The organism is Bdellovibrio sp. HCB2-146, assembly GCF_047345725.1.
In the GTDB taxonomy this organism is placed as follows: Bacteria; Bdellovibrionota; Bdellovibrionia; order Bdellovibrionales; family Bdellovibrionaceae; genus Bdellovibrio.
In genome coordinates this window covers 1,944,309-2,059,651 of the sequence record NZ_JBLEQP010000001.1, presented here as the reverse complement: position 1 = coordinate 2,059,651, position 115,343 = coordinate 1,944,309, and the positions used below count along the sequence as shown (strand labels likewise).

Sequence of the window (115,343 nt, the reverse complement as noted above, 5' to 3'; positions counted from 1 at the left end):
AGCAACGATCAGGACATTCGACGCTTTGACCCAAAACTTCAATGCACGTTTAACGACGGTGGCATGAGCGCCAAAATGAACGGCGCTCAATTTAAAGCGGATATGTCAGTTGCGGCATCAGGTAATGGCAGCAAGGTCAGTGTAACAGTCGACCTCCCATTGATGCTGACTCCTTTCAAAGGTAAGGTCCAAGAGACGTTACAGAAGAAACTAGCTAAGTATTTAGCTTAAAGGACTATGGCAAAGACCAAAACGAAGGCGACAGAAAAAACCACTAAGAAAGCGTCTCCTAAAAAGACGCCTGCGTCTTCGCGTCCGAAAAAGGCAACAGCTCCGGAAAGAAAAACCGTCGTTGCCGAAATTGTTGAGGATCAACCAACAGAAGAAGTAGGCTCGGAAGAAGCAGAAAAAGCTTATTCCCTTAGCACACATGATGAAGAATTCGATCTGCCTGAGGAAGGTCCTGAAGACAATAAGCAGCTTGCGATTGTCGACACGTCCTCTAAAGCCCTCACGACAACGGATCCCCTCCTTCAATATTTAAGTGAAATCCGTCGTTACAAAGTTCTATCTCGTGAAGAAGAACAAGCATTGGCGAAAAAATACTTTGAATCAAAAGATCCAGCAGCTGCCGAAGCATTGGTAAAGGCCAATCTTCGCTTTGTGGTAAAAATTGCGGCAGAATATTCTAAATTCGGTTCAAAAATGATCGATTTGATTCAAGAAGGAAACGTCGGGCTGATGCATGCCGTGCGTGAGTTCAACCCTTACCGTGGCGCTCGTTTGATCACCTATGCGGTGTGGTGGATTCGTGGTTACATCCAAGAGTTCTTAATGCGCCAATATTCAATGGTGCGTATCGGGACAACTCAGAACCAACGTAAATTGTTCTACCAGTTGCAAAAAGAAAAAGACGCTCTGGATGCCATGGGAATTGAACCCAATACGGCATTGCTCAGCAGTCGTTTGGGAATTCCTGAAGACGAGGTTCGCGACATGGCTCAGCGTATGTCGGGTCGCGATCTCAGTTTAGACCGTCCGATTGATGAAGATGGTGGCACAAGCCTAGGTGATTTACAGAAAAATCACAACGATCAGCCATTGGATGTTCAATTGGAAAATGCGGAACAGTTGGCAATCCTCAAACAAAAGATCGAAGAAATACGCCCCGAGCTTTCCGCGCGTGAGAAAATTATTTTGGATGAGCGTATCTTGAACGATGACCCACTGACACTACAAGAGATCGGCGAAAAATACGGGATCACCCGTGAAGCCGTCCGTCAGATGGAAGCCCGCCTGATGAAGAAAATCAAAGCCAAGATGGAAGAACAATAAAAAAGGAAGACCGAAGTCTTCCTTTTTTAATTTCCAATTTCTAATCTCTAATTCTATTACGCGACTTCGAGTTCGCCTGCACCGATCGTAGCAGCAAGCTTCGCACGAAGACGAGTCACAGCCTGAGCATGGAGCTGAGACACGCGGGACTCAGTTACACGCAATACTTGGCCGATCTCTTTTAAGTTCAAATCTTCATAGTAATACAAAGAAAGAACCAGGCGTTGTCTTTCAGGCAATTCTTCAATTGCTTGAGCGACAACTTCTTTGATGTTTTTAACATTCAATTGATTGAAAGGGCTGTTTGTACGAGAGCCTTCCAAGATATCCATGATGGATTTTTTATCCGTATTTGAGAACGTCGTCGCTTGGTCAATTGGGAGAAGGCTGACAGGGCGAACTTGGTTCACAAGGTCATGGAACTCTTCGATTGTGCAATTCAATGCTTTGGCTACTTCTTCGTCAGTCGCGGCACGACCGAGTTCAGCTTCCAATTGCACCATTGTTTTATCGAGAAGTTTTGCTTTATCACGAATCGAACGTGGAACCCAGTCTTGCGCACGCAATTCATCCAGAATCGCACCACGAATACGGAATTCAGCGTAAGTTTTAAATTTATTATCACGAGTGGAATCGTATTTCTCAATCGCATCCATCAAACCGATAACACCGGCAGAGATCAAGTCATCAAGCTCGATATTAGAGGGAAGGCGCACAGCAATTTTCTGTGCGATAAACTTGATGAGTGGAGCGTATTCTTTAATGAGATCGTCTTTTTTATTGGGAGCGAGCTGACGAGGCTCCTCTTTGTACTTCTTCAACAGTGCCGCATTTTTCCCCATTATTTCTCCCTCTTAGATCCATGTTAACAAACAGCGTTTCGGACTCAAAGTCCAATTCTGTCAGGTCCTACGCGATTCCTACGACCTGATCCCAAAACATTTGCATCCCACCGTTACTTTCAATCTGGCGTGATGTTCTCTCAATCTGTAAAGAAAGCTGACGAATCGCTCTCGCAGATTCCGCTGCAGGATCGTGTCTCACGATGAGACGTTGCAGCTGATTTGCCTTGCGAAGAACCGGATCATTTGGCACTGAGCCTAAGTAATCTAGACCAATGTAGAGAAAGCGGTTCACGACTTCATTGAAGCGTTTAAACAAGCTCAAACCCTCTTCTTCATCGCGCACTTCATTGCACACAATTGCAAAGCGGTTCACCTTATATTGACGGTTCAAAACTTTAATCAAAGCATAAGCATCGGCAAAGCTTGCAGGCTCTGGGGTGATCACCACAGACACCGTTTGCACAGCAGAATTTAAGAACAGAACATTTTCTGCGATACCTGGAGCTGTATCGATGAGTAGATAATCAAAACCCATCGGCAATGTGTTCACTGCTTCCATCATCGCTCTTCTTTCAAAGTGATTCATATGGTTGAAATCAACCACACCGCTACCACCAGGAATCAAAAATACGTCTTTAGAAACTTCAACTAGGATATCTTTCATCTCTTTACGGCCCGAGATGATATCGTGAATACTTCCTTCCGTTTTCACACCGAAAAGAATGTCGACATTGGCCATTCCCAAGTCGCCATCTAAAATCAAAACCTTTTTTCCAGCGTGAGAAAGATTCAGCGCAAGGTTTGCAACCAGAGTTGTCTTACCGACGCCACCTTTTCCCGATGTCACGCTTATCGTGCGGGTTTTGTATAGATCAAGTGCATTCCCTCTTCTCATACAGCCTCAGAATCTCTTTGTTGAAGTTGAGTGATACGGAAAATCAAATCCAGCAAACGTTCTTTAGTCGCAAACTCAAAGTCCTCTGGAACTCGCGAACCGATACCGAACGAGTGAAGAGGTGTTGAGAAGCGTTTCATGAAGTTATAAATAGTGCCGTGCTGAGTAGACTCATCAAGGCCCGAGAAGATCACGTCTTTAAACCCAAGAATCGAGTAACGACGACCAAGCTCTGTTGCATCGGTGTCTTTGGCATTTGCAGAAAGAACCAAATGAATCTGCGGATTCATCACAGCAGGCGGCAACAAGCTACGGAGCATTTGAATTTCATCTTGGTTTTTCAGGCTCAAACCTGTGAAATCTACAAGCACACAGTCGACATTTGCCAAATAGCGCACCAACTGGTTCCAATCGTTTTGCGAGCGAAGCACTGAGAATGGAACATTCAAGATTTGCGCATAGATCTTCATTTGGTCAGCAGCACCCACTTTAAAAGTATCTGTTGTGAACAGTGCAACTTTTTTACCTTCACGAACAACCATGTGGCTGGCCATTTTAATCATCGTTGACGTCTTACCTGCACCTGCCGGTCCGACGAAACAATGAATTTTTCCTTGGCTTGGATTGCTTGCAATCAATGTTGTATCCAACACGCGACGAGCCACCCATGCTTCTACCAAAGCTTTATTTTTCAATTTCAATGCAGGAATGGTTTCTTGTGCTTCCGTCAACATTTCTGCTGCTATCTCAGCGCCGACGCCTGACTTCACAAGTTTATCGAAAACGAAACTGAGGTCATACGAAATACCATAGTCTGCACCAGGATGTTGAGTGCCCACAAAGCTTTGCGGCATTTGTTGGAACTGAGTGATCACTTGGCGCAAACTTTCGATTTCAGTTTTAAGAGCACGAATTTCTTCGCTCTCTTTTACTTTCGCAGCTACAGCTTGAGCTTTTACCGCTGAAACTGGAGCTTGCACTGGAGCAGGTTTTGCTGCGGGCGCGCGTTCTTGTTCAGCGAAAGCATTCAAAGCACGGCGAGCAGCTGCTTTGACTTTCTCTTCAGAAATACGCTGTTGACGATTAAATTCCACTTCATCTTCATCGATATCAATATAGCGACGTTGTGTGATGGGTGGAGGCGTTTGCGCTTTTTGCACATGCTTTTCCACCATCTTTTGGATGATTTCTTTTTGCTGGCGAGCCGGAATCTTTTGGAAGCGCTCCAAATCTTGATCGCGCAGACGAGACTCTGCAAATTTTTTCTTTTGTAGAGTTTCTTCCGAAACAGCGGCTGTGATTTCAACGCTGCCCTCACCTACAAGTCCGTAGGATTTATTATTGTCCCTTGCGGAAAGAATAATGGCATCCGGACCCAACTGGGTCTTGACCATTTCCAAGGCCTCTTTCATTGTTCGGGCTTCAAATTTCTTAACCTGCATGGCTCATCTCCACAAGTGCGACAGAATTAACATCCGCATCCGAAGTCAGCTCGCTATGAGACAAGACCACAAGTTGCGGGATGAATCTGGAAATCAATTTATACAAGTGACGGCGCGAAGTCGGACTTGTCAGCAGGATCGGCTGACTTGCCACTTCAGGATGATTTTCCACTGCGCGCGCGATTTCATTGATCAAGCGATGGGCCGTATTTGGATCCATCACCAACTGAACTCCTTGCTCTGTTTGTAGCAATGAGTTCGCGATCAACTCCTCAATATGAGGATGCAGTGTCATAACTGGGATATTTCCCATTTCAGTTGTGTATTTCAGAGTGATTGAACGAGCGAGTGCCTTACGGACAGACTCTGTCAGCACTTCGATATCTTTCGTGCGAGGTGCTTCGTCAGCCAACGTTTCAAAGATTGTTAACAAGTTGCGAATAGAAACTTGTTCTTTGAGCAATGCTTGCAAGACGCGAACAACAGATCCCAAAGACATTTGATCCGGGATAAGCTCTTCGACCACTTTTGGATGAGACTTTTTGAAGTTTTCCACGAGTGTTGAAGCTTCTTGACGACCCAAAAGTTCGTGAGCATGACCACGAATGATTTCTGTTAAGTGAGTTGCCATAACTGTTGGCAAGTCCACCACCGTGTAACCCGCGATCTCGGCATCTTCTTTGCGGTTTGGAGAAATCCAAAGAGCATCGAGACCAAAAGCTGGTTCTTTTGTTGGAATACCTTCGACACGCTCGCTGACATTTCCTGGATCCATCGCAAGCAGCGCCTCTGGACGAAGAGTTCCACCGCCGACTTTTGAACCCTTGATCATCAAGCGATATTCCCCCGGAGCCAACTGCAAGTTGTCACGGATATGAATGCTTGGAACCACGATTCCCAGATCCAAAGCGAATTGCTTACGGATACTGACTATACGCTCAAGCAAGTCACCGCTTTGGTCAGATTCGACGATGCTGATCAAACCATAGCCAACTTCAAGCTCGACCATATCAAGTGGCAACATCGTTTCGATGTTTTCTTTAACAGGTACGTTTGCTGCTGCTTCAGCTTGTGCTTTTTCGGCAGTTTCTTTTTCTTGACGGAATCTTCTGATAACCCAAGAAAGACCACCCAAAAGGCCACCCATGAACAAGAACGGAATTGTTGGAAGCCCCGGAACCAAACCAAGAAGAACCAACACACCACCTGAAATCATAACGGCACGTGGGTTCACGAGAAGTTGGCTTGTGACCTCTTGACCCATGTCTTTATCAGAATTTGAAGTACGAGTAACGATCGCACCGGCTGCTGTTGAAATAATAAGAGCTGGGATCTGCGAAAGAAGACCGTCACCGATCGTGAGCATCGTGTAGTACTTCGCTGCAACTTCAATCGGAAGACCTTTTTGGATAACGCCGATACACAAGCCACCCAAAACGTTGATCAACGTAATGATGATACCGGCAATAGCATCACCACGTACGAATTTCGAGGCACCATCCATCGCGCCGTAAAAGTCCGCCTCTTGTTCGATTTGACGGCGGCGTTTACGAGCTTCGGTTTCTGTGATGTGACCCGAGTTCAACTCGGCATCAATCGACATTTGCTTACCTGGCATCGCATCCAAAGTGAAACGTGCAGCGACCTCAGCGACACGGCCCGAACCTTTGGTGATAACGATAAAGTTGATCACGATCAGGATCACAAACATGATGAAACCGATAACATAGTTTCCGCCGACGACGAAGTTCGCGAAAGATGCGATCACGTCACCGGCTGCTTTTTCACCTTCATGTCCATGAGTCAGAATCAAACGTGTTGTTGCTACGTTGAGGGACAAACGGAATAAAGTCGTCATCAATAGTAACGACGGGAAGGAAGTGAAATCCAAAGCTCTTTGCGTATAAATACTCACGAGCAAGATCAAAACACTGATCGCCAGAGAGAACGTTAAGCTGATGTCCAAAAGAAGTGGCGGCAGTGGAATAATCATCACGGCCAAAATCGCCAAAAGACCGAATGCGATGAACAAATCGGTGTTCTTGGTGATCTTTTCAAATCTCTTCAGAAACTGAAAAACTTCTTCCATTATCTTTTCTTCCTACGCAAACGATAAACATACGAAAGCACTTCGGCGACTGCGACGAAAAGCTCTCGAGGAATAACTTGACCAATTTTCATTGTTTTAAAAATAGTACGAGCCAGAGGCTTATTCTCCACAATTGGGATATTGTGTTCACGAGCGAGCTCTTTAATTTTCTCAGCTACGTGATCCGCACCCATGGCGATCAATTGTGGAGCTGGCAAATTATCAGAATATTTTAGGCAAACCGCGATATGTGTCGGATTCGTGATGATCACATCAGCCTTGGGAACTTCAGCCATCATACGCTTCGAAGCCATTTCACGCTGAATACGACGAATGCGAGATTTGATCATCGGATCACCCTCGCGTTGCTTATGTTCTTCTTTGACCTCTTGTTTGGTCATCATCATTTTCTTTTCAAGATCCCAGCGTTGATAAAAATAATCTGCCGCTGCGATGACGAACATGATAGAACCCACACCACCTAAAAGCTTAACGATAACTTTCCCGATGTACTGAAGGATCTGCTCCATGTCGTATGTGAGCATGTATGGAATCTGATGAACTTCACCGCGCAAAAGGAAGTAAAGCACAACACCAATCGCTCCCATTTTTAAAATGGACTTTAACGCTTCAACAACGGCGCGAAGGCTAAAGATTCTTTTGAAACCATCAACTGGATTTATTTTTTCAAACTTCGGAGAGAGGGCGTCTTCAACTTGAAGGAAACCAACTTGCACGATGGAAGAAGCTGCACCGATAATTCCGGCAATCGCCATCACAGGTGCAATTAAGATAAATGCTTTTTCACCGTTCATGCGGAATGCTTCCGTGAAATTACCTTCACGAACGGCACGAACCATATCTGGACCGAATGAATAATGGAAAAGTTCGTAGAAATTCTTAAAGAAGAAGCGACCCAATGCATACACGCCACCAGCCGCAGCTAATAATAAAATAGCTGAACCTAGTTCACGTGAATGCGCAACGTTCCCCTGCTTGCGGAACTCTTCCCGCCGCGCGTCCGTTGCCTGTTCGGTTTTCTCGCCGCCCTCGTCAGCCATTTCGTTCCTTCCTAGAACTTAAAAGCTTTATCTTATAAGTGTTTCATCACTGCAAAAAGTTTGCTTGCTGTGATTTCCACCAATCCATTCATTTCCATTACTAGCAGTGGCAAACATAAAAATACCACTGTCATTCCCAACATGATCGTCACTGGCATACTCGTGACCAAGACGTTGATCTGGGGAACTGCTCTACCCAAAATACCCATCGCTACGTTCACAACAAGAATGGTCACTAGAACGGGCGCACACATTTTAATCGCTAATATCATTGCTGTTTGACCGAATGCCGCCATCTCTGCAAAGGGACCGACATTCAAGGACAGCGAACTGACTGGAACCAAATCGTAGCTTTGCGCAATTGCACTGATCAGCATGTGATGACCGTCAATTGCCAAAAACACCAAAGTTCCAATCGTGCTGTAGAATTGGTCGATGGTATTTCCATGACTCCCCAACATGGGGTTATAGAGTTGCGAGGCACTCAGGCCCACGGACATCGAAACAAGATCCCCTGTCATAGTGACAACAAAGAAGAAGATCCGGGTTAAAAACCCAAGCGACAACCCTACAATCAATTCTCGCACAGCTAACCCAATGATTTCATTAGAGATAGCTAAGTAATCTACGTTCCCGATTTTCACCACCGGGAAGAGAATCATGCTCAAAACAACCGAAAGCAAAACCTTTACAGGCGTGTTGACAGTTGGAGAGCCAAAGAAAGCGGAAGACACCATAAAGGCGAGCATGCGTAGAAGAATCAACGCAAAAAGGAGAATTTGAGCTTCCGTTAAAGCCGTCCAATTCAACATCGAGGTCTATTCCCTCACCATCACAGCGATGCTCTCAAAGAGATTCACTGTATAAGAACTCATCACATCCATCATCCAAGGGCCCGCCAAAACAATCACCAGCGCAATCACGATCATTTTTGGAATGAACGTCAAAGTCGCTTCATTGATTTGTGTGAGGGCTTGGAAAATACTCACAGCCAAACCCACAACCAAAGTGCTAATAAGCATTGGAGCTGCGAGCATCGCAGTTGTTCTCAAAGCATCTTGACCTAATTTGATCACTAATTCTTCTGTCACAACTCACCTCACCCGAAGCTTTTAACCATTGAACCGATTAAGAGACCCCAACCATCCACAAGAACAAACAACATGATCTTAAATGGAAGCGAGATCACAACCGGCGGCAACATCATCATACCCATCGCCATCAAAACGCTGGCTGCGACGATGTCGATCACCAGGAAGGGCAAAAAGATGATGAAACCAATTTGGAAAGCCGTTTTAAGTTCAGACACAATAAATGCTGGAACCAAAATCATCGTAGAAACATCTGCACGTGTTTTTGGTTTTTCAACTTTCGAAAGTTTAACGAACAACGCTAGATCCGAGTCACGCGTTTGATTGAACATAAACTTACGAAGTGGCGCGAGTGTCGCATCCAAGGCTTGGTCTTGAGAGATCTTACCTGCCAAGTACGGCTGAATACCGTTTTTATTCATATCATTGAAAAACGGCTGCATCACAAAGAACGTTAAGAACAAAGCCAATCCGACCAAGAGTTGGTTTGGTGGCATCTGTTGCACACCCATCGCTTGGCGAAGGAAGGACAAAACGATCAAGATACGAGTAAAACCCGTCATCATGATCAAAATCGCAGGTGCCAAAGTCAGCACCGTCATGATCAAAATTAATTTTACCGCATTCACAACTTCATTTGGGTTGTCTGCTGTTTTAAATCCCAAATTCACAGTCGGCAAAGTCACCTGTGCAAAGGCTTGATGCCCGAACAACAGGATCAAAGGCAAAACAAGTAAGCCTAATAAGAGTTTCTTATTCACTGAAAAGACCTCATGCCTTTTAAACGTTTGGAAACGATGTCTTTAATACCGCTGATCGCAAATTCTTCATCTGGATCCAGATCTTTAGCGCGTTTGCGAGGGGCTGGAGTTTCTTCTTCTTGGTCTTCTTCGATGTCAGAGAAAGAAACGCCTTTGCTGCCAAGAACTTTTGTGAAATTACCTGGAGCTTCTTCTGGTACTTCATCATCAAGCAATGACAATGACTTGATCATATTGATGTTGTGATCTGTAACACCGATCAAGATCGATTCTCCAGCCACACGTACGATCGCCAAGCTTTTCTTTGGTCCCAGGTAATGTTGTTGCAAAACTTTGATTTGCGTTTGGTGCTTTGAACCTTTAGGAATGGAGTACTTGCGCAAGAAGATAAAAGCTCCTGTGCCGACCACACCCAAAATTGAAAGAGTCATCATGATTCTAAAAAGACCGCTGCCTTCAGCCGCTGCATTCTTTTTACTTTCTAGATTCAAAGGAATCTCAGACTCTTTTCTATTGTCTGTTTTGATTGTCGAAGCTGAAGTTGCCGCTTCTGCTGCTGCCACTTCTGGAGCCACCGCTGCTTCTGTCGACGCAACAGCCGCTTCTGCAGCAGGGGGTGCTGCATTTTCATTGGCCTGCGCTACACAAACCGAAACAATCAAAACTAGAGAAAGCAACCAACGCATTTTATAACCTCTTTATTATCTGAGTTGTTCCACACGCTCAGCCGGAGAAATGATATCCGTCAAACGTACACCGAACTTTTCATTGACCACCACGGCCTCACCGCGTGCGATCAATTTGTCATTTACGTAAACTTCCATTGGCTCACCGGCCAGTTTGCTCAATTCAATGACGCTACCTTGAGTGAGGTTTAAAAGTTCACTCACTGGCATTTTTGTACGACCCAACTCAACTGTTACTTTGAGTGGAATATCCAAGATCAAATTCAAATTGCGATCTTTCGATGCATCTTCAGCACTTTTCTTAGCTCCACCGCCGCCGCCAGAGGCCATGCTTGTTGCTTCTGCTACGAGCTGATCTGCTAAGTTGTCCATTTTATCGTCAGTCATTCATCCCCCTATTTCGTCACCGGACGAGTGACTTGAACTGCCACCGTGCCATGATGTATTCCGTAATAACCTTTAAATTTTTTAACACCTTCAAGTTGAACATCGAATTCGCCAGTCGCATCTTGATCCAAAGGAATCACGTCGCCGACTTTCAAGGTCATCAAATCACGCAATTTGATTTCCGTTTCGCCCAAGTTCACTTGCACTTCGAGGTCTGTTCCCAAAAGCTGCTCGTGAATGATAGATGTCCAAAGTTTTTTATCCGTTTGATCCGATTCAACTTGGAAACCCGTTTGAAGTTTCTGCTTGATCGGCTCAATAGTAGCGTAAGGAATCACGATGGAGATCGTGCCGGTCGCATTTTCAAGCTCTACGTCAAATGTTGAAGCGATAACTACGTCTGTTGGAGGAACGATACCCACGAACTGTGGGTTCACCTCTGTACGAACAAACGAGCAACCGATTTTCTCGATTGAAGCCCATGCCGCTTCCAGATCATTGATCGCAAGGCCTACGACCTTTTGGACAATGGAAAGTTCAATTGGGGTAAAATCTTTTCCGTCAATTTTTGTATAAGGGCGATCCGCTCCACCAAAGAAGCTGTCGACCAAGGCGTAAGCTAATTTACTTTCAATAACGAAAAGAGCGGAACCGCGAAGGTTACCGAATCTCAGAACCGACATGCATGTTGGCATTGGAAGAGTGTTGATGAACTCTCCGAACTTCAAAAACTCTGTCGATGTCAAAGTGATCGACGCGATTTTACGAAGTGCTGATGACAACGAAACGCGGAATGCACGCATGAATTTCTCGTAGATAACTTCCAACTGTGGCAAACGACCGCGGATAATACGGTCTTGGCTGGTCAAATCGTAAGTAACAACTTTCGATTCGTCGACCTTGCCATTGCCTCCACCAGCGCCGCCGCCACCGCCACCACCAGATGACTTCGGTGATTCAGACGTCGTCACGTCGCCATCAGAAACCGCGGCTAACAGGGCATCAACTTCACTTTGCGATAGAACCTGATTCATAGTCCTGCCTTAGTTATAGATAAACTCAGTGAAGAATACGTTTGAGATCTTTCCTTGCACGAGGAAGGAGTTGATGGTGTCTTTGATTTCCGTCTTCAACCCATCTTGACCTTCACGCGAAGAAACTTCGTCATAACTTTTGCTAGAGAGAATAATAATAATGATGTCGCGAATTTGCGCTTTACGCTTATCGATTTCACCAAGGCTGTGTTCGCCCTTCACCTCAAGCTCCATATTGACCTTAAGGATCTTACGACCTTTAGCGCCGGCAAGATTCACAATGAATGTTTCAAGAGGAACAACTTTACCGATGATTTCTTTTTCTTCAGTTGCTTCTTTATGTTGAGCTTCTGCTTCACCTGCGATCACATGATCGATTTTTGGTTCAGCGGCTTCTTTCTTTTTGCCTTGCCAAAGCATGAAACCAACACCTGCAACCACCAACATATTAATGACGGCTAGAGCAATTAGTAATATAGGCTTTTGTCCAGAACCACCGCTCGGTCCAGACGACACATCTGCTGCTGCCGCTTTTTCTTCAGCCACTTCATCCTCCATGATGAAAGAGACCACACACTGATCTCGAACAGATTATAAGCAACTCGAATGCCAACACGTCTTCGGTCTAGTCTAGGTGACTGCGGTCCAACATATTTGATTTCAGGCAATTTTTGCCGCTCAGGAAAATGTTGCCCTTTCACTTTTTCATGACGCTAGTCAAAACTTTGGCGTCAAAAGAGCCTTGATTGTTGAAACATTTGGGTGCGTCTCTCTTGTGAAAAGCACACCAAAAGCGCGAAATAGAAGGTGTAACAACAGCCGAGAAAACTCGACTTAGATCAAGTGAGGTTTTTATGGACAAACAAATGTTTGAAGGAAAATTTAGCGAGATCTCAGGAGCATTAAAACAGAAACTTAGCAGCTTGAATCTGACAGAAGAAGAAATAAGAAATACCAACGGTGACTTTGATCAAATTGTCAGTCTTGTTGCCACAAAACTGGGAGTGCCAGAAAGCGAAGCCAGAGAAAAAGTAAAACAAGTGATGAGCAGTTTGAATATAGATGAAAGCTCGACACAAAGTTTCTCAGAAAAAGTGGCTAAGACATTCGATGAAATTAAAAATAAATTTATTCATTAAAATTTAGATAAAGCGTCGATCACCCTAATGCCCTCTTATGAAAGAGGGCTTTTTTATTCGATCGTGCCAGGTTTTGTGCGTTTGGCTTGCAACAAATAATGAATACCAATCATACCACTATAGTCATTCGCCGACTCGCCCGTTTTGCTGGTGACGGATTGCGAATAACGGCCTTCCAACATAGCGCCCCAACTACCACTGTTCCATAGCTGAAACATCAAAGATAAATCAAATCCATATTCAGTAATGTCTTCGGCCGAAGTGCTTTGCGTTTGATCAGGACGCAGACTGCTAAAGTCCGTCGAAGGTGAGCCTATTGTATAGGCTGAATAAAACGAAAGCGATGCTGAAAAATACGAGGTCGGCCAATAACGATATCCCAAAGTTATATGCAATAGTTCAGTGCTTTGGCTGAGGTAGTTGCCTTCTACCTCGCGCACAAAAAGTTTTGGCATATAGAAGGTGCCAATTTCCAAACTGCCACGATCATTCGCGTCACCTAAAATTAAAAGTCCCACGCCCGAAAGATATGCGGAGTCGACTCCAGAGCGCGTGTCGTCGAAAATTGTTTTTCGCACGGAGGGGCCAAAGACAACTGAAATATTGCCCGAATGTGGAGTATACGCAAAACACGCTCCACTATTGATTAGCAAAATAAGGAAAAGAACACCTATAATACTTCTCACCCATGAAGATTAAGTTTAGGTTCGCTCAAAGTTCAATGAAAATCTTGCGGGGAAAATTTAAATTTTTCTCTCTGGGCGCACTGTTATTTTTCAGTACCCTAAATGCTTTTGCCGAAGAAGCGACACCCCCTGCACCCGAGTCTCGCGAAACCAATTGGGAAGAAGCCCTCATTCAAGGCAATATCAATATTTCAGAATGGTTTGACTCCTTTGCTGATGGCCTGGATTTGTTTTTAGTCGGCAAACGCGTGACGAAACGTCAGAATCAGACACGAATTAATATTGAAACTTCTTTCGTCACCACTGAAATCGAACCGTTTTCGAGCGCTGCCAATCTGGGTTTCAATTTGCAACTTCCCAACGTGGAAGAATACTGGAGCTTAAAATTCAGTTCCTACGATGAACAACAAGAGCAGCGGAACTTAAAAAACGCCTATCTGCGGACGACGCCGCGACAAAAAAGTTACGGTGCGACCGTGGGGCTTTTAGCAAATCTCGGTAAAGTTCGAACGCGCTTTGAGCCGCGTATTGAACTTCAGGATCCTCTCAAGGTTTCGCACTCTCTTACTTTCGACAGTATCGCCAAGACGAAACATTTTGAAATCAATCCCGAGTTGGAACTTTATGCCAACTCAGATGTCGGTGTCGGTTCCGTGCAAAGTCTGAATTTCTATTTTCGCTTCACCAACATTTACTCGATGACACTTTTAAATCAGGGTAACTACGAAGAGAAAAGTCACTTCTACAACGTCGACAATGGAATTTCTTTTGGACAAGTCATTGATGGAAGTTCAGGGCTTTCTTACAACTTGATTTTTAACTCGAATAACAGAGCTCACTACCACCTTGAGTCTTACAATATCTCTCTATCCTATTCGAAGGTTCTCTATAAGAGAATTTTGGACTTCCAGCTGATTCCCAACGTTGATTTCGCTGAGGACCTGGGCTTTAAAGGTGTCGCTGGCTTAACTTTAAACATCAACCTGCAGTTTTGATGGCCGTCCGATCACTCACGAACTTTCTTTTTTAAAAACTGTCCCACTCTGAGAATGAAACCATACTTCATTTTTCCCTCCTGCCGATGAGCCCTATACTTATTGTGAGGGGACTTTCATGCAATTTAGATCGACCATTTTTAAACTCGTTCTTTGCTCGAGCATTTTGACCGTCTCTGCTTGCTCACAAAATCTTGGTTCCGCAACACTTCCATCCGCCGACCCCGGAAATTCGACTTCAGGAACAAGACCCAATCCGTCTCCGTCGCCTTCTCCATCTCCTTCGCCAACTGCAACGCCGAAGCCTTCACCTTCTCCAAGTCCAACGGTGTCACCGTCACCATCGCCATCTCCGTCTCCAAGCCCAACAGTTTCACCGTCTCCATCACCATCACCAAGTCCGTCTCCAACGCAACCAACTCGCGCGTTTAATGGCGTTCGTCCTTATGGACCGAAGGCTCCTTGGAACATTCCAGTGGCGAACTTACCTCGTCATCCAGAAAGCGCTAAATACGCTGAGTATCTTTGGAATGACTTTGCTGGAAAAATTCCAGAACTCAATTTCCGCAAATACACCTTCCCCGTTTACGATGCGACCAAAGCAACTGATCAGTATGTGATCAAAGACACAAACAATTGGGGAAATCTAAACGGCAAAACAGTTCCGTTTAACCCCACATGGAAACCCAACGCCGGAACAGATTCGCAAATCATCATTCTAGATCCTGCGACAGGAAAAGAATGGAATCTCTGGGAAGTCGTTGTCGACACAGCATCCAAACAAATCACAATCGGTAACGGTAACTTATGCCCAGGTGACTACCTCACCAACAACTGGGACAACAAAGCTACCAAATGTACAGGCTCACGCGGTGTTGGTATCAACTACCTTGCGATGCTCGTAAGACCGTGGGAAATCGAACAGGGTAAAATCGAACACGCGCTTTCCATGCCAATCATCGGAACCTCGGGACAAACCTACGTAGCCCCAGCAACAAAGCTTGAGCACCCAGGTAAAGTGGGAAATATTCCGGAGGGTATGCGCTTTGCTCTAAACGTGACTTACGCTGAGATCGATACCTACGTAAATTCTCTCACAGCACTGACGGCTGCTAAAAAGAAAGCCATTCGCGTGATCTTGGTTGCACTGAAAGATTACGGCTGGTTTGTCACGGATACTGCCGGTGGACACACCTTGCACTTTGAAGCACCCGAGTCAGCTCAAGCTGAATGGGAACGCATCGGAGTTCTGCCGGGGCAGTCCGTCAACGGTATTGAGCATCCACGCTTTACTCTTTATCCGTTCTTAACGAAGGACCGAATCATTACAATTGTTCCGAGCGATCAATATCCGCAATAAAGCGACTTCTAAGGCCCGCTTTAAATACACAAGTTAGATCAAGGGGCCGCTCCCACGACAATTGCATTGCGTTAATTATTCACTGTTAAAAAGCAGAGCTTGAACTCTGCCCAAAATCCACTAAAACCGCCTGGTTCGGGTAATTTCAAACAATTCTCAGATTAAAGAGGTAACTATGAAAGCACTAATTATGGTTCTCTCCTTGATGGGTTTTGGTTTCTCTGCTCAAGCTGGCGTATCGATCGTAAAAGCTTTCGATGGTAACGTTGCTTACTGCAATCAAGAAACTCGCCTTAAAGGAAAAGTCATCCAAGTTGAAATGACAAACGTTGTATCAAACGATTCTCAAGACGATGCGACAATGACTGTGTCTCTCGTGAAATGCGAAAACGGTTCTTGGGTGAAAGACACTCAACCTTCTGTTGAAAACTACACAGCGCCAAATGGCGAACAAGTGAAAGTTACCTACAGCAACTACGAACTTCTAATCGTAAATAAAAACTACGACATCGTATTGCAAACTGAGTTGTCCCACTTAAACACTGTGAACAACACTCAATCCGCACAATTCTCTTTGGTGAGAACTCGCGATGCAGGACAAATTTTCGAAGCTTCTATCCGCGCAATCAAACACGTGGAAGCTAGCGGCGGACAAAAATTCTCCGAAGTGATCAACTTCGGCGTCTTCAACGTACGCCTCACCGACATCAACTAGTCTGAAATAAAAAGACCGGCTCTCTGGCCGGTCTTTTTTTAGTTCGTTTCGTTCTTAATGATCGGCTGTATTCTCTGCTGCAATTCATTCACAACAAATTTATTTCCCGCGATGATTGAGTTTTTATAAGGCGTGTATTCGTCACCTCGATATGTTGTAACAACGCCTCCCGCTTCTTCGACTAACAAAATACCCGCTGCCGCATCCCACGGTTGGATATTGCGCTCCCAATAACCATCAAAAACACCACGTGCAACTTGTGCTAAGTCATAAGCAGCAGCCCCAGGACGGCGCACCCCACGGCACTGGCGCACGATGCTGTCGAAAATCTGCAACTGTTCCGCAATCACATGTTCATGCTCCGCCACAAATCCTGTTGCTAAGAGTGCATCTTTAAATTTCTCCGTCTTGCTGACGCGCAGAGGACGACCATTTACGAAGGCACCTTGCCCGCGAATCGCTGTATAGGTTTCTTTGAGCATCGGTACATCAATAACAGCCAATTGAATTTTACCGTCAATTTCCAAACCTAAGCTGATGCAGAAAATTGGAAAACGATGAATGTAGTTTGTCGTTCCATCTAAAGGATCCAAAATCCAACGACCGCGAGAACCCGCAGAAGCCCACTGGACTTTGGCCCCAGCGGCATACGATTCTTCGCCAAGGAACTCTATGTCAGGAAAATTTTTCTTAAGATGATCCGCAATGACACGTTCCGATTCTTTGTCGGCTTCGCTCACTAGACCTGCTTGAAACTTTTCTTCGATGTGTTCTAAGTTACCGAAATAATTAAGAAGCACTTCGCGTCCAAGGCTCACAGCTTTGATTGCTTGACCTAAGACTTGCTTCCAATCCCTTGATTTTACGCTATTTTCCACGCCTTCCCCTTTTGGCCAGGACTCTCAGATGATTGACCAGTTCCGCGACTTAAAGCTACCATGAGAATAGAGTCAAAGGAAGGACTCGAAACTAAGCACATGGCGAGTTTAAACATGAGGATTGAAAAAATGGCTTCAAAAACAGATGCGGTTGTAAAACTAGTACTAGTTTTCTTTATTTCTCTTTTGTCTTTCTCCATCGGGACTTTCGTTGGAAAGAAATATAGTGACAACCAACATCAACTAGCTGCGCTTGAACCACAAAAAACTGAAAAAGCAGAACGCTCTATCGCTTCCGCTCATGAAGAAGGTGGCGCAGCTGCAAAACCAGGCGCCATGACGGATGAAGAGATCGCAAAACTTGCAGAAGAATTCGTCGCTGATGAAACAGCTCCAACAACAGTCGCTGAAGGTCATGGCGAAGGCCACGATGCTCCGGCTCACGGTGCTACTGCGAAAGTTGAACCAGGCACAGTTGCTCCAGCAGGTCACGGTGGTGGTCATGAAGAAGCTGCTGCACAAAAACCAGATGCTAAATCGGAAGCTCACTCTCCTCGTGGCGCAACCAAAGGTCACGTAACTGCAACTGAAGAACCTTCTTCTGCTGCAAAAAACATCGCTTCAGGAAAAGCTCCAACTGAAACTCAAACTGCTCCTGCAAAAGCAGTTAAACCAGAAGATCGTCGTCCATCTGCTCTTCCTAAAGATGTGGCTGCATTCTCTGTCGGTAAATTCACAGTGCAAGTGGCTTCATACGCTGACGAAGCGGAAGCACAAAAATTTGCTTCTGAACTTAAAGACAAAGGTTACAGCGCGTTCTACATCCCAGCGAATATCAAAGGTAAAACTTGGTACCGCGTAAGTGTGGGTCAGTTCGCCACACAAAAAGAAGCTCAAGCATACCGCTCAGAATTCTTGAGCAAATCAAAAGTCGGATCTGCGATTGTTCAAAAAATCACAGAGTAAGATTTAAATTCTCATCGCCAAAAACTAAAAAGCCTCGGGAGACCGAGGCTTTTTTTATTTCTAAAGATTCATAAAGAAACCGATGCGCAGAACACCACTCCCGGTCGGGTTTGGTTCAAAGTCCGAGGCTATGAGGGCTCGTCCTTCCAAAGCACCTACGAAACCGAAACTCTCTGACAACGGCATTTGCAATTCCGCACCTAAAGAAAGTGCTGACATAATTTTATAATCAGAATCAGCGGTATATGAATTCCCCAAAGAATCTTGAGTCGAAACTTTCTCTAAATAACTTCCAATACCTGCACCGCCATAGAGGCTCAAACGATTTTTGGTCCATTTATGTTCATAGGCATGCCAACGAACCCAGCCGACCACTTCTTGGTGCTCGCGATCGACTGACAATGAAGCGTTGCCGGTATTCACGTTGAAGCTTGCATACTCCATTAAGAAATCGAGCTGCTTTTTTTGAAACCCAAAAGCGATATTCAATGGACGACGATCTGCCCAATCTAAATCAGGTGTCTTCTCATAGCGAGCTTCGATACCGAGTAGGTAGGCTTTCAAAAGAGACGGCGGTTCAGGTGGAACTACTTTAAGACGACTTTGCTGGGCAAAGCTTACGGTGGAGAATAATAAAATCAGAGTCGCGAAAAAAGCGCGCATTATTTAGACTCCGAAAGTGTGAAGAACGAATTTTCCGTATCAACTTTGTTTTCTTCACATGACCACGGCTTGTCGCTAATTACATTCACAACAGAAGCCAAGTACTCACACTCACTGGATTTTAATCCCTCAGTATTCCGAGCCAAAAGCTGAACAACAACATCCGCGCCAAGATTGTTTTCATCGATCTTTGGCAAAACCTTGAGAAGTGTTTTTGCGACAAACTTTCTTGCTTCAAGATTTTCAATCTTTCTTTCCTGCGCTATTTTTTCTGTGAAAACTTTCAGAAGGCGTGCATACCGAGTGCCCACTTCATACGCGAAGCCAAGCTTATATTGGTCATAGCAGTCTTTCACCTGTGTGGATGCGAAATCTGCACATTCTTCTTTCAAAGAACTCAAACGAGTTTTCACTGTTTCAATTGCAAACGGGATATCTGTTTGACGACCGTCTACTTTCAACGTGCGCTCTTTTGCTATTGGCAATGAGAGTGCGACAAAGTCAGGATCGCCTGTATACATCCAACCCCAAAAATCGGCGAAACCCTCATTGAGACCGCGCAAATAAACTTCATTCGCATCACGCTTGATCGCCGCGTTTTCTGTTGGTTCCGTATCAACTTTAAAATCAATGCCATCGTCTTCTTCGATTTTAACAGGAGCATCCGTGTTTTTTGTGAGCTCTGCCAAACTGTGAACGCTGGAACGAACCGGTTGAGTCATTTTCACAAGTTTATAAAACAATGAATGGAAATGCTCGTGCGCCAAAACACCGGCATTCACGGCAATTGGAAGATTCGATTTTGTATAACGAACAAAGAACATGGCATCAGCGGGGCCGTAGTATTGAGCGTTGTTTTCAAGTCCACCCTCTACTCGAACGGCAACACCGATATCGCGAGGCCATTTGTTTACACCCTTGGCACCTAATTCATCGTCAAGAGCTGCAAGTCTTTGCATGTGAGCGTAGATAGTGAAAAGTTCGAGAGTGAAGTTGTCTGAAGCAACGTAAGTTCCGTCCCCTGATTTCACATAACGAGCCGATGGCGAAGGACCGGACATTATTTCTCTGCCGTCCTGTTTGATGATTCGAGGAGCAACCATGAAATTTACAAAGCGCCCGGCAACAGCTTTCAGGTCGTCCACTCCCACCAAAACGAAAGGGTGAAAACCGTAGCTGCCATTTGATTGAGGCATGTAAGTAAGGACCTTGGTGTTTCCGGACTCGGATGTGGAATCAAAATTGCCGCTACAAGAAACGACAGTCGCCAGAGAGGTGACACAGAGAATGATTCGACCAAAAACACGCTTCACAAACGCCTCTTCCCGCACTATAAACGGAGGTCCCTTCGAAGGGATTCGACTAAATGCGTTATATTTGTACTGGATTCGAGCCTGAATCTCATTAAAAACCAAGGTGTTAGCTAAGATTTTCAGCCTTCACCAAAGTTTAGACAGCAAGCCATAAGGGAACCATGGATATACTTGATTTTGTTACGAAAAATCTAAACCCTGCGCAAAAAGAAGCCGTTGAAACCCTCGAAGGCCCTGTCCTCATTTTAGCCGGCGCTGGCTCTGGCAAAACCCGCGTTTTAACCCACAGAATGGCCAATATGATCGGCCAAGGCGCGGCGGCTCCAGACGACATCCTTTGCGTGACCTTTACTAATAAGGCCGCCAAAGAAATGGAACATCGTATTTATAAACTTTTGAGCGATATGCAGATCGGCATTCGCAGCCAACTTTGGATCAGCACATTTCATAGCTTCTGTGTTCGCGTTTTGCGCCAACATATCACGCTTCTCGACTACAAACCGTTCTTTGGAATCTACGATTCTTCGGATCAGTTAAGCCAAATTAAAAAAGTCATGAACGCGCTGAACATCAACGACAAGATGTATCCAGCAAAGAACTTCCAAAGCCGCATCAGCAGCGCCAAAATGCTCGGCATGGGACCTGAGGAATTTGGTAAGGCCAACAAGCGCTTGATGGACGAAAAAACTGTCGCGGTTTACAAAGCCTATGAAGCAGAAATGCGTAAAGCAAACTCTTTGGATTTCGATGATCTTTTGATGAAGACGTATGAACTTTTCCGCATGTATCCTGACGTTTTGAAAATGTATCAGGATAAATTCCGCTTCATCATGGTGGATGAGTATCAAGATACCAACCACATTCAATATTTGCTTGTTCAGTTGCTTGCAAAAGCGCACCGCAATTTGTGCGTGGTCGGTGACGAAGATCAATCGATCTATAGCTGGCGTGGTGCGGATATCAAAAACATCTTGGACTTCGAAAAGGATTTCCCTGAAGCCAAAGTTATCAAGCTTGAAGAAAACTATCGCTCTTCAGGAAACATTGTAAATGCAGCAACAGCTGTTATTAAAAATAATACGGAAAGAAAAGATAAAACTCTTTTCACTTCCAATGCTGATGGCGATTTGATTCAAGTGCATGAAGAACGCAATGAATACGATGAAGCTCGTTTTGTTGCAAAAACCATTCAAGCAATGATGAACGAAGGCACGGGCTCGTATAACGACTATGCGATCTTCTATCGCACGAATGCGCAGTCACGCGTGCTTGAGGAACAACTTCGTACGATGTCGATTCCTTATCGCCTTGTAGGCGGCGTGCGATTCTATGAGCGCATGGAGATCAAAGACATCTTGTCTTACTTGAAGTTAGCTATCAACCCAGCTGACGATATTGCCTTCAAACGCATTATCAATGTTCCTGCTCGTGGAATTGGTAAAACGACGATTGAAAAAATCGAAGAGTACGCGCATCAGAAAAATATGACTCTGACGGAAGCGGCAGGCAAAGCCGTGGAAGAGCGCCTTTTCAATGCAGGCACTTCAGGGAAAATTCGCCGCTTCCTTGATTTGATGGAAGAACTGCAAGCCAGCGCCCATCAATTCAAGATTCTCGATTTCTATCACATTGTTTTGGATCGCACCGAATACTTGCAAGCCTTGAAAAAGGACGAGTCACCTGAATCGCAAGCACGCATTGAGAACTTAGAAGAACTCGACAATGCCATAGCCCAGTTCGTTAAAGAGCGTGGTGAAGAGGCGACTCTCACAAGCTTCCTTGAGGAAATGGCACTCGTGAGTGATGTCGACAATCTCGATCAAAAGCAAAACTCTGTGACAATGATGACTCTGCATATTTCGAAGGGTCTTGAGTATCCGTACGTCTTTGTTGTCGGCCTTGAGGAAAACCTTTTCCCAAGCAGTCGCTCGTCTGAGAGCGAAGATGAAAGAGATGTGGAAGAAGAACGCCGGCTGGCTTACGTGGGCATGACCCGCGCTCGTCAAAAATTGTGGCTGACTTACACCAAAATGCGTCGCGTTTGGGGCCAAGAACAGTTCAATCCTCCGTCACGTTTCTTGAAAGAGATCCCAAAAGACTTTGTCCAATTCCATACAGCTGTCGAAGCACCTCGCTTTGTTAATAGATATGGCTCGGGGTCTTATCAGGATTCAGACTTTGGCGGCGGCGGGTTTGGTAAAACCAGCGGGGACCGCAACAGAATGCGCCCGTCTGACGATTTTGAATCGCAAGATTTCCCAGATTACGATGATGATTCCTCAGGAAGTGGAAAATCTGCTTATTCTAAAGGCATGAGAGTCCGTCACCCTACATTCGGCGTCGGGACCGTGTATTCGACCGAAGGCACTGGCGAAAACTTGAAGGTCAGCGTCATGTTTACGGATAACACCATTAAAAAATTCGTCGTGAAGTACGCTCGCTTAGAACGCGTTTAATCAGAGATTGACTCCTGTTTGAATAGACTCAAAGATTTGGTGTCTAAAACAATAAGGAGTCTTTCATGACAAAAATGATTATCGCCGTAGCGGCAGCAGCATTGGCTTTCACGTCAGTTGCATCAGCAAAAACAATGAGCAAAGTTCCTGGAACTAAAGTAGCAAATCCATCTTGGTCACAAGACAGAAGCTACGCTTCTACTGATTACTCTTTCGGTGGTGGTTCTCAAAAGCACGAAATCACAACTATGCTTACAGACGGTGGTTTCTTCTCTGGTAAAAGATGTAAGGACTGCAAATCTGGTACTGCAATCGAACTTCAAGGTTCTTACCTTCGCTACTTGAAGGATAACTTTCAAGTGGGTGGTGAAGTTGCCTTCAGAAACTACTCTGAAGAAGTTTCTCCAGTAGGCGAAAGCGCAACGGGATTTGATTTGCTTGCTGTTGGTGTTTACAACGTTGATTCGGATCTTAAAAACTCAATCTTTGCAAAAGCAGGTGTGGGTCTTTACTCTGTTCCTAAATCAAACGACACTGGTTACGAAACACAATTCGGGTTCTTCTTGGGCGCAGGTAAACGTTTCGCTTGGTTGAGCAACGTTTCTTATACTCCAGAGCTTCGCCTTACAAAACGTGGCGACATTGATATGGCAGTTGAGATCGCTTTGATCAACTTCTCTATCCTTTGGAACTAATTGAGAGCTAAATGATTCTCTCGAAAGCCCCATTCCTCGCGGATTGGGGCTTTTTTTTCGACATCTGCTGTCGATTTTAAAAGCTTCCTTTCCTTGTTCCGGTTTTCGTTGCTACCCTTGATCCATGAAAATATTTGTATCATTCTTTCTGACGTCGCTGATTTCTCTTTCATCTTTTGCAGTCCCACTTCCGGGCTTTCAATACGTTTCTCCGAAAGCTAAAGAAATCCAAGAAGACGACGTGACCTTCCGTTATGTTTCGAATGATGGAACCTTTGATTTGGCGTGCGCTCATGTCTATGACAGCCCTGAAGCGTCGGATTGGGATGTTTGGTGTGGCAAAGGCACCAAGATGCTTCGGCAGTTCCGCGTGCACTTCTTAGTTCGCCAACTGGAACACCGCACGTTGAAAAAATCGGCTTACGAAGTTTTGTATTGGGTGATTGATCGCGATGCCAAGAAAACGGCTTTCTCTTCAACGAGCACTTGGATGCAATTTAATAATCTTTCCAGCCTTGAGACCATGTCCTTTAGCCAAGGGGTCGAAAATGATTATGCGTACCTTACGGTGACTCTAAAGCCGCGCCCGTAGCGGCTTTCAAGCCTTTCGTTTTAAATTAAGCTAGAGCTTAGCTTAGTTCTACTGATCGGGTTCAATTTCATCTCTGAAATAAATCTGAAATCGTGGATGCTTAAACACATGCACGGATTTCATTACCTCCTTCTGAATCTCCATAACCATGACCCTGCACACACACCGCTGATCAATCGCGTGTTTGAAATGTGGGAGCGCACTTTCTCCAAAGTGATGAACCAGGCCCATCACGAGCTTGAACCTGACGATTTCTTTCGCAGCCATCAAATCGGTGTTCTGATGTTCCGTGATGAAATTGTCGGCTTTAATCTTTTTACGCTTTTTGATTTATCGCTATTAAGTACTGCACGCCATAGATACTTTCAATCGCTGGGCTCCTGCTCCCCAGCTCGATTGAATTCAAATAAGGTCAACCGCGTGCTGACGATGGAATACTTTACGATCTGCCCCACCTGGCGCAAACAAATGCGCGAAACTCCTTGGGGTGAAATTCTCACTGGGCTTGGACTAAAAGTTTTAGATAACTCTTCTGCCGATGCAATCCTGGGAACTCCGCGAATGGATCTGCGCGTGCATGAGATGTGTTATCGGCTGGGTGGATATGATTTCCAAGAACCTGTTGAGCGTATGAATTATAAGTGCGCAGTGGTTTTGTTTCCAAAAGTCACTCAGCGAAGCTTCGTGAATCCACTGACTCAACATTGGGTGCAAAAACTTCCTATCTCAAAATCTGCTCTGTCTTCACATCCACCTTTGGCGGCTCCAACATCAGCGTCTGTCGCGTCAGTTCCGCCAGCTTCTCGCGAACTGCTTGATCTTTAACTGCGCGAGCGATGTTTTTCAGAGTGCGCTTCCCCCACTCCGATTTTTCACATGAAACTGGTAAACTTAAAATTTCTTGATCCTGCTTAAGGGGATAAAATCCCAATTCACGGGAAGCGGGATTGCGCGCTTGCTCTTCAGCGAGTTCTAAATAATAAGCCAAGGCTCCATCAATACGTTGAGCCGTAATCATTTTAAAAAGGCTGCCCATCGCTTCGCTGACCACCAACTTGTAAACGCTTTTTTGCGCTTGTGTGAGAGAATGATCCACTTCACTCGAAAATGATCGACCACTCACCACACCCAATTGGAAGTTCGTTGTTTGCAAAAGTTTTAACAAGTCGACGGTCGAGTGTGTTGAACTTGGTTTGATGAGATTTTCGTTTTTCCGCAGGATCACCAGCCCTGGCGGCAAAGTCGTCGCGATTGTACTGCCAAAATAGAGGTATTGTTCACGCTCTTCGGTTTTCAGGAGAAGAATCGTGCAGTAATGATTACCTGACTCAAAAAGTTTTTTTGCGCGCGGGAATGTGACTAAATGAAAGCTGTGTTTGTATTGAGGAAGCGCCTTAACAAGTTCACGTTGAATTTCTGCCATGGGGCCGACGGATTTTTCTATATCACTAGTTCCTTCGGAAAATTTAAAAAGAGGTGGAAAATTAAATAACACCCACCCGATTTCATTTTCACGATTTACAGGCATGGATTTAACATCGGCTCTCGCCTCAAATGACAAAAAAAAGACCAGCAAGATAAAGAAGTTTTGCAAGACAGAGATGTCCATAACATCAGAGTAACGAGTCCTTACTTTGCCTCAAGAATCGTTGGTGAATCCTGCCAAAATAAACCGGTCCGGCCCGCTCAAAAACGACCAATTTCGCCCAGCTAATAGTTTTTTGACAGTTTTATGCCGTAATAGCGTCGCTATTGAACTTAAAGCTGGCAAAGCATTTGCTCCTTAGGGCTGCTTTAAGACCCTTTCCAAGGAGTATATTATGAAAAAATATGGAGCCTTAATTCTGGGGCTAGCGCTCAGCTGGCAATCAGTTGAAGCGAAGACGATTTTGATTTCAGATATCGATGATACGATTAAAAACTCTCATATTTTGGACTTGAAAGATAAACTTTTAAGTCCAACTTACACTGAGAACTCCGTTAGAGGGATGAGCCAGATTTACGAAATTATTCGTAGACAATACGCTGACAAAGGGGAAACCCTGCCGTTCTTTTATGTCACGAATGCTCCTTGGAAGATTATGGGAAAGATTCACACAAGCTTTCTTAGCAAGCACGGCTTTCCTCAGGGAGCCGTCTTATTTCGAGAAGATCTAGATAATAAAGAGCATAAAGTCGAGACAATCACGGAACTTCTTGCGACAGAAAAACCAGACACGGTTATTTTCGTCGGCGACAACGGCGAAAAAGACATCTTAGTTTACAACACATTCACGAGTGATGCGAAATACTCGAATATCAAATTCTTCACATACATTCGCATGCCGTACTATTCTGTTGAAAATAAAGAGAGCCTTGCTCTTTTGCCAAAACAAGAAGGATTCGCGACGTCTTTTGATTTGCTGCTTTCTTGGGTGAATAACGGCCTTGTAGATGCGCAAAAAATTGTTTCCGACGATAAAAAATCTAAAGATGAAATTGATTGGTCAGCCTCAGTCGAAAATTTTATCGTTAACTTTACAATCAATCTCGCTGATGAATCTGAGACAGAGAAACACGGTGTCCTTTCCTTCCCTCATTGGATGGACTGTCGCGATGTCCAAGTCCCTAACGATTCGCTACGCAACTTAACAGACGAAGTAAAAATGTTTGCAGTGGTAGCGTTGGACACTGTTCAAAAGCGTTGTTCGACGGCGGCTCGTCCGAAAGTTGAGAACGATTAAGAATTCTAAATTTTTACAGTCTTACTAGATTTCAAAGCCTGCCATTCCTCTGCATATTGAGTGATGTCAGGCTTTTTGATTTTTTCAGGAGCGGGACTGATATATTTCGCTTCGACGCCGTCCCAGCCAACGAACTCGCGTACGTTTCCTTTTTGTCCTACTTGGAAATCAGGAACGAAATAAGTCTTCCCACCGCCATTTGGGATATCCACAGATAGATTCGGCATCGCAAGACCTGAGAGGTGTCCCCACATCTCTTTTTGGATTTCAAGACTGTCTTCAACGGATGTGCGCAGATGATCTGTGCCTTGTGAAGGATCGCATTGGAACATGTAATAAGGTTTTACTCGGAGATACAGTAATCTGCGGTTTAAAGCTTGTACGATCACAGGATGATTGTTGATGCCGTTTAAGAGCACCATTTGGTTCATTACCGGAACGCCGTTATCCACAAGCTTTTCAAGAGCTGTGGCAGCTTCTAACGTCAATTCATTTGGATGATTAAAGTGGCTCATCAAAAACACTGGTTTGTGCTTTTTTAGGATCTTTACCAAATCGTCGGTTACACGCATTGGACAAACGGTCGGCATGCGTGTGCCGATGCGGATGATTTCAACGTGATCAATCGCGCGAAGATCGCCTAGTACGCGATCTAGTTGCGCATCACTCACCGTTAAAGGATCACCGCCCGACAAAATCACTTCACGGATACCAGGATGTGATTTGATGTAGTTTAAAGCTGCTTCATACTCTTCGTTTTTGATGAAGGCCTGATCTTGCCCCGTAAAATGTTTGCGCGTGCAGAAGCGGCAATAAACGCTGCAGATATCGGTGATGAGGAACAATACTCGATCTGAATAACGATGAATCACGCGCGAGACCGGATTGTTTTTCTTTTCCCCTAAAGGATCGAGCATTTGTTGCAATCCTTCAGAAAGTTCAAAGCGATGAGGCATTAAGATCTGACGAATGGATTCACCAGGGCCGCCTGCGAGGCTTGCATAATACGGAGTTGCTCGAATGTTGAAGAGTTCTTTTCCTGCTTCAAACGCAGCTCTCTCGTCTTGAGACAATTCAAAGTGTGCGGAGAAATCACTCTGCGTTTTAAGTGAATGGCGCAACTGCCAAGTCCAACTGTTCCAGTCAGCTTCGCTTACATTAGGCCATCTTTGAGAGGGGGAAAATTGCAACTTCACGTGGTCGTTATGAAGGATTATTGCAGAATTAGCAAGCTTACGAAAAGTGACGGTGGTGGGCACTTTTCGTGGTTTTTCAAAAAGGTCGCCCTCGCACTCGTAAGTTATTGAAATTACGTTCGATTCAGCCAGTCCCAAAGGGGGACACCAAAAGTTTAACAAGTGACTGTTTTCAAAAGGCTTTTCTCAAGATGAGAACCCTTAGAGTTTTTCGATGCTTACTGGTGTTGGCACACGAACCTCACATTGGCCCGGCCCTCGCTAATTAGTGAAGTGAACAAATGGGTCTGGATGACCTATTAACAGGAGGACATATGAAAAAATTTACGGATACCCAAAAAAAATGGGCCTTAACTGCGACAATGATCGCAGCGTTAGGATGTAGTGTTTCTTTTAACCCGCATACAAATGGATATGCAGCCTTGGATTTCGCGTCGACATCATCTGATGTTGTGACGAAGAAATTAAAGTTGGATGATAAAGTACTTAAAGTACACTACATCCCAACAGGCAAGAAAACTACAGCTGTAGTTACAGGCGGAAGCGATTGCGAAGTCTGTAATACATATGTCATCGATAAAAAACTTAAAGACGATGCAGAAACACTAACAGATATTCAAGTAGAACTTGTTCAACAAATCGCTGCAAGACAAGATGGTGAGGAAGTTGAAGAGTCTAAAGATTCAGAATTTGACGAACGCTCAGAGCGCCGCAGAGAACGCGACGAAGAACTGGATGAAGCCCGTAAAGAACGCAAAGAAAAAATTGCTGAAGCAAGAAAAGAAAAAAAGAAAGCCAAAGAAGATTACAAAGAAATCGCAAGACGAATGAAGTTAGCTGAATGTGGCGATGACGAAATGAATTTCGGTATGGATCGAGCAACTTGCTTGAGCTCTGAATTATTGTCTATCCTGGACAGCAAGAAAAAATATTCATCAACTGCCGTATTTGAGTATTTTTCCAATGAAGTTCAACCAAAGATTTTAGAACAACTTCTGGATCCATCGACAGTTAACCCAAATAATCCATATTCGGCAAAAGTTGCCGACAGAGCATTAAATGCCATTAAAAGCCTCATGAAAGGTCTACCTAGCGCATACAATACAACGCGCGAAAGTGTGGTTTACCTTGGGGCTCAGTCTATCCATGCATCTGCAGCTCTCCAACAAGAATACCTTTCAAAATTTGCGGCAACAGGAAGCTCCGAGGCAAAGCTTTATGCTACAGCTCAGCAAGGCTGGACAACAAGCCTCGCAGATAATCTAAAAAATATCATTAGCACATCTGCAATTATGGGCGGCCTAGCAAAAGGCACAATAAGTCAGTCGCAAGCAAATAGAATTTTCCAAAATAACTTTGAATTATACGCAAACGCAGTTCAAGCTGGAACAAGCCTTTGGACAGTAAAAGGGCAACCAATCAACTTCGGAGCCTTCTCTTTACCAGAGCCAAAATACGCCAATGTCCTCGGAATGCCAGATATGCAGCCAGGAGTTGTTCAAGCTGAGCAAGGTCCAGATTTGAGCTCAAGAATACTTGTGATTGAAAGAGGTTCTAACAATAACGGCGCGATTCCGATGTTGCAATCGAATACATCTAACATCCAATTTGGAACGCCTAACCAGATAGATCCGCGAGTACAACAACAATTGATGGAGTTGCGTGCTAGTCAAATCTACCACCGCGCTCAATAGTCCACACCAAAATCATTCCTCCACGGGTCCACGATGGACCCGTTTCCTGAGGGTGCACTCATCAAGTGCGCTTTTTTGCGTTTTCAAAATCCCACCGAAAATTTAGAGCAGCTGGAACATTTCTTGAAACAATTCTGAGTATGAAGAAAAAATCTCTGCCTCGCTGCGCTACGATGCAAAAGTTTAACTGTTTTTTCGACACTTGCATGACAAGTTTCCGCACGTCTATTTCTATTCTATCTTCGGTGGCCCTACTTGTATCTTGCACACAGAGCGACACTAAGAATTATTACTCAAATCCAACGACCACGACAGGATCTGCTACAGGCAACACTTCTATGTCGGGCGGAGGTGGTGCAACTGGAGATGGTGGCGGTGGACAAGGCGTGATGTGTGGAGATACTAAAAATCCACAGCTTAGAAATAAACTATGGGTTCGTGATATCTACGAAGCGATACACAATCATAAACTAGAAATGAAGCCTATTGAAAAGAATGTGACAGGTACTGAAGTAACCCCCGAAGCGTACGACACACTTGTAAAATCCATTCAAGCTTTCCTAGGACCTGCAACACCAAATATTGATTTTGCTTATCAGGCTTTCTGGAAAAAATTTGTTCAGCAAATTTCATTTCTTGACGACGACAAAGTTCTCTTCACAAGCCAAGACGCTAACTCTCCGATTGCACTTCCATCCGAATGTAAGCTTGTGCAGATAGCCTATTGGGACGAATCTTCCGGGCCAGAAGACCAAGGTACTCTTTATGTCAGTAGGCCACTATGGGAAAAACTCGACCAAATTAATAAAATCGGTCTTTTAGCACATGAGTATTTTTTCAAACAGGCAAGAAAAGCTAAATATAAAAATTCAGATTATACTCGCTATAATGTCGGTCACCTACTTTCCACAAAAGGCCTCGCGTCACATTTTCTTCAATGGGCTCCCTCCACTAATGACAAATTTAGAAACTATCTTCCGAACTCAAGGTCGGGCTTTAAAATATGTAAAGGTACGTCGAAAGAAGATCCTACCGCAAATATTCAGCTCTATCAGTACGAAGGATCGGACAAAAAGCAACATTTCGTGTTTCCAATAATTTCATCCAAAACAATTAACTCGAATGTTCTTCAACGAACTCATTTTTCAATAAAGGACGTTAAAGGTCTTATTTCAAAACGGGATGAATTAGATGAACGTTTTTCCGATGTCTCAAATCTAATGCTATTTTTAACGGACTTCCCGCAGCGAATAAACTCTACGGGGTCACTGCTTTATGAAAAAATTATCGATTGGTGGTACGACAATGGTGGCGTACTTAAAAAACGAAGAAGAGCTGTACCAAATCTAATCGGCATTGCCGAAAGGATGTACAAGAAAACGCACAGATTTGGAAAGGTTCTCTGGGAAGAAAAACTACAAACTCCTGGCCAACCTATTAAGCTTTCGATATTGGATCCCCAGTATAGCGAAAATACAACAAGTGAAAAGAAACTAAAAAATGAAAATGATCTTCTTTTGGCTGTTAATCAAAAAATTAATCGCACCCTGTTTGCGTGTACAAATTTGAGAGTTCCTTCCGACATATACGCTGCTGGAATAGCAACGCTTCATGCTGAAATAGAAAACTCAGCTAAATCTGGAAAATACACAGATTTGCAAAAATGGGCTTCAGCGCTACAGTCGATTCAGCAGTATGTGAAAACTGAAGAACAATTAAAAAATGACGATGATCTTACACTTGAATCTACTTACGGTAAGGCAGTATGCGATATTGTTTCAAATGAAGTACTTCTATACGATATTCCTTATCTATTGTTCAATATCAAGATTAAGAACTACACCTCGAGTGATGCCGAGAAAGTTCTCGGCGACGAAGCGTACTATTTTGATGAGTCGCAATTTATAGCTACATTCGGAGGAAAAGTTGAGGTTATTCTCAATGTAACTCAGGGAAGTGACTCATTAAGATTTGATTTAAATTGCACTGATTATGTCGCCACGTTCGGGGAATATATAAAACGACAAGAGACCATCGAACCATTAGAACTAAAGCCAAATAGTAAAATCTCGATCAAAGTAGACCCGAGTGTACCGAAGTTGAACTATCGACATACGACGCTTGAAGAAGCCATGGTGGAACTTAAGAATGCACTTACAACCGAAAACAAAAAAATCTTTGAAACGGTTACGCAATTAAGCTGCCCGGAGTCCCGTCTTTACCCAAAAGCCCTCTGTGACGACTTCTTTCTTTTTGCGAAAAAACTTTCAACAGAGTTTGAAGCAAGCATGAAAACATGTCCAGCTTTGGGGTATTTAGATGTTGATACTGGATCTTATTGCTCGATCATCAAGTTCCCAAAGTCAAATCTCAGCTTTATAGTCAGATACAGTATGATGTCGGAATTCGGCGGTGGAGGAAATGGTGAACCCCTTAAAGATCCAGCAATCGAATATATCCGTCTAATTCCAAATAACTAGGGGCACCGATTGGTGCCTCTTAACTACCTACCTTAGCTTAAGAAGTGCTTTCTTCAAATTCAGATCAATAATTTTTCTCTGAACAGTTTCCTTTTTCTTCTCAGGCGTCGCATCTTTGAATCCGACTCTCGATAAAGATTGCACCGAGTGAGCTTGAGTCTTTAACACAGCACTCACATCAGCAAACAAAGCAAATCCACTCTGACCTGGATTTGGACTGCTGTAAACGCCTCCATAACCCGCCACAGTCGTTGATTGGAACGGCAAGAAGAGGTTTGCTACCAGGCCGGTACTCAAACCATCAGAAGCCAGCGTATAACCAACTACCGCTCTTTGCGTTACTTGATCGATATTCAAATACAGCTTCGAGCTTTTACTGCCACCAAGAGGTAATGAATACCATTTACTTGCATCGACACCGATCACAGGAAAGGCTGTTCCGTTGGGAAGTCCCTTCTCTGGAGTTAAATACGGCAGACTTGCTACTTGCGTGAGATTCACTTTTAGACCCACATCTGTTTTCCCAACCGCGGGACTTGAAAGACTGAGTTGTCCCAAAATTTCCGCGGGATTGTGCGGATTCAAGATCGGAATCTGCATCACCGGAAATCTTATGTTTTGTGATTCAAGGTGAGTCACCAGATCCATGAGGATCTGTCCTTGATCCACCGATGCCGACAGATCAGCACCTGTGATAAGCTTGCCGTCCCCGCACGCTGATAAAGATAAACACGCTGCTACTGCTAAAAAGGCTTTTCGAACATTCAAAGTTTCCATGCACGTTCTCCTAGACCTAGACTTTAGGCCGTCTTCATTTTCGGAAAGGTCTAGGTGAACTTGAGGAAAAAATCTGAATTTATTCAGAGCCGCTTGAATCTTGAAAATAGTGTGAACAACTTGATCAGTTTCTTGGAGATTTATTTGAATAATTATTGAATTGCGGGATCCAAATGATCCCGCTGAGAATGATTGTTATTTTTGAACCTTCACACAAGTAAGTGCTTGAGAACCACCGAATCTGGCTATTCCAAATGGCGCAAGTCCCTCACCAACATGGAAGGCACCTTCGTAACTCCCAGCAGCGATCTTATTAAGTAAGATACGATAGTAAACTTCGTTAGCTCTCTCGCCACCGCATTCGATATAAAGATCGTTTTCAAGTCCCAAACCGTCGTCGATAACCGCGCCCTTGCGGCCAGCAATCCACGCCTCTTCACAGAGAAGGGACTTTTGATCTTTGTGATGAGTAAAAACACTTGCGGTCAAAGAATCCCAAGAATCCTTGTTACCGATTTCATCGATGGAAAAAACGGTTTGCACGCCTTCCGCAGTCGCCCCCTTGCATTCGAATTTGTATTTGAGGCTTTGAGCTTGCACTTGAAGAGAACAAAATAATGCTAAGGCTGTTAAAACAAGCGTCTTTTTCATGAGCGGACCTCCAACGTTGGGAGGAAAAGCAAGATGCATGCAGGCTCAGAGCGATTTTAACGGTTATTGGGAACCATGCGATGTTTAAGGGCTAGTTACAGAGTCATTTTAGGTCACCTATCGAGGCACTCGCAAGACGACTTTAGTTCCAAAACCCTTGCGACTGGTAATGACCAATTTCCCACCCACCTCTGCTAAAACTTTTCTCGCGTGATAAAGCCCCAAGCCTGAGCCTTTTTTCTCAAAGCTATAGCCTTCCTTACCTAATTTCTCGATCACGTGTTGAGGAATACCTTTGCCATTGTCGGAAATAGCAATTTCAAAGAAAAATGGGAATATGTTCACGTCTACTTGAACTTGACCCATTTTACCTTCGAAAGCTTCAATTGCGTTGTTCAAGATATTTGAAGTCATTCTTTGCAAGTCAGCTTTATTGATCATGCAATTCAACTCAGAAAGTTTACCTAAGTGATTTACAAATTCGATTTTTATTTTTTGCCCGTGAATGATCTTTTTTTCGTCAATAACTTGGCGAATTTCAGACATCAAATTACGATCTTGCGTTGATTCTTGGACAGCTTGCGCATTTAACAAATCATTTGCAATTGCGTTTAAGCGATCAATCGCCCCACTCATTATTTCGATGGCTTCGTCTGACATCTGATTTGCAAGTGCGTGTTTTAAAATATTCAGAGCCGAAAGAGGTGATCTGATATCGTGAGCAACTTGTCTTGCTAGTGTCGTTTCGTTTTCGATGTTTTGATCTGTTTGTTTCATAAAAACTCCATCGTGAGTGCAGATAAAAAATAACTCTTCAGTGTGAAGAACTCGACTTACTTGAAGTTAAAAACCGGGCCTTTCGGTTTACCGTTGGTAACCGGGTCCGAGCGGACAGCCGCTTCGGCACTATAGTTGGCCCGGATATTGAAGTTTTTACAGCGAGGGCATCTTAAAACTGTCCAAAACTTTTACACTCGGGAACGGCGAATACCTATGAGTAACAGTCTCAACGTTTTTGAATTCGAAGATTATCGCGTCTTTCTAAAGACTTATCTCTCCGACGAAGCGAATCAGGCTTCCGGAGCTCGTAAACGTTTGTTACTTTCAACGGGGATCAGCAGCTCCCTACTGACGCAGATTTTGTCAGAAGCGAAGCAACTATCTACAGAGCAAGCCTATGAGATCGCCCTCCATATCGGCTTTACCGAGAAAGAAACTGACTATTTTTTGAATCTAGTCGAGATCGGACGCGCGGGCTCCGTGAAGCTGAAAGAACGCCTTAGAAAGAAAATGCTTGAGATGCAAAACGAATCTCAACAGATTTCTGCGCAGGTAAATCGCAATATCATTCTTACTGAAGAACAAAAAGTTTTGTACTACTCAAACTGGCTTTATACAGCGATCAGAAATTTGATCGCGACTCCTTATGGAAAAAGCATTCAAACACTCGCTGATAAATTAGGTGTTCCTGAATCAAAAGTTGAAGGCGTTGTACAGTTTCTTCTTGAAAGTAACCTTGTGACTCGTGGAGCGGAGAGCTTTGATCACAAGCCAGGGTATACACATTTAGATGCTTCTCACCCGATGATCCTCCGTCACCATCAAAACTGGAGACAAAGAGCTGTTCATCGCATGGACCACTACAAAGAAAATCATTTCCACTACACGTGCCCAATGGCAATTTCAAATGAAGCCGCGAAAGTATTGCGCGCGAGCTTACTTGATCAGATTAAATCTTTGAATGCGACTTTGCAGAATCATCCTGAAGAGCCAGAGACGGCGTTTTGCTTGAATATTGATTTCTTTGAATATTAATTCATCTGTAAGGAACACTTTTTGGAGTATTAAAGATCATGAAGCAAATGGCATTCTTAATGCAAATTTTAAATAGAGCCCATCTGGGCAAGTTAGGCAGCCGTCTAACAAATTTGCGCATGCTATTCGCTTGTTTATTAAGTGTCTCATTTTGGATCACCGCCTGTAATCCGAGCGGCAGCACACAAAACTACTACAACACTACTCAAAATACGGCTGGTTCTCCGGGACAAACATCAATGTCTGGCGGCGGTGGCGCTACGGGTGATGGCGGTGGCGGACAAGGTGTTCAATGCGGCGACATATTATATGTACGAGACATCTACGAAGCGAAAATTAATAATAATAAAAAAATGAAAGTGATTTCATCCGCACAGAACACGGAGGAGGTTTCGAAAGAAGCCATTCAAGTTCTAGTCTCGTCTCTTAAGCAGTATTTCGGAGCGGCCAGCATCAACCTTGACTTTACAAAGGAACAGTTCTGGTTTGAATTTATCAAGAAGATTTCCTTTTTAAATAACGACAAGATGCTTGTTGCAAGCCAAGATGCTAATTCTCCCATTGCGCTCCAAAAAGAATGTCAACTCGTCCAAATTGCCTATTGGGATGAGTCTGCAGGAAAAAGCGAGGATGGCACTCTGTACGTAAACAAAGCGCTTTGGAACAAACTAGACCAACTCAACAAAGTTGCTCTCTTGGCCCATGAGTTCTTCTTCAAGCACGCAAGACGAGCATCTTATAAGAATTCGGACACTGTTCGTCACAAGGTAGGCCTTCTGTTATCGGAACAAGGACTTACTCCTTTATTCTCGAAGTGGGAACCTTCTCAAGATAAAAATCTGAGTTCCATTCTTCCCAAGAAAAAAGCGGGATTCAAATATTGCGAGGGCTCGACGACTGAAGATCCAAGTGCGAAGCTTCAGCTTTATCAATATGAAGGGAGTGATAAACTTCAACACATCGTCATTCCACAAATATCTTCAGCGTCAATAAATGCAGATCTTCTTCAGGGGTCGGAAATTATATTTGATCCGCTATCAAATAAACAATTAGACATTGCTTCGGAACTTCTGCTCTATCAAACGATTGTCGCTCGAGAGACTTACAATGTCGCCTATGAGTTCGCTTTGATACCTTATACCGAGTGGACGTGGATGGATAGATGGTTTTCTGAATCATTGAGAGACCCTAGTCATAATTTAGAAGACCTACTGAATAGTGCACAAAAATCTCGATCCAACCAATTATTGAGTCATTCAAAATCCTCTCCTGAGATGATTTCGATTTCGCTTGAGAATACGCTTTCTGGATGGCAACTTTTTTCCGATAAAAAGGCGAAAACAAAGGACGAACTCATCGCTGAAGTCCACAGAAAGATTCGTGCGAACGTTAATGAATACTGTACCGTCGGTCCGGAGTCGATTGACCGTGCGATCTCAACTCTCCATTACGAAATCGATACAGCGATCTCAGCGGGAACATATCCGGACAAGTTTCCGAAGTGGGAAAATGCTCTTACAGCTCTGTGGAACTCAAGTAACGCAAATTCTCCGAAAAATCCGCATACAATGTGTGGCGAGCTGAACCGTGATTTACTACTTAAGAAATATCCGTTTTTCTTGTTCAAAGTTAAGATAAATAATTACGACGAGAACGACATAAAACGGACACTGAATCTTTCTGGTTTCTATCCACAAATGGCGAAGCCAATTCCACGCGCTAAACTTAAAGTTCAGCAAGCAACATCTGGTTTAGAGTTCTATCTAACGTGCAAAGACTATAACGATATCTTCACCACGCACACAAAGCGAACGGCGAAAACGGAAAACCCAAGATTTGTTTCCAACAAAGTCGTCCGAAATCACTTTACCGGGTACCCTTCGGGAGCGACATCTCAGAAAGACATTCAAGCAGTCAAACTTCTCTCTGAGACCTTAGAGTTCAAAGATGGCGAGCTAGGATTTCAAGCATTTCTAACGGCCCCAAGGGAAGGATTCATACGTGAAGACAATGCTTTTGGAATTCCAGAGGCCGATTTTTCAGACTTCATTTCAGATCTCTACGAGGCAAAAGAACTCGATATTAATGCATGTACGGTAAATCACCGACCAAAAGAGGACTATCGAAATCAAAATACGGAATCCAATTGTGTTGTCATAACGATGCCTCAATCCAACAGTAAATACCTCTATTACTTTTTGGATCTACCCGGCCATCATTCCTTACTTCAGCTTGTTCGACGAGTTTCAGCTGAGTAATAAGCATTTTCTAAGGCGAAGAACATAAGTTACGCTATTAGTATTACTTTAGGCTCAATGGACCCAGCTACTGGTACCAAGCTAACGAATTTTGCATTAGATCGGGATTGTCCGTCACATACGACAGCAAACTTTTTGCGTCGACCCAACCATCGTCGTTTTGTTTCTGCCAATCGGCTCCCCAAGAGTTTTGCACTTTTAAAACTTCTCTACATTCAGTCTTACAATCACTGTTCTGCTTACATACTTTTCTGTAACCAGAAATTACAACAGAATGGCCCTTCACACATTTTTTGCCTTCGTATTGTAAGCAAACACCATCGAAAGTAAGAGGATTTTTCGACGACAAAACCTCTTTAATCTTGTTGATAAGTCCGGTGTAACTATCTTTACTCGGAGGAAACATATTGAACTTCGGTGTCTTAGAGGGACGCAAGGAAATCTGCCCTTTTGTACAGCCTTTTAGCATTAATCGATATAAAAACTCGGCTGGAGTATCGTCTTGCTCCTTTGATGCAGAGACCTTGGACCTTAAATCTTCCAACGATGTCGTGATTCCCATCTCTAAGGCGGCTCCCTTTAGACAGTCCTCACAGTATCCCGATTCAGTCTTTGCTCGCATGTATTCCTTTTCGATCTTTTCCACGACATTTCTAATTCTATCGTCCGCATTATCGCCGAAAGAATTTGCCAATTGGTCGATGGGGAAGCAAGCGTCTGAAATAAATGTAAAACTTTTGCTTGAATTGGATAATGCATCCGTCGCACCCCCAGCGTTCGCATAAAAGTTCAAATTTTGGTGATTACGGGTCTCATGAACACCGGCACCTTTATCGGTGTGAGTCCATGCCAACGTACTTAACGGTGAGATTTCTAGATCCCTAGAAACTCCAGCACAATTGTCGATTTTATTAATTTTGCAAATTTGATATTGCAAAACTGTCGCAGAACTAAATGAATCACAAATTGGTAGGGAGTCCTGAGAACGGACTCTGGGCATGTTAGCAATTTCGGTAGGCTCACAGACTTCTTTTTGTGTTTTCGAAATTAGCGTAAATGGTGAATGAGGAATCGCTTTAGCAAACTCCCAGGACCAAAGAGCGATAACTAAGACAAAAGATTTCATAAACATACTTTCATTAGATATGATCTAATTCATGATATCTAGCACAAAAACGAGCATGCAAAATTATTCGCTGTTGCTCCTAACTACAATCGCATTGTTGGCAGAAGTAGCTCCCTGTGCACCAGACTATCGTCCCGTCAAAATGAGTTCTTTCCGTTCCTTCCAAAGCTCAGGCGGGACACTTGTTGTCTCAAAAGACTCAAAAATTATTACGCTGATAAAACATGGCTACTCACTCACAACTATTTTGATGCCAAACTCACAAGTAAAATTTCAAATTAGGTACCTGAGACACGGCCGCGAGTATATTGCTCATGCTACTACTAAAAATCAAATTGGTCTTTTGGTAAATAATTTACAAGTGATGCAGAATGAAGCCGCCTGTACGCCGTCTCTTAAGGACTCGATCGACGAACTGCTTAAATCGGATCTAACAGAAAAAATCGAAGATTTTGCATACTCCGATAAGTTTGTCGACAGCTCATGCGAATCTGTAGCAGACGAACTACGAAGAGTTGCAGCTAACGAATTTAACCCCAGTGAATCCTATCTAGTTAAATGTCTCAATTCCAAAGAAGTTGCCGCAAAGTTAAATAAAAACCCCGAGTTCGCTGCGATCGCTAACAGAACTATTGCATCTTACATGGCTGAGATTGAAGAAATGGAAAAAGGAACGTCTGCCTTTAAGATCAAATGCGCTTCAGCAGAAAAGGCTGCATATGATGAAAAAGAAAGGGCTATTATTTTTCCTCTTCAAAAAGATGGACTCGCGATTGATCAATGCAAAACAATTAACCAAGTTTTTTCTCATGAGATTTTGCATCACGCCGGAGTTAACGAACCCGACGCAAAAATATTTGATTCAATTTGTGGAAATGTTTTAAAGGTAGAGGCACTGAAAAATCCTCTTTGTAAATCAGTCTACAGCAATAAGCTACTTCCTGAGGGAGCTGCATCAGCCTCAGCTGCAATGCTGGCACTAAAAAAGAACAACAAAGTCGAACAAAAAAAGGCGGTCGAAGTACTTAAACAAGAAATCAAAACCGCCGAGTTCGTACCAGTTCAAGATGCAGACATCCAAGAGATCACAAACCCAACAACTCCGGAAAGATACAATAGAAGTGTCGACAGAGTTTATACCGCAATGTCTACGAACTTAGAAAAAATGGCAGAACCGCTAAATCGTGCTATCGCGGCGTCTGTGAATACTGCGGAAGCAGCCACAACGACAGCTTCAACTTCTTCTAGTAAGGTACAGTCGACCTATAAGAAATCTTCTTTGCTTGAAGTTTCCACACGCTCACCGGCTTCCAATTCTCGGGCAAGCGCTAACGAAGAATACACGGTTGAAGAAATCCTTGCTGATAAGTACAACATCCCAGTTGAAAGCGTTCGTGCTGCGGCCGCAGGCTCTTCTGAATTGCCTACCGCTGCGACAACAACTCCCAACACTGCAAATGCTCGACAAGCAAAACAGCAAGCCCAACCTCGTGGTGGAAACAGTCGGGAGCTTGCGGGTGCTGGGTCTGCAGGAACGAATGCAGGGAATTCTGCAACTCAAGACGGAGTTCCTGGTCGAAGCACAAGCAATGGCACGAGAGCGAATGCAAGACAACCAGCAAACACTGGTGGATCGGTCGTCCAAGACAACACAGTTAAAGACATGAGCTCATTCAACGAAATTCGTGGTGAACGTTATCGCCGAATTCAAGAACGCTACACCGATCCGGAATTTGCGAAAGACCTTGCCAAAGAAAATCTCGGACTTGAATACAGATCAAAAAATATGACAATTCGAATTGGAGATATGTCCAATACTCGAAAAGCTCTTTTCCGAGATGATGGATCAGCCCTAAAAAAGGTTACAGGTGCTCGATAATGAAACTTAAAACCACTACTCTTCTGCTTACACTACTTTTAATTTCGACAACGCACGCAGAAGAAAGAAAATACGCGCAACCAAAATTTCCTCCAGTACCAAAAATGAAGTCGCACGAATATGCTGTTTTCGTAGAAAATAAATACCAAGTTTTCAGCACTGAAAAATACGATGATCTCGAATACACAGTTGGTTGCATCAAAAACAGAGACTGCCAAGCTTCGAAGGCCGCTCAAGACAAGTCCGCTCCAAAATATAAAACAGAAAACTTATTTCACCCTGCTGCTCAGTTTTGTGAAGCTCGTGGCGGAAAAAATCTAATCGCACTTAATGACAAAAAAGAAGAGTTCAATTTCTGCCGCTTCCCAGACAACTCGATGGTAAACTCTTGGTCGATGTACCTTAAACACAATCCGAAAAAGATCATCAAATGAAATACTTCAAAGACGTCCTCAAAGTAGTCATCTACGTACTTATCTTCTACACGCCTGTAGCGCTCTACTCGTTATGGCATGTTACCCAGGACGTGAATAAGCAAGCCGCTAAAGAAGCTGTGTCAACACTGCAAAGCTCGAACACTTTAGTAAAAAATCTGATTGCAAAAAATCAGTCGGCCGAAGCCTGCCAGCAACTTCAGGCAGAACAGCGCGCAGGCCGACTTGTTGCCTACCAAGTACAGAGTTCCGACTTTGTCTGTTCATTCCCGGACAGCGTTCATGCAATGCCAGTTACCCAAGCAAATGGCCGTGTTGAAGCGTTCGAGCTTAGCAATATCCCAGTCCTTGTTGTTCGCGACCAAGAAGCCGGAGCCGAATGGTATTTGGCTTTGAACTCTCCTGCGAAAGCTTCGATCTTTGAGTACTTGCAAAACGAATCCATCGTGCAATGGGCTTTTTTTCAAGAAATCCTGATGGTCATCTATACAGCTCTCGCTCTAGTTGTATTCGCCGTCTTGATGATGGCGAAGGTTATCCAGAGTCAGTTCAAAGACGGAGATTCAACTCCCAAATGGGTAAAGTCCTTCTTTAAACTCTTTAGTGGCCTGCAACTCCATGATCTCACGATCGTTCGCAGAGCGACCCAAGTGACGACAGCTTTTATCACTTCTCAAAAAAAGGATAAGGATCTTTTAGAAACGTCTCTTGAAGAATCCATCCTTCATGAAATTCGCGAGAACCATCACAGTATCCCTTATAGCTTTGATGGAACCGTCACAAAAGTCGACATCAACGGTTTTTCGAAAGTCGTTGCCAGCGGTCAATCTAATCAAGCGTATTATTTGACGAATTCTCTTGAAGAGTTTGGCTGTGAGCTTTTAAAGCGCTACGACGGTCTTTATGAAAAAACTGTTGGCGATGAAATAGTCGCTGTCTTTAAAACTAAGGACTCGCAAAAACTAGCTGCAGCCTACGCCCGCGATCTCATGCGCGAATTCTCGCAAAAAGTTTTCCTTGTGTCTGACAAAGATGAACGAAGATTTACGCTAAAAAGCTCTATTTCAAGTTCGCGCATCACCTTCCGTAAGCGACCATCTGGCTATGGATTCGATGGGGATGCTCTCACTCACACGACTCGTCTTCTTGAAACCATCACTGAAAAATCAGTCAACACAATGAGCTGCCAAGTTCACGAAGCTGACAAAATCAGCGAGCTGTGCAAAATCCCAGCACAAGCTCAAACGTTTGAACTTAAAAACATGTCCGCGGTTCAAGGTTACTGGATCAATGCTTGGTCATCGGTAGAAGATATTTACACGCAAGCCCCGACGCTCCTCCAATTTTTCCGCTCTGATTCCGATATCCTGACGATTTTAAAGCTCACTCGCCAAGAAAACGATTTAAATCGCATCAGCCACGCGTTCTCAACTCTCAGAAAAATTCAAGTACACTTGTGCTCGGTTGAAGTCTTGCTGGGATGGAGAGAAACACTGAGCCACTTCCATCAACGCGCGCAACAAGACAAAAAGTACGCGGAAATTCTTTCTGACATCATCATGCTCGGAAAAACTTTGATTCCAACTCACCAATGGAATGAAGAGTGCAGCGCTGCTGTTCTAAATATCTCTAGAAATATCGAAGACCGTATCAACGCATCAGTTGCTGAAGTGCTTGCAGAAAAAGGCGTTCCTTCACTCGTCATCGAAAACGAAAGAAACTTGATTTCGGGCGCACCATCAAATTCATTTAGAACAAAAGGAAATATTCTTTTAGCTCACGCGATCCAAAAGCTAGACGACAAAGTTTTCGTAGACCTGATCAAAATGATGAACTCAAACAACAAGCTTGAACGCCACACCGGTGTTTACTGCACATACAATGTCATCGATCACTACAAAAAACAAAATCCAGCGTTGCTCGAGCTTTGCAGCCACTACGAAAAAGCCGAGCAGTTACTTTTGAAGATCAGAGAAAACGATAAAGATCTCTCCCCACGACTCAGAGAGATGACCGCCACAATCTAAAAACAAAAAGGGGAACCACTGGTTCCCCTTCGTATTTCCGAATTGCAAATTTGAGTTTTAGATTTTTACATCAAGCTGAGCAAGAAACTCGCCACGAACTTCCTCATCCAACAACGAAATAATCCCAATCACAGAAGCCGGAAAAGACCAAGAAGGTGCCGTCAGCAACGAAATCGACAATGCGCCAACCCAAGCCCACCACTTACCCTTCTTCAAATCCTGAGTAACATAGTAAGCCCCGACAATAACAATTAAAGCCCAAATCGACCCAGTCCCTAAAGCACTCCAAAGAGTATATTTTGAGGAATCAAACCCAGGCACAGGCCCCATGTTCTCAATCTCTCTCAATGCACGCACAGAAATAAAGGCAGAATAAGCCGTAGTCAAAACCTGCACTAGCGCCACCACATAAAGACATTTAATAGCACGATTCAATTTAAGTTCTTTCATAAAGAAACCTCCGAGAGATCCCTATCCAAAAAGAACACCAACAACCATATAAACTCCACAAGCAAATGAACGTCCGAATCCCGCCCAAATTCTGGAAATCCACCGGTCACCTGACAAAAAAGTCACCAGGCACCTTTCCGAAAACGGGTGCAGCCAGAAAGACAAAAACTGAAAAAAAGAAACCGGTGCCAGCACAAAAAAAGTCGCGAAGACTGTCCGAAGAGCGCAAAGGTAAAACCCCTACCCCTTAAAACAAAAATCCCCGAGGGAATTTCTTCCCTCGGGGCCCTGCTCACCACCAAACATGTCGTATCAAGTAGTCATCAAGCTGTCGTACAAAGTGCAATCGTGTTGTAATCAAAAGCTGATGGCGGCTTTAGATGCAAATCCAAAATTAAATCCGTTACCGAAATCGTCGTTTCCGTTTTTCCAAGCTTCACCTGGGAACAGAAGTCCAACCTGATTCACCCACTGAATTCTGTCAGACGGTCGGTAAATCAATTCGATATCCCATTCTAGGCCTAGATCTTTTGAAGAATCAACAGAGTTTTTTTGTGTTTGCATCAATTGAGCCCACACAAGTGTGTTGCGAACATCAAAACGATCGTTCCAACGATACAACGCTGAAGGTGCAACGTAAATCGCGTTGCTTAGATATTCATCATCTGCAGAGTTATCTGCGCCTTCCATTGTTCCAGCAGCAGCGCCACCTGGAGTTGTGTTCGGTCTATAAACGTTCGTGTTCATAAAATCTTTTTGACCCATACGATGATTGAACATCAACATCGCCACGTCATAATTTTGATCAAACGCATAAGCGTCGAAGTCAGTCGTGCCCGGATCATCACCCGTTGCCATACCGAATTTCGCAGTGAAATCCCATTTAGATTCGGGACGAGGGAAAGCAATTTCAGCCGCAATACCGTAACCGTTCACGCCAACATCATCACCCGCTCTTGTGATTCCAGTTTCCCCAGCAAGGAAGCCAGCTTCCAATTTGAAGGCAAATCCGTCAAAGCCACGACCCAAAACAAAGTGCGTGCTTTGAATACTCAGGCCAGAACTGACCGCATCACCACCGTAAGCCGCGATCTGACTTGGAGTGTATCCCAAAGCTCCCATTGAGCCTTTTTTGCTTTCCATCAGTACGCCGATCAAAGATTGATTTTCTTTGTTTTCGTATTGAAGAAGTCCACCCATCGCCGTAATCGATCCACCTTGACCGAATTCATAAGTCGAAGCTGAACGAGTCAAGATCGGCATCAAGAACCAGTCACCGAATACGATTTTGTACGCAATCAAATCACGAGTGTCATACCAGTGATCAAAAGCTCCTTGGCCCGAGCTGTAAGCCATGCCCACACCGAAATCAAGCGGTGCACGGCCTACAATCAAAGCACCGTACTCTTGATTGATCGTTAAATACAACTGGCTGATCGAAACTTGCGCCGCACCCATGTTGTTATTTGTCGCAGAAGAATCAGTGGCACCTGTGCTGCCATCAAAACCCCAGATCGTACCAAGTTGCGAACCCGGATATTGCTGGCTGTTCAAGATATCAAAACGTGAAGTGATATTGATACCATCAGCCGCGATAATTTTTGGGCTGAGATACAAGTAATTCAAACCGTAAGATTTACGTTGTGATGGTGTGTCCAAAGAAGGACGGTCCACTTCAGTCCATTCCGCACGGTATCCACCGCTCCAATCAAGAGTCAAAGCTTGCGCTTGAGATGCGAGGAGCAAAGAAAGCCCCAATGCTTTTACAAAATTCTTTTTCAACATTTGCATTCCTTTACTTTGCAACCACGCCCATCACTTCGCCTTCGCGGAGGATGATGAGGTCTTCATTTTGAATTTTAATTTTCGATCCAGCGAATTCAGGAAAAACAACTTTATCGCCGACTTGAACGTCCATCGGATGAAGATGGCCTTTTTTACTCACATGACCGCGTCCAACTGCCACGACCATTCCTTCCAAGTTGCCAGAAGTATCTGCAACCGTGTCAGGAATATAAAGTCCACCAGCTGTCATGCGCTCAGAACCCGAAACCTGAACGATCAAACGATCATCCAATGGAGTTACGAAGTTTGTCAGATCCAATTTTCTTGCTGGAGCTGTTGGCTTTGTCAAAGCAGGGGAAAAAAGGGCTGAAGGAGTTGCTTTCGCAGCGGGCTTCTTCGTCGCTGTTACTTTTTTCGCAACAGGAGCTTTCTTCACAGATGCTTTGCTAGACTTTTTTGCCGGAGCTGATTTTGCAACTTTAGTCGCTTTTTTCGGAGCCGCTTTTTTAACAGGGGCTTTTGCTACTTTTTTTGCAGCTTTCTTTGCGACTTTCTTCGCAGGTTTTGCTGATTTCACTTTTTTAACGGGGTTTTTCTTGTTTGTGCTCTTCTTCGCTGCAACTTTTTTCTTAGCCACGGCCGATCCTTTCGACACAAATTTGCTTACGAAAGAGTTTCATACTATTCTCTCTCTATGATCTCTATAATGCGACCACGATTAAAGACTATTTTATTAGGTTTTACAATATTCCTGACGCTTGTAATCATCACTGGTGTGGGCTTTGGGATCTACTCCTTCATGACTCTCGAGCAAGAGATGAGCGAAAAGCTGGAATCAAAACGCTTCCTCATTCCGACGGAGTTTTATGCGGCTCCGCCGACGTACACAGCAAAACAGATTTTTTCAGTCGCAAAAATTGAAGATTTGCTGGCAAAACAAAACTTCCGTCGCCGTCACTATGACCAACGCCTCTTGGCTGGAGACTATTTCGTAGGCAATCAAACCGAATGTAGTTCTCGCATGCAAGTTCCTTTGGAAGGAACAGAAAATGCCTGCATCGGCTGGGTCGCATCGACTGTCGCCCCTGAAAATGCCGATAGATCTTTGCAAGTTGTCATGCTTCAAGAAGATGGCATGATCACGAGAGTCTTTAAGGGAGCACCTTTTGAAATTGTTCCGGAAGTTACAGGCGAAGCTCCCCTACTTGCACAATATATCGGCAACGAGCCACTCATCCAGCGCACAGTGAGTTTGGGCGAAATGCCCGTGCAATGCTCCAACGCGATCATGTCCATCGAAGACGCCGCTTTTCTTGAGCACGGCGGAGTCAGTATCAAATCCATCGGTCGCGCGATTATTAAAAATATCGCAACAGGCCGCAAAGCCCAAGGTGGTAGCACGATCACGCAGCAACTCGTGAAGAACTACTTCCTGACAAGCGAACGCACACTTAAAAGAAAATTTAACGAATTCATTATGTCAATTCTGCTCGAGTCACGGTTCACGAAAGATCAGATTCTTGAAACGTACTTGAACGTTATTTACATGGGACAAAATGGAACCTTTCAAGTTCGCGGATATGGCGCAGCTGCACATTATTATTTTGGAAAAGAAATCACTGATCTCAACGTCAGCGAGTGTTCACTTTTAGCCGCGATCGTGAATAGCCCGGGTCTCTTTAATCCGTTCAAAAAGCCTGAAAATGCAGAACGTCGTCGTCACCTTGTGCTCACAAAAATGAAAGAGCAAGGTTTCATTACACAAGATCAATTTGACAGTGCCGATAAAGAACCTCTGCCAAGCGCACCACGCACAGTAGCTTCAGAAACGGCTCCTTATTACCTCGATGCTGTTCGTAAACAACTGACAACTCTTGGACTGAACCCTGAAGGCTTGAAACTTTACACCGCTCTAGATCTTTCTGCGCAAGAGGCCGCACAAGAATCTCTGCGCAATCACCTCGATTCGCTTGAGAAAAATAATAAATATATTTCTTCTCTTAAAGCCCAAGGTAATTCTCTTGAAGGCAGCGTTCTTGTGGGCGACAACCGCACAGGCCTTGTGACTGCGGTTGTGGGCGGCCGTAATTTCCGCATGACTCAATTTAATCGCGCTATCGATGGGCACAGACAAATTGGTTCAGTAATGAAGCCGTTTGTGTTCCTTACAGCTCTGCTCTCAAAAACTGAAGAAGGCGAACGCTATACACCTGTGACACTTTTAAGTGACGACAAGTTCACTTACAAATACGAAGGCCAGGCTTGGTCGCCAGATAACTACGGCAAAAAGTATTTCGGCACAGTTCCGATGTTTTATGCCCTGAAAAACTCCTTGAATGCAGCAACAGCATCACTGGGTCTGAAAGTTGGTTTGGATAACGTGATTGAAGTCACTGAACTTATGGGGGTCACTTCAAAACTTAAAAGTTTCCCGGCAATGACTTTGGGCGCTTTTGAAATGTATCCACGTGAAGTTTTGCAAAGTTACATGACACTTGCAAACATGGGCTCAAAAACCAACATCTCATTCTTAAGACAAGTCGTAGGATCCACAGGCGAGATTCTTTTTAATCACGTAAATGATCCAAGCACCACCGTTGATCCAGCAGCAGTAGCCGAACTTGTATCGATGATGAAACAGACAATCTTGTCTGGGAGTGCCCGTTCGATCACACTCAATGGCTTCCTTCATCCGGCGGCGGGAAAAACAGGAACAACAAGTGACAACAGAGACGCGTGGTTTGCAGGTTTCACTCCTTACCTAACAACAGTCGTATGGGTAGGATATGACAATAACAAACCTCACAAGCTCACGGGTTCAAACGGAGCCGTTCCTGTTTGGACAAGCTTTATGAAAAAAATCGGAACTCGCTATCCGGCTGATGATTTTGCATGGCCAGAGGGAACTGAGAAAAAAGAATTCGATGAAGACGACCTTCGTGCGATGAACGCAATTCAAAGCGAAGCAGATCTTCCAAGAGTAGATTTGATTTTCAAAAAAGAAGATTAAAGACTGACTTCCAAACCCTCGTGGGCAAAGTCCCACGCTACGGCTGGAAGTTTTTCACCTTTTTCATTGGCAAAACGAAGACGAGACTCGTAGTACTCACGAGTTTGACGTTTTAATTCCAAGACATGTTCAATGCGCGCGCCCGGATCGTGATGGGCGAAAAGAACTTTCTTAATTCCTTCACGAAGTGCGATATCCAAACCCACCTGCGCAGCACTATGACCCCAGTTTGCTTTTTCAGCTAATTCTGGAAGCGTGTATTGCGCATCAAAGTACATCAAATCAATGCCTTGATAGAGTGGCAAATCAGGACCGAGATCTTCGCGAGTGACTCGAGTTCCCTCGGTATCCACGCAGTGTGCATAGGCCTTGCCACCACCTTCAACCTTATAACCCCAACAAGGATCTGGATGATCCAGCTTGTAAGGAGTGACAACAAAGCCATCGACTTTCACCGGTTGACGTTCAGCCAAAACATGAAAGTGAATCTGTGCTTTCAATGCCTCAAACGGAACTGGGAAGTAAGGTTTTCTAAACAGACCACGAATCAAATCAGGAAGTTCCGACTGAACGGCGTAGTAGTGCACTTCACAACCAGGAATAAAATTCGGCACAAAGAAAGGTAAACCAATCACATGATCCCAGTGAAAGTGGGTCATAAAAATATGAAATGGACCTTTGGATCTCCCCGTTGTTCCACTCATAATCTGTTCACTGAGATTACGAATACCGCTGCCACCATCAATGATGATTTGCGAACGGCCCGCTTGCACTTCTACGCAAGTTGTAGCAACTCCGTAACCGCCAAGCATTGGTGTTTCAACACTTTGAATATATTTTGAAATTTGTGAAAGATCACGATAGCCAGAGGCAAAGAAGTTTCTTAAAACTCCTTCTGTGTGAGAGGCCCACTCGGCTGGCGACAGGGATGAAGGCAATGAGCCTCTGACTCCCCAGAATTTCACTTTCATTGACATACTCAAATCAGGATGACCTGATTATAAACACGAATCAAATACATATTAGTTTCGCTGGGCTTTATCGTAGTCGATGATATGGAAGTCGGACCTTGGTAGAGTCTGACAGGTCCGCACTCTTTCACCATTATCCAAAATGGCCTCGCATGTTCCGCAATGTCCTTCAGTACACGAGTACGGCGGTGAGATTTTTGCGATCAAAGCGATATCCAAAAAAGTGTGACCTTCTTCCGCTTCAACCTCAGTTTCTTGTCCTTGCCAGATAAATTTCACCTTCATAGATACCCATGAGACCACCGGATTTACCGCGTCGCAAGATCTCATTGAAAAATCCGAGTCCAAACACTAGAGTCCGCGGCTTAAAATTCAACTCGCAGCATCAACTGAGTATTTCCAATATTTTGACTCGCCGAGTTTTGAGTTTCGAGATTTTTTCGATTACTGAATTTTAACAGAAATATTTTTTAGAGTGATTGCTCAGCGAGGAGAATCACCAAAATTTTTTGGCATTTGCCACTGAGGGAGCCCCATATGCTCAAGAAGAGCTTCGTATCACTTAGTTTAATTCTAAGTGCGTTTGCCGTGTCCGTTCCTGCACAAGCAGGCTGGGATTTTTTAGAACCTGCAAAGATCCCACAAGCCATTAAGAAACAAGTCGCAAAACAAAGAATCGGCGGATCGATTGATCTTGTTGATGCTGAAATTTTCGACGGACTTTCTTCCGCTTTGAAATATAAAATTGAATCTGAACCATCTTATGTTGATGGTTACTACACTCGTCTTGATCGCTATATCCTGAACATCGATGTCACTCCCGGTGACTTATTAGACGATAACGATTCTCCAATTGGTTTTGGAATCCACAAAGAAAATGAAGTAATCTTTGCTCGCCAATTTAAGTCTCAAAAAGACTCTTTGTTGGCAGCTCCTTACACTTTCAAAAATATTCCTCTGACAGCGCATAAAGCTATCAACAACATGAATGTGGGTGACTTCGTTGCTCTTGAAGGTGATTTGTCGGTATCTCTTTCAATTGGCGCGAGCAACTTGCTTGCAAAGTATGTTGAGTTGAGCGGATCTACACACGTTTACATCTCTGGTAACTTCTATATCCACCTTTTCAAAATGGCTGATAACAAACTTCGCGTGAAGTTGATTTCAGTTCGTGGCAAAGGTGCGGGCGTTGAAGGAAAAGTTGAAATCGGTGATGGGCTTGAGATTATTGGCTTTAGCTATATCGATAAAAAAATCAAACGCATTATCAATACGAAACCCATCTCTGTTGAAGCGGGCTCGAGCAAGTCTGATCTTTTCATGTTGGATTACGTGTTTGATCTCGACAATCCAGTAGCTGCTCAAGCCTATGATGATTTCATGGGTAAAAAGAGCCGCTTTAAAGAAGTTGCTTTAATCAATCCATTTGAGAACCGCTCAAAAATGGAAAAAGATCTGATGACAGATCTTCGTGATGTCGAGGAAATCTCTTACCTTGACCGTGAGTTGCCACAACAAGAGCGTCGCATCGACCGCGTTTTTAAAGGTTCAAACTCTGCTGTTGTTGTTAGTAGCAAATTCAAATTCGGTATTAACCTTCTTCGTTTCGAAGCAGAGTCTGCTTACGCACAAAACCGCGTTTCTTATGAAAATAGAAACCGAGAAGAAAAGAAATTCCTTCTTGATACTTACGTGAACACGAAAAAGACAAAAATGCTCTTTGGAATGTTCGGTGATGAGATCCGCAACGGTTCAAACTTGCTTTTCACAGCTGATGACAACTGGAAAGCTGGCGATTTCGTAGCACTTGTTGTGACTAAAGAAATCAAAATGAAGAACGTGACAGCTGACGATTACAAAAAAATGAAATCGTTTGTTCGTAACTTGATCCCAGCTGATCAGTTCGCAAAGATCGATTGGAAAGACTGGAACTTGCGTAAGAATTCGAAAATCAACGGTTACTTCCGCAGTGAAATGTTCTTCCGCCCTGAAGCGATGGCATCCATTCGCAACATGAGCCAAAAAGAAGTTTACAATCGTGTCGCAACTTATATGGAAAAAACCGGACCATCTTCTGTTTTGCCTGGTTACGCTCGTTCAATCATCGATATGATCAAACGCCGCCCATGGCTGAGCCGTTATGAATCAAATCTTCAAGAGTTGTCTCGTGATTTGACTCTTGTATTGAATAAAACGTCTCCATCAACGACTCGTTACGAAGCTTTCAAACGTTTGAGAAATATGGCTTTGTGGCAAGAGCGTGGCATCGGTTTCTTGTTGTCACTTCTTCCTTCAGGCAACCCTGAACAGTTGATCGCATACACAATGACATTCACAGCGAAAGACGCTGACGCCATTAACTTCCGTTACGGCGGTTTTGCTGAGGAAGAATTATACCGTTCTTTGATGTACATCCAAAACGTCTTGAACGACCGCTCATTCGATCTCCGCTTGGTTTCAGAAGCTCCAAAAGCCAACGGCCAAATGCCTGAGTTCACGCTTCAATAACTAAATTAAAAAAATAAAAACCCGAAAAGGCTCTGATGAAAATCAGGGCCTTTTTCTTTTAAGAGACCTTCAAAACGAAACGACTGAGCAGAGATCTTGTTACAAGTAAGACATCGTATTTATCGCTAAGCTTACGAATCTCCTCGTTCTCCCCAAGCGATGTGCAAATAAATATTTTAAACGGTTTCTTAGGTCCAAGAAATTCAATGAGATCAAATGCGGTTTCTTCTTCATTTGGAAAGACCAAGTCAAGCATCAGTGTGAAATTCGAAAGATCTTCAAACTTTCCGAAATACTCTCTTGCCGCCTGTAGAGTAGGTAAACGAACCAACTCAACATCTGGCGGACCTTGCAACGGAAGATCTACTTCAGCAACGGCGACAATGCTTTTAGTTACCGGAACGCCAATTTTCTCTAAATAACGAGGTAGCGTAATTTCAAAGAGGGCACCTTGGCTAGACGTCAAAGCACGTATGCGTCCTCCAAAGTCTTCAAGATCTTTCCGAACTTGATACAAACCAAGTCCCGTCCCGGTTTCTTTCCCAAACGTCGCACCCGATTGAAACAATTTTGGGATTATATTTTCTGGAATACCCGGTCCGTTATCTTGAACTCGAATGACGTATTGATCCTCTTTCGGTTCGACCAAAACCGTGACCATCAAACCACTTCTATTCGAACCAAATGCCTCGATTGAGTTATTGAAGAGGTTCGTAAATGCTCTGGCCAAAGAATGTTCGGGCCACAGCAAGCGAATATCAGGCGAAACGTCGAAACGAAATTCGACCTCGGGATATAGAACTTTAAATGTTTCGGCTAGATCTAATAAAGCTTCACGCAGAACAACATCAGCCTCCCTCTGCGTAGTTTCGTTTCTAAACTTCATCAAAGTGTCTTCAGCTATGTACTTTAATCGATCAATGGACCCTTGAATAAGGTCACCAGCTTCTTGTGAAATTCCATCCTTAATCACTCGATGAGCAATCTGAAGCGCCATCAACGGGCTGCGAATATCATGGGAAACCTGCGCTACAGTCCTTAAACTAGAATCCGCAACGGCCGCTTGAACCAAAAATCTTCTCTTTGCACGCTCTTGGGCTAAGCTTTTCTCCTGTGAAATTCGCTCGACTGAGGCCCGTTTCAGAGTTCGTATCAAGAGGTACGGCAAACCAAAGTATTGCACCAAAAATATTCCGACCAAAATTCTAGTGAACTCCAAATTTAGATTTAGCCAAACATATAAGAATATATTCAACAATGCCGTTACAAAAATAACGGCGAATGAGACAAAGATGAACTGCACCGGATTTAAAGCCACTAGGGCATAAAGAGCAATTCCAACTGCAACAGCGATCAAAGATATCGTAACGTTGTCCGAAGGAACTCCGATGTAGCTTCGATTTTTCAGGTTTTCATATATATGAAGCATGAGTTCAGCATCCGAAATCGAAAAACTGTCCGCCTTTTCTGTGCCAAAAAATCGGTCCATCACAGAGCGGCTAAAGTAAACGGAAAATGTATCTTCAGTTCCAACAAAAACTTTTTTCCCATTTAAGATATTCGGATCACCGAGAAAGGCTCTACCACTAACAACTTGCTGTGGAAGCAGTTTATAAAATCGCAGGAACGCTTGTTTGGTTCCTAGAAACTCGAATGAATTAATATTTTTCAACTCCGGCAGATTCAATTCGAGAAATGAGGTCGTTTTCACAAGAGTTGGATCGTAAACACTTTTATCCGCGCTGATAAAAAGTCTCCGACTTCTCATGTCGTGGGCGAAGTTTACGTTGTCGATGGACGTTTTAAATTCCAAACGTTTATCGCCGAATGAAGAGTAGTTGTCGTCACGCCAACGAGAATAAAATAAAGTATTCGAGCCGTCAGCATAGGGCTTCAAAAGTTCGACTGCATTTTCTTTCGGTTCAAACTCCCGTTCCGGGATTGCAAATATAATCTTGGCGTCTTTGGTTAGGCGAAATGCTTTGATCAGCTCGGGAATAATCTTCGGGTTAAGAGTTCCCTGACCAGCCTCTTTCAAGTCTGACAGATTAAGAAATACAGAATCACTTTCGTTAATCTGCTTGGATAATCCGACTGTTTTTAAATCCAAAAACAACGCATCGAGATATTCAAACTGAATCTTTTTTACCGAGAACGCATAGGCGAAAGAAACAACAAAAACAGTCAAAATAAACAAATATTGTTTCACCCAAATCCCCGCCAAGCTAACTGACAACACTATAGAAGTTTCATAATGACCCCATCCCCCGAAATTAAGGACAAAAAGCCACCACCAGACCACACCTCAAGTATACGTATTTATTGGAGTTTTTAAACAGTCTGGAAGTCCTGTTTTGGAACGATTTTTGCTTTAATCACTGATCGAATGGAACAAAGAAGATTTGGGGACATTATGGCATTCAAAGTCGGCACTCAACCTGCCGTGGCTTTTCATGCCCGGAATCTAGAGGTCGCAGAAATTTCTGACGAGCTCTGGTCTTCTTTTGCCAGCCCGCAAGATGCTCTATCAGACCTTCAGGACTGGGATGCAAGCGAAAATGCAGATGTCATAACAAATCGGAACCCAAATATTCAGAGCATCACCCTTAACGTCACTCAGATCTGCAACCTAGCTTGTACCTACTGTGCAGCTGGTGGTGACGGGACATACGGCGCTCCTCAGACTAAAATCTCTGTTGAAAAAACACTTCCGCAAATGCGCTTCTTTTTAGATCGCATGCAAGCCGGCGATACTTTCCGCATTACTTTCTTAGGCGGTGAACCACTTCTGTACCCAGAAGGTATTCGCGTGCTTGCCGAGTATGTAACTGCGGAAGCAAAGGCTCGCAATATCATTTCAATCTTTTCAATCGTTACCAATGGAACGCTTTTGACTGAAGCAAACATCGCACTTCTGAATCAAATCGGTTGCAATGTAGCGATCAGCTTGGACGGCCCTGCTGAGATGAACGATATCGCTCGTATCCAGAAAAACGGAATTGGCAGCACGCATTTGGTGGTTGAAGGCGCAAAACGCTTGGCTGCGAATCGAGCCAACATCAAACGCATCTCATTTCATGGCGTTTTCACTAAAGACAATATGAAGCCCTATGAAGCTTACAAATTCTATCAAGGCTTCAACTTTGACACTTATGAGTTCACATACGACGTGAATACTCCGGACACATCTTTGAACCTTCTCTTTATCGAAGAAATGCAAAAGATCGCTCAGGATGCTTATGAGTTCGGTGGTGAAGCTGAGCTTCGCAAAATCGGCTTCTTCGATACCGTTTTTGCAACTCTCGATCATCAACAACGTAACGAAAATTTCTGTCGTGCGGGCAAATCCCACTTTGTAGTGGATGCTAAGAACAATATCTTCACTTGCCCTTGGGACGTCGGTCAGGCGTCTGAACAGGTTGGAGAAGGCTCTTACATAAGCTCTAAGAAATTAGAGCCTTATCAGCAAACTCTTGTGGAAAAAAATGATTGCCACAAATGCTGGGCCCGTTTCGTCTGTGGCGGCGGCTGCATGTATATCCACAAACAGACCACCGGTGAGAAATATAAGAAAGATCCAATTTTTTGCGAACGAACTCGAAGCTTGATTCGCACAGCTATTATGTATTACAAACAATGCAGGGAAACCTGCTAGAAGAGGAAAGTATGTCTCCAAAGCACATTAAAAAGGTAAAGCCGAAGCAAGTACCAAGCGAAAAGAAGCCTATTCATTTAGATATGGCTTGTATTCCAACTGATTAGTTCACGACATCTATGCTTCCTCCATCGACAAAAGACTCACACGAATCTCCTAAAAAGAGATTCGACAAAGCATCCTTTTTGCGGATCGCATTCGCATTGGCGATGTCTTTTGTCATTTTTCAGATCAATTTGGATTACGCCGAGTCTTATCTCTATGATTTAAGGATTCGGTTTCGCCTGAGTTCACCACAGCCCGAACATGTCGAGCTTGTGTTCATTCGCCCACCTGCAATCCTAAAGTATAAAGGAATGCCAGACGCAAAGACTCAAAATGAAGTCTTGGCTAAAATCCTTGAACAAAAGCCCGCAGCGGTCGTTTATGATTTTGATCTAAATTCCACTCCGGGAGACATTGAATCTAAAAATATGTGGGAAGAGAACATTGTTTCCCACACGAATGTATTTGCGAGCACTCCGAATACACCTATGAAGGGCGAAGAGTCTCAACTTTTCTTAAGAGATCCTCTAGAGAAAGTAAAAACTGTCCCAAGTCCAAAAACTGCCGATACGTTGAATCTTGCAAAAGATCGCGTCTCTCGTCGAATGATGCTGACCTATCAGAATGCACCTATGCTTCAGGTTCAGGTGGCGTCATTCTTTAACCCTGAAATTTTGAATCCCAAAAAAGTCAGAGGACATTTCGAGTTCTATGATACAGATCAATCTTATGTGGATTACTCTCGAACTGGCGCGTTTCCGGCTTCTAATTTCGAAGATCTCCAGTCAAAATCAATTCCTTCCGGCAAGTTCACAAACAAAGTGGTCCTTATCGGCACGGATCTCGAGCTAGAAGAATCAGAGTATGTATCGACTCCGTTTAGCCGTAAACCATCGGCAATGACACGAACGGAATTCCACGCGAATGTCATTGAAACACTCATTCGCAATTCAGGTCCTCTAAAGGCTCCCCCATTTATTAACTGGGTCCTCGTTTCACTCGTGGCTTTACTGACTGTTCATATCGTTTTGACTTCAAAACCTGCGCAAGGCCTTGTAATCCTTGTGGCAACTTTTGGCGGATTACTTCTCATCGCCTATATTGCCTTTTCGTTCTTTGGAATCTGGATTTCGATTGCTCACCCACTCCTCGCAATCTTCCTCTGCTACTACTTCTTCATCCCATACCGCTTGATTGTCGAGAATCGTCGTAGCTGGGAATACTATCAAAAGAATAAGCTCCTCTCTCAGGTTGAAGAGTTGAAATCGAATTTCATTTCCATGATGTCGCATGATTTGAAAACGCCTATTGCGCGTATTCAAGGAATGAGTGATGTGATTCTGTCTGACAGCAATCACTTAAGCTCGCAACAACGTGAGGCTGTTGACACGATTAAGCACTCTTCTGATGACCTTTTGAAATTCATCAATGCCATCTTGAATTATGGCCGTATTGAATCTCAAGGCGTACAATTGCACCTACAAAGCAAAGACGTGAACTCGCTCCTTAAAGAAGTCATTCGTAAGCATGAGTTCTTGGCAAAATTAAAACGCATTCAAATTGTCTCTGAACTTGAACCCCTGTTTCCAATTTCTGTGGATCCAGAGCTTATGAAACAAGTGCTTTCAAACCTTGTGGAGAACGCGATTAAGTACTCTCCAGAGGACACAAAAATCTTGGTTTCCAGCGAAGAGCGCGACAGTAAAGTCGTGATTCAAGTGGCCGATCAGGGGCCAGGTATTCCGCCTGACGAACTTAACAATATTTTCATGAAGTTCTTCCGAAGCAAAAATGCCAAGAGTTCCCCTATAAAAGGTTCGGGTTTAGGCCTCTACCTAGCTAAATATTTCACGGAGCTCCACAAAGGGGACATCTTTGTAGAATCTTCCATTGGAAATGGATCCACATTTACGGTAGAACTGCCAATTGAGCAAGGGGGTCTAAATGCTTAAGGTTTTGGTAGTTGATGACGATCAGGGCTTACGTTTATCGGTAAAATCAGCCTTATCGACAGCTCAACGTTTTGACATTGAAGAAGCATTCGATGGCGTCAACGCCATGGAAAAGATCAAAGCAGGCGATAAGAAATTCGACCTTGTGATTCTTGACGTCGACATGCCTCGCATGAATGGTCTTGAAGCCCTTCGCCAAATCAAAGAATTCGATCCAGGTATTATCGTTATCGTCATGACAGCTCATGCCACCCTCAATGATGCTGTTCAAGCGGTTAAAGACGGTGCTTATAACTATTTACCAAAACCAGTTAGCACTGAAGAACTTCTCGCTCTTATCGATAAAGCTGTTAACGCCCACAACTTGATTTCAAATATCGCCGCTTCTGCTCCTGTGATGCACGAGGCAGGTCGTAAAATCATCGGTCACACTTCGCAAATGCAAAAGGTGTTTAACATCATTCACCGCCTTGCCAAAGTTGACACTCCCGTGTTGATCCGTGGTGCTTCAGGTACGGGTAAAGAACTTGTTGCTAAAGCCATCCACTACAACTCTGCTCGCAAAGACGAAAAGTTCGTGGCGATCAACTGTTCTGCAATCCCAGAAAACTTGTTTGAGTCTGAACTTTTCGGTCACGAAAAAGGATCGTTCACAGGTGCTGATCAACGTAAGATCGGTAAATTCCAGTTTGCTGAAGGCGGAACTCTCTTCCTAGACGAAGTGGGCGACATGCCTCAGCTGATGCAAGTTAAAATCTTGCGCGTGCTTCAAGAAAAGCTTTTTACTCCAGTTGGTTCTAACCGCGAGTTCCCAACTAACGTAAGAATCATCGCTGCGACCAACCGACCGCTTGAAGATATGATCAAATCTGGCGCCTTCCGCGAAGACTTGTTCTATCGCTTGAACGTTGTACCTATCTTCTTGCCGGCTTTGGCTGAACGCAAAGACGATATGGAGCACATGGTGAATATCTTTATTAAGAAATTCAACCAAGCTCACGGCAAACGCATCAATGGTATTTCTGCTGATGCGATGGCCGTTCTTAAAAAGCACTCTTGGCCAGGTAACATCCGTGAACTTGAAAACGTGATTGAACACGCTTTTGTTCTTGAGATGACAAATATCATCACCATCGCTTCTTTACCGGAGTCTTTGTTGATGGCGACAGGTACGAACTTGATTGACCTTCCAACGATTGAAGACAAAGCGACGCAAGTTGCAGGCGCTGGAATCGTCGTTGCCGCTCAAGCTCATTCCGCGCTTACCAACAGCGATGAAGATGCGGACCTTGATGATTCAAACGATCTTGATGGCGAAGAAATCATGCCTTACACAGGCAGCGAAAGCCTTGATTTCAACGCACAAAAAGAAGCGTTCGAAAAAGAATTTATCATCAAAGCATTGAAGACTTTCAAAGGTCGCATCAACCAAACAGCACTTCACGCGAACATCCCTAAAAAGACTCTTCTTCGTAAGATCGAAAAATATGGGATCGTTGCGAAAGACTACGTTTAGTTTTATCAACAAAAAGTTATTTAAAAGGGAGCTAACTAGCTTCCTTTTTTTTGCTCTGCCAAAATCCAAAAACTGAAAAATCAAGAAAAACTCTTCACGAATTTTTCTCATTCTGCATCGCCTCTAGTTTTGTAATCCCGTTTTCGTTCCCTATATAGTTATGCTGATTTTTTAAGCAGCACTTTGTTTAAAATTTGTGCTCTCTCTTCGTTGACTCACTGAAGTGAACTCTGTACTTTCGGTTCCTCGACCCTAACGGATAGCGGAGCCCCAGCACTCATGACCATGAATCCCTTGCCACCACAGGCTTACACGAAAGAGACGCTCTTGAAGGCGTACCAGTGGCTCATGGGACAAAACTCTTCACTTAAAGAAATCGCGACGACTCCAGATATCTTAGTAAGTCTGTATTTGAAAGCCACACGAGATGGTGATCATGCTCTAGAAAGACCGAGCATTCAAAACTTCAAAAATGAATTGCGCAGTCTGGCTGGAATGATGGGAGAATTGGACCGTCCTGCAGGAGCACAATCTCACGCTCCACAAATGCAACAGATGCAGCAAATGCATTTGCAACCGCAAGCTCCGCAGCAGCACGCGCCACCTCCTCCACCACCGCAACAACCTCTCTATCACCAAACACAAGCTGTTCCGCAACACATCGTCACAACTCCAACGCCGACTCCGGCTCAGGCTGTGCAAATGGTGGCGGAAGCTCAAGTCGCTCGTCCAGCAGCCCCTCCAATGGTGCAGCCTGCGACAACAACGCAAGTTTCTTATACAGAGAAGACGTTGATGGCGACGACGCAGTCACAGGATATGATGAATGTTCTGGATTGCAGCACACGCGCTATGATTCAGGAAGTCAAAGACGAGTTTAACTTAAGCTCAGACCTTGAAGCTCTTCGAATGCTCATCAAAATTGGATATTCCCGATCAAAAGGCCTTCTCCGCTAAAGTTCTCCCTTAAATTCGTAACGAAGTTCGGCTATATTAGGCAGATTAGCTGTTATTGAGGCAATGAAATGAAGAAAAAGTATTTGTGGTTACTTGCGATCTCGGGCGTTCTTGTGGCTCTGGATCAACTGACGAAGGCCTATGTTCACACGCACTTTCACCTAGGTGAGTCTGTGATTGTGATCCCGAACTTCTTCAACTTTACCTATGTTCGCAACTTTGGCGCCGCGTTTGGATTTTTGGCCGAAAGCCATCCGTCGTTCCGCGAATTGTTTTTCCTTTCGATGCCGCCGATTGCTTTGGTGATTATCTTGGGAATCTTGCGTGGAGTAAAAGACTCTGACACCAGACAAATCATCGCACTGTCCAGCATCTTTGGTGGAGCTATTGGTAACTATATTGATCGCTTGCGTTTCCGTTATGTGATCGATTTCTTGGACTTCCATCTTTACAATCGCTGGAGCTGGCCAGCCTTCAATATCGCCGATATGGCAATTGTAGGCGGCGTGGGGCTGTTGCTCCTGCTTATGTTCCTGGAAAAGAAGAAGATGAAAGAGGAAGGCGCTACATAAGCGCCTTTTTTTTGGCGCAATGCCTAAATGCAAATAACTTGCGTTTAGTTTTTGTCGGTGTTACGTCCTCATTCAGATTCAATGAAAAGAGGACTGATCCTATGAAATGGTTTTTTACTACTTTGGCGCTACTTCTTTCAACGCAAGCTCATGCGCAACTTCTCCAAAATGTACAAACAGCCGCAGCGATTGATATCGTAGGCCCTTTTAACTTCGATAATTCTGAAGAAAACAAACTTGATATTCGCAGTGCGGAGTTCACGTTCTTTGCACCTCTAGATCCAACCTTTGATGCAAAACTAACTTTTGCCGCACACAATGAAGACGGCGAATTCAAAGCGGAAGTTCATGAGGCTTTCGTGAGTTCTTCAAAACTTATTCCGTCTTCTCGCTTCAAAGTGGGAAAATTCTTTTTAGGTGTAGGACGTCTGAATCAATTCCATCAGCATGATTGGCCGTTTGTTTCCGCTCCCCGTGTGCAAGAAGAATTCTTCTCTGATGAGGGCATTACCGATTCCGGTGCTGAGTACTCTGTTCTTCTGCCAACGGATTCTTACTGGGATATCACCTTGGGCGTAACCAATGGCTACACTTGGGGTCACACCGAAGATCCTCCTGCAAAACCACAAATTCCTACACACTATATTCATCCTGTGAACTTTGTTGATTTCGGCGAAGCCGGTGCACTTCAGTGGGGCATGAACTACTTGGGTCGTACCGATGCTGCGGGAATTAAAACGCAGCTTTATGGTTTGGATTTTACTTTCAAAAAAATGACGGCAAAAACTTTAGATCTGTTGGTTCAATCTGAAATCTGGTATCGCAATATGAATTCAGAGGAAACTGCTCGCTCTGAGGATATCGGAGCTTACGTGTATCCTCAGATGGCATTAAATGACCGACTCTTTGCAGGTTTGCGCGTGGATCTTTTCTCTGAACTTGCACGCAATGATGAAAATGGCGAAGCACAAGACAACTTCAATTATGTCTTTGTTCCTACTTTGACTTATAAAAATAGCGAGTTCACGTATTTCCGCTTAGCGTACTCTTACAATGTGCAAACTTACCAAGGCCAGTCTGATGAAATTAATCAAATGATTGAAGTTCAGTTGGTGGGAATCTTAGGTGCGCACCCGGCTCACAGTTTCTAGGAGAATCAGATGAAATACCTTTTGTTCTTGATTGTACTTTTACCTCTGAGCCTTCAAGCGAAAATAAAAGTAGTAACGACTCTGCCTGATCTTGCCGAAGTCGTGCGCGAAGTCGGCCAGGGAAATGTCGAAGTGCAAAGTCTTCTTCAAGGCAGTGAAGATCCGCACTATGCAGAGGCTCGTCCCGATTTTATTCTTAAAGTAAATCGTGCAGACATCGTCTGCAGCGTGGGCCTTGATTTAGAGATCGGCTGGCTTCCGAAAGTTTTAGAAAAATCTGGAAATGCCAAAGTTCAAGATGGCGGTACAGGATCCTGTATCCTTGGTAAAACTGTTAAAGCCGTTGATATTCCAACCGGCGTGATCAATCGCTCGATGGGTGACGTTCACATTCACGGAAATCCACACTTTTATCTCTCGCCGCTGAAACTCACTGAAGGTGCCGACGAAGTTTTACGTGTCTTAACAACTGCAATGCCAGATAAAAAATCTGAGCTGCAGAAAAATTATGATTCATTTAAAGCAAAGATGCAGGCCTTGCAAACAAAGTTACAAGGGCAAGTGAAAGCTAAAAAAGTTATGGAGTATCACAAAGAATACACCTACTTCTTCGCCGCTTACGGTCTGAGCTCCGCTGGGTCGTTAGAGGAAAAACCGGGCATGCCTCCTTCGGCAGCTCGTATTGCGGAAGTTGCAAAGCTCGCGAAGGAACAAAAAGTCGCAGTTCTTTTCGCCAGCCCCTCCGCTCCACATAAAACTTTGGAACGTTTTAAGGAGCTTTCTGGAGTTCCAGTTGTCGTAGTTCCCAGCTATGTCACTAATAAAGAATCCACGAACTCTATTGAGAAACTGCAAACATTGCTTGTAAACTCTATTCCATGAAGACATTGATCGATGCTTTAAATCTTCAAGCTTTTAGCAGAGAGGGCACGCCCCTCTCCCCGGCTATCAGCTTTGAGCTTTACCCAGGACAAGTTCTTTACTTTACTGGCGAAAATGGTGCGGGAAAAAGCACTCTGCTTAAAACTATTCTGGGTCTGCATCGTTTTTATCAAGGTCATCTTCGCGTTCATACACCGCAATCAAAAATTCAATACTTGCCACAATTGGGAAATTTGAACTTTCATATTCCGTGCACACTACAGGATATGTTGGATGTAGAGGCGACCCACATGCCACTACTTGCAAATTTAGATCTTTCTAAAAAGTGGAACACAGCCAGTGGCGGAGAAAGACAAAAAGTTCTTTTGGCTTCTGCACTTTTAAAAGAACCAGAGCTTTTGGTTTTAGACGAGCCCTTTAATCATGTTGATAAAGAGGCCTCTCTACTTTTAGAAAATAGCCTCCAAGACTATCTGCAGGCGCATCCACAAAGTTCTTTGGTTATTGTCTCACACCGAGTTTTTGTCAGATCATGGCAGCAAGTTCGCTTTTTGGAGATTAAATGAGCTCACTTTTAGAACTTCTTTCCATCTATAAGTGGACTCTTCCTTCAAGTATTGCGATGTCCTTGGCATTGGCGCTCATTGGTTCGCAGTGGACAGCGCGTGAAAAAAGCACGCAGATTTTTGTGTTAGGGCAAGGCACTTCGTTAGGCATCGTCTTGGGCTTAGCACTCAATGTTCTATTGGATAGCGATCATCATATTTATTCTTTGATTTTGGGATTTTCTTTAGGATGGGTGATTCTTCTCCTTACTGAGATTTTCTTTGATAAGAAAGCCAACCGAAACCACGCCTATCTGACACTCTTTGTTTTGTTTTTGTCTCTAACTTACCTCGTGACGTCCCTAGTTCCATCTCTTGAATCCCATATGGCATCGGCCTACTTCGGTGATTTGGCTGTAATGAGCGATTTAGGTGCGAAAGCATGTCTGGGCGCTGCCATTGTGGCGGTTGTTTGGTTCTTAAAAGCGTGGAAGAAGCTGACGCTGAGTTCTTTCCAAATTGTGAATCAGAGCCTGATCCATAAATCTGGATCAGAGAGGTTGTTTGATCTGGCCACTTTGCTGCTCACAGCACTGGCTGTTCAAAGCATGGGATATTTATTTACTCTGGGAAGCCTTTTTATCGGAACAAGCTTTGCAGCCACTCGTAGCAAAAATCTGCAGCACTATCTGGGAATGTTAATTCTTATTTCTGTCGTGGGAACTTTGTCTGGATTTTTGGTTTCACTAACAAGCACCATCTTACCAACAGTGCCTTCCGTCCTTTTGGGACAAATCACTGTTGGAGTTCTGGTACTTCTATTTTATCGGAAGAAATAGTGGAACGATGGTTGCGCTTCACGCTTTTGACCATCAATATTGAAAAGGCAAATCACTTCCGTGCGAATACCGCGTTTGACGTTAAAGATCGTCAAATCCGCGTTTTCAATAATCTGATGCAAGCCGCGACCCGCGCCACCTTTTTCATTATTCATACTTCCCGCCATCCCTGTATAACAGCTTAAGAGATATTCAATAATGGTTTCTTTTGAAAGAGCGCCAAATGGATCTTTAACGGCAACTGCCAACAAAACCCCATCCGTTGCATAAGACAGCAAAGATTGTTGATGAGTTGCCAGCTCGACTTCTTCTTTGCGTGAAATATGATTAAACAGAGATTTACCCTGACTATCCACCGGTGCATCGTAGATCGCGTTCATTAACATTTCTTCGCTGACAGTGTTTACACGGTCCAGAACGGAAGAACGAATGCCCATCTTTTTAAAGTAGTTGCACATTTCCTCACGCAAGTGCTCGCGCTCACTGGATTTGGTAACCACTTTCTTTTGAATTTCAACACCCCAACTCAGATATTTTTCCAATCCAAAATAATCTTTGTTAAGGATCTTCCCTAATGCCGTCAGAACATAGCGAACTGTGGCATTACGATCTTCAGAATCGCGAGAAATAATATTTTCAATATAGCGATTGTTTTTAAGAACGCCCAAGTTTCCTTGAACATCTTTTGCTGTTAACAAAACTCCGTGGGTTTTGTTATTTCCTGTGACGGCTTCTTTGATCGCGTCGACACAGTTTTCCTCTGCCAAAACGACGTCATAAGTCGCACCTTTTAAATACTCACGTGCCGCCGGCAGGTCAGAAGCGATATCTAAGTGAACACCGGTTCCACCCATCGCCATACGCACAGGAAGTTGTTGTTTCTTGTCGGGCTCAACCAAAAGCACGCGACCGCCGGTTCCCTTTTCCAATGCGTTTTGCGCTTGATGCAACTCGCGATTGAGAATTTCAAACAGACGGGCTTTTTCATTTGTACGCATCAAACGTTGCGCCAAAATAAAGCAGTAAATTTGGAACAAGAGAGCTTGGAAACGATCTTTGTCTTTAGGGTGAACATGCGCAAAATCTTCTGCGCGAATCACAAAACCATCTACAACCGAAAGCGCTTTCACTGTCGTTGATGCCGGATTGGAGGTGATAACGCTCATTTCTCCAATGACTTCGCCCGGAGTATCCAGCGTTGTCAGGACTTCTCCAGAAAGAGAAACTTCTACTTTTCCTGAGCGAAGGAATATGAGTGACTGATTGAGCTGTCCTTCTTTGAGAAGATAATCGCCTGGCTGAAAGGTTTCAGTATGAACCATTGCTGAAACTTGCAAGAGCAAGTCTTCGCTAAACGACTTAAAAAAAGAATAGCCGCGAATTTCTTTAGCAATCTCGGCAGGATGCATCTTCATATAAATTCGATTATGTATGTGAAGTGCGGCCCTTGGCCAGAATCGTCTTGAATATTTTTAATAAACTAAGAAAATTAAGTCTATCGTCGGTATCAGGGGGGTTGTGCTGCTTCCGAATATAACGATCCTTCCGGGATTCAATATTCCAACTTATTTTTTAGTGATCAGCTTCGCTGTTTGCGTGGCCCTTGCTTGGATTTACTATCGCGCATCCCGTTTCAATCTCTCGCGGACAATCGCTCTCGACCTAAGTCTGATTGTCATGGTGGCAAGTTTTGTTGGCGCACGTCTGTTTCATATTCTCTACGAAAACTTCGACTACTACCGCGAGAATCCCGAACGTGTTTTTTATTTTTGGGAGGGTGGATTCGTTTATTATGGAGGCGCATTACTTGCGGCCTTTTCTGCAGCCATTTTCCTATATATAAAGTCACCAAAAAATCTGGAATCTTATTTTGATCTTTTCGCTCCAGTGATGTCGCTGTCTTATATATTGGGGCGCGTGGGTTGCTTCTTGACTGGTTGCTGTTACGGAAAATCTTGTGACCTTCCGTGGGCCGTGAGTGGCCTTCATCCTACTCAGCTTTATGCGATTATTTTTGAAATAGGCGCCTTGATCACTATCTTGGGTCTTGAAAAACAAAAACCAGAAGAAAGAAAATGGACGGCTCTTCAAAAACAAGGCGCTGTCTTTTATATATGGCTGATTCTCCACGCAGTTGGCCGTCTCATTATGGAACACTTCCGTGATGACTTCAGAGGACCTACTGTAGGTATTTCGATTTCAAGCTGGATCAGCTTTATCTTGATCGGCCTTGCTGTATTTCTGCTCACGCGCAAAGCGCCACTTCGCTAAACGATTGAAACCAATCTCATATTGAGAATATTCGTCCAATAACTACCCAAAGAGACACAAATTGGCTGCAACTTCTGAAAGTTCGACAGGCAGTTTTTACCCGCTGCTATTTAATGCAGTAAAGCCTCTCTCTAGCGATGGCACGATCAGTGAAATGATTACGGTTGAGAAGGAATATCAAGAGAGAGGTTTCCTATGAAAAAGTTTATCGCAACATTATTAACAGTAGCGTCGGTGTTCTGGCTGGCAGCTTGTGGTAGCGATAGCGGCTCTAGCAATAACGTAGGTGTCTATCCGAATTGCCAAAACGGACAATGCGTTTACCCAGGCGGAACAATCGTCAATCAAAACTCCCGCTGGGGCGTAACAAACTGTTCTTATCCAACATACGGATGCGACAATGCTCCTGGATATTTCCAAGTGAGTGACGTCGCCGCTTATCAAGACTTCCTTGAAAAAGGACTTGGTGTTTGTACATTTAAATACTCAACTGGATGGTCTGATTGCAAAAACTGGTGGCCAGGAAAATTTGAATTCGCCATCATCGCAAATCTTAACGTAGCAGCGAATCAATACTGCTCTACAAAAGGATTGACGGTTCCATCAACAATGACTGTGTACGCGAAAGCAGCATACGTTGCTAACAGTGCATGGCAGTACGGTGGATCACTTGGACTTGGATGGCCGTACAACAACGGCGCTACTTTCAGTGGTTCAACAGTGAATGTGATCAACGACTGTAAAGGTTTTGAAGTTCGTCAAAATTACGGAAGATATATGCTCCAAATCATTATCAAAGAAGGCAACTTGAGCCAAAACCAATTGCAATACCAATTGGCTTGGGGTTCAAACTCCATCAACCCTGCTCGCGTCTTTGCAACTGGAACGATCTACAAATATTAATACAAAGCTCTGCGTCTTGCTCTCTCGGCAAGACTCAGAGAATAATCCCGAATTATGGATTCTTCAGATTCAACTTCACAACCTAAAAAAACAAAATGCCCGCAATGCGGGCGTTTGACTGTGTACTCAACTGAAAATAAATTTCGACCATTTTGCTCGGAACGATGCAAATTGATTGATCTTGGTGCATGGGCCGATGGTTCATACAAGATTCCTGTCTCCCCCTCTTCAAGTGATCCTTTAAGTTCACCGGAAGATATTTACGACGAAGAAGATCCCGGAACGCAGAGCTAGAGCGCGTCTCGCAATTTCTGTTGACGAAAACTCATTTTTGATTTGAGATGAGCACGTCATTGGATGACGGAAATTAATCATCACGATTCAAACACAACGAAATGACACATACACGTGTCGAAAAAATCAGAGGAGTTCAACATGAACAAAGCACAACTGATCGAAAAAATCGCGACTGAAACAAACGTTTCTAAATCTCAAGCTGAAGCTATCCTTGACTGCGCTGTTGAGAACATCAAAAAAGCAGTTAAAAAAGGTGACGATGTGAAACTTGTTGGTTTCGGCACTTTCACAAAAGCTAAACGTAAAGCTCGCACTGGTCGCAACCCACAAACTGGTAAAGCAATCAAAATCCCAGCTTCTTGGGCTCCAAAATTCCGCGCTGGTTCTGAGTTCAAATCTTTGGTTAAGTAGTTTTTAATTACTTAGTTTGAAGTAAAAAGGGCGGACCCTCGGGTCGGCCCTTTCTTTTTTGTGCATCTGATAGTAGCCTTTTTCCATGGCTCAATTTCAAAAACAAATTCGTAGAATCGGTGTCTTTACTAGTGGTGGTGATGCTCCCGGAATGAACGCAGCTATTCGCGCTGTTGTCCGCGTGGGAATTGCTCAAAAATTAGAAGTTTACGGTATTCATGCCGGCTATCTGGGAATGCTAGAGAACAATATTCAACCTTTGCAGCTTCGCGATATGGCAAATATCATTCAGCGTGGCGGAACTGTTTTGAAAACAGCTCGCTCCACTGAATTTATGAAACCTGAAGGGCGCGAAAAAGCAGCGCAAAATTTGCGCGCAGCGGGCATTGATGCGTTGGTGTGCATCGGGGGTGATGGTTCGTTCCGAGGTGCTCATGCTCTTTGGGAAGAACAACAAATTCCTGCTGTGGGTGTTCCAGGCACTATTGATAACGACATCTTTGGAAGTGATAAAACCATCGGCTTTGATACGGCTGTGAACACTGCGCTCGATGCAATTGACCGCATTCGTGATACGGCAGCTTCTCATGATCGCTTGTTCATCGTGGAAGTGATGGGTCGAAACTCGGGCTTTATTGCTTCGCACGTGGGCCTTGCTGGTGGCGCTGAAGAGATCTTCACTCCCGAAGGCAACACCACTGTGGAGAAAGCTGTTGATCGTATCAAAGATGCAATCTCCAGAGGGAAAACTAGCAGTATTTTAATCACCGCTGAAGGTCAAAAGCCGGGACGCGCCTACGATTTGGCGGATGCCATCCGTAAAAAATCGGGAATGGATGCAAAAGTCTGCATTCTCGGTCATCAACAACGTGGCGGTTCTCCGACGGCTGCGGACCGCATCCTTGCAAGCCGCATGGGAGCAGCTGCCGTTGATGCTTTGCTCAAAGGTTATTGCGATATCATGATTGGAACAGAGGGTGAACGCCTAGTACAAGTTCCCTTGGACCTCGTTGCAAAACACGAACGAAAAACTCAGATAGATTTACTCTCGCTCGCCAACATTTTAGCTACGTAAAACCTCACGTTTTATCTTGACCTCGTCTCGCGATCCTTGAATTCTCAATTATGTTGTAAATTCAAATTCTGAAATGAGGTCATGATGAAACGAATTCTATTAGCAGCCCTTTTGGCTCTTCCGCTCCTTGGTGGATGCACTAAGAAAACAAATGAAATTGTTATCGGAGAATACGATTCTCTTACCGGCAGCGATGCGACTTTCGGTCTAAGCACGAACAAAGGTGTTCGCTTGGCTTTTGACGAAATCAATGCGGCTGGCGGTATCAAAGGTAAAAAGCTTGCTTTGATCACTTTGGATGACCAAGGTAAAAATGAAGAGGCGGCTTCTGCAACAACTCGCTTAATCACGCAAAACAACGTAACAGCAATCATCGGTGGTGTGGCGAGCGGTCGTTCTAAAGCAGCAGCTCCAATTGCGCAATCACATAAAGTTCCTTTCGTCTCTCCGGCTTCAACAAATCCTGATGTAACTAAAATCGGCGATTATGTTTTCCGCGTTTGCTTTATTGATCCTTTCCAAGGTTTCGTGATGGCAAAGTTTGCTAACGAAACTTTGAAAATGAAAAAGGTTGCTGTTCTTCGCGACGTTAAAAATGACTACAGTGTTGGTTTGGCAGATGTTTTCGTAGCTGAATTCAAAAAACGCGGTGGCGAAATTGTTGCCGATCTTTCTTACCAAGCTGGCGATATTGACTTCAAAGCGCAACTCACTCAAATCCGCTCTAAAAACCCAGAAGGCATTTATGTTCCTGGTTACTACACGGAAGTGGGCTTGATCGCTCAGCAAGCACGTCAATTGGGTTTGAAAGTTCCATTGATGGGTGGCGACGGATGGGATAGCGACAAGCTTTCTGAAATCGGTAAAGAAGCGATCAACGGTTCTTACTACTCAAACCACTACACTGTTGAATCAACAGATCCTGCAGTGACTGAGTTCATCAAAAAATTCAAAACGAAATACAATGAGACTCCAGATGCTCTAGCAGCTCTTGGTTACGATGCTGCTCGTATTTTGGCAGCCGCTCTTGAGCGTGCTCCGGAAATTAACGGCAAAGCAATCCGTGATGAACTTGCAAAAACAAAAGACTTTGTAGGTGTGACTGGTAAAATCTCTTTGAATGAAAACCGTGACGCTGTGAAGAGCGCGGTCGTTGTTCAAGTAGAAGGCAATAACCGTAAATATATTACGACAGTGACTCCATAAGGATCGACATGCAGGATTTCGTACAACACATCATTAATGGCCTTAGTCTTGGATCCATTTACGCTCTTATTGCTCTTGGCTATACGATGGTGTACGGAATCCTTCGCATGATCAATTTCGCGCACGCCGACGTCTATATGATCGGCGCGTTTGCAACCTACTATGCAGCTCGACTCCTCGGAGTCGAAGCGCAACCTGGAATCGGAACTCTTATTATGCTGATTGTGATCGCCATGGCCGCATGCAGCCTCTTAGGACTTTTGATCGAACGTTTTGCTTACCGTCCTCTGAGAAAATCTCCAAAACTCAATGTTTTAATCACTGCTATCGGCGTGAGTCTTTTCTTAGAATACGGAGCCCAGGTTGTCTTTGGAGCAGATCCCAAAGTTTTTCCTGAAGTCATGAAAGATTTTGTGATCTTTTCTATCGGACCGGTTGAAATCAAATCTTTTGACGTCACAGTTCTTGCGGTCAGTGTGATTGCGATGTTGGGATTGGATTTTCTTATCTATAAAACAAAAATCGGTAAAGCTATGCGGGCCGTCAGCAGCAACTCTTCAGTTGCAAGTTTGCTCGGCGTTCACCCTGACAAAGTCATCGCCTTTACCTTCATCGTCGGCTCATCGCTAGCAGGCATCGGCAGCGTTCTCGTCGGAATGAAATATCCTAAGATTGATCCTTTGATGGGAATGATGATTGGGATGAAAGCTTTCGTTGCCGCGGTTCTGGGAGGCATCGGTAACGTGGGTGGCGCCGTTTTAGGTGCCTTGATCATGGGACTCTCAGAGGAAATGGTCGTTGCTTATATTTCAAGTACTTATCGCGACGCTCTCGCATTTGGTATTTTGATTGTGATCTTGATCTTTAGACCGGCAGGTCTCTTGGGTAAATATTCCGTGGAGAAGGTATAATGCGGGCGTTTAAAAATCCAGTCTTGGCTTTAATAGCTCTGGCTCTTCTCGGTTTAGTTTTTGATTTTGGTTTTAACGCTTATATTCAGTTGATGGCCCTTTTTGTAGCTGTGAATTGTTTAATGTCGATGAGTTTAAATCTCGTCAACGGCTACACAGGTCAGTTCTCTTTGGGCCATGCGGGATTCATGGCTTTAGGGGCTTACTTTACGGCGTTTGCTTCCAATCGCCTGCACCTGTTACCTGAAAGCATTCGTACTGTTGAGTTGTTTGCTTATGTTTGTGGTGGCGGAATTGTCGCGGCATTTGCCGGTCTACTGGTGGGCCTTCCTTCGTTGCGTTTAAAAGGTGATTACCTGGCGATTGTGACTTTAGGTTTTGGTGAAATTATTCGCGTGGCTTTACTCAATATGGATACACTCGGTGGTCCCCGCGGATTCTCAGGAATTCCTAGCATCGGTCCTTTCTTGAGTTCCTTCCTTTTTGCTTCCATTTGGCTTCTGATCTGCTTTTTTACAATTTGGCGGTTGATGGGTTCTAGCTACGGTCGCGGTTTTTTAAGCGTGCGTGAAGATGAAATCGCAGCTGAAGCCATGGGTGTCAACACGACACAAATGAAAGTGAAAGCCTTTGTTCTTTCAAGTTTCTTTGCCGGTGTTGCTGGTGGCCTTTTCGCGTTCTTCACAAACTTCATCAATCCTTCTTCATTTGGTTTCTTAACCAGCGTAAATGCGGTGATCATGGTTGTTTTGGGAGGCATGGGATCGATGACGGGCTCTATTGTCGGAGCCATTATTGTGACAATCTTGCCGGAGCTTCTGCGTCCCCTACAAGATCTAACTGGTGTTGATCTACGTATGGTTATTTACTCTTTGTCTTTGATCCTTGTGATGATTCTGCGTCCTCAAGGTCTTTTCGGTGGTCTAGAAATCTCGGATCTTTGGAGAAAATATGTCAAACGTTCTTCTTGAGGCGCAAAAAATCACGATGCAATTCGGCGGTCTCAAGGCCGTTGATTCTTTGCAATTCCAAGTTCAAAAAGGTCAACTGATGGGTCTTATTGGCCCTAATGGAGCGGGTAAGACGACGGTGTTTAACATGCTCACAGGAGTCTACCAACCGACATCGGGCGAAGTTCTTTTAGAGGGAAAATCTTTAAAAGGCCTTAAGCCTTACGAGATTTCCCAACTCGGAGTGACTCGTACCTTTCAGAACATCCGTTTATTTAAAGATCTGACCGTTCTTGAAAATGTTTTGATCGCCACTCACCAACACGTGACCTATGGGCTTTTCGATACGCTTTTTCAGACGAAGAATTTTTTGCAAGCTGAAAAATCACTGCACGATAAAGCGTTTGATTTGCTGAAAATTTTCTCCCTCGAAAATAAAGCTCATGAGCTGGCTTCTTCTTTGCCTTATGGAGAACAGCGAAAACTGGAGATCGTGCGCGCTTTGGCGACTGATCCCAAGATTATCATGCTCGATGAGCCTGCCGCGGGAATGAATCACTCTGAAACGCATCACTTGATGGAAACTATTGCCCAGATCCGCGAGCGCTTTAAGCTGACGGTGTTATTGATTGAACATGACATGAAGCTTGTCATGGGCATTTGCGAAAACATCGTTGTTCTGGATCACGGAGTTAAGATCGAGGAAGGCGCTCCAGCGCGCATTCAAAGCTCACAAAAAGTTATCGAAGCTTACCTTGGAGTAGAAGAAGCATGAGCTCACCCATGTTAACAGTACAGAACTTAGAAGTTTATTATGGCGCCATTCATGCTCTTAAAGGCGTGAGCTTTGAAGTAAAAACAGGCGAAGTGGTTTCATTAATCGGAGCAAACGGCGCTGGCAAAACGACAACTCTTCGAGCGCTCTCTGGGCTCGTTGGAACCAAAGGTCAGATTTCCTTTAAAGGCCAAGACCTTTCACAAGTTCCCACTCATAAACGTGTTGGACTTGGCATCGCTCAGTCACCTGAAGGTCGCGGTGTCTTCCCGCAAATGACAGTGCGTGAAAATTTAGAAATGGGAGCTTACTCTCGCAAAGATAAAGCCGGCATTCTTAAAGATTTTGATATGTGCCTAGAACTATTTCCACGCTTGAAGGAACGTCTATGGCAAATGGCGGGAACCCTTTCTGGTGGTGAACAACAAATGCTTGCGATCAGCAGAGCATTGATGTGCAAGCCTGAACTCTTGCTTCTAGATGAGCCGTCATTGGGACTCGCTCCTATTATCGTTTCGCAGATTTTTGAAATTGTTAAAAAATTGAATCATGAAGGAATGACAATTTTACTCGTTGAGCAAAATGCACGCATGGCGCTTAAAATTTCACATCGTGCTTATGTTCTCGAAACAGGTCGCATTGTTATGCAAGACTCTGCTCAAAATTTGTTGAACAACGATGAGGTACGAAAATCGTATCTTGGCGTCTAGTGCCTTTTTTGTATTGAACCAAAACACTCCGAAAATTTTTGCTTCACCTGAAAGACTTCTCGAAGATGGGTTCCACACGAGGAGGTTTCAGATGAAACTATTTTTAATTGTCTCTATTTTGTCTCTTTTACCGATGGCTACCTTCGCAGCTGACGTTACGCCAGCAGCAGAACAAGAATACGAGGTGAACATTGATGGTGATGACGTCAATGTTCAAGAGCACTATAACTATAACTTCGGCAGAGTGCGAGTTGGCAACTCCGAGTCAGCAACTTTCACTTTAAGAAACCGAGGACGTATTCCGGTTTATATTAATGATATTGATCTAGATGGCGACAACGCCTTTCACGAAAACGACAACTGCCCGCGACTTTTACTACGAGGCCAAGGCTGTCGTATCCGCGTTCGTTTCCGCCCAATGGATACAGGTCGGTACCAAGCAGAACTCAACATTGAATTGACTGGAGCTTCTGATATCGAGATTGACCTCCGCGGACGTGGCGTACGCAGAGGTGGTATTGATTTCTAAGACATTTTTTGCAAGAACACTTCAAACTCTGTGCCGATCCCATTCCTACCAGGACTGCGCACAGAGACTTTTCCGTCATGGGCCTCAACGACCGCTTTCACAAAAGTCAGACCGAGGCCCATACCATATTCAGTTCGACTCTTATCGCTGCGATAAAGTTTTTGCCAAATCAACGACTGTTCCTCTTGAGAAATTCCTGGTCCCGAATCCGACACACGCAGGATCACACTCTCAGTCTGATTGATTGTTTCAATCGTCACTTCACCACCTGAAGGTGTGTACTTATGCGCATTATCCAAAAGATTTGCGATCACGCGACTTATCAAACGCGAATCCACCAACGCCCAATCATGGGAATCCAGATTCAAATGAACTTTGATATCTTTTTCTTCAAAGGCCATCTCATAAAGTTCCATGATTTCTCGAACCAAGTCGCTGATAAAATGTTTTTCTAATTTTAAGCGCTTACTGCGGTTTTCGGCTTCTGTAATATCGGTGAGAACTTGCAAGAAATTTAAAATTTTATCTGAGTTCTCAAAACAGCTTTGCAAAGCTTCGCGGTAAGTTTCAAGATCACCCTCGCTCGTCAAAGCAATTTCAGCTCGTCCCCGCAAACGTGTCACTGGAGTACGAATATCGTGGGCTAAGTGATCAAAAGCTTCTTTCAGGCCACTCACCAGTCCTTCGACTTTATCGAGCATATTATTAAAAAGAAGTTTCAGCTCCTCAAGCTCATCATCACTACCACCGATTTGCACACGGGTAGAAAGAGAGCCGCCATCGATTTTTTTTATCGAGGTGATCAGCTCACGCACGGGACTGAGAGTTCTGTTAGAAAGGAACAACCCGCCGAGGAAGCCAATCAGCGAGACTGGCAAAAGCGACCACCAGAAAATCTTTTGCAGGTTGCGCATTTGATTTCCGAGGCTCTCTGTGCTTTTCGCTACGACCAAACGCTGGCCGTCTTTAAGAGTTTTGACCAAGATCAGAACTGAATCGCGACCATTGACTTCAGGAAGTTGCATTGAAAACGTCGAGGCACGTTGCTTGAGAATTTCCGTTTGCACCAAATTCATTTGAATCTGAAAACTCGGAAAAGGCTCGTGCCCGAAGATAGTTTCACCCGTTGGCGATAACACTTGCACTAGAAGAGCTGCGTCCCGGTCGTAATTTGGAATGTACATAAAGTATTCGCGGAATTCTTCTAAACCGCGAACTTCAATACGATTGCGATACTCTTCAAGCTTGGATTCAAGAAGTGCTTTCTCTTGCCCTTCAAGAGCGCGAGTAATTTGAAAATAGAGGAAACTAAAGATGAGCGTGGAACTTAGAATCAACACCAAGGAATACGCGAGCGTTAACTTGGTGCTGATTCGGAAGAGCGTCGGCTTAAGACGACTTAAGAACATATCCTACACCTCTGACTGTATAAATAAGTCGTGTAGGGAAATCTTTCTCCAATTTGTTTCTCAAACGGCATACTAATACGTCTACCACGTTTGTTTGAGGATCGAAATCATAATTCCAAACTTCTTTTAGAATCGTTTGTTTTCCGATGATCTTGTTTGGATTGCTCATGAAGAGGTCTAAGAGAACGAATTCTCTTTCTTGTAAATCAAGCTTACGACCTGCGCGGATCACTTCACGATTCAAACGATTCAATTTCAAATCTTGAAAAATCAATTGTGTGACTTCCGAGGCTTTTTGCGCGCGTTTCAAAAGATTCTTTACGCGAATTTGCAATTCAGCCATCGCGAAGGGTTTAGTAAGATAGTCATCTCCACCCATTGAAAGACCTTTTAGACGATCGTCGAGTTCACGAAGAGCGCTAAGGATAAGGATTGGTGTATTGATTTCTTTTTCGCGAAGAGACTTTGCAAATGTATAGCCATCCATCTCCGGCAACATTAAATCGAGAACTATGATGTCGTAATGGTTAGTAACAGCTCTTTCAAAAGCTCTGCGACCGTTCGACTCTACATCTACTTCGCCTTCAAGCTCTCCGAGGCCTTGTTTAACTATCGTTGCAATTTCGTTATCGTCTTCAACTACTAAGCATCTCATAGTGGGTCACCTTTATTACTAATTAGAACCGTTTGTATTTGTGTGCCTAGTCTATATCAGATTTGTGGCTAAACAAAAGGCGCATTTTTACTTATGTACCCTAAATTACTCAGTATTACAGACATTTAATTGACCTAAGACAAACGATTGCAAAGTTAAAACCGATGTCCACCTTAATCGTTCTTGCCAAATGAAAAAGGGCACCTGGTCAGGGTGCCCTTTAGATTTCGACATGGTTTATCTTAGCTATTTATTATCTTTTAAGTTGGATAACTTCGTTTAAAAGTTCATCCGTCGTCGTGATTGTCTTCGCATTGGCTTGGAAACCACGTTGGTTTTGGATCATGTTTACGAACTCTGTCGCCAAATCTACTGTTGATCTCTCAAGAGATTTTGCGAACAATTTACCGCGACCCGCAGCACCTGGACCACCCAAAGAAGCAGTTCCCGAATCTCTAGATTCTTTCAAACGGTTGTTACCAACTTTGAAAAGAGCTTCTGGATTTTCGAACTTCGCGAGAGCGATTTGTGCTAAGTCAGCTGCTTGTCCGTTTGAGTAAACCGCAGTCAAGATACCTTCGTCATTGAAAGACAAGCCTGTGATTGTACCAGCAGCCGCACCGTCTTGGTGCCATGAGATCAGGTCCGAGTTTTTACCGTACTGTTTCGTACCGTCCAAACCTTTACCGCCATCTTTAATAGCGTCACCGAAGTTCAATTTCACTTCTTGGTTTTGCAAAGCACCACCAGTGAAGTTGAAGTTTGATTCAGTTGTTTCTTGACTGTCCAATTTACCATCAACTGTGAACGTCAATTTACCCGCACATACTTGTGACAATTGGCCTTCTTCACCACCAGATACTTCTTTACCATCTACGAGACCTTTGAATTCCCATTGACGGTCCGCTACTTTATTGAAGAAGAAGCTTACCAAGTGTTTGTTACCTTGAGAGTCGTACATCTCGATACCAGTTGAGTAATGAGATGTAGAGTATGGATCTTTCATATCGAATTTCTTAGTCGCTTCCATGCGCGAGTCTAAGTTCAAATCCAATTTCAATTCTTTAGTTGCTTTCGCTGGGATCAAAGCGCGAGGGAATTTGATATCCGTCATTTTATTAACGATATTCCCTTTTTCGTCTGTCGCGAAACCTTGAACTTTTTGATTGTCGTTTGTTACCAAGTAACCTTCGCGGTCAAAGTGGAAAGAACCGTCACGAGTGTAAGACTCGCCGTCTGAACCTTTAACTTTGAAGTAACCGTCACCAGAGATCGCAAGGTCTGTTACTTTTTCTGTCGCATCTACGTTACCTTGAGTGAGGATTGGATTAACGGCACCGATCTTCACACCACGACCGATTTGGTTACCACCAAGAATACCTTTTAAGTTTTTAGAGATGATGTCTTGGAATTCAGCGCGAGACGCTTTGAAACCTGTCGTGTTAGCATTGGCGATGTTATCCCCGATAACGCCCAAAGCTTCACCTTGTGCAGTCATACCGGAAACACCCGTGTACAATGACGAAAGAATACCCATGTGACCTCCATGTCGCGACAGTTCTATTCGAGAACCATCATTTGGAGGGCCTCCTCTACGAGGACCAGCCCTAATATTTAATTTTTCTTCTACCTCAGCTCATTCTAAGCTTTGGCAGTTTGACCACTTTCTTTATAAGACAACTGTTGAGTCAATATTGGTAAAAACATTTTCTTTCAAAGCGTTTTTATCCATTACTGTCACAACCGTGTTGTTCTTCACGCTGACAATCAGTGCGGAGTCATTCATCAAGATCAATGAATCCTTCGAACCTTTTGCCGCCGCTCTTTGAATCGCATCGCCGAGTTTCGTGATATCCTCTGGGCTGTAACTGATGCCCCGAGTTCTCATTCGCTCAATCGCGTGATTCGAGAACTTCACTCCTTCATTTGGAAGCTTGCCAGCTCCTAGCGAAGGCATCTGGTTCAGATTTATCGGAGCTTGTCCGCCAACCTTATCCAGAGTGTCTTTGAAGGACGGTCCACTTCCAACATCAACCGGCTTTCTTACTTTAACCGGCGTCTGAGGAGTTAAACTGTCTAGTGTCTGTAACTTTTTTAAGTCCATTATCTCGCTGTCTCCTTGGCGATTTTATCCATCATTTCTCGCGACAATCCGACGCTTTCCATGATGTTAGATTTTGCCATAGCTACAGCGGGAGTTGGAGCCTTTTGTTGCTCTACACTTCCCTCTTTTTTAGTTTGTTCTATGACATCATCTTTCTTCAAGTCTAGGTTTGTAACATCATTTACTTTCTGGTCGTTACTCATAAGACGAGGGTCTGTGATCTTCTTCACGTCGCGGAAACGAATCGCTTGGTTTCCTACGTTTAGAACAGGTCCTTCGCTCGAATAACTCACACCCGTGATCACACCATCGAAATCAGTTTTGATTCCAAGCTTTTTACCATCTGCGGTTTTTGCTTCAGCGATGAATTGATATTCACCAGGAAGTGTTTTCATTGCACGATCGTCTTCACCATTCCAAGTAAGTTTGTTGTCTCCTTTTTTCAATCCTTTCAGATTGTATGTGCGAACAACATTCCCTTCACCATCGCGCACTTTCACTTGCACTTCTGCAGCATCAACCGGAAGGTTGAAGCGGAAGTCATGATCCTTATCAGCCGCACTACGCACAATTTTCGAAGAATCCCCGGCAACTGCTTTGCCGATCAAATTTAGAGCTTGGAAATTTTCTGCTGGCTTTTGACCATTTTTCAACTCTTCGAGCGTTCTGTTCATGTTTTGCATTTGCTCGAGTGATGAGAAGTTCGCAAGCTGTGCAGCCATCTCATGGCTCTTCATTGGATTTGTCGGATCTTGATTTTTCATCTGCGCAAGCATCAGCTTAAAGAAAGCATCCTTATCCAGATTTGGATTTCCTGTCGTACGCATTTTTTTCGATGGATCTGTCCAATTGGGATCCGCGATCTTATTTAAGACCGAACCAACATCTTCTTCACCCACTTTTGATTTATCATGGGCACTGATGTTGCCTGAATTGCCTGTCGACTCGGGCTTTGCTGCCGTCGCGCCAAATGCATTCACTCCCAATTTTGCGTTCACCATTGTCATGCGAACTCCTTTTCTAAAAACCTAAGAATCCTTCTTAGGCGACAAGATTCAATCCACTGCCCTTGCCTTCAATTGCACGAGGTCTTTCTTTCGAAGACACTTCGATTGGTTGAAGATCATCACGACGACGTCCGTAGGATTTCAATCCTGGCAGTTCCGAATAAGATTCACGGCGTCCTTGTGAACCAAAGTTTTCGTTAAACTGGTTCCAGAACTGGCGAGCTTCTCTTTGCTGACCGTTTCCGTTATTCATATTATTCTGATTTTGCGTCGCTGTATCAGTCGACACGTTATTCACGACGTCGATCTTTACATTTTCCACGGATAATTTGTGGGCAGCAAGACTGGTTTTTAGGTCAGCTAGACCAGTTTCAATCGTCTTTTTGGCTTCTTGCGTATCCGCCGCCATATGAAGATTTACTTTTCCATCTTGCATCATCACCTTCAGGTGAATCGTACCCATGCCTTCAGGGGTCATCTCAACTTTAACCTCGCCGCCACCTTTTTTAATAAGATACTGAGCTTGGTTCATCAGTTGTTTAACCGCTGCATCCGAGTCCGCTGGATTGGCTTGTCCAGTAGGCGCTGGAGCACCCGCCATTGCCAAAGGATCCATTCTCAATGATTCACCTTTGATTGGCTGAGCTTGCAAACCTTCAATACCCGTCAGGCTGTGTTTAAATTCTCCGGCTTTTGTAACTAATTTTTCTGCCGATTCTGCTTTCGCTGGATTCGCCATCCCTTTAAAGAACTCTTGAGAATTCTTTAAGAAGGACTGACCTTGCGAATCCTGCTGTTGCATCATCTGATTTTTTTGCATCAATGCTTGCAACGCCTGAGGGTCCAAAGGTTTTTCAGTTCCTTTAGGGCCTTTCAACGCATCTGAGAACTCTTGCATCAAATCAGCCGACACTTCTTCAGAACCTTGAGCTTGAGCGCCTTCTGCTTTTTCAGCAGCAGCGGCCGCCATTTCCGCTTTACGAGCAGCAAGAGCTGCCAGCAAGCCTGGTGCTAGAGATTCCTTCATTTGGCCCTGAAGATGTGGAGGTAGCTCTTCCATCTTTGGCATATCAGCTGGAGGCTGTGCCGTCGGGACAGGAGCTGCTTGTTCCATTCCTTCTGCCATCGAAAGAACATCGTCTGTAGGCTCTGCAAATGAGGATTCATCCATCATAAGTCTTTGCGCTAAGTTTGAACCCATTGGGTCTGCACCACCCATTGGTGTTGCTGTTGCCTTAGGCTCAGAACGCATCCAGAACTTATCGTTGATTTTATCAACTGACTTCGTCACGGCCGCTTGTTTGTTTTGAGCAGCCGCTATACGCAATTGCATGCTCTCAGCACCCACACCCGTGTTCATCGTTGTTTCTGTCAACGGAACAGGTTTTGGTGGCTGTGACGTTTGTTGCAACTGCACTAACAAAGCGGCGTACATAGCACGTGCTTTCTCAGCGTCGTTGTCGTCCAAATCAAGCTGCTGTATCACAGCATTGACTGTTTCTTCAGGGGATTTTGTAAGTTCGGCGTCGTCCAGGTTCGCCATTGCTTCCACGAGTCGCGTGGGAGGAATTTCGAATTCACTCTCGAAAGAGTCCATGAATTCTTGAATGGCTTTCTGTCGCGTCGAAGCTTTCTTGCTTCCTTGTCCCTCTGGTTTGACGGCCTCTTTGCTGTCTTCCTTCTGCGCTTCGGGTTTCGATCGTTTTTCGTCCGATCTCATCTCGCCGCGAGTTGATTCTTGTTTTTCCGTTCGCTCCGGCTTTTCCGGTCGCTCGGGTTTGCTTAACTTCGCACCCAGCGTTTCTTTGAACGAAGAATCGGAATCTGCATTCTTCTTGAAATCTTTTTCAGAGAATTTTCCCTCTAAATTTGACTTCGCTTCGGCCATCGCAACCATCGGTGATCCGACTGCGATGTTCTGTAACAAACCTTCCTCCTTCCATAGAAAAAAGTTTTATGTTCTCTCTCTAAATCACATCAAAAAATTATCTGGCGCTCGCAGGTGAACGTCTTTTGTAACCCGCAAACATTTCAGATAAAACCTGAGCCTTTTCAGGCTTCAGTAAGTTCATGATATCAGCAGCATTCTTCTTTTTCATACGACCAAGTATTTCAACTGCCAAATCCTCGTCCATTGTCTCAAAGACTTTAGCCGCCTGTGGCGCCTTCATATTGGAGTACATTTGGACCAAGGTATCGATTTTCTGATCGTCAACTTTTACGCGATCTTCAAGAATTGAAGAAATCTTACCGCGCATTTCTTCAAGTTCCTTCATGCGCTTTTCAAGTTCCCCTTTTTGCGCTTGAAGCTCCGTTTCCATACGATTGAGTTCTTCTTCTCTTGCATCGAGTTCTTTTTTACGTTCATTGAGTTTTTGCAAATGATCCAAATCAGACGCTGACATTGTCGCAGTCGGCGGAGCTGGAATGGCCTCTGCCAAGGCTTTTTCCGTCGCGGGCTTTGTTGGAGCCGCTGGCGCTTCTGCGTAGGCTTCACCTGTCATGGTGACTTCCACACGCTTGATCATTTTTTCAACTTCTTCGTGATTTTCAAATCCCCAAACAGCAACCAAAAGTCCCATGAAAGAGACACCGATCATTTTCCAAGGAACAGAGGCTTTTTTCTTTTTGCGAGGAGCTTGAACTTTTAAACGGCGGCGCAGTTGCTCTTCAACGTCTTCAGAAGCAAGATCTAAATTTAAACGTGGCGAAGTCGAGTGTTTATTAAATTTCACCCCAGAAGTCTTATTCGCCGCTTGTCTTGCGTTCTTAAAAAACTGATCGTAGCCGCTTTTCATATAGTTTAACTTTCCTTCACAGCCTTGAAGCGCAGAATACTCTGCTCGTCATTTTCTTTCTGCTCTTGGGCGAGCCGCTCTTGACGATAGTCCTCGAACTTATTTTCTCGCATCTTTTCCATAATTTTATATTCCTGAGCGGCTTGTCGCAAAATCTCTCTCTTGGCCTCGACCAATTTTTCGAATTCTTGAACTTTTTGCTCTTGGGTGTGGATACGACGGCGCTGGCCCTTTAGAAATTCGTGAATTTGTTCGAGTGCTGGACCTTGGGCCCCACCCATTTTCGTAAGCTTGCCGATTTGATCATAGGCATTTGCCACGTCCTGATTCATTTTGTTCAGGATTTCAACTTGTTCATTTAAAAGTGACTGCGCTTCTTGAAAGTCCTTTTTGACGAGATTTTCACGAAGTTTGCGATGCTCGAGAACTTTTTGCAGTGGGAACTTAAATTTCACCAAGCCCCCTTAGATTAAGCATTCATCAGAATCTGTTGCATCATTCTAACTGTCGATGTGAAGTTCGTTGGGTCTTCGACTCTTTGTTTGAGGAAGTCATTGACCTGATCAATCACGCGCACCGCTCGGTCAATCTTGGGATTGGAACCAGCTTTGTAAGCACCAATATTAATCAAATCTTCAGCTTCCTTATAGACCGCAAGAGTCTCACGCAGCTTTTGCGCCAGTTTCGCGTGTTCTGGAGACGAAACCGCTCTCATCACACGACTTGCACTCTGCATGATATCAATTGCTGGGAAATGGCCTTTTTGCGCCAATGTACGACTTAAAACGATGTGACCGTCTACGATCGAACGAACGGAGTCCCCGATCGGATCATTCATATCATCCCCTTCAACAAGGGTCGTATAGAAACCTGTGATACTGCCTTGGCCTTCAAAGTTCCCTGCACGTTCCAACAGTTTTGGAAGAGTGGCGAACACACTTGGCGTATAACCCTTTTGTGATGGCGGTTCACCGGTGCTGAGACCGATTTCACGTTGAGCCATTGCAAAACGAGTCACTGAATCCATCATCAAAAGAACATTCTTTCCTTGAGCACAGAAGTATTCAGCTAATGCTGTAGCCACATAGGCACCACGCATCCGCAGAAGCGGACTCTGGTCACTTGTCACACAGACAACAACCGAACGAGCCATCCCTTCAGGTCCCAAATCGTGCTCAATAAATTCACGCACCTCACGACCCCGTTCGCCGATCATGGCGATCACGTTGACGTCGGCATTGGTATTTCGTGCCATCATCCCCAAAAGGACGGACTTACCCACACCGGAACCCGCCATAATAGCGACACGTTGGCCAAGCCCCGCGGTTAATGCTCCATTAATGGCCCGAATCCCCAAATCGATAGGTTCGCGAATAGGCCGGCGATCCAAAGGATTGCGAACTTCGCTATAAAGAGGCACCTCACGGAAGTTCTCGATTTCAGCACCGTCGTCCAAAGGACGACCTAAACCATCCACCACGCGACCTAAGAGTTCATCGCCCGCACGAACAGTGGCAATTTGACGAGAAAGAGTAATTTTAGAACCTAAGGCAACGCCTCTCATATCATTGAGAGCCATCATCAAAACATGCTTATCTTTAAATCCCACCACTTCGGCAAGAAAGCTTTTATCCATGCCCGCAGGACTGATCTGCACAATGGAACCAACGCTCGCTCCAGGGAGATACCCCTTGATCAACATACCATTGACCTCAGTCACCTTACCGCTGTCGCGAGTCAAGTGGACGAGGTCAACAAGTTCACTGTATTTTTCAATCTGAAGAGCGAGATCACTCATTTTTAGCCTGCAATTTTATCTTTAACTTTAGGAATGTTTTCTGAAAGTACGGACCACAATTGCTCAAGACGTTGCTCAATACGAGCATCGACTTCGCCATAGTTTGTTTCCACAATGCAACCGCCATCCGCGATTTCGACATTGGGCTCAAAACGGATCTTTTTGATGAATTCAAAATCACGACCCATTTCTTTTTTCAGCTCTTCCATAAATTCGAACTGTGATTGTGACACATGAACCGTGATATTTTCTTCGTCTTGCGCGAGACCGACGGCATCACGCAAAACTTCAATCATCGCTTCATTATTGTCTTTAAGCTCAGCCTTCGCGATACGCGATGCCATCTGGAACATGAGTTTAATGAGGTGACTCTCGTTGAAAGCCGCCATATCTTTTTTCATTCCTTTGATAGCCAAAATCAAACTGTCAAAGGTTTCCATTTTTTCCCGAATCTCAGCGGAAACTTTTTGGAAAGCTTCCTTACGCCCCTCTTCAAGACCCAATTGATAAGCTTCTTGATAAGCACCTTCTTGAATCTCTTTGAGTTTTTCAAGTGCGCCAGCTTCGATTTTTTCTTGTTCACTCATGTGTTCGACTTGGTCGACACCTGTTTGCACACGAACCGCATCGTTCATGCGGAAATCAGAACCACGGCCTTTTTCAGTTAAGTAGTTAAGAGCCTGCTCGGGTGCGCCCAAGTCAAAGCGCATTGGAACGAATTCCAACACGGTTTTTTCCGCCACTTCCTTATCCAGAACTGACTTTGCCTGACGATTAGACCATTGCATCTTCCGAACCACCTCTTGCAATTAGGATCTTGCCTTCCGCCTCTAGACGGCGAGCTGCATTGACGATCTCTTGTTGTGCCTGTTCGACATCTGACAAACGAGAAGGTCCCATGTTCGATAGATCTTCGCGCAACATCTCGGCCGCACGAGCAGAGATATTTTTGAAGATTTTTGCACGAATATCTTCGCTCGCTGTTTTGAGAGCCAAAAGAAGCTTGTCGTTCTGAACTTCTTTGAGAAGCGCTTGGATTCCACGATCGTCGATTTTGACGATATCGTCGAATACGAACATAAGCTTACGAATCTCTTCAGCCAAGAGTGGATCTTTTTCTTCAAGACGCGACATGATCGCAGTCTCGGTGTTTTTATCCATAACGTTGAGCATTTCAGCAACCGGCTGAACACCACCAAGAGCTGCTTGTTCAACAGTCGCAGTATTCGCCAATTGATGTTTCAACACGCGGTCGATCTCAGCAATAAGTTCGGGGTCCACGTGCTCAAGATTGGCCATACGAAGAACGACTTCCGCTTGCAATGCTTCTGGAAGACGTTTTAGAACCTCACCTTTTTTCTCTGGCTCTAAGTGAGCCAAGATCACCGCAACAGTTTGCGGATGCTCATTCACAAGGAATGTTGCCAATGATTTCGCATCGACCATTTCAAGAGACTCAAGAGAACGTGATCCGCCGGAAGTGATATTCAAACCACCCAGGATACCACGTGCGCGCTCCTCACCCAAAGCATCGACAATCGTGTCTTTGGAAGAGATCGCTTCGGAAAAGATATAATCTTCAGTCTCAGAAACCATTTCATAGAACTCTTCAAGCACACGCTTTGTCACGTGCACAGGAACGACACGCAATTTACTCATCTGATTGATGAGCTTACGGATATCAGCGTCGTCCATACGGCGCAAAAGAACTTTCACAGCATCACGGCCAAGATAATTGATAAGGATTGCGGCCTTATCAAAGCCCTTAAGCTGTTCGTATTCAATATTATCCGACTTATGTAGTTTCATTAAGTATCCTTCCTAACAAGCCACATACCGAAAGCATTTGCCGCTTTCTCTTCATCTTTTTGCATCGCTACCATGATACGGTCTTTAAGAAGTTCACTCTCGGCTTTTTCAGGATCAATAGATTCCTGTAAAACTGGAAGAGCGGTCGACATACCAGGAAGCGTGTTATCAACAGATTGAAGTTCTTCAAGTTCCTCGATCGTTCTTGGCAACATTTCCTCAACAGAGTCTTGGAAGCTGTCTGTGATCCATTGCATGAATGGACGAACTACGATGAAGAAGAACAAAGCCAAACTGAAACCCAGCAATGCCCATTTGAACAAAGCATGGATCAATTTCTTTCTTTCCAGCGTTGTCAGGATTTTCTCTGCTTCAGAGAAGTCTTCAGGTTGGAATTGGATATTTTCGATTTTTACACTGTCACCACGTTCTGCTTTAAAGCCGATCGCGTTTTTAACAAGGTCTTCGTATTTTTTAAGTTCTTCTGCAGAACGAGGTTGCCACTTCGTCTCTGTTGTTCCGTCTTCTTTAGTTGTTGTGACAGACACACCGTCAACAACAACTGCGACGCTCACTCGCTCCAAGTTACCAGCCGCTTCACGAATGTTGCGCACTGTTTTTGGAACTTCGTAGTTTACGGTTTTTAATTCCTTTTTAACGTCTTGGCGGAAACCCACTGTGCCTTGATCTTCCGCACCTGGAAGATTCGCACGCGAACCTGGAACACCGGAAGGATTCGTACGAGAGCCATCCAAAGATTCTTCTTCCGATTGTTGAGAGCGAATCGCTGTTTTATCTGGGTCTACTGATTCTTCAACAGAAGAAATCACACGGTGATTTAATGTCGCATCTACTTTTGCAACAACTTTGGCATGACCGACAACTTTAACCAAGATGTCTTCGATACGGTCTTCAAGGTCGCCTTCAACTTTTGCTTTCAGCTCTAAAAGTTCATTGCTGCCACCCGTTGCGCCATCACTTTGACGAGTGAGAACCTTACCACGCTCATCAAGGACCGTGACTTTATCAGCATCCATGCCTTCAACCGCATTGGCAACGAGGTAACGGATACCACGAACTTGTTCCGCTGCGAGTTCTTTACCCTGATGAAGTTCAACGACAACGGAAGCTGACGGTTGACCACCTTCTTCAAGGAATGTTTTCTTATTAGGAAGGGCCAAGATAACTTTAGATTGCTTAACGGCTGTAAGCGTATTGATCGCTCTCATCAACTCACCTTGGAGGGCTCTTTGGTAGTTGATTCTTTGCGCATAAGAATTTACGCCGAAGTCTTGCTTATCGAAAAGCTCAAGACCGATATTCCCCATTTTTGGAGAACCGATCTCTGACATAAGCGTCATTTGAGTGGAGTGCAAAAGTTCTTTCGGAATCGCCACAGTTTTACCACCATCGCGCAATTGGAATGGGATATTTTTCTCATTCAATTTCGCTACGATTGTGGAAACTTGTTCCGTCGGAATATTTGTGAAAAGTGGAATGTAGTCTTTCCCAGAGGCCATAAACAGCATGGTAAAGAGGGCCACTGCCGCAATGACAGTAACAGCAATGACAGATAGTCTTTTTGTTGGTCCCAGATTTTTAAAGAACTCACGAAACTGGACGACCAATCCACCGAAAATCTTATTCAAGAAACCCCTCCAACCCTAAAACTAAACCTGCATCTTCATAACTTCTTGATACGCATCGATGATCTTGTTGCGTACTTGCACCATCACACGCAATGCGATATCTGCTTTTTCCGCGGCGATCATGACATCAGCCACATTGTCAGTCTTACCAGTTGCCAAAGCTTGCATCGCTTTGTCTGAAGACTTTTGCATTTCATTGACGCTGTTGACGGCATCTTTCAATGTGTCGGCGAAGCTCTTACCCGCATCGGATGTTGAACTCGTAGATGACGATCCCCCGATTGATAACGACTGAGAATCGCCCGTTCCTCGGACCATTCCCGTATCAAGGAATCTGTTTGCATTTGATACAGTAAAACCCTCCATGGCTTCACCTTTCTGTTACTTAAAATTCTAGTATAAACTATGTCAAAAATCCTGCTTTTTTACTCGGGTCCAGGGAACATTATTCCCAGTTTACCGACCAATCTCTAAAGCCGACAAAGCCATGTCCTTAGAGGCTTGCACGGCACTGACATTGGCTTCATAGGAACGCGATGCCTGTATCATATTGGTCATCTCTTCCATAAGATTGATATTGGGATACGCCACGTACCCATCAGCATTTGCATCTGGATGATCAGGCTCATATTTTAACAATGGAGCCTTACGATCTGAGACGACATCGGTGACCTGGACTCGCTGAAAACTTCCTGCCGGATCATTTGATGTAATGATCTCGCCAAAGTTTTTTGCATCTGGCATAGATTCGAAAACCACATCTTTACGACGGTACGGACCACCCTCAGGTGTTTGTGTGGTATTGATGTTTGCGATATTGCTGGCAATGGTGTTCATGCGCATTCTTTGCGCTGCCATACCACTGCTACTAATTCTCATCCCTGTTAAGAAATCAGCCATCTTCTACCCCCGCCCTTAGCGACCTTCGCTTGCGGCATACTTAAGTGCTGCCATTTTTTTGTTAATCAACTGCAACGCTGATTTGTACATGATGGCGTTTTCAGACAACGCCGACATTTCTTTTTCTAAATCCACGGTGTTGCCGTCATTATTGACAGCACCTTCTGGGTCTTCATAGATATCAGGTCTAGTTTTAGAAACAGAAACCCCACCCACAGCGAAGTGCTCTGGATTGCTCGTGCTCAAACCATTCGCTCCATCCATATCAAGAGCGCGAGCCAAAGCATTTTCGAAATCCATTTTCTTTGCATGATAGCCAGGCGTTTCCGCATTGGCGATATTTGAAGACGTCACGTTATGACGAATTTGGCGCAAAGCCAGTGATGACGCTAAGGCATTGGTTGTTTTATCAAAAAGACCATTGCTCATAGGACCCCCTCTGTTTCTTTATATTCGTTCAATTTATTTCTAAGTGTACGAATGCTGATCCCTAACAACTGAGCCGCACGCGTGCGGTTCTGAGCCGTAAGCTCGAGGGTCTGTAAAATCAGACGCTTCTCAACCTCAGAAAGGGACATTCCCGGTGCAAAATCAGCATTGATTTCTTCTTTTGCGACCTCAAGTTGAATATCTTGAGCCTGGATCAGTGAATTTTTTGCAAGGACCACAGCTCTTTCCAAAACATTTTCAAGTTCACGGATGTTTCCAGGCCAGCTCCAAGACATCACGCGGCCCCAAGCTTCCGGCGTCAATTGCAGGCCTGTTTTACCGTGCATGATTTGAGTCACTTCTAAAACGAAGCGAACAATACTTTCCATGTCCTCCGCACGATCTTCCAAACGTGGAATTTCTAAATGCACGACTGCCAATTTATAGAACAAATCCTGACGGAACTGTTCTTGTTTGACCATCGCACGCAAATCGCGGCGAGTTGTGGAGATAAATCTTGGTCTTTGTGGAGACTCAATAAGTTTCATCAATTCCGTTTGCAAATGAGCGGAAGCACAATCCAAATCTTCAATGATCAATGTGCCACCGTCGACTTTAGAAAAATCAAAACCACCTGGATTGCGACACTCTAAAACATACAAACGTGGAGAACGACTTTTCGTATAGATGTAACGAGCCAAGCTTGTTTTACCTACACCGGCATCACCTACGATCAAGAGGCTGGCTTGAGTGGCCGCCAACTGCAAGGACAGTTGCTTCACTTCGCGTGCTTTCGCATTCTCGATATGTAAAGCATCAAAATCAAAGTACGACATTCCTTCTCCTACTTCCCGGTTTCGTTCTCAGACATAGCTGGAATTCTTTTGATATATTTCTTATAACCATCGCGCCATTCGGAATTCTGAAGCTGCTCGTGAGCAAGGTTTTTCCAGAATTCACTCTTAGGTCCTTTGAACTCATTCCAAATATCAGCGGCCTTTTGGATCTCGCCTTTTTTGAAATACAACTGACCTAGTTTGTAGCGAATAGATGACAACGGACGTTTCTCTTCATACTTCTCTAAAAGATTCTGATAAGAAGACATGGCAAGATCGGTTTTATTTTGTTTCAGATAAATATCGCCCATCATTTCAAGAGCCTTGGCATGAGTGACTGGAGCCACCTTGCCAGAGTCTTGAGAAAGTTGATCGACCATTTTCAAAGCCTGCAAAGACTCATCAGACTTACCTTGTTTTTCCTGAAGTTCGGCAAGACGCAAGTAAGGTTCAGCCACAAGTTCCGGCTGACCTTTCCAAGTTTTTAACAACTCTCCTAGATAACGAATTGCCGATTCCGTATCGCCTCTTTTTTCCAGCAAACGTACGGCGATTTCAACGCGTTCAATTTGATCTGTTTCCGGAAGTTTTTCTGGAGACTTAATGGCTTTCAAGTACTCATAAGACTGACTGAATTTACCTTCTTGTGCCAAGATTCCTGACAGACGCAAATTCAATTCATCTTCCGACGGTGTTTGTTCTGTTACTTGAACTTCACGAGCTTCATCAGTCCCGCGAATGGCATAAAGACGATTCAAAACATCTTTATAGTACTTCTCTGCTTCCGTTGGAACACCGGCCATTTCAAATGCACGGCCTAAGTTGAATTTTGTATCCAAGCGTTTTGAATTCTTCAACCAGCTGTCAGCGTATTGCTTATGAGTTTTAAGTGCTGCGATAAAGTTTTTATTATCGATCTCTGTCTGAATCTTGTCGTTAATATTGGAAACAATACGACGTGTGATGAGGTTTACATCGACTGTGGATGGATGCTCTTTGTAGTATTTAGACAATAGATCCACAGAGTTCTGGAATTCATCACGTGAAGAATATCCGTCAGCGACCATGACTGTTGCAAACTGTTCCGCATTTGGCAGATCCATTTTTTTCGCGAGTGACATGATTTCTTCAACAGCGTTTTGAACTTCTTTAGGTTTCATGCCTTTCATGCGAGCACTCAGTAAGCGCAAACGAGCAATCACCGCATTTGGATTTTCACCATAACGGAAGTAAGTTTCAAGATAAGCGCCCATCACACGAGACTTGTCAGCACCCAAAATTTCCAACAATTCACCCAAACGAGTCATTGCCAGCGGCGAATGATTGTTGCTTGGAAAACGTTTGATGAAATCACGGAAGACATCGATACTTTGCGTGTACTTTTGTTGACCAAAAAGAGATTCCGCTTGGTTGAAAAACGCATTCGGATAATAGTTCTGACCTTCGGGATATTTTTTAAGAGCTTGTTGATATTCATCAACAGCCTTGGCGTAGTTTTTCGCTTTTGTCCAAACGTCTCCACGGCGATAAGCGGCTTCAACCTTTAGATCACGGTTTGACGACGTCTTTTCAACTTCGTCGAATTTTTCAATCGCTTCATTCCACTTATTCAATTTCATGAACGCCAGGCCCGAACCCAAACGCGCAAGATCTTTCGACAGCGCCCCGTAAGATTTATTTGCGTTATGTTCGTTGAAATAACGAAGACAATTTAGGAAATCACCTTTTTCAAGAGCTAAATAGCCCAGCTTAAGAGATGTTCTTTCGGCCAGAGGAGACTTCGGATGTTTTTCGATCGCTTCTTTATAAAGCTGCATTGCCTCTTCATACTCATTTGCACGACCTTCCTCTTGCCACAAAGACAAGTGAACATCCGCTGTCATGAAGTCGATCAATTCATTGTATTCAGATTTAGGGTATTTTTCGGCGAACCAATCGCGAGTTTTTAAGTAAACTGCGAATCTTTTCTTTTCAAAAAGAGTCAGAAGCAAACGCGCTTGTTTGTTTTCTTCGCTGTCTTTTGGAGAAATCTCGTACAACGTCGGAGAGATCTTGATTTTCTCCCACTGACTGACAGGAGTTTCTAGCATTGGGAACGGGATATAATAATTGCTCTTTGCTTTAATGATCGCGTCTTCTTTGATCTCATATGGCTTTAAAGCAAAGCGTTCATATTGTGGATCGCCACCATCAAAAATTCCACCGTGAGATGGCAAAGTGTTTGCCGCGACTGCCACACCTTGTGGAGCAACCGTCAACGCATCCGCTGTTGCAGGCTTACGACCTTTTGCAGTTTTTGCTTTTACGTCTGTTTTCACAACTTTAGCAGGAAGCTCCGTCGGAATTGTTTCATCTTTTTTCGCCGCAACCGGCGCTGGTTTTGCTTTGCTGTTGGGATTGACGTAGAAATCCATGATCAAACGCGAAGGCTGATCTGTTAAATAGTCAAATGTATCAATGTTTTCTCCGGAGAGAGTGAATGAGATCACAGATTTTCCATCTGGACCGTTTGTATCGACCTCAACCTTTGAAACAAAATCACTTTTAAATGTAGAAAAAGACTTCACAGTGGATTCATCAACCGACGGAACCGTCATTTGCACAACGGTCTTACCCTGACGTTCCAAGCGTTTAACGTCGTAATCCCAATTTTGACGCCCCATCAACTCCATGTGAACAGTGTCACCTTGGAAATTAATCACGCCATTGACCTTGTCAGCCGCGTTCACAGCTAGACCAAAGATCAGGCATCCTGCCACAACAACAAATCGCAAAGTGTTCACTCCTTGAACCCCTTCTTTTCCCTGCAAATTGCCGTTGCACATACGATGCCAGGGGTTTCAACAAGCTCGTGGCAAATATGTTCAAGATGGGCAAAAAGTTTCATAGGATTATTGTCATCCCTGACAAACTCATGACAGAGACCTTGGTCCTGAAATGGAGTAGAACGACTAACTTTTCTTCAACGGATTCCGATAAATAGGCGATATGAGAAACCACTATTTATTCTGCATCATGATGATATTTCTCAACGGCTGCGTGTCCGTCGAACTACCGAACTCAAAAACCACAACCGCGAAGGATGTGCAATGGAGCTCACCGGGCCGGCCTTTTAAAGAAATTAAAGCCGCAAACTCGGACCGTACGTGGTTAAGCTCTGCGACTGGCAACACGATTTCGTATCTTTCGGAGTGCGGAAACTCAGCTGATCCAAGCTTGCAAATTTTGGAAGCAGAATCTCTAAGCGCTATTAGCAGAATCACTCCCGTCAGTGCGAAAGGCTTCGATTTTAACGGTCGTGCTGCACGTGAAAGCATTTCTTCAGGTGAAGTCGATGGTGTTCCCGTGCAACTGAAACTTTTGGTTTTTAAAAAGAACGGCTGTAACTACACACTCAGCTACGGTGGCGTGCTTAAAAACTTTTCTACGGAAGAAAAATACTTCGAAGATTTCAAAAAGAATTTTAAGGCACCCTAGACGATGGAAAACCTAGCCCTTCCTTTCACAGTCTTTATGCTTGAGATGCTCCACTTCCTCGGTGGATTGGGCCTGCTTATGCGTGACGTGGTCAAGGAACTTTTCACGGGACGTTTCTATTGGAAACTTTTGGTGGAGCAAATTTACCAAATCGGTATGCGTTCCATGCCGTTAATTTTAATTACCGCGATCAGCATCGGGATGGTGATGTCTCTGCAATTCGGTTTAGGTCTCGAAAAATTCGGTGGCAAGTTGTATATTCCAAAACTTCTTGCCGTGACCATCTTACGAGAAATGGGGCCAGTGTTCACAAGCTTGATGCTAGCAGCTCGTGTAAGCGCCGGTATTGCGAGTGAAATTGGCAGTATGGTCGTCACTCAGCAAATCGATGCGATTCGCGCTCTCGGCACCTCCCCGATTCGTAAGATCGTGATTCCCCGAGTTCTCGCTTGCCTGATCACGCTACCGATTCTGGTTTCGTTTGCAAACGTTGTAGGAAATTTGGGCGGCTTGATTGTCGGAGCTGTCGAATTAAACCTCGATCCCCAATTTTATCTCCTCAAGGTTTTAACAACATCTTCGATCCAAGATTATCTCTCGGGATTTGGCAAAACGTTCTTTTTCTCGATCTTTATCTCTGTTCCTGCCTGCTACTTTGGCTTGACGGTTAAAAACGGTACCAAAGAAGTCGGTATCGCAACAACCAAAGCTGTTGTGGTCTCATCGATTATGATTGTTGTTGGAGATTTCTTTTTGTCGAAACTTTTCTGGATTGTGGAGAAAATGATATGAGTCAAAACTCACAGAGCGTGATTGAAGTCATAGATTTCCATAAATCCTTTGGCGAAAAGAAGGTTCACCAAGGTGTCAGCTTTTACGTTAAAAAAGGTGAATGCCTGGCGCTTATTGGGGGCTCAGGAACTGGTAAAAGTGTTCTTTTGCGAAGTCTGGTAGGACTGGAAAAACCCGACAAGGGCCAAGTCTTGATCAATGGTCAGGACGTGACGCCAATGAATGAAACGGAGCTCATAGAGGTTCGCAAAAAAGTCGCCTATGCTTTTCAAGGTGGCGCTCTTTTTGACTCAATGACCGTTTATGAAAATCTGGCGTATCCACTGCGCGAACATTTTCATCTTTCCGAATCAGAAGTTGCCAAACAAATCAAAGACCAGTTGGAAGAGTTCGGGCTTCCGAATTCAGAAAAGCTTTATCCAGGAAATTTGTCAGGCGGTATGCAAAAACGCGTCGGCTTAGCCCGCGCGATGATGATGCATCCTGAAGTGGTATTGTATGATGAGCCCACTGCAGGACTTGATCCTTACAACACCAAACGTATTCAGGAGTCGATCCTTAAGCTCAAAGCCAAAGGTGTGACTTCAATTCTTGTCACTCACGATATGCCAACGGTATATGCCGTGTGTGATAAGGTCGCTCTTCTTGCTCAGGGCCGTATCAGTGAGCAGTATACAATTGAAAAACTTAAAACTGAGCCTACTGGGCCGATGTCAGACTTTATTAACGGAGAAACTGCCTAATGGAATCCCACCCTAGCACCCAACTCAAAGTCGGAATCTATTTAACGGTCGGATTGATTGTAATCTTAGGATCGATCTTTTTCCTTGGCGCAGACAAAGCTCTTTTCACCAGCTACACTCGCTTGCATTCACACTTTGAGCAAGTGCAGGGCTTAGCTGTTGGTAGCGTGGTTTCGCTTTCCGGTGTTGTTGTCGGTAACGTTGAAGACATCACCTTTGTTCCAGATAAGAATTATTTGGACGTAAAATTAAAAGTAAATACCAAATTTTTGAATCGCATCCGCGAAGGCTCGCAGGTAGAAATCCGCACTCAAGGTGCGCTGGGCGATAAATTCGTTTATATCATACCAGGTGATCCAAGAAATCCTGTGGTCAAAGAAGGTGATGTTCTGGAAATCGCAAAAGCAACCGACCTGATCGGAATTCTTTCTGAGCGTGGCAGCGAAGCGAATAAGATTTTTGATATCATCACTGAGTTACAAAAAATCACTCATGCAATTAACGCCGAGGGTGGTTTGGTCAAAACTATGGCCAACCTCGAAGTGGCAACAGGTCACTTCAGTCGCGCCAGCAAAGACGCTCAAGCCGTATTAGAAAAAATGGCGCAGGGAAATGCCGGTGAAAAATTTGCGGCTGCGACGGATCGTCTAGAGTCTATCCTTGGTAAAATCGACCGTGGTGAAGGTTCACTGGGGCTTTTGGTCAACGACCCGAGCGTACACAATCAGCTCAAAAGCTTCTTGGGTGGCTCAAGCCGTAAAAACCATGTGAAGTCTCTCCTTAGAACTTCAATCGAAAAAGAAGACTAGCCTAGAAGAGGAGGAGATTTCGCTCCTCTTCAAAACTATTGCAACGCCATCCAATCAAAAGAAGAACGATTGGCCATAGCTGATGTGTTTGTTGAAGTCCAACATTCAACACGGAATTGAAGCTTTGACAGCTTCGTGTAGCGGCATTGGTAGGCATCGACGGTATTGCCATCTAAAGCATCGTAGTTCCCATCATTCATCGAAACCATAATGTGCGGATCTGGAAGGGTGTCTTCAAATCCATATTCCGCGAGATCAATGTCCTTTAATCCTAAAGGGCCGGACCCAATGACGTTGGATTGCGATGCCACATGATGAACGCCTGCCCCCTGTACACCCAAGCAAGATTTGATAAATCGATGATTCGGAGTGGAGGGAGGCGCTGTTTCAAGTTCAAGTCTTTGCACCAAACGAATGGGTTTCAAGGGAATTTCTCCATCACCAGCTTGAAATGAGATCACCCATTCTCCAAGCCAATTTGTTGGCGAACTGTTAATCGATCGAAGATTGGCAAGCTCGATGGAGCGAATACGAAGACCTGAATTCAAAGTCGTGTCGCTTTCAACCAAAATGGTGCTATCGGCGGCACATCCCGTTCTGAGTTTTGAAAATGGAATTCGCTGGGAAGCAACTGGAGCAGTCGCATCAAAATGCAATTGCGGATCGTTACTGTTGTCTTGGGTTAAGTTCGGATTGACCTGGCAGGAGCAAATATCACTTTGCTGGAGAATGAGTGTGGCATAGTTGCGAAGCTCAATTACGTCTTGCTTCCGCTCTAGATGCTTGATCTGTCGTTGTTGGGAAAGTGAGGTGCTAGCGAAGATCATCGCTAAAAAACTCAACAACCCGACACCAACTAATATCTGTACAAGTGAAAAGCCATTTTGATTCAGCAACGTACGAACCGACATATTGAAACGAGTCTAACACGATACAGGGACGTGTCTCGCTAAATAAAAAATGGAAACACTTTCGTGTTTCCATTTGAGAGAAAAAATGCCCCCTACTGAGAAAGTAAGGGGCGCGTAATTAAAAAGACTACCTTAAAACAACATTCAAACTTAACGCCACCGGATCTTTATCATAGCCGAGAGATCCACGGCAGTTGCTGTGTTCTTTGTGAGTGATCACTTTTAAAGTGTCGCGTTGTTCGTTACGAGTCACTACATAGTGACCACCACCCACATTGCGAACTGTGTAAGTGATATTTGTTTCCAGTTTCAAAGTTCGCGTGCGCACGCCTTCGATACGGCAGTTAAAATCAAGATCCTCGTATTGATACTTGTGAAGCGTTGACGATTTCAAAGTGAACTTGTAAGTGCCATCTGCATAAACTTGCCCAACGACCTCACCTTTCGCGTTCACAAGCTTGTCACCTTGAACAGACAAGCGAACATAAGGATCATTCCAAGAGCCCAAAGCACCACATTCAAAAACCGAGAATTCTAACTCAAATTCTTGCGCAGAAGTGTGTACATTCATTGCAACCTTGCATGTGCCCTGACGTGTTTTGCCCGCCTGAGTAAATTCCATCGACCCCTGCCCTTGGATTTCTCCCAAAACCGCCGCCGGAGCCATCGCGCCTGCTAAAACCAATACAAATGCCAATAGAGATACTTTCATTTAAAACTCCTTAAAGATGATGGGGAAATAACAAACAGAACTTCCGTTGTACACCCCAAAATCCGCTGTAGAGTTTATTGACAGGCAGTTTTTCCACGTCAGAAAATTTACAGGCGAAATGAGGCTTCTTTTCCCTTAAATTACAGGTCTTTCACGCGTCTTGGAGGACTATGAAACTCATCGTACTTCTATTCTCAAGCTTGGTTTTGTTAACGGCCTGTGAAGGTCATGAAGCACTGCAAGTGAGCGCAGACAACAGCGCCGGAATTCGTGGTGGTGAAATTGTCTCGGCGGAAGACTCTGTCGCGCGCAAAGTTTTTCATCTCCGTGTCGGGTACGATAAAACTCAAGCGACAAACGACGAAGGTGCGACCGTTTACAAATGGCGAGTCACAACTTGCACAGCAAGTGCTTTGACTCCACGAATCCTTATGACGGCGGCCCACTGTTTTCCAGAGACGACAGATCTTTTGAATGTCGATGTGATCATGCCTGATGGAACAAAAGAAATCATCAGAGGCCAAACTTACATGACTCATCGTCTGTACAACAAAGAAGATCACACGGCAGATCTCGCAATGGTTTTACTTGAGACTTCTCTTCCCGAGGGAACTGAACTTGTAAACCTTCCGTCAAAAGGGGAAGATTTAGGACTGACTTCTATCATCGCCGCCGGTTACGGCGTAACAAGCAGCCTGGTCACTCCAAATGGAGGCACACTTCGCAAAACGGTTCTTGATGTGCAAAAATACGATCCGTTGGATGAAATGATTGTTGTGAATCAGCGAGGTTCTTCTGGCGCCTGCAAAGGTGACTCTGGAAGCTCCGCTCTGTACGAAAAAGATGGTGTGACTTACACCGTCGGTGTGATGTCGTATGCGAATTTTCAAGTACCTAACGGTAAAAAACCAGAATCAATCGAAAAATGTGCCTTTGAGGCCAACTACGTGAACGTGCAATTTCATTTGGACTGGATTCATGCCGTTCTTAAACACTGGGCGAACGAGTAACGATCTTAGTCGTTATCTTGTTCTTCCGGTGCGATCTTTTGAATCATTTCTTTAAATTCGTTTTGATCCTGATTCGGAACTTCTCTGCGATCCAGAGTGAACTTGATATATTTTACAAAGTTATTTTCGAATTTCTGATTGATGGTGTTTTTAATGTGCTCTCGCATGAACACCATTTGTTGCATCCAAGCTGAGCTGCGCACCCAAACAAACAGAGTCCCCCTCTGAAACCCAACGGGTTCGGCGTTTTGTGCGATTGTAGGTCCAACGACTTCTTCCCAACGCGCCCAAAGCTTCCAGCGCATAAACTGCTCAGACAAAGGCGACTTGCCATTTTCGAAAAGACTTTGTAGTACTTCCGAACCGACGGCAAACTTCTTTTTTTTGGGTTTCTGATCGTTGAAATCCATAGCAGTTGAGGAATACCACAATCATGACTAATTTCACGCAAAATAAAAAAATAACTGTTGTTGGCGCGGGGCTCGCAGGTTCTGAATGCGCATTGCAATTAGCTGACATGGGTTATTCTGTGGTTCTTTATGAAATGCGTGATAAGACAATGACACCTGCGCATAAAACCCACAAATTTGCGGAATTGGTTTGTTCGAATTCTTTTGGAACTATGGGCGAAGTTTCTGGTCCCGGCCAACTGAAATGGGAAGCAAAAAATCTCAATTCGCATATTCTCCAAGCTGCTTATGAAGCACAAGTTCCTGCTGGACAAGCTCTTGGCATGGACCGCGAAGTCTTCTCTCAAATTGTAACAGACAAAGTTAAAAATCATCCGCGTATTGAAGTTCGTAATGATGTGGTGACTTCCCTTGCCGATCTTCCGCGTCCTGCTGTTATCGCGACAGGCCCTCTCACGCACGAGGCTCTTGCAGAGGAGATGCGCAAACATTTCGGTGACGAGTTTTTATATTTCTTTGATGCTATTGCACCGATTATTGATGCGGACTCGATCAATGCTGACATCGCTTGGAAAGCCGACCGTTGGGACAAAGGCACGGGCGAGGGCGATTACTGGAATTGCCCTATGAACAAAGAGCAATACGATGCTTTCATCGCGGAGATCGTAGCAGCTAGAAAAATCGAACCAAAAGATTTTGAAAAGACGTCGTTCTTTGAAGGCTGCATGCCGATTGAAACAATGGTGGAACGTGGTCCTCAAACTTTGCGCTTCGGTCCAATGAAGCCGGTTGGCCTTGATAATCCACGCACGGGTCGTTATGCCTATGCGACGGTACAACTTCGTCAAGATAACAAAGAAGGCACAGCGTACAACATGGTGGGTTTCCAGACTCGCATGGCGTATGGCGAACAAACACGTATCTTCCGTATGATCCCAGGTCTTGAGAACGCAGAGTTTTTAAAACTTGGAAGCATTCACAGAAATCTCTTTATCAATTCACCGAAACGCCTCAACAAAGATCTCTCATCTAAGAATGATCCATGGTTGTTCTTTGCTGGACAGATCACCGGTGTTGAAGGTTATTTCGAATCCACGTGCATGGGGCTGTTGGTTGCTCACTTTATCAATCAAAAGTTAAACGATCGTCCGTTCTGTCCCCCTCCGCGAGCGAGTGCGATGGGCTCTTTGCTTGAGGCCATCACCGATGAAACACGTGCAGATCACTTCCAACCAACGAATATCAACTTCGGCCTTTTGCCACCTTTGGCAGAAAAAGAACGCGACAAAGTCGTCAAAAAGCAGAAACAAATCGCATTAGCACAGCAGCAATTCAGTGTTTGGCGTCAAAATCCTGAGGCCTTCCCGTCTTTGTGACGCTGATCTGTAAGCTCAGAGCCACCCTGAATTATTTTCCGCAATTGCCCGCAAAGTAGGTCAAAATCGGCACTTTTTCACATTTTAAAGGTGAAAGAGAGCCTTAAAAGCTTGCACTGGCGGTGCGCCATCAGATACCTAGCCCTCACAAGCTATGAGAGAGATGATTAACTTTCGACATAAGATAGGTCGCATCATAATGGCCGGGAGCCTGGGGCTCTTCGCTATTACTATGAATGGTTGCGACGCAATCTACTGGAATGAGGAGGAGAGCCTGGCGCGCGTGAAGCAGCAGGACTCGATCACCGTCCTCACCACGCAAAGTCCTCTTATATATAGTCAGTCCAAACGCGGTGAAGCCTTTGGTATCGATCATGATCTGATTCAAAACTTCGGTGACTACTACGATATCAAAGTGAAATACGTGGTTTTACCCGATGAAGAATCAGTGATGGCGGCCCTGGCTCGCGGCGAAGGTGATGTGGCGGCGGCCCGCCTGCGCACTCCGGATTCAGTACAAGGCTTCCTCACGGGGCCCGCATATGAAGAAACGCATTTAAGTCTTTACTGCCAAATCAAAGCACAAGTTCAAAACGTTAAAGACCTCAACAACCGTAAAGTCGGCCTACTTAGTAAAGATAACTATCGCGGTCTCTCGCAAAGACTCTCGCAACTTGCACCGACAGTTCAAATTGATATCGTCGAAAATCAAAAAGTTCCTCAACTGCTAAAAGATCTGGCCCTCAAAAAATATGATTGTGTGATTTCAGAAAACTTTAGTGGTGATTTCTATTCTCGCTATCATCCGAGCACAGAAAAAGTAACGGCACTGACTGAAGCCTACTCATTGAGCTGGTTGATTTCTCCGCACAACTCCGACCTTTTGATGTTGATGCAATCTTGGTATCAACAAGCTTCTCGTGAAGATGAAATCATGCGCGTACTGGATCGTTATAAAGCGTATTTAGCACAACTAGATAAACGCGATATCTATCAATTCTTAAAACGTACACGTACGGTTTTACCTCAGTACAAAAAAGCTTTTAAAGAAGCCTCAAGCGAACACAACTTGCCTTGGCAGTTAGTCGCTTCCGTTGCGTATCAAGAATCACACTGGAATCCAGAGGCGCGCAGTTTTACGGGCGTCCGCGGATTGATGCAGCTGACTTCAGATACAGCCGACCATTTGGGCGTGGAAGATCGCACAGATCCTCTGCAAAGTATTTGGGGTGGATCAAAGTATCTGCGCTATTTGCTGGATAAGATGCCAACTTATATCAATGGCAAAGATCGTTTGGCGTTGGCGCTTGCTGCTTACAACGTGGGTTACGCGCATTTGCGCGACGCTCAGAAATTAGCAATCAAAATGGGTCGCAATCCAAACTCTTGGCGCCATATGCGCGAAGTATTGCCTTTGCTTGCCGATCCTGAATACGCTGGTGAACTTGAATATGGTCCCGCACGTGGGTACGAGACCGTGGACTTCGTTGAGCGTGTAAAGTCCTTCTATAACTTGATGAACTCCACTACTTAGTCGTTGTCTCAGCAGCAGCTATCGTTTGAGCCTGGGCCTGCACTTTTCTTACGTTGCTGGCCGGATCTTTTACTTCGGATGGATCATTCACTGACAAAACTAGAATCACAATTGAATAGATGATGCATGTACTCATAGGATCCTCCTCTCAAAGAGTTCCTTAAGTACTATTCTACACGATAATGTAACAATGATTGTTGCATTATTTGGAACAGTGAATTCAGTGGGTTGTTTAACCCCGCGAAACGTGGTGGGACCCTATTCGGAGTCCGAATAAAATCTTGGAATTTTACTCAGAAAAGAGACGAGGTTTATTAGTCTTTACCTTCGAAGTGCGTAGCTTCTTACTCCATTGATACTTCTTTAGGTCGATCTGATTTTGTTCGTCAAACACGATGCCTTCGCTTTTAAGCAAACGCTTTTGTTTCGTGAATTCAGCTGAACCCACTGGGAATGAAATCTTGCCTTGGGAGTTGAGGATTCGCTGCCACGGAAGTTTGTAAGCCTTCGAACTGGAATGAAGAATCCACGAGACACCTCGGGAGCCCTGCGGTTTACCGGCAAGTTTGGCGATCTGTCCATAGGTGGCGACTTTGCCTTTAGGAACTTTGAGAATCAACTCGATGACTTTTTTAGAGAATGGAGATTGTTCTTTCATGTCTTACTCTCAACTACTTATTTGATCTAAAGTCATCTTATCAATAATCCCACCAGATAGAAGTCTCTGCTACAGATACACGCTCCTCGACAACGACTTCCAAAATTCATCAACCCCATGCTCGAGGTTATCTCCAAATTTGAAAAATTCTTTAATTTCATGATGATACGTCGGCATTGGTCATCTTTTGAGCCAAATAGTGTGCCCTCCGAAATAAATTTGCTCCCAGACCTTTTCAATTTCCAGAATGCCGCTAAAATAATCGAAAGTGACAAGATTCAAGGGATGAGTATGTTCAGCTTTTTCTTATTTTTGCTGATTAATTCTGCGCTGGCGGCAAGTCTCCAACAAACGATTGAACTCACCCTGCCATCTAGGATTCCTTCACCAATAATTATATACGGGAACCCTGAGGTCGGATTCTTTAAAGCCAGACATGTCGAAGCTGGCATAGGAAACAAAGTTCTCGTAACGCTCATTCCACCCACTTATAAAACTGCTTCTTCATTCTTCCTGGAAAATGCTGGACACAGAAAGCTTTTGCTTGAAAAGAAGTTTAAAGCTCCATTGCATCACCCCGCCCCCTTGAGTGTTCAGGTTCGAGGGCACTTCAACACGCCTTTCTTTGCGATGGGACTTATTACCAACGATACACAACCCGCCTCTTTTTATCCCGCTGTCGTGAATCGCCTAGGGGAAGTCGTTTGGTATGATCGCTCTCACTTTACTATCACCCGAGACTACGACAGCTCCACAAACATCAGCTTCCTGCCATGGCGTAACGGACTTTTTATCCGCGGTGCGGGAATGAATTCCTTCTGGAACTGGGTTGATTGGCAGGGGAAAGCCACGGCTTTGACGGGTCTTCAATTCGACGGAGCCCAGATGCATGCCCATCACTCTATGGGTGTTAGTCAAAATGAAATTTTCTCTTGGACAGTAACCTCTGTAAAGCTTCCACCAAGTGAAGATAATATTCCAGTGTTTGCGGGACTTCTGGGGTGGGTTCGCGGCTTGAGAACCGACGGGCGAGTTATCGTTGGCAGTCGCATGATTGGTTTAAATCCAGAAACAAAAGTCACTCGTTCCGTGGTCTCAAGCTTCGATCTGGCAACGCCCACGGAATCACCTTCTCGCAGTCTTGATGAAACAATGGATCGCTTTCTCGACGTACAAAATTTAAATGACTACAACGCTCTCAAAAAAGTAAATAATCCCGAATCTTATATTCCAGAAAAGTACGATACGGATTGGACTCACGAAAATGCGATTGACGTCACTCCGGAAGGAAATCTCCTGATCACGATCCGTAATCTCAATTCCGTGATGTTACTTTCTGCCGAAGGAAAAAAAATTTGGGCCATCGGCTCAGAAGTTTTCTCGACTCATCAATGGACTGAAGATCAAATCGGACTGGGGTTGCCACACTCGGCCCGCTGGATTAGCCAAAATCGCATTGTGGTCTTCGATAACGCGGCCCCGACTCGCGGAATGAAAGCATTGCCGCCTCAATCTCGAGTGCTGTGGCTTCACTTAGCTAAGAATGGGAAAATTGAGATTGAAAAAGAACTGACGTTACCTGGCGATAAAAGTTTAACCAAAGGATCTATCAGGCCTGTGGATAAAGGTTATCTGATCTGGCATCCGGGTCCTAACACCGCTGCGGGACAAATTATCGAAACGGACAGCAAAGGGAATATTACAGGTCATATGACGATGCAATGGCCATGGCATAAAAAGCACGATGAGATCTTGGGCTTAAACAACGTCGGCGATCCGATCGTAGAATCCTTAAATACTGTCAAACCCATCCAACTGGACTCCCACTATGATAAAGAAGTTTATTAGCGCGTTCGCAATCACATTTGCTTCGTTTTCCGCATCCTATGCAGAACCCACGCTCAACGATTATAAAGATTTTCAAACCAAGTGGCCATTGATCACGGTTCGCTTTCGTGAAGATAACAACGAATTACGTTTTATTTGGGCCAACGACAAAGCTATGAAGGGCCTGGAAGATGGAAAGGGCCATTATGAAGATGGCGCCGTGTTTTCTAAAATCGGATTCAAATCTGAAGATGATCCATTGTTCGTCAGCTCAAAGGTTCCCAACGGGACACGTCGGGTTCAACTGATGGTTCGTGATAAAGTAAAATACGCGAACACCGATGGATGGGGATATTTCCTGTTTGATAGCTCCGGCAAATCTGTCGAAACGAATGTCAATGCCTGTGCGGCTTGCCATCGTGTTGCTGTCGATCGAGGATATGTATTTGCCCAAAAGGTGGCGTTGGAAAATCTCTTTAAAGAACCTGCGACGAACTTACCGCCCATTTCGATTTCTGCCTCCGAAGTGGTATTCGAAGATACTTCCTTGAAAGCAGTTCCCGCGAACTTTCGTAAATATATTGCTGCGGCTAAGACTAAAAACGTGCGTCGACTCTTGAAACCATGGTTGCCTGCGGCGTTTGAAGGAACTGCCGATGAGATTCGTCCCCTTCTAACGAAGGAGGTTTTAAAGAGTGGCAAGGCGAGTTTCTATTTAAGTCCTGACTCGCGTGTGTTTTCTTATGTGGCGAATTCGAAATCGAGTTCCTGCCCGGAAAAGCAAACAGCCCTGAAAGCCACTGTTGTGTTTGTTCCGGCAACATCAGTGAATACTTCTGAAGTTCGAACCCGTGAATTTGAATACTGCGTAAATGCAATTTGAAGGTTGATCTTTTTCTAAAGAAATTTTTATTCACCCATAAAAAAAGGGAGACCGCTGTCTCCCTTTTTCTATCTATCTAAATGGTCTAGAACCTACTCGACTGTCACAGACTTCGCGAGATTGCGAGGTTGATCGACGTCGTAACCCAAGTTGCTTGCGAGATGATAGGACATCAACTGCAATGGAATCACGTTGATGATCGAGCTTGTTGTCCAGTGAGTTTTTGGCATTGCCAAATAGTATTCACTGATCGCACGAAGCTTTTCATTTTCGCCTGTTCCGATAGAGATGATTTTTCCTCCGCGAGCGCGAGCTTCTTCCAAGTTGCTGATTGTTTTTTCGTACAAGTGATCTGTAGGAGCGACCATCACGATCGCCATACGTTCATCAATCAAAGCCAAAGGACCATGCTTCATTTCGCCAGCTGCGTAACCTTCCGCGTGCATGTAAGCGAGCTCTTTTAATTTCAAAGCTCCTTCCATCGCGATTGGATAGCTGGTGCCACGGCCCATGTACAAGAAGCCACGGTATTGTTTCAATTCCGAAGCGGCTTCTTCAAAGTACTTATCGAACGCAAGAACACGCTCCATCTGACTTGGAACACCCAAGAGAGATTGAACCAATTCTTTTTCTTCCGCTTCTTTCATCACACCACGAGCACGAGCCATTGCGATCGCTACGCAATCTAGAACGGCCATTGTGCTTGTGAAGGCTTTTGTTGAAGCGACACCAATCTCAGGGCCTGAGTTCATGTACAAGTGCCCGTGAGCTTCACGGTCAATTGTTGAGTTGCGCACATTACAGATACTCAAAGTCGTCGCACCCATTTCTTTCGCCATGCGGATCGCAGCTAATGTATCCGCTGTTTCGCCTGACTGAGAAATCGTCATCACCAAAGTTTTCGGTGGAATCACAGGGTTGCGGTAACGGAATTCACTCGCGATATCGACTTCAACTGGCACACGTGCCAATTGTTCGATCAGGTATTTACCAACCATGCCGGCATAGAAACTTGTTCCACAAGCCACGATGAAAACGCGGTCGATATTTTTAAACATCTCTTGAGTTTTCGCCCAATCCGTTTTGCTATCGAGTTCTTCTAGCTTTTGCACAGGAGTTCCACCGAAGCCCACATTTTTCAATGCCACAGAGAATGTCTCTGGATTGATATGTGGTTCAATAGCTGCCGCCACTGCACGCGGTTGCTCATAGATTTCTTTAAGCATGTAGTGAGCATATCCTTGCTTCTCAACCATTTCTGGATTCCAGTTGAGCTCAACGACTTTCTTCTGAATCGGGAAACCATTCGCAGAGAAGAACTCCACTTGGCTGCCACGAACAGAAGCAACTTCGCGGTCTTCAAGGTAAACGAATTTTTTCGTGTACTGGATAAGTGCTTGCACGTCACTTGCAACAAAGTTTTCTTTGTCGCCAAGGCCGACAACCAATGGTGGACCGTCTTTGAACGCAATCAAACGCTCTGGATCTTGTTCCCACATAACCAAAATAGAGAACGCACCACGAAGCTTTTCAAGCGTGCGCTCAACAGCTTTAAAAAGATCTTGAGTGACTTCCACTTCGTTCGCAATCAAGTGAGCAACAAGTTCAGAGTCCGTATCCGAAGTAATTTCTGCGCCGTTTTTCACAAGTTCTTCACGGATATCAAGATAGTTCTCAATGATACCGTTATGAACCAAATTGATTCCACGCACTTGATGCGGATGGGCATTGCGCTCTGAAGGTTTTCCGTGAGTGGCCCAACGAGTGTGACCAATACCGATGTGACCATCGAACTTCTCAGTCGCTAGCTTCTCTTCAAGAGCTTTCAATTTACCTTGTGCACGCACGCGCTTTGTTTTGCCGTTATCTAAAATCGCCACACCGGCACTGTCGTACCCGCGGTATTCTAACTTTTGCAAACCGTTAATAATAACGTCTTTTGGGTTTTTAGGACCCAGGTATCCTACGATTCCACACATAACACTTATTCCTTTTCAACCTCAGGTGTAACAGCTTTCGGAGTGTAGTTCTCCTTCACGATTTGACGTCCACGTGCAACGGCCAAAGCCTTTGCTGGAACGCTTTTCGTGATTGTTGAGCCTGAGCCAATAATCGCATCATCACCGATTTCAACTGGAGCAATGAATTGTGTGTCACTGCCCACAAAGACGCGGTTACCGATCTTGGTTTGGTATTTCTTTTTATCAGCTGCGTAATTGCAAGTTATAGTTCCGCAACCCACGTTCACTTCCTCACCAACGACGGCATCGCCAAGGTAAGTCAAATGACCGGCTTTGGATTTCTTCCCGAATTTCACTTTTTTCATTTCAACGAAGTTACCCACGTGGGCTTCTTCCATGATTTCAGTTTCTGGACGAAGACGTGCATAAGGTCCGACAGAAACTTTGCTGTGAAGTTTTGAGTTCTCAAGATAACTGCCGCCACGTACTTGCACGCTGTCAGCAATTTCCGTATCACTGATGAAACTATTTGATTCAATCACGCAGAAAGAACCAATACGTGAACGTCCCCGGATAAAGACATTTGGATACAACACAGTCCCAGCGCCGATCTCCACGGATTCTTCCACATACGTTGTGCGTGGATCGATCATCAAAACGCCGTCTTCTAAAAGCTTCAAAGCTTTACGTTTGAAAATCAAACGTGTCGCTTTCGCGAGCTCCAATTGCGTGTTCACACCGACCGCCACTTTTGGAGTGGACTTGATTGGTTGCACACGCTTTTTGTCGCCGATACATAAAGAAATCAAATCAGTGACGTAAAACTCTTTTTTAGCATTGTTGTTCGAGATCAATGGTAAGTAGTGAGCAAGCACTTCCGCTTTCACGATATAAATACCTGTGTTCACTTCTTTGATTTTCAAAGTTTCAGCAGAGGCATCTTTGGCTTCAACGATCGCAGCCAAGTCACCACGATGACGAACGATACGTCCGAACTCGCCTGGGTTTTTAAGATCAGCCGTTACAACAGCCAGATCACATTTTTCATCACGGAAAATTTCAACGAAGTTTTTAATGTCAGATGCTTCGATCAAAGGGTGATCACCATTCATGATCACAACATCACCTTCGATCGTTTCAGGCTTTGCACATTTCACGGCGTGCGCAGTTCCCAATTGCTCATCTTGAACATAACAAGCAACACCCATGGGTTCGACGACCTGGCGAACCAGGTTTTGACCATGACCCACAACCACGCGCACTTCTTTAGCACCCGCTTGTTTAGAGGCCGAAATCACTTTTTCGATCATAGGACGACCTGCCACAGGGTGTAAGACCTTGGGAAGTGGAGATTTCATACGTGTTCCTTTGCCAGCGGCAAGGGCAATCACTGTTAAAGCGGCGACGTCTTTTTGCGACATTGAAAACTTCCTTTTAAACTCTTTTCTTCTCTGAAAAAAACAGGCTTAATTATCTCATGCAAGCTAAAATTTTTCACCAAACTTCTTGGGCTCAGACCACTCTTGGAACTCCTCTAGAGCTGTATAAAAAAACACACAGCTTGAGTGGCTTTTCTGAACGCCCGATCCTGTTTATCGGCGGCGTCCATGGTGACGAACCCGAAGGAGTTCGTCTGGCGAACGAACTTTTAGCTTGGCTCCAAAAAGAAGAAAGCGAAAACTCGTCGTCTATTCGCCCCTGGCTCCTCATTCCTTGCTTAAACCCCGATGGATACTCCCGCAATCAGCGCACCAACGCCAACGGCGTGGACCTGAATCGCAATTTTCCATGTCGGGATTGGAGCCCTGAGAGCAAGGCTCCGAGATACTATCCTGGCCCTTCGCCTGGAAGCGAGAGCGAAGTTCAAGCTTTGGTAAAACTCATTGAGGACGAAAAGCCACAGCTTATAGTACACTTTCATTCGTGGGAGCCTTGCGTTGTATATACGGGCTCCCCTGGGAAAACCGCGGCCGAGACCCTCGCAACCGGCACAGGTTACGAGACTCGGGAAGATATCGGTTACCCAACACCTGGCAGTCTGGGACAATATGGTTGGATCGAGCATCAAACTCCTGTCATCTGCATCGAAGAACAGGAACACATCAATCTGGATCTCGTCTGGCCTCATTTTCAAAAAGGTCTGCAAATGCTTTTGAAAAAGGAATCGAAATGAGCGGCTTTCGCACTCTCGCATTTGATTTAGACGACACACTGTTGGACACCTCGAGTTTGTTGGTACCGTTGGCGGCTCGTCGGTCCTGCGAAGCCATGCTCGCTGCGGGTCTGCGTTGTTCACTCGAAGAATGCATGAAAATGCGCGAAGAACTCGCTCCCTCTTTTTCCCACACAGAAATTTTCACTAAGATCGTGGATCGATACGGCACTAATACCAAAGGCCGCGCCATTCACGATGCCCTGGATCGCTTTTACAATCCTGAAGTTCCTCCGACACTTCCACTTTTAGAAGGCGCTTTGGAAAATCTTGAAACCTTGTCGAAAATGTACACCATGTATTTGGTGACGGCAGGCTCCCAAGAAGCCCAGGTTAAAAAAGTTCAAGCCCTCGGTATTCAAAAATATTTTAAAGGCGTTTACATTTTAAATGGCTTTATTGGAGAGAAAAAAGAAACCGCTTTCCGTGAAATTTTAAAAATTGAAAATCATAATCCCGAAGCGCTCTTAAGCATTGGCAACCGACTTTCTAGCGAAATCCGTGATGGCAAACGTTGCGGTGCTCGCACTTGCTATTTTGCTTTCGGCGAACACGTCGGCGAAAAAGAAGAATACCCTGAAGATCACCCTGATTTTACGATCACTCAACACAAGGACCTCATCGCAGCATGCGGTCTTTAAAAGCGAGCTTTTTACTTATAGGTCCATGGGAAGATCGACTGCAAGAGTTGGGGGCGCATATCGCTTCCGACTTGCAACAGGCTTGGCACTGGATTCAAGAATCTCACTACGATGTTGTGGCCCTGTCAGTGACTTTGATTCTGGGAAAAAAGTTTGAGGATTTTTACAACTACATTCGCGAAACCCATCCTGCAACTCAGTTTATCGCCATCGTACCGCCGGATTTTTCTTCGCATCAATTAGCGAAGCTGCACGAACACTATTCTTTCTTCCGCGTGATGACGAGTTATCAAGATGCTGATTTGGAAAGCCATTTATTTTCGGCTTTAGAAGAATCCAGTCAACGCAAACAAGATGAGCACTTGGCTCTTTTGATTCGCGAGCAAACGGCTCAACTAAAGCGCTTGCAAATTGAATTAGAAGAGCGCGTTCAGAAAAGAACTCGTTACCTCACTGAAGCTCGTCGTAAGTTGTTCCTTACAAACTCTCGTATCGAAGGATTTAAGCAAGCCCTGATGGCCGTTCATCAAGCCAACTCCGTGGCTGAAATTGAACAGCTTTTGAATGATTCCTTAGCGGCCAGTGTGCAAACCTCGTGGATTCGTATTTTCTTTCATCCGCAAGATGAAATGTTTGTGAAGCAAGTTCAATCGCAACTCACTTTCACCCAATTCCAAGTGCCTCTGTTTAGACAGCACGAAAAAATGGGCTCGATTATTTTCTTGCGTCCACCGGAACATCCCTTCAATCGCGACGAAAGTGATTTCTTAAATCGTGTGGGTGAAGCCGTTGCCTTAGCCCTGGATCGTATTCAAAAGTTACAAGAGTCCGAGGCTCTTAAAGAACAATGGGAAGCAACATTCAATTCGATGTCGGATCCTGTCGTTTTGATTGATGCAAATTACGATATCATTCAATGGAACAAAGCACTTAATGAACGCCTCAAAGCCCAAGAGCGCGAGTCGTCGTCGCGCAAGTGCTATCAGGTTTTGTACAACCGCGAAGCCCCTTGCCCAGGCTGTAATCGCGGTCACAACTTCCGCGTGCAATCGAAGAGCTCCTCCCCGCGCAGCTTTGAAGTTTACAGTCAAAGTGTCGTATTGGAATCCGAGAAGCCTTCCGTGTTCGTGAATCTCTATCACGACATCACGGACCAAATTAAAATGGAAAGACAAATCCTCGAGTCTGCTAAGATGGCGGAGCTTGGAACTATTGGATCTTCCATTGCCCATGAACTAAACAATCCTCTCGGTGGAATTCTGTCTTTCACTCAATTGATCAAGATGGACATGAAGCCCGATCATCCTCTTTATGCTGACATCGTAGAGATGGAAGCCGGCGTACAACGTTGCAAAGAGATCGTGCAAAATCTTTTAGGTTTTGCGCGCGCTTCGAGTGTCGATGTTGAGGGTGATGTGAGCTTAAAAGATGTGGCGATTCGTGCTTTGAAAATCGTGGAGCTACAAACCAAATCACAAGGCATTGATGTGAAGTTGCACTTCCCAGGACAAGATGTTCTTGTGAAGGGACATCTGAATATGTTGGCTCAAGCTTTGAAAAATGTTTTGCAAAATTCTTTGGATCATCTGACCGAGAAAAGCAGACTGACAAAGGGTTTCCGAGGAGTTCTCGACATTGAGATCCAGGTCCAGCCCGAGTCTGCTACTATTTTAATCAAGGACAATGGGCTTCAAGAAAAAAACACGAATCATCCCATAGGTTTAAGCGTTCCTGTGGCTTCGCAGATCCTTCGCGATCATGAGGCAGAGCTTACTTTTGAGGTGGGTCCAGGCCAGGAAAACCTGGCAAAAATTTCCTTCTCTCGTCTAGTTTTAAGGTCCTGAAACCCAAGCCTGGTGCGGATTTTTTGACAGTACCGTCAAAAACTATCTATCCTATTAAAAGATACCGAACCCACCATGGAAGGAAGGTTCATGCGAAGCCAACGAGTTCTAATATTAGATGACGAGTCCTCACTCCGTACCGCTCTTTTTAGAGTGCTTGATCGAAAAGGACTGAATGTCATCACTGCCAACAAAATTGAAGAAGCAAAAGTTTTGTGCCAAGGCGACACCCCTATTGATCTCGCGATTGTTGATTTGAACCTCCCTGATGGAGACGGTATTGAATTCATGAGTTACCTGAAGTCGCTGAATCCAGCGACGGAAGTGATCATCCTCACAGGTCATGCGACAATTGAGTCTGCGATTCGCGCGACACAAAAAGGTGCATTCCACTTTGTGACAAAGCCCTTCAATCTTGAAGAGCTGATGAGCTTGATTGAAAAAGCTCTCACTCATAAAAAACTTCAACAAGAAAACCAACAACTCCGCTCGGAGTTGAATAAGAAATATAAATTCGATCAAATCATCGGAAGCAGCGAACAGATTCAAAGTGTTCTGCGTTTGATTGAACGCGTTTCTGATTCTGATTCGACAGTTCTGGTGACGGGCGAATCTGGGACGGGTAAAGAATTGATTGCTCGCGCGATTCACTACAACTCCCCGCGCGCTTCAGGTCCTTTTATCCCAATTAACTGCGGTGCGATTCCATCGGAACTTTTGGAAAGTGAACTTTTCGGTCATATGAAAGGTGCTTTCACTGGCGCTATCGCCAACCGTGTCGGTCGCTTTGAATTAGCTGATGGCGGAACAATCTTCCTTGATGAAATCGGTGATCTTGAGCCTTCACTGCAAGTCAAACTCTTGCGCGCTTTGCAAGAAAGAAGCTTTGAACCTGTGGGTTCAACCAAAACTGTGAACGTGAACGTCCGCGTGATCGCGGCGACAAATTTGAATTTGGAAGAAGCGGTTGAGCACGGCAAGTTCCGCGAGGACTTGTACTATCGCCTCAATGTTATTCCAATTGTGGTCCCAGCTTTACGTGAAAGAAAATCTGACATTCCATTGTTGCTCAATCATTTTATGGAGATCTTCAATAAAACGAAGAGCCGTGGTTTGACTGGGATCACAATCGACGCTCTTGATTGTTTGATGAACTACACGTGGCCTGGAAATATTCGTGAACTTGAGAACTTGGTGGAGCGCATGTCGATCCTCAAAGGCCAAGGACAAGTGGATATCACAGATCTTCCTCCGAAATATAAATCCAGCAAAACAGTTTCAACTGATATTGGAGCCCTTGAAATTCCAGAGGGCGGCATGGACTTTAATACGGCTGTCGACGCCTATGAGAATGCATTGATTATGAAAGCCCTTGAAAAAACTGGGTGGAACAGAAATCAAGCAGCGGCTCTTTTGCGCTTGAACAGAACGACGCTTGTCGAGAAAATTAAGAAGAAAGGCCTCACACCGCCAGCTGATATGGCGATGGCCGATCGCTAATTTTCTAACAGCGAGGACGTTCTTGATTCGCTTATCTTGTACTCTTCTTGTGCCCCTTTTAATTCTTGGATGCAAAGGGGCTGGCGGCGGAGGTTCCACAACAGTTTCGAGTTGTTCAACCACAACTCTGGAATCTGAAATGACCTCCCTTCTTTCTTCCGCGACTTCGGAAGTTGATTTCACCTACATTGCTGAACGATCCGACGGCCGACGATTTACTTACAATCGTGGTGCTTCGACTCCGACGACTTCCTACGAATCCGCTTCCACATCAAAAATGGTGACGGCTGCGGTGATTCTGAGATTGGTTCAAGACGGGTATTTAAATCTGACCGATAAGCCGCACGATCGCATCACCGGTTGGACAATCGGCAGCGGCGATTCTCTCTACAATATGACACTCGCGCATCTTTTAAGTTTCCGCTCGGGACTTGAAGATGAGCCTGCGTGTTTAAATTTCGGTGCCTCTGATTTTGAAACTTGCGCGAAGAATGCAGGAACAACAAACGCAGGTAACGGAGTTGTTCCCGGCCAAGAGTTTTATTATTCAGGCTCGCACATGCAAGTGGCAGGTTTAATGGCAGCAAAAGCACGCAACAAAACCTGGGCGCAGATTTTTTCTGACTTTAAGACTTTAACGGGATTGTTTGCGAGTTCAACGTATGACCTTCCTTCCAGCACGAATCCTCGTTTGGGTGGGGGCATGCACTGGACGGCCAATGATTATATGGCTTTTTTAAAAGCCCTTAAGAACGGACAGATTTTAAATTCAACTTATTTAAATCAAATGCTCACCGATCAAACAGCCAGTGCGACCTTCACCTACTCTCCGGTTTCCGCAATCGGCGAAGCTTGGCATTACGGATTTGGTTTGTGGCACGAATGCCAAAGTGCGACCTACAACTGCACGCCGGGAACGCGCGTTTCCAGTCCGGGAGCCTATGGTGCCTATCCATTTTGGGATCGCACGAATAACTATTTCGGAATAGTGGCTCGCCAAGGATCTCTTGGAACTTATCCAAATGGGATTGCAATCGAACGAACAGTTCGCGCGAAAGCTGAAGCCTGGGCAAGCTGTCTTTAGATCGTCTTGAATCTCAGAATCCTATCCTGAATTCGGACAAAAAAACCACCAACTCGAATAAAATGCATTTATAGGTCGGCACCTCTTGGTCCCGGCCTTGCTTTAGTGGTTCCCCGAAACACGAACCAATGGGGACCAGATGAAAAAACTTTTGATACTTTTAGCTCTCTCTTTTTTGAACTTGATTGGATGCGGTGACATCGTATCCTCCAAAGAAACTCACACGGTGACAGTCTATGGCGAATCGCCTGAAAGCTTCTTTTCACATTTTATGCGCGAAAGACGCAGTTGCGAATTAGCTTATCGCCACCGTTACCTTGGAAGAGGCGGAATCGAACTCAGAGAAACTGACAAAAACGAACCAGTGATTGCCTCTGTGAAGGTGGTTCTTGAGACCAACCATCAATTCACCGTTATCTACCACTCACAATCTATTTCCTTGGATAAATGGGGAAACTCGCTCCGTTCCGATTTTGAACACAAAGAAGTCACAGGCACATGGTACATCAATGGCCACGGCCGTTTGGTACTACCTCAGGTAGGCATTGGCGAAGCCATCAAGGTCAATGATGAGCGCCAACTTCTATTAAAATTTGATCAGACGTTTGTGCCTCGCCTCAATGACATCAAAGAGATCGGCTTAGAAATGTTTTATTTTACGGATGGACCAAATGATCACTGCCCTCCTCTTTGAGGGCAGTCCTTTTAGAAACTATTTTCGGATCATCAAGTGAAGCATCTCAAACATCGCATCCATTCCTGCTAATGCAGTCAGGTCGGATTGATCGTAAGGCGGAGAAATTTCAACCACGTCGCAACCGACCAAGTTTGGAATTTTGAGGTTGCGGAAGATTTGTTGCACTTCATAAGTTGTCAAACCTCCTGGGACAGGCGTTCCTGTTCCGGGAGCGAATGCTGGATCTAAGTTATCGATATCATAACTGATGTATGTAGGTGTATCGTCGAAAACCGGAAGTGATCTGACAAACTCATTTAATGGAACGTCACGAACATCATCCACTGTGAAAACTTTGATACCATGTTTATTGACGAAATCTAAATCGTCGCCGCCTGCCAAAGGTCCACGAATTCCGATTTGCACCATTTTCTTGGGATCTACCAAACCCTCTTCAACCGCATGACGAGCAAACGCTCCGTGATGATACTCACAACCCCAGGCTGCAGGATACGTATCCAAGTGCGCATCGAAGTGAACAAAAGCCAAAGGCTTACCATATTTTTTACGAAGAGCGCGTAACACCGGCAACGTTGTCGAGTGATCTCCACCGACGGATACAAAACGTTTATTCAAACTCACGAGTTCTGTAACGAACTTTTCGATTTTTTCATAAGTTTGATTTTGATCAATCGGAACTGTCGGGCAATCACCGATGTCAGCAACTTTAAGTTTTTCAAAAAAGTTTTCCATGCGGCTCATGTGGAATCCGCGTCCCAGACTTGTGATCTCACGCACTTTTGTCGGAGCAAAACGGCCACCCGGGCGATACGAAACACCACCGTCATAGGGGATTCCGAAAATCGCAA

Annotated in this window: 110 protein-coding genes (2 of these 110 cut by a window edge); 56 read left to right on the top strand and 54 right to left on the bottom strand. The window is 44.5% G+C overall.

Annotation, left to right across the window (positions count from 1 at the left end):
• Together ACLWOR_RS10055 and ACLWOR_RS10050 are read left to right on the top strand one after the other, a co-directional pair.
• On the top strand, positions 1-231 hold the 3' portion of the coding sequence (locus tag ACLWOR_RS10055) for a polyhydroxyalkanoic acid system family protein (RefSeq protein ID WP_413940571.1). Its footprint begins 75 nt before the window's first position; the window shows 231 of its 306 coding nt (coding positions 76-306); the start codon falls outside the window, past its left edge; it ends in the stop codon at positions 229-231.
• Positions 232-237: 6 nt separating this feature from the next.
• Positions 238-1,335, top strand: a complete 1,098-nt coding sequence (locus ACLWOR_RS10050; RefSeq protein ID WP_413940570.1) for an RNA polymerase factor sigma-32 — start codon at positions 238-240, stop codon at positions 1,333-1,335.
• Positions 1,336-1,391: 56 nt separating this feature from the next.
• Here ACLWOR_RS10050 and ACLWOR_RS10045 read toward each other — a convergent pair whose 3' ends face one another.
• The 12 genes from ACLWOR_RS10045 to fliL form a co-directional block, all read right to left on the bottom strand.
• The gene (locus tag ACLWOR_RS10045; protein ID WP_413940569.1) at positions 1,392-2,177 is read right to left on the bottom strand and encodes a FliA/WhiG family RNA polymerase sigma factor; all 786 of its coding nucleotides are present in this window, start codon (positions 2,175-2,177) and stop codon (positions 1,392-1,394) included.
• A 67-nt stretch (positions 2,178-2,244) separates the two neighbouring features.
• Complete coding sequence (locus ACLWOR_RS10040; protein ID WP_413940568.1) at positions 2,245-3,075, bottom strand: MinD/ParA family protein; 831 nt, start codon at positions 3,073-3,075, stop codon at positions 2,245-2,247.
• Positions 3,072-4,517 carry a flagellar biosynthesis protein FlhF gene (gene flhF / locus ACLWOR_RS10035; RefSeq protein ID WP_413940567.1) on the bottom strand — a complete coding sequence of 482 codons (1,446 nt, stop codon included), beginning with the start codon at positions 4,515-4,517 and terminating at the stop codon, positions 3,072-3,074. Before flhF ends, ACLWOR_RS10040 begins: the two co-directional genes overlap by 4 nt.
• Positions 4,507-6,606, bottom strand: coding sequence for a flagellar biosynthesis protein FlhA (flhA, locus tag ACLWOR_RS10030; protein WP_413940566.1), 2,100 nt, complete (start codon positions 6,604-6,606; stop codon positions 4,507-4,509). The genes flhF and flhA overlap by 11 nt, the downstream gene beginning before the upstream one ends.
• Entirely contained in the window at positions 6,606-7,667 is a 1,062-nt protein-coding gene (gene flhB / locus ACLWOR_RS10025) for a flagellar biosynthesis protein FlhB (RefSeq protein WP_413940565.1), read from the bottom strand. The genes flhA and flhB overlap by 1 nt, the downstream gene beginning before the upstream one ends.
• 32 nt (positions 7,668-7,699) lie before the next feature.
• Positions 7,700-8,479 (bottom strand): flagellar biosynthetic protein FliR, encoded by a 780-nt coding sequence (fliR, locus tag ACLWOR_RS10020; RefSeq protein WP_413940564.1) that lies wholly within the window; start codon positions 8,477-8,479, stop codon positions 7,700-7,702.
• Between the two features lie 6 nt (positions 8,480-8,485).
• On the bottom strand, positions 8,486-8,758 hold the full coding sequence (gene fliQ, locus ACLWOR_RS10015; RefSeq protein ID WP_413940563.1) for a flagellar biosynthesis protein FliQ: 273 nt from the start codon (positions 8,756-8,758) through the stop codon (positions 8,486-8,488).
• An 8-nt stretch (positions 8,759-8,766) separates the two neighbouring features.
• Positions 8,767-9,519 (bottom strand): flagellar type III secretion system pore protein FliP, encoded by a 753-nt coding sequence (gene fliP / locus ACLWOR_RS10010; protein ID WP_413940562.1) that lies wholly within the window; start codon positions 9,517-9,519, stop codon positions 8,767-8,769.
• Positions 9,516-10,205, bottom strand: a complete 690-nt coding sequence (locus ACLWOR_RS10005; protein WP_413940561.1) for a FliO/MopB family protein — start codon at positions 10,203-10,205, stop codon at positions 9,516-9,518. The genes fliP and ACLWOR_RS10005 overlap by 4 nt, the downstream gene beginning before the upstream one ends.
• 15 nt (positions 10,206-10,220) lie before the next feature.
• Positions 10,221-10,592: a flagellar motor switch protein FliN gene (gene fliN, locus ACLWOR_RS10000; RefSeq protein ID WP_413940560.1), complete on the bottom strand. Its 372-nt coding sequence runs from the start codon at positions 10,590-10,592 to the stop codon at positions 10,221-10,223.
• Between the two features lie 8 nt (positions 10,593-10,600).
• Entirely contained in the window at positions 10,601-11,626 is a 1,026-nt protein-coding gene (gene fliM, locus ACLWOR_RS09995; protein WP_413940559.1) for a flagellar motor switch protein FliM, read from the bottom strand.
• Between the two features lie 9 nt (positions 11,627-11,635).
• Positions 11,636-12,172 carry a flagellar basal body-associated protein FliL gene (fliL, locus tag ACLWOR_RS09990; RefSeq protein ID WP_413940558.1) on the bottom strand — a complete coding sequence of 179 codons (537 nt, stop codon included), beginning with the start codon at positions 12,170-12,172 and terminating at the stop codon, positions 11,636-11,638.
• 308 nt (positions 12,173-12,480) lie between these two features.
• Here fliL and ACLWOR_RS09985 point away from each other — a divergent pair, with 308 nt between their 5' ends.
• A complete protein-coding gene (locus tag ACLWOR_RS09985; RefSeq protein ID WP_413940557.1) occupies positions 12,481-12,765 on the top strand; it encodes a hypothetical protein in 285 nt (94 codons plus the stop codon).
• A gap of 53 nt (positions 12,766-12,818) precedes the next feature.
• On the opposite strand, the gene ACLWOR_RS09980 is transcribed toward ACLWOR_RS09985, so the two are convergent.
• On the bottom strand, positions 12,819-13,343 hold the full coding sequence (locus ACLWOR_RS09980; RefSeq protein ID WP_413940556.1) for a hypothetical protein: 525 nt from the start codon (positions 13,341-13,343) through the stop codon (positions 12,819-12,821).
• A 110-nt stretch (positions 13,344-13,453) separates the two neighbouring features.
• Between ACLWOR_RS09980 and ACLWOR_RS09975 the strand changes: the two genes are divergently transcribed.
• The 3 genes from ACLWOR_RS09975 to ACLWOR_RS09965 all read left to right on the top strand — a co-directional run bounded on the left by ACLWOR_RS09975 (position 13,454) and on the right by ACLWOR_RS09965 (position 16,521).
• Positions 13,454-14,446, top strand: a complete 993-nt coding sequence (locus ACLWOR_RS09975) for a hypothetical protein (RefSeq protein WP_413940555.1) — start codon at positions 13,454-13,456, stop codon at positions 14,444-14,446.
• Between the two features lie 118 nt (positions 14,447-14,564).
• The gene (locus tag ACLWOR_RS09970) at positions 14,565-15,806 is read left to right on the top strand and encodes a hypothetical protein (RefSeq protein ID WP_413940554.1); all 1,242 of its coding nucleotides are present in this window, start codon (positions 14,565-14,567) and stop codon (positions 15,804-15,806) included.
• Between the two features lie 175 nt (positions 15,807-15,981).
• Positions 15,982-16,521 carry a hypothetical protein gene (locus tag ACLWOR_RS09965; protein WP_413940553.1) on the top strand — a complete coding sequence of 180 codons (540 nt, stop codon included), beginning with the start codon at positions 15,982-15,984 and terminating at the stop codon, positions 16,519-16,521.
• A gap of 38 nt (positions 16,522-16,559) precedes the next feature.
• Here the strand turns inward: ACLWOR_RS09965 and ACLWOR_RS09960 are convergent, their stop codons facing one another.
• A complete protein-coding gene (locus tag ACLWOR_RS09960) occupies positions 16,560-17,399 on the bottom strand; it encodes an inositol monophosphatase family protein (RefSeq protein WP_413940552.1) in 840 nt (279 codons plus the stop codon).
• 99 nt (positions 17,400-17,498) lie between these two features.
• Between ACLWOR_RS09960 and ACLWOR_RS09955 the strand changes: the two genes are divergently transcribed.
• Positions 17,499-18,365 carry an SPOR domain-containing protein gene (locus ACLWOR_RS09955; RefSeq protein WP_413940551.1) on the top strand — a complete coding sequence of 289 codons (867 nt, stop codon included), beginning with the start codon at positions 17,499-17,501 and terminating at the stop codon, positions 18,363-18,365.
• 60 nt (positions 18,366-18,425) lie between these two features.
• Here ACLWOR_RS09955 and ACLWOR_RS09950 read toward each other — a convergent pair whose 3' ends face one another.
• Positions 18,426-19,028 carry a hypothetical protein gene (locus tag ACLWOR_RS09950; RefSeq protein ID WP_413940550.1) on the bottom strand — a complete coding sequence of 201 codons (603 nt, stop codon included), beginning with the start codon at positions 19,026-19,028 and terminating at the stop codon, positions 18,426-18,428.
• On the bottom strand, positions 19,028-20,341 hold the full coding sequence (locus ACLWOR_RS09945) for a hypothetical protein (RefSeq protein ID WP_413940549.1): 1,314 nt from the start codon (positions 20,339-20,341) through the stop codon (positions 19,028-19,030). The genes ACLWOR_RS09950 and ACLWOR_RS09945 overlap by 1 nt, the downstream gene beginning before the upstream one ends.
• 161 nt (positions 20,342-20,502) lie before the next feature.
• On the opposite strand from ACLWOR_RS09945, the gene ACLWOR_RS09940 reads away from it, so the two are divergent.
• The 4 genes from ACLWOR_RS09940 to ACLWOR_RS09925 all read left to right on the top strand — a co-directional run bounded on the left by ACLWOR_RS09940 (position 20,503) and on the right by ACLWOR_RS09925 (position 24,909).
• The gene (locus tag ACLWOR_RS09940; RefSeq protein ID WP_413940548.1) at positions 20,503-22,797 is read left to right on the top strand and encodes an ATP-dependent helicase; all 2,295 of its coding nucleotides are present in this window, start codon (positions 20,503-20,505) and stop codon (positions 22,795-22,797) included.
• Positions 22,798-22,862: 65 nt separating this feature from the next.
• Positions 22,863-23,492 carry a hypothetical protein gene (locus tag ACLWOR_RS09935; RefSeq protein WP_413940547.1) on the top strand — a complete coding sequence of 210 codons (630 nt, stop codon included), beginning with the start codon at positions 22,863-22,865 and terminating at the stop codon, positions 23,490-23,492.
• A gap of 124 nt (positions 23,493-23,616) precedes the next feature.
• The gene (locus ACLWOR_RS09930; protein WP_413940546.1) at positions 23,617-24,084 is read left to right on the top strand and encodes a hypothetical protein; all 468 of its coding nucleotides are present in this window, start codon (positions 23,617-23,619) and stop codon (positions 24,082-24,084) included.
• Positions 24,085-24,180: 96 nt separating this feature from the next.
• Positions 24,181-24,909: a hypothetical protein gene (locus ACLWOR_RS09925; protein WP_413940545.1), complete on the top strand. Its 729-nt coding sequence runs from the start codon at positions 24,181-24,183 to the stop codon at positions 24,907-24,909.
• Here the strand turns inward: ACLWOR_RS09925 and ACLWOR_RS09920 are convergent.
• Positions 24,806-25,693 (bottom strand): TIGR02285 family protein, encoded by an 888-nt coding sequence (locus ACLWOR_RS09920; protein WP_413940544.1) that lies wholly within the window; start codon positions 25,691-25,693, stop codon positions 24,806-24,808. The genes ACLWOR_RS09925 and ACLWOR_RS09920 overlap by 104 nt on opposite strands.
• Positions 25,694-25,904: 211 nt before the next feature.
• Here ACLWOR_RS09920 and ACLWOR_RS09915 point away from each other — a divergent pair, with 211 nt between their 5' ends.
• Positions 25,905-26,807: a phosphatase domain-containing protein gene (locus ACLWOR_RS09915; protein ID WP_413940543.1), complete on the top strand. Its 903-nt coding sequence runs from the start codon at positions 25,905-25,907 to the stop codon at positions 26,805-26,807.
• Between the two features lie 5 nt (positions 26,808-26,812).
• Here ACLWOR_RS09915 and ACLWOR_RS09910 read toward each other — a convergent pair whose 3' ends face one another.
• The gene (locus tag ACLWOR_RS09910; RefSeq protein WP_413940542.1) at positions 26,813-28,003 is read right to left on the bottom strand and encodes a KamA family radical SAM protein; all 1,191 of its coding nucleotides are present in this window, start codon (positions 28,001-28,003) and stop codon (positions 26,813-26,815) included.
• Positions 28,004-28,317: 314 nt separating this feature from the next.
• Between ACLWOR_RS09910 and ACLWOR_RS09905 the strand changes: the two genes are divergently transcribed.
• Both ACLWOR_RS09905 and ACLWOR_RS09900 read left to right on the top strand, forming a co-directional pair.
• Positions 28,318-29,697 (top strand): hypothetical protein, encoded by a 1,380-nt coding sequence (locus ACLWOR_RS09905; protein WP_413940541.1) that lies wholly within the window; start codon positions 28,318-28,320, stop codon positions 29,695-29,697.
• 140 nt (positions 29,698-29,837) lie between these two features.
• Complete coding sequence (locus ACLWOR_RS09900) at positions 29,838-32,177, top strand: hypothetical protein (protein WP_413940540.1); 2,340 nt, start codon at positions 29,838-29,840, stop codon at positions 32,175-32,177.
• Positions 32,178-32,204: 27 nt separating this feature from the next.
• Here ACLWOR_RS09900 and ACLWOR_RS09895 read toward each other — a convergent pair whose 3' ends face one another.
• From ACLWOR_RS09895 to ACLWOR_RS09885, 3 genes are all read right to left on the bottom strand, one after another.
• Positions 32,205-32,954: a hypothetical protein gene (locus tag ACLWOR_RS09895; RefSeq protein WP_413940539.1), complete on the bottom strand. Its 750-nt coding sequence runs from the start codon at positions 32,952-32,954 to the stop codon at positions 32,205-32,207.
• Positions 32,955-33,149: 195 nt separating this feature from the next.
• Complete coding sequence (locus tag ACLWOR_RS09890; protein ID WP_413940538.1) at positions 33,150-33,605, bottom strand: hypothetical protein; 456 nt, start codon at positions 33,603-33,605, stop codon at positions 33,150-33,152.
• A 117-nt stretch (positions 33,606-33,722) separates the two neighbouring features.
• Positions 33,723-34,382: a sensor histidine kinase gene (locus tag ACLWOR_RS09885; protein ID WP_413940537.1), complete on the bottom strand. Its 660-nt coding sequence runs from the start codon at positions 34,380-34,382 to the stop codon at positions 33,723-33,725.
• A 216-nt stretch (positions 34,383-34,598) separates the two neighbouring features.
• On the opposite strand from ACLWOR_RS09885, the gene ACLWOR_RS09880 reads away from it, so the two are divergent.
• Positions 34,599-35,420, top strand: coding sequence for a TIGR02147 family protein (locus tag ACLWOR_RS09880; RefSeq protein ID WP_413940536.1), 822 nt, complete (start codon positions 34,599-34,601; stop codon positions 35,418-35,420).
• Positions 35,421-35,458: 38 nt separating this feature from the next.
• The gene (locus ACLWOR_RS09875; protein WP_413940535.1) at positions 35,459-37,678 is read left to right on the top strand and encodes a hypothetical protein; all 2,220 of its coding nucleotides are present in this window, start codon (positions 35,459-35,461) and stop codon (positions 37,676-37,678) included.
• Positions 37,679-37,745: 67 nt separating this feature from the next.
• Here the strand turns inward: ACLWOR_RS09875 and ACLWOR_RS09870 are convergent, their stop codons facing one another.
• Positions 37,746-38,804: a hypothetical protein gene (locus ACLWOR_RS09870; protein ID WP_413940534.1), complete on the bottom strand. Its 1,059-nt coding sequence runs from the start codon at positions 38,802-38,804 to the stop codon at positions 37,746-37,748.
• Between the two features lie 31 nt (positions 38,805-38,835).
• Here ACLWOR_RS09870 and ACLWOR_RS09865 point away from each other — a divergent pair, with 31 nt between their 5' ends.
• From ACLWOR_RS09865 to ACLWOR_RS09855, 3 genes are read left to right on the top strand one after another with little or no spacing between them, the layout of a single operon-like run.
• Positions 38,836-40,683: a hypothetical protein gene (locus ACLWOR_RS09865; protein ID WP_413940533.1), complete on the top strand. Its 1,848-nt coding sequence runs from the start codon at positions 38,836-38,838 to the stop codon at positions 40,681-40,683.
• Positions 40,683-41,117, top strand: a complete 435-nt coding sequence (locus ACLWOR_RS09860) for a DUF333 domain-containing protein (protein ID WP_413940532.1) — start codon at positions 40,683-40,685, stop codon at positions 41,115-41,117. Before ACLWOR_RS09865 ends, ACLWOR_RS09860 begins: the two co-directional genes overlap by 1 nt.
• Entirely contained in the window at positions 41,114-43,144 is a 2,031-nt protein-coding gene (locus tag ACLWOR_RS09855; RefSeq protein ID WP_413940531.1) for a hypothetical protein, read from the top strand. Before ACLWOR_RS09860 ends, ACLWOR_RS09855 begins: the two co-directional genes overlap by 4 nt.
• A gap of 57 nt (positions 43,145-43,201) precedes the next feature.
• Here the strand turns inward: ACLWOR_RS09855 and ACLWOR_RS09850 are convergent, their stop codons facing one another.
• The 3 genes from ACLWOR_RS09850 to ACLWOR_RS09840 all read right to left on the bottom strand — a co-directional run bounded on the left by ACLWOR_RS09850 (position 43,202) and on the right by ACLWOR_RS09840 (position 46,016).
• The gene (locus ACLWOR_RS09850) at positions 43,202-43,594 is read right to left on the bottom strand and encodes a hypothetical protein (protein WP_413940530.1); all 393 of its coding nucleotides are present in this window, start codon (positions 43,592-43,594) and stop codon (positions 43,202-43,204) included.
• A gap of 357 nt (positions 43,595-43,951) precedes the next feature.
• Complete coding sequence (locus ACLWOR_RS09845) at positions 43,952-45,379, bottom strand: hypothetical protein (protein ID WP_413940529.1); 1,428 nt, start codon at positions 45,377-45,379, stop codon at positions 43,952-43,954.
• 10 nt (positions 45,380-45,389) lie between these two features.
• Positions 45,390-46,016, bottom strand: coding sequence for a GroES family chaperonin (locus ACLWOR_RS09840; protein ID WP_413940528.1), 627 nt, complete (start codon positions 46,014-46,016; stop codon positions 45,390-45,392).
• A 69-nt stretch (positions 46,017-46,085) separates the two neighbouring features.
• On the opposite strand from ACLWOR_RS09840, the gene ACLWOR_RS09835 reads away from it, so the two are divergent.
• Complete coding sequence (locus ACLWOR_RS09835; protein ID WP_413940527.1) at positions 46,086-48,389, top strand: transglycosylase domain-containing protein; 2,304 nt, start codon at positions 46,086-46,088, stop codon at positions 48,387-48,389.
• Here ACLWOR_RS09835 and ACLWOR_RS09830 read toward each other — a convergent pair.
• Both ACLWOR_RS09830 and ACLWOR_RS09825 read right to left on the bottom strand, forming a co-directional pair.
• Positions 48,386-49,360 (bottom strand): MBL fold metallo-hydrolase, encoded by a 975-nt coding sequence (locus ACLWOR_RS09830; RefSeq protein ID WP_413940526.1) that lies wholly within the window; start codon positions 49,358-49,360, stop codon positions 48,386-48,388. The two genes, ACLWOR_RS09835 and ACLWOR_RS09830, sit on opposite strands and share 4 nt — an antisense overlap.
• 51 nt (positions 49,361-49,411) lie before the next feature.
• Positions 49,412-49,645, bottom strand: a complete 234-nt coding sequence (locus tag ACLWOR_RS09825; protein ID WP_413940525.1) for a 2Fe-2S iron-sulfur cluster binding domain-containing protein — start codon at positions 49,643-49,645, stop codon at positions 49,412-49,414.
• 252 nt (positions 49,646-49,897) lie between these two features.
• On the opposite strand from ACLWOR_RS09825, the gene ACLWOR_RS09820 reads away from it, so the two are divergent.
• On the top strand, positions 49,898-51,868 hold the full coding sequence (locus tag ACLWOR_RS09820) for a hypothetical protein (RefSeq protein WP_413940524.1): 1,971 nt from the start codon (positions 49,898-49,900) through the stop codon (positions 51,866-51,868).
• Positions 51,869-51,926: 58 nt separating this feature from the next.
• On the opposite strand, the gene ACLWOR_RS09815 is transcribed toward ACLWOR_RS09820, so the two are convergent.
• Entirely contained in the window at positions 51,927-54,077 is a 2,151-nt protein-coding gene (locus tag ACLWOR_RS09815; protein WP_413940523.1) for a sensor histidine kinase, read from the bottom strand.
• 204 nt (positions 54,078-54,281) lie between these two features.
• Between ACLWOR_RS09815 and ACLWOR_RS09810 the strand changes: the two genes are divergently transcribed.
• The 9 genes from ACLWOR_RS09810 to ACLWOR_RS09770 all read left to right on the top strand — a co-directional run bounded on the left by ACLWOR_RS09810 (position 54,282) and on the right by ACLWOR_RS09770 (position 63,982).
• Positions 54,282-55,523 (top strand): radical SAM protein, encoded by a 1,242-nt coding sequence (locus ACLWOR_RS09810; protein ID WP_413940522.1) that lies wholly within the window; start codon positions 54,282-54,284, stop codon positions 55,521-55,523.
• A 209-nt stretch (positions 55,524-55,732) separates the two neighbouring features.
• Positions 55,733-57,520, top strand: coding sequence for an ATP-binding protein (locus ACLWOR_RS09805; RefSeq protein WP_413940763.1), 1,788 nt, complete (start codon positions 55,733-55,735; stop codon positions 57,518-57,520).
• Positions 57,513-59,036, top strand: coding sequence for a sigma-54-dependent transcriptional regulator (locus ACLWOR_RS09800; protein WP_413940521.1), 1,524 nt, complete (start codon positions 57,513-57,515; stop codon positions 59,034-59,036). The genes ACLWOR_RS09805 and ACLWOR_RS09800 overlap by 8 nt, the downstream gene beginning before the upstream one ends.
• 279 nt (positions 59,037-59,315) lie before the next feature.
• Positions 59,316-59,993 (top strand): hypothetical protein, encoded by a 678-nt coding sequence (locus tag ACLWOR_RS09795; RefSeq protein ID WP_413940520.1) that lies wholly within the window; start codon positions 59,316-59,318, stop codon positions 59,991-59,993.
• A gap of 68 nt (positions 59,994-60,061) precedes the next feature.
• The gene (gene lspA / locus ACLWOR_RS09790) at positions 60,062-60,565 is read left to right on the top strand and encodes a signal peptidase II (protein ID WP_413940519.1); all 504 of its coding nucleotides are present in this window, start codon (positions 60,062-60,064) and stop codon (positions 60,563-60,565) included.
• 101 nt (positions 60,566-60,666) lie between these two features.
• Positions 60,667-61,716 carry a hypothetical protein gene (locus ACLWOR_RS09785; RefSeq protein ID WP_413940518.1) on the top strand — a complete coding sequence of 350 codons (1,050 nt, stop codon included), beginning with the start codon at positions 60,667-60,669 and terminating at the stop codon, positions 61,714-61,716.
• 9 nt (positions 61,717-61,725) lie between these two features.
• Complete coding sequence (locus ACLWOR_RS09780; RefSeq protein WP_413940517.1) at positions 61,726-62,598, top strand: metal ABC transporter substrate-binding protein; 873 nt, start codon at positions 61,726-61,728, stop codon at positions 62,596-62,598.
• Positions 62,595-63,164: an ATP-binding cassette domain-containing protein gene (locus ACLWOR_RS09775; RefSeq protein ID WP_413940516.1), complete on the top strand. Its 570-nt coding sequence runs from the start codon at positions 62,595-62,597 to the stop codon at positions 63,162-63,164. Before ACLWOR_RS09780 ends, ACLWOR_RS09775 begins: the two co-directional genes overlap by 4 nt.
• Complete coding sequence (locus ACLWOR_RS09770; RefSeq protein WP_413940515.1) at positions 63,161-63,982, top strand: metal ABC transporter permease; 822 nt, start codon at positions 63,161-63,163, stop codon at positions 63,980-63,982. The genes ACLWOR_RS09775 and ACLWOR_RS09770 overlap by 4 nt, the downstream gene beginning before the upstream one ends.
• Here ACLWOR_RS09770 and ACLWOR_RS09765 read toward each other — a convergent pair.
• Positions 63,967-65,397, bottom strand: a complete 1,431-nt coding sequence (locus tag ACLWOR_RS09765; RefSeq protein ID WP_413940514.1) for a cyclic nucleotide-binding domain-containing protein — start codon at positions 65,395-65,397, stop codon at positions 63,967-63,969. The two genes, ACLWOR_RS09770 and ACLWOR_RS09765, sit on opposite strands and share 16 nt — an antisense overlap.
• A gap of 103 nt (positions 65,398-65,500) precedes the next feature.
• Here ACLWOR_RS09765 and ACLWOR_RS09760 point away from each other — a divergent pair, with 103 nt between their 5' ends.
• The 11 genes from ACLWOR_RS09760 (at position 65,501) to ACLWOR_RS09710 (ending at position 74,020) form a co-directional block, all read left to right on the top strand.
• Complete coding sequence (locus ACLWOR_RS09760) at positions 65,501-66,253, top strand: prolipoprotein diacylglyceryl transferase (RefSeq protein ID WP_413940513.1); 753 nt, start codon at positions 65,501-65,503, stop codon at positions 66,251-66,253.
• A gap of 195 nt (positions 66,254-66,448) precedes the next feature.
• Positions 66,449-67,156, top strand: a complete 708-nt coding sequence (locus ACLWOR_RS09755; RefSeq protein WP_413940512.1) for a lipoprotein — start codon at positions 66,449-66,451, stop codon at positions 67,154-67,156.
• 54 nt (positions 67,157-67,210) lie between these two features.
• Positions 67,211-67,450: a DNA gyrase inhibitor YacG gene (locus ACLWOR_RS09750; protein WP_413940511.1), complete on the top strand. Its 240-nt coding sequence runs from the start codon at positions 67,211-67,213 to the stop codon at positions 67,448-67,450.
• A gap of 141 nt (positions 67,451-67,591) precedes the next feature.
• Complete coding sequence (locus tag ACLWOR_RS09745) at positions 67,592-67,864, top strand: HU family DNA-binding protein (RefSeq protein ID WP_413940510.1); 273 nt, start codon at positions 67,592-67,594, stop codon at positions 67,862-67,864.
• Between the two features lie 85 nt (positions 67,865-67,949).
• The gene (pfkA, locus tag ACLWOR_RS09740) at positions 67,950-68,939 is read left to right on the top strand and encodes a 6-phosphofructokinase (RefSeq protein WP_413940509.1); all 990 of its coding nucleotides are present in this window, start codon (positions 67,950-67,952) and stop codon (positions 68,937-68,939) included.
• 84 nt (positions 68,940-69,023) lie between these two features.
• Positions 69,024-70,145, top strand: coding sequence for an ABC transporter substrate-binding protein (locus ACLWOR_RS09735; protein WP_413940508.1), 1,122 nt, complete (start codon positions 69,024-69,026; stop codon positions 70,143-70,145).
• An 8-nt stretch (positions 70,146-70,153) separates the two neighbouring features.
• Positions 70,154-71,056, top strand: a complete 903-nt coding sequence (locus ACLWOR_RS09730) for a branched-chain amino acid ABC transporter permease (protein ID WP_413940507.1) — start codon at positions 70,154-70,156, stop codon at positions 71,054-71,056.
• Positions 71,056-72,027, top strand: coding sequence for a branched-chain amino acid ABC transporter permease (locus ACLWOR_RS09725; RefSeq protein ID WP_413940506.1), 972 nt, complete (start codon positions 71,056-71,058; stop codon positions 72,025-72,027). Before ACLWOR_RS09730 ends, ACLWOR_RS09725 begins: the two co-directional genes overlap by 1 nt.
• Positions 72,008-72,781 carry an ABC transporter ATP-binding protein gene (locus tag ACLWOR_RS09720; protein WP_413940505.1) on the top strand — a complete coding sequence of 258 codons (774 nt, stop codon included), beginning with the start codon at positions 72,008-72,010 and terminating at the stop codon, positions 72,779-72,781. Before ACLWOR_RS09725 ends, ACLWOR_RS09720 begins: the two co-directional genes overlap by 20 nt.
• Positions 72,778-73,491 carry an ABC transporter ATP-binding protein gene (locus tag ACLWOR_RS09715; RefSeq protein ID WP_413940504.1) on the top strand — a complete coding sequence of 238 codons (714 nt, stop codon included), beginning with the start codon at positions 72,778-72,780 and terminating at the stop codon, positions 73,489-73,491. Before ACLWOR_RS09720 ends, ACLWOR_RS09715 begins: the two co-directional genes overlap by 4 nt.
• A 91-nt stretch (positions 73,492-73,582) precedes the next feature.
• Positions 73,583-74,020 carry a choice-of-anchor D domain-containing protein gene (locus ACLWOR_RS09710; RefSeq protein WP_413940503.1) on the top strand — a complete coding sequence of 146 codons (438 nt, stop codon included), beginning with the start codon at positions 73,583-73,585 and terminating at the stop codon, positions 74,018-74,020.
• Here ACLWOR_RS09710 and ACLWOR_RS09705 read toward each other — a convergent pair.
• From ACLWOR_RS09705 to ACLWOR_RS09625, 17 genes are all read right to left on the bottom strand, one after another.
• The gene (locus ACLWOR_RS09705; RefSeq protein WP_413940502.1) at positions 74,017-75,429 is read right to left on the bottom strand and encodes an ATP-binding protein; all 1,413 of its coding nucleotides are present in this window, start codon (positions 75,427-75,429) and stop codon (positions 74,017-74,019) included. The genes ACLWOR_RS09710 and ACLWOR_RS09705 overlap by 4 nt on opposite strands.
• Positions 75,410-76,084 carry a response regulator transcription factor gene (locus ACLWOR_RS09700; protein WP_413940501.1) on the bottom strand — a complete coding sequence of 225 codons (675 nt, stop codon included), beginning with the start codon at positions 76,082-76,084 and terminating at the stop codon, positions 75,410-75,412. Before ACLWOR_RS09700 ends, ACLWOR_RS09705 begins: the two co-directional genes overlap by 20 nt.
• Positions 76,085-76,337: 253 nt before the next feature.
• Positions 76,338-77,621 (bottom strand): flagellar hook protein FlgE, encoded by a 1,284-nt coding sequence (locus ACLWOR_RS09695; protein ID WP_413940500.1) that lies wholly within the window; start codon positions 77,619-77,621, stop codon positions 76,338-76,340.
• 132 nt (positions 77,622-77,753) lie between these two features.
• On the bottom strand, positions 77,754-78,191 hold the full coding sequence (locus tag ACLWOR_RS09690; RefSeq protein WP_413940762.1) for a TIGR02530 family flagellar biosynthesis protein: 438 nt from the start codon (positions 78,189-78,191) through the stop codon (positions 77,754-77,756).
• The gene (locus ACLWOR_RS09685; protein WP_413940499.1) at positions 78,188-79,195 is read right to left on the bottom strand and encodes a flagellar hook assembly protein FlgD; all 1,008 of its coding nucleotides are present in this window, start codon (positions 79,193-79,195) and stop codon (positions 78,188-78,190) included. The genes ACLWOR_RS09690 and ACLWOR_RS09685 overlap by 4 nt, the downstream gene beginning before the upstream one ends.
• Before the next feature lie 34 nt (positions 79,196-79,229).
• Positions 79,230-81,122, bottom strand: a complete 1,893-nt coding sequence (locus ACLWOR_RS09680; RefSeq protein WP_413940498.1) for a flagellar hook-length control protein FliK — start codon at positions 81,120-81,122, stop codon at positions 79,230-79,232.
• 58 nt (positions 81,123-81,180) lie between these two features.
• Positions 81,181-81,993 carry a MotE family protein gene (locus ACLWOR_RS09675; RefSeq protein ID WP_413940497.1) on the bottom strand — a complete coding sequence of 271 codons (813 nt, stop codon included), beginning with the start codon at positions 81,991-81,993 and terminating at the stop codon, positions 81,181-81,183.
• Positions 81,994-81,998: 5 nt separating this feature from the next.
• Positions 81,999-82,448 (bottom strand): flagellar export protein FliJ, encoded by a 450-nt coding sequence (fliJ, locus tag ACLWOR_RS09670; RefSeq protein WP_413940496.1) that lies wholly within the window; start codon positions 82,446-82,448, stop codon positions 81,999-82,001.
• Between the two features lie 14 nt (positions 82,449-82,462).
• Positions 82,463-83,791 carry a FliI/YscN family ATPase gene (locus ACLWOR_RS09665; protein WP_413940495.1) on the bottom strand — a complete coding sequence of 443 codons (1,329 nt, stop codon included), beginning with the start codon at positions 83,789-83,791 and terminating at the stop codon, positions 82,463-82,465.
• A 2-nt stretch (positions 83,792-83,793) separates the two neighbouring features.
• A complete protein-coding gene (locus ACLWOR_RS09660; RefSeq protein ID WP_413940494.1) occupies positions 83,794-84,579 on the bottom strand; it encodes a FliH/SctL family protein in 786 nt (261 codons plus the stop codon).
• Entirely contained in the window at positions 84,566-85,600 is a 1,035-nt protein-coding gene (gene fliG / locus ACLWOR_RS09655; RefSeq protein WP_413940493.1) for a flagellar motor switch protein FliG, read from the bottom strand. Before fliG ends, ACLWOR_RS09660 begins: the two co-directional genes overlap by 14 nt.
• Positions 85,600-87,249, bottom strand: coding sequence for a flagellar basal-body MS-ring/collar protein FliF (gene fliF, locus ACLWOR_RS09650; protein ID WP_413940492.1), 1,650 nt, complete (start codon positions 87,247-87,249; stop codon positions 85,600-85,602). The genes fliG and fliF overlap by 1 nt, the downstream gene beginning before the upstream one ends.
• Positions 87,250-87,270: 21 nt before the next feature.
• Positions 87,271-87,615, bottom strand: a complete 345-nt coding sequence (fliE, locus tag ACLWOR_RS09645) for a flagellar hook-basal body complex protein FliE (RefSeq protein ID WP_413940491.1) — start codon at positions 87,613-87,615, stop codon at positions 87,271-87,273.
• A 90-nt stretch (positions 87,616-87,705) separates the two neighbouring features.
• On the bottom strand, positions 87,706-88,149 hold the full coding sequence (gene flgC / locus ACLWOR_RS09640) for a flagellar basal body rod protein FlgC (RefSeq protein WP_413940490.1): 444 nt from the start codon (positions 88,147-88,149) through the stop codon (positions 87,706-87,708).
• 15 nt (positions 88,150-88,164) lie between these two features.
• Entirely contained in the window at positions 88,165-88,578 is a 414-nt protein-coding gene (gene flgB, locus ACLWOR_RS09635) for a flagellar basal body rod protein FlgB (protein ID WP_413940489.1), read from the bottom strand.
• Entirely contained in the window at positions 88,575-89,414 is an 840-nt protein-coding gene (locus ACLWOR_RS09630) for a sigma 54-interacting transcriptional regulator (RefSeq protein ID WP_413940488.1), read from the bottom strand. Before ACLWOR_RS09630 ends, flgB begins: the two co-directional genes overlap by 4 nt.
• Before the next feature lie 8 nt (positions 89,415-89,422).
• On the bottom strand, positions 89,423-92,197 hold the full coding sequence (locus ACLWOR_RS09625; RefSeq protein ID WP_413940487.1) for a tetratricopeptide repeat protein: 2,775 nt from the start codon (positions 92,195-92,197) through the stop codon (positions 89,423-89,425).
• Positions 92,198-92,429: 232 nt separating this feature from the next.
• Between ACLWOR_RS09625 and ACLWOR_RS09620 the strand changes: the two genes are divergently transcribed.
• The 4 genes from ACLWOR_RS09620 to ACLWOR_RS09605 are packed head-to-tail and all read left to right on the top strand — an operon-like array spanning position 92,430 to position 95,235.
• Positions 92,430-92,891: a hypothetical protein gene (locus ACLWOR_RS09620; RefSeq protein ID WP_413940486.1), complete on the top strand. Its 462-nt coding sequence runs from the start codon at positions 92,430-92,432 to the stop codon at positions 92,889-92,891.
• Positions 92,892-92,927: 36 nt separating this feature from the next.
• The gene (locus ACLWOR_RS09615; protein ID WP_413940485.1) at positions 92,928-93,683 is read left to right on the top strand and encodes an MlaE family ABC transporter permease; all 756 of its coding nucleotides are present in this window, start codon (positions 92,928-92,930) and stop codon (positions 93,681-93,683) included.
• Positions 93,680-94,426, top strand: a complete 747-nt coding sequence (locus tag ACLWOR_RS09610) for an ABC transporter ATP-binding protein (protein ID WP_413940484.1) — start codon at positions 93,680-93,682, stop codon at positions 94,424-94,426. Before ACLWOR_RS09615 ends, ACLWOR_RS09610 begins: the two co-directional genes overlap by 4 nt.
• Positions 94,426-95,235, top strand: coding sequence for an MlaD family protein (locus tag ACLWOR_RS09605; RefSeq protein WP_413940483.1), 810 nt, complete (start codon positions 94,426-94,428; stop codon positions 95,233-95,235). Before ACLWOR_RS09610 ends, ACLWOR_RS09605 begins: the two co-directional genes overlap by 1 nt.
• 35 nt (positions 95,236-95,270) lie before the next feature.
• On the opposite strand, the gene ACLWOR_RS09600 is transcribed toward ACLWOR_RS09605, so the two are convergent.
• Both ACLWOR_RS09600 and ACLWOR_RS09595 read right to left on the bottom strand, forming a co-directional pair.
• Positions 95,271-96,146 (bottom strand): type IV pilus modification PilV family protein, encoded by an 876-nt coding sequence (locus ACLWOR_RS09600; RefSeq protein ID WP_413940482.1) that lies wholly within the window; start codon positions 96,144-96,146, stop codon positions 95,271-95,273.
• Positions 96,147-96,273: 127 nt separating this feature from the next.
• Positions 96,274-96,858, bottom strand: a complete 585-nt coding sequence (locus ACLWOR_RS09595; RefSeq protein WP_413940481.1) for a hypothetical protein — start codon at positions 96,856-96,858, stop codon at positions 96,274-96,276.
• Between the two features lie 170 nt (positions 96,859-97,028).
• On the opposite strand from ACLWOR_RS09595, the gene ACLWOR_RS09590 reads away from it, so the two are divergent.
• Positions 97,029-97,868, top strand: a complete 840-nt coding sequence (locus ACLWOR_RS09590) for a trypsin-like serine protease (protein ID WP_413940480.1) — start codon at positions 97,029-97,031, stop codon at positions 97,866-97,868.
• Between the two features lie 5 nt (positions 97,869-97,873).
• Here the strand turns inward: ACLWOR_RS09590 and ACLWOR_RS09585 are convergent, their stop codons facing one another.
• Positions 97,874-98,278, bottom strand: coding sequence for a DUF721 domain-containing protein (locus ACLWOR_RS09585; RefSeq protein ID WP_413940479.1), 405 nt, complete (start codon positions 98,276-98,278; stop codon positions 97,874-97,876).
• A gap of 23 nt (positions 98,279-98,301) precedes the next feature.
• Between ACLWOR_RS09585 and trmFO the strand changes: the two genes are divergently transcribed.
• Together trmFO and mltF are read left to right on the top strand one after the other, a co-directional pair.
• Positions 98,302-99,654 (top strand): methylenetetrahydrofolate--tRNA-(uracil(54)-C(5))-methyltransferase (FADH(2)-oxidizing) TrmFO, encoded by a 1,353-nt coding sequence (gene trmFO, locus ACLWOR_RS09580; RefSeq protein ID WP_413940478.1) that lies wholly within the window; start codon positions 98,302-98,304, stop codon positions 99,652-99,654.
• Between the two features lie 199 nt (positions 99,655-99,853).
• A complete protein-coding gene (gene mltF, locus ACLWOR_RS09575) occupies positions 99,854-101,188 on the top strand; it encodes a membrane-bound lytic murein transglycosylase MltF (protein ID WP_413940761.1) in 1,335 nt (444 codons plus the stop codon).
• Here the strand turns inward: mltF and ACLWOR_RS09570 are convergent.
• Together ACLWOR_RS09570 and ACLWOR_RS09565 are read right to left on the bottom strand one after the other, a co-directional pair.
• Positions 101,181-101,324, bottom strand: coding sequence for a hypothetical protein (locus tag ACLWOR_RS09570; protein ID WP_413940477.1), 144 nt, complete (start codon positions 101,322-101,324; stop codon positions 101,181-101,183). The two genes, mltF and ACLWOR_RS09570, sit on opposite strands and share 8 nt — an antisense overlap.
• 153 nt (positions 101,325-101,477) lie before the next feature.
• A complete protein-coding gene (locus ACLWOR_RS09565) occupies positions 101,478-101,846 on the bottom strand; it encodes an MGMT family protein (RefSeq protein WP_413940476.1) in 369 nt (122 codons plus the stop codon).
• A gap of 291 nt (positions 101,847-102,137) precedes the next feature.
• Here ACLWOR_RS09565 and ACLWOR_RS09560 point away from each other — a divergent pair, with 291 nt between their 5' ends.
• Together ACLWOR_RS09560 and ACLWOR_RS09555 are read left to right on the top strand one after the other, a co-directional pair.
• The gene (locus tag ACLWOR_RS09560) at positions 102,138-103,694 is read left to right on the top strand and encodes a hypothetical protein (RefSeq protein ID WP_413940475.1); all 1,557 of its coding nucleotides are present in this window, start codon (positions 102,138-102,140) and stop codon (positions 103,692-103,694) included.
• Positions 103,675-104,556: a cytochrome P460 family protein gene (locus ACLWOR_RS09555; RefSeq protein ID WP_413940474.1), complete on the top strand. Its 882-nt coding sequence runs from the start codon at positions 103,675-103,677 to the stop codon at positions 104,554-104,556. The genes ACLWOR_RS09560 and ACLWOR_RS09555 overlap by 20 nt, the downstream gene beginning before the upstream one ends.
• Positions 104,557-104,648: 92 nt before the next feature.
• Here the strand turns inward: ACLWOR_RS09555 and glmS are convergent, their stop codons facing one another.
• A complete protein-coding gene (glmS, locus tag ACLWOR_RS09550) occupies positions 104,649-106,535 on the bottom strand; it encodes a glutamine--fructose-6-phosphate transaminase (isomerizing) (protein ID WP_413940473.1) in 1,887 nt (628 codons plus the stop codon).
• 5 nt (positions 106,536-106,540) lie between these two features.
• Complete coding sequence (gene glmU, locus ACLWOR_RS09545; protein ID WP_413940472.1) at positions 106,541-107,938, bottom strand: bifunctional UDP-N-acetylglucosamine diphosphorylase/glucosamine-1-phosphate N-acetyltransferase GlmU; 1,398 nt, start codon at positions 107,936-107,938, stop codon at positions 106,541-106,543.
• Positions 107,939-107,994: 56 nt separating this feature from the next.
• On the opposite strand from glmU, the gene ACLWOR_RS09540 reads away from it, so the two are divergent.
• The 6 genes from ACLWOR_RS09540 (at position 107,995) to ACLWOR_RS09515 (ending at position 114,492) form a co-directional block, all read left to right on the top strand.
• Entirely contained in the window at positions 107,995-108,690 is a 696-nt protein-coding gene (locus ACLWOR_RS09540) for a M14 family murein peptide amidase A (RefSeq protein ID WP_413940471.1), read from the top strand.
• On the top strand, positions 108,687-109,370 hold the full coding sequence (locus ACLWOR_RS09535; protein ID WP_413940470.1) for an HAD hydrolase-like protein: 684 nt from the start codon (positions 108,687-108,689) through the stop codon (positions 109,368-109,370). Before ACLWOR_RS09540 ends, ACLWOR_RS09535 begins: the two co-directional genes overlap by 4 nt.
• Positions 109,358-111,214 carry a histidine kinase dimerization/phospho-acceptor domain-containing protein gene (locus ACLWOR_RS09530; RefSeq protein WP_413940469.1) on the top strand — a complete coding sequence of 619 codons (1,857 nt, stop codon included), beginning with the start codon at positions 109,358-109,360 and terminating at the stop codon, positions 111,212-111,214. The genes ACLWOR_RS09535 and ACLWOR_RS09530 overlap by 13 nt, the downstream gene beginning before the upstream one ends.
• A gap of 90 nt (positions 111,215-111,304) precedes the next feature.
• Positions 111,305-112,714 (top strand): sigma-54-dependent transcriptional regulator, encoded by a 1,410-nt coding sequence (locus tag ACLWOR_RS09525; RefSeq protein WP_413940468.1) that lies wholly within the window; start codon positions 111,305-111,307, stop codon positions 112,712-112,714.
• A gap of 139 nt (positions 112,715-112,853) precedes the next feature.
• Positions 112,854-113,798: a serine hydrolase domain-containing protein gene (locus ACLWOR_RS09520; RefSeq protein ID WP_413940467.1), complete on the top strand. Its 945-nt coding sequence runs from the start codon at positions 112,854-112,856 to the stop codon at positions 113,796-113,798.
• A 139-nt stretch (positions 113,799-113,937) separates the two neighbouring features.
• Positions 113,938-114,492, top strand: a complete 555-nt coding sequence (locus tag ACLWOR_RS09515) for a hypothetical protein (RefSeq protein ID WP_413940466.1) — start codon at positions 113,938-113,940, stop codon at positions 114,490-114,492.
• Between the two features lie 18 nt (positions 114,493-114,510).
• On the opposite strand, the gene speB is transcribed toward ACLWOR_RS09515, so the two are convergent.
• Positions 114,511-115,343: the 3' portion of an agmatinase gene (gene speB, locus ACLWOR_RS09510; protein ID WP_413940465.1), read on the bottom strand. The gene runs 100 nt beyond the window's last position; only the last 833 of its 933 coding nucleotides appear in the window; the start codon falls outside the window, past its right edge; its stop codon occupies positions 114,511-114,513.

What these genes read in the sequence shown, in the direction of transcription:
- ACLWOR_RS10050 (WP_413940570.1), top strand. Translation starts at nt 238, where the DNA reads ATGGCAAAGACCAAAACGAAGGCGACAGAAAAAACCACTAAGAAAGCG.
- ACLWOR_RS10045 (WP_413940569.1), bottom strand. Translation starts at nt 2,177, where the DNA reads ATGGGGAAAAATGCGGCACTGTTGAAGAAGTACAAAGAGGAGCCTCGT.
- ACLWOR_RS10040 (WP_413940568.1), bottom strand. Translation starts at nt 3,075, where the DNA reads ATGAGAAGAGGGAATGCACTTGATCTATACAAAACCCGCACGATAAGC.
- flhF (WP_413940567.1), bottom strand. Translation starts at nt 4,517, where the DNA reads ATGCAGGTTAAGAAATTTGAAGCCCGAACAATGAAAGAGGCCTTGGAA.
- flhA (WP_413940566.1), bottom strand. Translation starts at nt 6,606, where the DNA reads ATGGAAGAAGTTTTTCAGTTTCTGAAGAGATTTGAAAAGATCACCAAG.
- flhB (WP_413940565.1), bottom strand. Translation starts at nt 7,667, where the DNA reads ATGGCTGACGAGGGCGGCGAGAAAACCGAACAGGCAACGGACGCGCGG.
- fliR (WP_413940564.1), bottom strand. Translation starts at nt 8,479, where the DNA reads ATGTTGAATTGGACGGCTTTAACGGAAGCTCAAATTCTCCTTTTTGCG.
- ACLWOR_RS10005 (WP_413940561.1), bottom strand. Translation starts at nt 10,205, where the DNA reads ATGCGTTGGTTGCTTTCTCTAGTTTTGATTGTTTCGGTTTGTGTAGCG.
- fliN (WP_413940560.1), bottom strand. Translation starts at nt 10,592, where the DNA reads ATGACTGACGATAAAATGGACAACTTAGCAGATCAGCTCGTAGCAGAA.
- fliM (WP_413940559.1), bottom strand. Translation starts at nt 11,626, where the DNA reads ATGAATCAGGTTCTATCGCAAAGTGAAGTTGATGCCCTGTTAGCCGCG.
- ACLWOR_RS09985 (WP_413940557.1), top strand. Translation starts at nt 12,481, where the DNA reads ATGGACAAACAAATGTTTGAAGGAAAATTTAGCGAGATCTCAGGAGCA.
- ACLWOR_RS09975 (WP_413940555.1), top strand. Translation starts at nt 13,454, where the DNA reads ATGAAGATTAAGTTTAGGTTCGCTCAAAGTTCAATGAAAATCTTGCGG.
- ACLWOR_RS09970 (WP_413940554.1), top strand. Translation starts at nt 14,565, where the DNA reads ATGCAATTTAGATCGACCATTTTTAAACTCGTTCTTTGCTCGAGCATT.
- ACLWOR_RS09965 (WP_413940553.1), top strand. Translation starts at nt 15,982, where the DNA reads ATGAAAGCACTAATTATGGTTCTCTCCTTGATGGGTTTTGGTTTCTCT.
- ACLWOR_RS09955 (WP_413940551.1), top strand. Translation starts at nt 17,499, where the DNA reads ATGGCGAGTTTAAACATGAGGATTGAAAAAATGGCTTCAAAAACAGAT.
- ACLWOR_RS09950 (WP_413940550.1), bottom strand. Translation starts at nt 19,028, where the DNA reads ATGCGCGCTTTTTTCGCGACTCTGATTTTATTATTCTCCACCGTAAGC.
- ACLWOR_RS09940 (WP_413940548.1), top strand. Translation starts at nt 20,503, where the DNA reads ATGGATATACTTGATTTTGTTACGAAAAATCTAAACCCTGCGCAAAAA.
- ACLWOR_RS09935 (WP_413940547.1), top strand. Translation starts at nt 22,863, where the DNA reads ATGACAAAAATGATTATCGCCGTAGCGGCAGCAGCATTGGCTTTCACG.
- ACLWOR_RS09930 (WP_413940546.1), top strand. Translation starts at nt 23,617, where the DNA reads ATGAAAATATTTGTATCATTCTTTCTGACGTCGCTGATTTCTCTTTCA.
- ACLWOR_RS09925 (WP_413940545.1), top strand. Translation starts at nt 24,181, where the DNA reads ATGCTTAAACACATGCACGGATTTCATTACCTCCTTCTGAATCTCCAT.
- ACLWOR_RS09920 (WP_413940544.1), bottom strand. Translation starts at nt 25,693, where the DNA reads ATGGACATCTCTGTCTTGCAAAACTTCTTTATCTTGCTGGTCTTTTTT.
- ACLWOR_RS09915 (WP_413940543.1), top strand. Translation starts at nt 25,905, where the DNA reads ATGAAAAAATATGGAGCCTTAATTCTGGGGCTAGCGCTCAGCTGGCAA.
- ACLWOR_RS09905 (WP_413940541.1), top strand. Translation starts at nt 28,318, where the DNA reads ATGAAAAAATTTACGGATACCCAAAAAAAATGGGCCTTAACTGCGACA.
- ACLWOR_RS09900 (WP_413940540.1), top strand. Translation starts at nt 29,838, where the DNA reads ATGAAGAAAAAATCTCTGCCTCGCTGCGCTACGATGCAAAAGTTTAAC.
- ACLWOR_RS09895 (WP_413940539.1), bottom strand. Translation starts at nt 32,954, where the DNA reads ATGGAAACTTTGAATGTTCGAAAAGCCTTTTTAGCAGTAGCAGCGTGT.
- ACLWOR_RS09890 (WP_413940538.1), bottom strand. Translation starts at nt 33,605, where the DNA reads ATGAAAAAGACGCTTGTTTTAACAGCCTTAGCATTATTTTGTTCTCTT.
- ACLWOR_RS09885 (WP_413940537.1), bottom strand. Translation starts at nt 34,382, where the DNA reads ATGAAACAAACAGATCAAAACATCGAAAACGAAACGACACTAGCAAGA.
- ACLWOR_RS09880 (WP_413940536.1), top strand. Translation starts at nt 34,599, where the DNA reads ATGAGTAACAGTCTCAACGTTTTTGAATTCGAAGATTATCGCGTCTTT.
- ACLWOR_RS09875 (WP_413940535.1), top strand. Translation starts at nt 35,459, where the DNA reads ATGAAGCAAATGGCATTCTTAATGCAAATTTTAAATAGAGCCCATCTG.
- ACLWOR_RS09870 (WP_413940534.1), bottom strand. Translation starts at nt 38,804, where the DNA reads ATGAAATCTTTTGTCTTAGTTATCGCTCTTTGGTCCTGGGAGTTTGCT.
- ACLWOR_RS09865 (WP_413940533.1), top strand. Translation starts at nt 38,836, where the DNA reads ATGATATCTAGCACAAAAACGAGCATGCAAAATTATTCGCTGTTGCTC.
- ACLWOR_RS09860 (WP_413940532.1), top strand. Translation starts at nt 40,683, where the DNA reads ATGAAACTTAAAACCACTACTCTTCTGCTTACACTACTTTTAATTTCG.
- ACLWOR_RS09855 (WP_413940531.1), top strand. Translation starts at nt 41,114, where the DNA reads ATGAAATACTTCAAAGACGTCCTCAAAGTAGTCATCTACGTACTTATC.
- ACLWOR_RS09850 (WP_413940530.1), bottom strand. Translation starts at nt 43,594, where the DNA reads ATGAAAGAACTTAAATTGAATCGTGCTATTAAATGTCTTTATGTGGTG.
- ACLWOR_RS09845 (WP_413940529.1), bottom strand. Translation starts at nt 45,379, where the DNA reads ATGTTGAAAAAGAATTTTGTAAAAGCATTGGGGCTTTCTTTGCTCCTC.
- ACLWOR_RS09835 (WP_413940527.1), top strand. Translation starts at nt 46,086, where the DNA reads ATGCGACCACGATTAAAGACTATTTTATTAGGTTTTACAATATTCCTG.
- ACLWOR_RS09830 (WP_413940526.1), bottom strand. Translation starts at nt 49,360, where the DNA reads ATGAAAGTGAAATTCTGGGGAGTCAGAGGCTCATTGCCTTCATCCCTG.
- ACLWOR_RS09825 (WP_413940525.1), bottom strand. Translation starts at nt 49,645, where the DNA reads ATGAAGGTGAAATTTATCTGGCAAGGACAAGAAACTGAGGTTGAAGCG.
- ACLWOR_RS09820 (WP_413940524.1), top strand. Translation starts at nt 49,898, where the DNA reads ATGCTCAAGAAGAGCTTCGTATCACTTAGTTTAATTCTAAGTGCGTTT.
- ACLWOR_RS09810 (WP_413940522.1), top strand. Translation starts at nt 54,282, where the DNA reads ATGGCATTCAAAGTCGGCACTCAACCTGCCGTGGCTTTTCATGCCCGG.
- ACLWOR_RS09805 (WP_413940763.1), top strand. Translation starts at nt 55,733, where the DNA reads ATGTCTTTTGTCATTTTTCAGATCAATTTGGATTACGCCGAGTCTTAT.
- ACLWOR_RS09800 (WP_413940521.1), top strand. Translation starts at nt 57,513, where the DNA reads ATGCTTAAGGTTTTGGTAGTTGATGACGATCAGGGCTTACGTTTATCG.
- ACLWOR_RS09795 (WP_413940520.1), top strand. Translation starts at nt 59,316, where the DNA reads ATGACCATGAATCCCTTGCCACCACAGGCTTACACGAAAGAGACGCTC.
- lspA (WP_413940519.1), top strand. Translation starts at nt 60,062, where the DNA reads ATGAAGAAAAAGTATTTGTGGTTACTTGCGATCTCGGGCGTTCTTGTG.
- ACLWOR_RS09785 (WP_413940518.1), top strand. Translation starts at nt 60,667, where the DNA reads ATGAAATGGTTTTTTACTACTTTGGCGCTACTTCTTTCAACGCAAGCT.
- ACLWOR_RS09780 (WP_413940517.1), top strand. Translation starts at nt 61,726, where the DNA reads ATGAAATACCTTTTGTTCTTGATTGTACTTTTACCTCTGAGCCTTCAA.
- ACLWOR_RS09775 (WP_413940516.1), top strand. Translation starts at nt 62,595, where the DNA reads ATGAAGACATTGATCGATGCTTTAAATCTTCAAGCTTTTAGCAGAGAG.
- ACLWOR_RS09770 (WP_413940515.1), top strand. Translation starts at nt 63,161, where the DNA reads ATGAGCTCACTTTTAGAACTTCTTTCCATCTATAAGTGGACTCTTCCT.
- ACLWOR_RS09765 (WP_413940514.1), bottom strand. Translation starts at nt 65,397, where the DNA reads ATGAAGATGCATCCTGCCGAGATTGCTAAAGAAATTCGCGGCTATTCT.
- ACLWOR_RS09755 (WP_413940512.1), top strand. Translation starts at nt 66,449, where the DNA reads ATGAAAAAGTTTATCGCAACATTATTAACAGTAGCGTCGGTGTTCTGG.
- ACLWOR_RS09750 (WP_413940511.1), top strand. Translation starts at nt 67,211, where the DNA reads ATGGATTCTTCAGATTCAACTTCACAACCTAAAAAAACAAAATGCCCG.
- ACLWOR_RS09745 (WP_413940510.1), top strand. Translation starts at nt 67,592, where the DNA reads ATGAACAAAGCACAACTGATCGAAAAAATCGCGACTGAAACAAACGTT.
- pfkA (WP_413940509.1), top strand. Translation starts at nt 67,950, where the DNA reads ATGGCTCAATTTCAAAAACAAATTCGTAGAATCGGTGTCTTTACTAGT.
- ACLWOR_RS09735 (WP_413940508.1), top strand. Translation starts at nt 69,024, where the DNA reads ATGAAACGAATTCTATTAGCAGCCCTTTTGGCTCTTCCGCTCCTTGGT.
- ACLWOR_RS09730 (WP_413940507.1), top strand. Translation starts at nt 70,154, where the DNA reads ATGCAGGATTTCGTACAACACATCATTAATGGCCTTAGTCTTGGATCC.
- ACLWOR_RS09725 (WP_413940506.1), top strand. Translation starts at nt 71,056, where the DNA reads ATGCGGGCGTTTAAAAATCCAGTCTTGGCTTTAATAGCTCTGGCTCTT.
- ACLWOR_RS09720 (WP_413940505.1), top strand. Translation starts at nt 72,008, where the DNA reads ATGTCAAACGTTCTTCTTGAGGCGCAAAAAATCACGATGCAATTCGGC.
- ACLWOR_RS09715 (WP_413940504.1), top strand. Translation starts at nt 72,778, where the DNA reads ATGAGCTCACCCATGTTAACAGTACAGAACTTAGAAGTTTATTATGGC.
- ACLWOR_RS09710 (WP_413940503.1), top strand. Translation starts at nt 73,583, where the DNA reads ATGAAACTATTTTTAATTGTCTCTATTTTGTCTCTTTTACCGATGGCT.
- ACLWOR_RS09705 (WP_413940502.1), bottom strand. Translation starts at nt 75,429, where the DNA reads ATGTTCTTAAGTCGTCTTAAGCCGACGCTCTTCCGAATCAGCACCAAG.
- ACLWOR_RS09700 (WP_413940501.1), bottom strand. Translation starts at nt 76,084, where the DNA reads ATGAGATGCTTAGTAGTTGAAGACGATAACGAAATTGCAACGATAGTT.
- ACLWOR_RS09695 (WP_413940500.1), bottom strand. Translation starts at nt 77,621, where the DNA reads ATGGGTATTCTTTCGTCATTGTACACGGGTGTTTCCGGTATGACTGCA.
- ACLWOR_RS09685 (WP_413940499.1), bottom strand. Translation starts at nt 79,195, where the DNA reads ATGACAATGGTGAACGCAAAATTGGGAGTGAATGCATTTGGCGCGACG.
- ACLWOR_RS09675 (WP_413940497.1), bottom strand. Translation starts at nt 81,993, where the DNA reads ATGAAAAGCGGCTACGATCAGTTTTTTAAGAACGCAAGACAAGCGGCG.
- ACLWOR_RS09665 (WP_413940495.1), bottom strand. Translation starts at nt 83,791, where the DNA reads ATGAGTGATCTCGCTCTTCAGATTGAAAAATACAGTGAACTTGTTGAC.
- ACLWOR_RS09660 (WP_413940494.1), bottom strand. Translation starts at nt 84,579, where the DNA reads ATGCAATGGTCTAATCGTCAGGCAAAGTCAGTTCTGGATAAGGAAGTG.
- fliG (WP_413940493.1), bottom strand. Translation starts at nt 85,600, where the DNA reads ATGAAACTACATAAGTCGGATAATATTGAATACGAACAGCTTAAGGGC.
- fliE (WP_413940491.1), bottom strand. Translation starts at nt 87,615, where the DNA reads ATGGAGGGTTTTACTGTATCAAATGCAAACAGATTCCTTGATACGGGA.
- flgC (WP_413940490.1), bottom strand. Translation starts at nt 88,149, where the DNA reads ATGGCTGATTTCTTAACAGGGATGAGAATTAGTAGCAGTGGTATGGCA.
- flgB (WP_413940489.1), bottom strand. Translation starts at nt 88,578, where the DNA reads ATGAGCAATGGTCTTTTTGATAAAACAACCAATGCCTTAGCGTCATCA.
- ACLWOR_RS09630 (WP_413940488.1), bottom strand. Translation starts at nt 89,414, where the DNA reads ATGTCGTACTTTGATTTTGATGCTTTACATATCGAGAATGCGAAAGCA.
- ACLWOR_RS09620 (WP_413940486.1), top strand. Translation starts at nt 92,430, where the DNA reads ATGATGATATTTCTCAACGGCTGCGTGTCCGTCGAACTACCGAACTCA.
- ACLWOR_RS09615 (WP_413940485.1), top strand. Translation starts at nt 92,928, where the DNA reads ATGCTTGAGATGCTCCACTTCCTCGGTGGATTGGGCCTGCTTATGCGT.
- ACLWOR_RS09610 (WP_413940484.1), top strand. Translation starts at nt 93,680, where the DNA reads ATGAGTCAAAACTCACAGAGCGTGATTGAAGTCATAGATTTCCATAAA.
- ACLWOR_RS09605 (WP_413940483.1), top strand. Translation starts at nt 94,426, where the DNA reads ATGGAATCCCACCCTAGCACCCAACTCAAAGTCGGAATCTATTTAACG.
- ACLWOR_RS09600 (WP_413940482.1), bottom strand. Translation starts at nt 96,146, where the DNA reads ATGTCGGTTCGTACGTTGCTGAATCAAAATGGCTTTTCACTTGTACAG.
- ACLWOR_RS09595 (WP_413940481.1), bottom strand. Translation starts at nt 96,858, where the DNA reads ATGAAAGTATCTCTATTGGCATTTGTATTGGTTTTAGCAGGCGCGATG.
- ACLWOR_RS09590 (WP_413940480.1), top strand. Translation starts at nt 97,029, where the DNA reads ATGAAACTCATCGTACTTCTATTCTCAAGCTTGGTTTTGTTAACGGCC.
- ACLWOR_RS09585 (WP_413940479.1), bottom strand. Translation starts at nt 98,278, where the DNA reads ATGGATTTCAACGATCAGAAACCCAAAAAAAAGAAGTTTGCCGTCGGT.
- trmFO (WP_413940478.1), top strand. Translation starts at nt 98,302, where the DNA reads ATGACTAATTTCACGCAAAATAAAAAAATAACTGTTGTTGGCGCGGGG.
- mltF (WP_413940761.1), top strand. Translation starts at nt 99,854, where the DNA reads ATGGCCGGGAGCCTGGGGCTCTTCGCTATTACTATGAATGGTTGCGAC.
- ACLWOR_RS09570 (WP_413940477.1), bottom strand. Translation starts at nt 101,324, where the DNA reads ATGAGTACATGCATCATCTATTCAATTGTGATTCTAGTTTTGTCAGTG.
- ACLWOR_RS09565 (WP_413940476.1), bottom strand. Translation starts at nt 101,846, where the DNA reads ATGAAAGAACAATCTCCATTCTCTAAAAAAGTCATCGAGTTGATTCTC.
- ACLWOR_RS09560 (WP_413940475.1), top strand. Translation starts at nt 102,138, where the DNA reads ATGTTCAGCTTTTTCTTATTTTTGCTGATTAATTCTGCGCTGGCGGCA.
- ACLWOR_RS09555 (WP_413940474.1), top strand. Translation starts at nt 103,675, where the DNA reads ATGATAAAGAAGTTTATTAGCGCGTTCGCAATCACATTTGCTTCGTTT.
- glmS (WP_413940473.1), bottom strand. Translation starts at nt 106,535, where the DNA reads ATGTGTGGAATCGTAGGATACCTGGGTCCTAAAAACCCAAAAGACGTT.
- glmU (WP_413940472.1), bottom strand. Translation starts at nt 107,938, where the DNA reads ATGTCGCAAAAAGACGTCGCCGCTTTAACAGTGATTGCCCTTGCCGCT.
- ACLWOR_RS09540 (WP_413940471.1), top strand. Translation starts at nt 107,995, where the DNA reads ATGCAAGCTAAAATTTTTCACCAAACTTCTTGGGCTCAGACCACTCTT.
- ACLWOR_RS09535 (WP_413940470.1), top strand. Translation starts at nt 108,687, where the DNA reads ATGAGCGGCTTTCGCACTCTCGCATTTGATTTAGACGACACACTGTTG.
- ACLWOR_RS09530 (WP_413940469.1), top strand. Translation starts at nt 109,358, where the DNA reads ATGCGGTCTTTAAAAGCGAGCTTTTTACTTATAGGTCCATGGGAAGAT.
- ACLWOR_RS09525 (WP_413940468.1), top strand. Translation starts at nt 111,305, where the DNA reads ATGCGAAGCCAACGAGTTCTAATATTAGATGACGAGTCCTCACTCCGT.
- ACLWOR_RS09520 (WP_413940467.1), top strand. Translation starts at nt 112,854, where the DNA reads ATGACCTCCCTTCTTTCTTCCGCGACTTCGGAAGTTGATTTCACCTAC.
- ACLWOR_RS09515 (WP_413940466.1), top strand. Translation starts at nt 113,938, where the DNA reads ATGAAAAAACTTTTGATACTTTTAGCTCTCTCTTTTTTGAACTTGATT.